We start from the raw sequence: 110,245 nt of genomic DNA, 5'->3' as shown, positions 1-110,245 counted from the left end.
GGAGGAGGCGAAGGTCCACGTGGACCCGTTCAAGCCTGTCGAGATGCAGGTCAAGGACGTGCTGGACAAGCTCCGGCCCCTCATACCCATCCGCTTCGACAAGATGCGCATCGCCGTGAAACTGTCTGGAGAGGAATACGGACGATGCTACGAGGACATCGTCCACTTTGGGAAGGTACAGAAGGAAGAGTGGCAGCCCAACGGCAGTTGGATCGGCGTGGTAGAGATCCCCGCGGGAACCAGGGATGATTTCTACGCCAAGCTGAACGAGAAGACCAAAGGGAACGCGGAGACCAAGCAGCTGAAGTGAGCGCTCTCCGAGACAGAATGATACCGAGATGCATTTCCTTGTGTGATACAGGAATAAGAGAGAGTGAGAAACATGAGTAGAGAGAACGAACATCCGTCGAGGGAGATAGTCATCCCCGGCGACCTGCTCGACTCCGGCAAACTGAAGGCCGGCAGCGGCACCTACGTCCAGGATGGAAAGGTGTACGCCGCCTTGCTGGGGATCAAGAGCGTCAAATCGAACTTCGTGAATGTCATTCCGCTGGGCGGGAGGTACATACCGAGCCCGGGCGACACGGTGATCGGCAAGGTCATCGACATCGGCCCCTCCAACTGGCTCATCGACATCAACTCCCCCTACCCAGCCCCCTTGCACGTCAACGAGGTCCCCTGGCGAGTGGACTTCGGGGACACCGCCCGCTTCATGAACGTGGGCGACACGCTGCTGGCCAAGATCCTGATGGTGGACGAGACCATGCGGGTGCAGGTGACGATGAAGGAGCAGGGGCTGCGCAAGCTCCAGGGTGGGCAGGTCATGGAGATATCCTACAGCAAAGTGCCACGGGTGATAGGCAAGGGCGGCTCCATGGTCCAGCTGATCAAGGGAATGACCAACACGAGGATTTTCGTGGGACAGAACGGACGCATATGGCTTGATGGCGAAATAGAGAGCATCTTGTTCGCCATCCGGGCCATGAAGATGATAGAAGAGAACGCGCAAATGCTGCACCTGACCGAGCGGGTGAAGGAATACCTGGAGTCGGTCACCAAGCAGGAAGGCGCCAGTTCAGGATGATAGGGTGATCACATGGGTGGAAACAGCAACGTCAAACTGATCGATGACAACGGCATAAGGATTGATGGAAGGAAGGTGGACGAGCTCCGTCAGATAAAGATCGAGGCGGGCGTGCTCAAACGCGCCGACGGCTCGGCCTACGTGGAGTTCGGTAAGAACAAGGTACTGGCGGCGGTCTACGGGCCGAGGGAGTGCCATCCGAGGCATATGCAAGACCCTTCGAAGGCCATCGTGCAGTGCAAGTACAATATGATCTCGTTCTCGGTGGAGGATCGTAAGCGGCCCGGTCCGGACCGCCGGTCGGTGGAGATCTCCAAGATCATCTCAGAGGCGCTCGAGTACGTAGTGTTCACAGAGAACTTCCCCCGGACCTCGATCGATGTCTACATCGAGGTGCTGCAGGCGAACGCAGGCACGCGGTGCGCTGGGCTCACAGCAGCCTCGGTGGCATTGGCCGATGCGGGCATACCGATGAAGGACCTCGTGCCCTCGGTGGCCGTGGGCAAGGTCAACGACCAGGTCGTCCTGGACCTGCAGAAGGAAGAGGACAACTTCGGTCAGGCGGACCTGCCAATGGCCATGATCCCCCGCACCGGCGAAGTGCTCCTCTTGCAGATGGATGGCCATCTGACCAGAGCGGAGTTCGACCGGGCCGTCGAGCTAGGTACGGGTGCTATGCACAAGATCTACGCTTTGCAAAGAGATGCATTAGCGAGAAGGTATGCGATGGAGGGCGGCGGCGAGGAACCGGAAGATGCGCCTCAGACGGCGCAGGGAACGGAGGGATGAAGATGAGCCGCTCAGTCATGTCAGAGATAAAGAGAGACCATATCTACAAGCTGCTGGCAACCGGAAAGCGCGTGGACGGAAGGGCCTGGGACGAGTTCAGGCCCATAAGCATACAGATCAACTACGCCGAGAACGCCGAGGGCTCTGCCCGGGTGAAGCTGGGCAACACGGACGTGCTCGTGGGTGTGAAGATGACCGTGGGTCAGCCGTTCGCCGACACTCCGGACAAGGGAGTGCTCACCACCAACGCCGAGCTCATCCCCCTGGCATCGCCGACCTTCGAGTCCGGCCCGCCGGACGCGGACTCCGTCGAACTCGCCAGGGTGTGCGACCGCGGCATCCGCGAGAGCCAAATGATCGACCTGGAAAAGCTGTGCATCGAACCGGGCAAGGAGGTCTGGATACTATTCACGGACATCTATGTGCTCGACTATGACGGCAATCTCTTCGACGCCGCGTTCCTGGGTGCGGTGGCGGCGCTCAGCTCCACCATCGTCCCGGCCAAGAAGGCTGGGAAGGGTGAGGACTATCCGCTCCCCATCCGTCACTTGCCTATCAGCGTGACGGCCGCACAGATAGAAAACTCTATATTGGTCGACCCGACTCTCGACGAAGAAAAGGTCGCGGCAGCTCGCCTGACGGTGACCACCGATGAGAACGGTGACCTGAGGGCGATGCAGAAGGGTCTGACCGGAGCGTTGACCTTGGACCAGATCTACAAGATGATCGAGACCTCGCAGAGGCTCGGCAATGATCTCCGGAAAATGTTAGGGTGATGATCGATGGCAAAGGGAACAGTCAAGGCCGGGAGCGCCGGTAGGTTCGGAGCGCGCTACGGCGTGGTGGTGAGGAAGCTCACTCGGGACATCGAAAAAGTGGAGCGCGCCAAGCACGAGTGCCCGACCTGCCACCATAAGAGCGTGAAACGTATAGCTTCCGGCATTTGGGAGTGCCGCCACTGCGATGCCAAGTTCGCGGCAGGCTGCTACTCGCCCCTGAGCAAGCGCGTGGCCGCGAAGGAAGAATCGGAGACGGAAGAGAAGGTCGCGGAGGAGCAGTAGATGTACAAGTGCGGTAGCTGCAACAAGCCGATCCGTTCGAACGTGAACCAGGTCGGCATGCAGTGCGAGAGCTGCGGTTCCAAAATCTTCTACAAGGAACGTCCGAACGTCAAGAAGGTCATCAAGGGCAAGTGAGCCAATGCCCGCCGCCACCCTCAGACTGGCGACGCCCGACGCCGCCGTGGTCTTCGGTGCGCTTGCGCCCGAGGCGGGGCGAGACATACCACGCACCCGGGTTCGCGCTTCATTGGAGAACGGTGACCTGGTCTTGCGGGTGGAGGCGAGCGACCTATCCGCTCTGAGGGCGGCATTGAACTCATATCTCAGATGGATCATGGTAGCAGAACAGGTCAACAAACTGGCAGGTGCGTGAGATGAACGAGATTCCCCCCAAATTGCAGAACCAGATAGCCCAATTCCAGCAGCTTCAGCAGCAGCTGCAATCCGTGCTCTCGCAGAAGTTCAGGCTGGAAGCGCAGCTGCGCGAGGCGCAGATGACCGCAGATGAGCTAGGAAAGTCGCCGGACAAGGTCATCATCTACAAGTCCATCGGCTCTCTGCTGATAAAAGCGAGCGACAAGTCCTCCGTCCTGAAAGAAGTGGAGGAGGACAAGGAGACGCTCGAGATACGCATCAAGACCCTGGACCGGCAGGAGAAATCCCTGCGGGAGAAGTACCAGGTGATGCAGGACCAGCTCTCCAAAGCCTTGGGCAGCGGGGCGGCCCCGGCTCCCATCGACGAGAACTGAAACCCCTTTTCGTTCACAATTCTCCGGCTTCTTGGCGGGAGCGACGAAACTAGCTTATATCGATCTCAACCTTGCCAGCTTTCATGCTGCGGGCCATCGCCGAGGAGCTCAGGAACGGATCGAAACTGGTCCTGGTGCATGGCAACGCCGATCCGGATGCGCTCGGTTGCGCCTACGCAATCTTCGGAAGCTTTCCTGAAGTGACCGTGGTGACGCCGGGCGGCATGGACCGCATCTCCAAGGTCATTGCGGACAAGCTTGATTTCAAGGTCATGGAGCGCGCGGACCCCGAGCAGTTCGACAAGGTGTTGGTCTTAGACACTTCCTCTCCAGATCAGCTACTGCCATTGACCCCACCACAGAAATGCATCGTCATCGATCACCACGCTCGCTCCGACCGGTGGGAGGGGAGCACCTACTACTGTGATGACAGCAAGCGAAGCTGCGCCGAAGTGGTGTACGAGTTGCTCAATGCAGGCAAGGTGAAGCTGAGCCGGAACGTCGCCCTGGCGCTGTTGGCCGGCATGCTGACGGACAGCGGACATTTCAAGTACGCCACCCCTGCGCTCCTCAAGACCTTCGGCGAGATACTGGAAGCGCAAGGCATCGAAATGGATGAGGTGTCCTCGCTCACGGACATGGAGCAGGACATCTCAGAGAGGATATCGCAGCTGAAAGGAGCGCAGAGGCTTCGGTTCGAGAGGCTCGGCGAACATCTGGTGGTGACATCGCACGGTTCGGCCTTCGAGAGCTCGGTGTGCAAGTCCATGCTCTCCCTGGGCGCGGACATCGCCTTCGTCGGATCTCAGAGAGGAGAGGAGTTCCGAGTCTCGGCCCGGGCCAGGCAGGATGTGGTGCGCATGGGCCTGCACTTGGGCAAGCTGCTGGAGGACGTGGGCGCGGAGACATCTAACAACGGAGGCGGCCATGGTGGCGCTGCTGGATTGAAGGGCGTCGGCGACGTGGAAGCCATACTGAACATCTGCATGTCGCGCTCATTGGACTTCTTGCGACGCGCTGGGAAATAGCCGTTCTTGATGGGCGAATAGGGCCCCGCTAGCTTTCACCCAGGTCGAAATCCTCCCCTACTTCTGCATGATCTCCCGCAGGGCCTCTAGGTTCTGGGGATGCTGCTGGAAATAGGCTCGGACCGGCTCCAGTACACTCGTCATCGCTTGACCGACGCCGTTCTTCAGGTCCATGGGATGCAGTTTCCCCGCCCTGAAGGTCTCTTCCAGATCGGCGTAGCTCTTGAACTCTAGCGGACCACCGAACTTCGCCGGTCTCTCGATCATCAGCGTTGGAATGCGGGGGAACACTACCATCTTGGCCATGTCCAAGACCGGATTCCCCTCCGCCTCAGGCGGACAGAAGGCTTTGGAGATCTTGCGCTTGATGTCCTCTGGGCTGTCGTGGATGAGCACTCCTGAATCGGGGTCGCTCTTGGACATCTTGGAGGCCGCCGGGTCCATACGGTTGCCGCCCTTAAGCCCGGGCAAAAGGGGAGTGTGCAACGCGATGGGCTTCTTCCATTTCAGTCTGTCAGCGGCGTCCCGAGCCAGCATGTGCGCGCGCCTTTGGTCCATGCCCGAATAGGCCAGGTCCAGGTCCATGGCGAATATATCCGCCGCTTGCATCAGTGGATAGAGCACCTTTGAGGAATCGACCTCCGCCTCATCCTCCGTTCGCCCCATGATGGTCATTGCCCTCTTGACCCGCATCAGACTGGATGCCTTGCCGATGTTGATGACCTTCTCCCAGTAGTCAATGGAGTCCATGAGCCCGGAGGCGTATTCGAACTTGACCTTGTCTCGGGGTACTCCCAGGGCCTCGAAGCAATCCTCCATGTATCGTGCGCACGCCCTTATCTTCTCTATGTCGCCGCCGAACTTGTCGTTGATGTAGGCATGCCAGTCGGCGAAGAAGATGGTCATGTGGAATCCTGCTTCCACGAAGTCGTTGATCTTGCGCGCGCAGATCATCCAGCCGGCATGTACCAGGCCGGAAGGCTCGAAGCCGATATAGCCGCGGGGTGAGGGATTGGCCAGAAGGAGCGCTTGCAGCTCCTCGGGGGTCACGATCTCTTCCGCATTCCTCGCCACCAGCTCGTACCGCGCCTCAGGGTCCATGGTAATCGGGGAGGGATGCGACGGAGCATATTTCAAGTTTCTTTTTCGCCCAAGGAGGTCACCGCCGTATGATCGAAGTGCGGACGAGATGTTCGCCCGTCCTGAACTTGGTTACCGACTGGGAAGCATCTTCGTCTCAAGTGCCGCCGACGGTTCCTCGCTCGTCATCCGATCAGGCTTCGCTCGAATCGACGGGATTCCGATTGTATCCCTTGCTAGGTGATTCCCTTAGGAATATTCAGAACCAGATTCCTCAGGCCGTCTGCTCCAGACCTTCTGGCCATTTCAGAGGAACTATGTCGTTCGCACTATTTCGATTCCTGTTATACATATGTCTAATATATTATGCAATTACGAGCTGATTGATGCGTCTACAAAGCTTTAATTATTCATTTGTCTATAGACCGCATTCGTAGGGGGAATGCCCCCAAATCCGGGGCAATGTCCGGATGAGGATCCTCAGAAACCTAGTAGCAGGGAGATGAGACCAATGGCGACCACGAACGGTGAAATGTTGAAGACTACCGGCCTCTCGAGGAAGCGGTCGAAGAAGGAAAGCGATCCGATCGCTGCGGCGATCGATATGTGCGCCAGCGGAAAGGTCAAGATGGTGGATTTCAAATTCATGGACCTTCCCGGTACAATGCAGCACGTATCCATACCAGCATGCAAGCTGGATGTGGAGAAGTTCACTGATGGCCACGGGTTCGATGGATCGAGCATCCGCGGTTTTGCCCAGATCAACGAAAGCGACATGCTGCTGATGCCGGATGTAAGCACAGCTATCATTGACCCGATCTACAGAGTCCCTACATTGTCTATGGTCTGCGACGTCGCGGACCCGGTTACCAGGGAGAGATTCGAGCGCGACCCGAGACTCATCGCCCAGAAGGCGGAGGCATACCTCATGTCCACTGGCATAGCGGATATCGCCAATTTCGGGCCTGAGTTGGAGTTCTTCGTCTTCGACTCCGTCCGATTCGATCAGAACCAGCACTATGGCTACTATTACATAGATTCGGAGGAGGGCATTTGGAACTCAGGGCGCCCATCGGACAACGGCTCTGGTGCCAATCTTGGTCACCGCCCACGCAACAAGGAAGGGTACTTCCCTGCACCTCCTGTGGACACTCTGCAGGATTTCCGTTCCGAGTGCGTCATGAGGCTCATGGATGCGGGCATCGATTGCGAAGTGCACCACCATGAGGTTGCTACGGCTGGACAGGGCGAGATTGGCATGCGCTTCCAGACCCTGACCAGAATGGCAGACCAGGTGATGCTCTACAAATACATACTCAAGAACGTGGCCAAGGAGAACGGCAAGACCATCACCTTCATGCCCAAACCCTTGTACGGCGACAACGGCACGGGCATGCACGTGCACCAGAGCCTGGGGAAGAGTGGCAAGAATGTCTTCTTCGATGAGGATGGGTACGCTCTGCTCAGCGAGACCGCCATGTACTATATTGGAGGGTTGCTGGAGCACTCGCCCGCCTTACTGGCGTTGACCTCGCCCTCCACCAATTCCTACCGCCGGCTCGTGCCCGGCTATGAGGCGCCTGTGAACCTCGTCTACTCGAAGCGCAACCGCTCCGCGGCCATCCGCATCCCGGTCTACAGCACCAGTTCCAAATCCAAGAGGATCGAGTACCGACCGCCAGACGCCACCTGCAACCCTTACTTGGCTTTCGCAGCCATGCTCATGGCCGGCCTGGATGGAATCAAGAAGAAGATCCACCCGGGAGCGCCGCACGACATGGACCTGTTCGAGCTCTCCAAGGAGGAGGCGGCGAAGATCAAGCAGGTGCCGGACAGCCTCGACAAGTCCCTGGGAGCCCTGGAATCGGACCACGACTTCCTTCTCCAGGGCGGCGTGTTCACCGAGAACCTCATCCAGACCTGGATCGACTACAAGAGGCACAAGGAGAACGATGCCATCCGACTGAGGCCTCATCCATACGAGTTCTTCCTTTACTTCGACGCCTGAGGTGTCTTGGGGAAGAACAGGCGATGCGCCCGGTTCTGCAACCTGCGCACCGCCGGGGAGGGGCAGCTCCCTGCCCCCTCCCCAAACCCCCATTTGGGAGATCCACCTTTTCTGACCGTTCAATCGACGAGAATGCAGTTCGCCAGAAGGAATCGAGGCCGGACGCCCTGAGAATAGTGCTGGACCTGGATGGATCTTGAAATGGCGGCTTGGGCCACTCAACCGTTCAAAGCCCTTTGCAATGCCTCGGCCGCAAGGTTCACCACGTCCTTGACCATGGACGTCGGTGGGCAATAGGCACTCTCGAAGCTGGCCACGAACTCGTCCGCGCTCACGTCCTTGAGCACTGCGGCCGTCAGCCAATCGATACGGCCCGTTACCTCCTCTCCACCGACGATCTGTGCGCCCACTATGTTGCGAGTCTCCTGGTCAGCGAGCATTTTGACCGTGATGCTCTTGCCACCCGGGTAGTACCGGGCCCTGGTGAGCCCTGTCGCCCTTCCCTCGACGAGCTTGAGGCCATAGTACTCCGCCAAGCTCAGGGACAGCCCCGTCCCAGCCACCTGCATTTCGCCCAGATGGCTCACCCAGGGAGAAGCTACCGGGGGATAGCTCGCGCAGCCGCTCGCGGCGTTGATGCCGGCCACGCGCCCCTGCCGGACAGCTGCGGTCCCCAGCTGGTTCATGGTCGGTCCAGGCGTCACGGCGCTTTCGCACATGATCACATCCCCGGCCAGATACACATCCTTCACCAGACGGTTCTTGCGGTAGGGTTGAAGGGTGGCGCTCACTCGCACCGCTCCCAAAGCGCCGATCTCCAGCCCCATCATGCTCGGAAGCTCTAGGTTCGCCCGCACGCCGGTCGCCATGATCACCATCTGGCACTCTATCTCTTTGCCGGCGGCGACGACCCCCTCCACCTTGTCCTTGCCTCTGATGGCGGCTATTGGTGCGGACAATGCGATCTCGATTCCCTTCTTCTCACAGTGGTGCTGCACGAGAACGGCCATGTCCGGGTCCAGCAATCGGGGCACGACCTGGGGGAACATCTCCACCACCGTGACCTTCTTGCCCAGTCTGTTGATCGCCACGGCCATCTCCAGGCCGATCACTCCCGCTCCTGCCACCACCACGCTCTGAACCCGCTTCAGGGCGTTCTGTATCGCCTCTCCGTCGGCCAAGTTGTGAACGGTGAACACACCAGGCAGCTTCGCCCCCTCCACGGGAGGAACGAAGACGGTGCCCCCAGGGCAGAGGACCAGTGAATCATATGGGAGCTCTTCTCCGACCGAGGTGCGGAGCTTCTTCGAGTCCATATCGACTGCGATGACCTTGGTCGTGGTCTTGATCTTGATGCCACGCTCCTGCTCATAGAACTCCGGGGTATGCATGACGATCGACCGGAAGTCAGGGATCGATCCCTCGATGACGTACGGTATGGCACAGGGCGAGTAGGCCACGTACCTGTCCTCGGTGATTACTGTGATGCTCGCTTCGTGATCCTGTTCCCGTGCGGTCGATGCTGCGGTCATACCCGCCGCCCCCGACCCCACCACGACTATCCTCCTACCCATGGTGCCGACCCGGCGAGCGATTCCTGAGAGAGAACTTAAAGATTTGCTGGAAGGGCTGCCGGACAATGCTCGACCGAGCGAAGACAGGACGGTTCAAATAGGTCATGGGCTTCTACGAAAGGTCGTGAAGCAGGACCGCTCGCTTGAAGAGACCGACAGGACAGCGATGCCAGAGGCGCTCTGGAAAGAAGATGATGTCATCGACGGTCAGAGAGCGAGGGCCATGGTGCTCATCTTGCGCACCAGTGGCTGCTGGTGGTCGAAGAAGCTTGGATGCCTCATGTGCGGCTACAATCTGGCCAGCCGAGAAGGGATCGGAACCGAGCATATCCTTGCCCAGCTCCAGAACGCCGTGGGAAAGTATCAGGGAGAGGAGATGGTCAAGATCTACACCTCCGGCAGCTTCCTCGACCCCAAGGAGATACCGCTGGACGCGAGAGACCAAATAATCTCGGCCTTCGCGCCTGCAAAGCGCATCCTCTTCGAGAGCCGACCGGAGTTCGTCGTCCCAGAGGTTCTTGACTCTCTTCCGAAGGAGAAGGTGGAAATCGCTCTGGGCTTAGAAAGTTCGAACGACGATGTGCTTCGCAAATGCGTGCGCAAAGGGTTCCGCGTTTCCGACTACGTCCAAGCGGCTCAAGCCATTCGCGACCAGGGAATGCGGCTGCGCACCTACCTGCTCCTCAAACCGCCGTTCATGAGCGAGCGACAGGGGATGCTCGACGCCATCGCCTCCGCCAAGTTCTCTTCGCAGCATTCGCAGACCATCTCCGTGAACCCGGTCAACGTGCAAGCGGGGACGGAAGTGGAACGCCTGTGGAAAAGGGGCAACTATCGTCCACCTTGGCTCTGGTCTTTGGTGGAGGTCCTCAAAGAAGCCAAGCGATCGACAGAGGTGAGGGTGTTCTCTTCGCCTAGTGGAGCTGGAACCTCCAGAGGGGTGCACAATTGCGAGCATTGTGACCAAGAGGTGCTGCAGGCGGTCAAGCGCTTCGCCTTCAGCCAGGACCTGAAGGAGTTCGATGGATTGGATTGCGCCTGTCGCAGGGAGTGGGAGGCGCAGCTGAGGACGCAGGATGCCATGATGACCTCCGTCGACATCGAGCGCTACTTGGAGAACGAGCTGCCGCTCGTCTGATTTATCTAGCAATATGAAGATTCCATCGAGGGAGAACCATGGAATACGATCTGCGCAAGGGCCAGTCCGCTAAGCTGGAAGGCGAGGGACTCAGGACGATCATGTCCCAATGCTTCGGCAGGGTAGAGGAGAAGGACGGAAGAATGGTCAGCTCCTTTGGGGCGATCACCAAGGTGGAAGTGAAGCTGCTGGACAAGACGCGGATCGACGTTTCGGCAGAGATGAACAAGAGCGCTCCTGCGGACATCCAGCTCGAGACCATCAAGCGTTGGAACGCCTTCCTGGTGCAGGCGACCGGATTCACCTCCAAGGAAAGGGGCAAGCGAGCACATAAGAAGGCGAAGGAAGGAAAGCTCTAGGTCGCCGCGGACCTCACCGCCCGCCTATGCCAGGGGTGACGAGTTGGCACTCCCCCCCTCACCGATTAACTTATATATGGCTACCCTTATGCGACTTTGCTCAACGCGCTGAGGACGTTCGACCAGACACCATGGGCAATGCGACAGCAACCCTGTACCGTCCGCCAACCATTCTGGCAGGCGGGAACGGCGTCACGGTCGAAGGTTCACAAAGGACACTCTTTGAGGCGAGCGTTAGCAAACGAGAGTGTACTCTCTCGCAGAAGTGAGAGGGGGAACCATGTCAAACAAAAGACGTCCAAAGAAGGGATCGATGGCGTATTCGCCTAGGAAGCGAGCGAAGCGGCAGACCCCGAGACTCGATGCCTGGCCCGAGATCAACGAGGGACCGAAGGTACAGGGGTTCGCCGGATACAAGGCGGGCATGACGCACGCCTTCATCACGGACTTCCGCCCCCACAGCAACACCGCGGGGCAAGAGGTCCGTGTGCCTGTGACCGTTCTAGAAGTGCCGCCCATGAGAATCGCGGCCGTCCGCATCTATGAGAACACCCGCTACGGCCTGAGGACCGCGGGCGAGGTCTGGGCGAACCAATTCGATGCCACCCTGGCCAGGCTGCTGCCCCTCCCCAAGAAGGTGGAGGCGGAAAAGGCCTGGGAGAAGCTGAAGGGCGTGGATGTCGAGGACGTTCGCGTCCTGGCCTATACGCAACCCAAGCTGGTCAAGGGCGTGCCCAAGAAGAAGCCGGAGCTGATGGAACTGAGGATCGGCGGGGGCACCATGGACCAACGCATGGACTATGCCAAGGGCATCCTGGGCAAGGAAATCCAGGTCACAGATTTCACTAAGGACGGGGCGATGATCGACGTCGCCGCCGTCACCAAGGGCAAGGGCTTCCAGGGAGCGATCAAGCGCTGGGGCCTGAAGCTCTTGTCGCACAAGAACAGCAAACACCGCCGCATGGTTGGCAACCTGGGGCCCAAGCGCCCAGGCTACGTGAGGCCGACCGTGCCCCAGGCGGGACAGATGGGCTACCACCAGAGAACGGAGATGAACAAGCGCGTCATCAAGGTGGGAGAGAAGGGAGAGGAAGTGACCCCGAAGGGAGGATTCCTGCACTACGGGCAGGTCGTCAATGGTTATCTTCTCCTACACGGCTCGGTGCCGGGCCCGACCAAGCGCCTGGTCAGATTGAGAGATCCGGTGCGCAGGGGCGGCATCGTTCTGAAGGAGGCTCCAGTGGTGGCCTATCTCTCCATTGAGTCCAAGCAGGGGGCCTGAGAATGGCTGCGAAGAAAGGACAGGTCAATGTCTATTCGGTGAAGGGCGAGGTCGTGCGCACGACCCACCTGCCGACCGTTTTCGCCACGGCCTACAGACCGGACATGATCAAGAAGGCGGTCGTGGCCGAGGAGTCCAACCACCGCCAGCCCTATGGATCGATGCCTAGGGCCGGCGCGAGGCATGCGGTATCCACCTGGGGCAAGGGCCGAGGTGTGGCCAGAGTGCAGCGCTTGTCGCAGGGAGCGAAGGCCGCCGAGTCACCGAACAATGTCGGCGGCAGGCGCGCGTTCCCCCCGAAGGTGGATCGCTCCTGGGAGATGAAAGTGAACCGCAAGGAGCGGATCATGGCCCGATTCTCCGCCCTCGCCACCATGGCGAACGTGGAGATGGTCAAGGGACGCGGGCACCAGTTCAATGCGGAGGTGACCCTTCCGGTCATCTTCGAGGATTCCGTGGAGAAGCTGGGGAGCACGGCTGATGTTCTAGAGGCTTTGCAGAGCGTCGGACTTGATTCCGACGTAGAAAGGGCCAAGGACTCCAAGAAGGTCCGCCCCGGGAAGGGCAAGATGCGAGGCCGCCGCTTCAAGAAGGCTCGCGGTCTGCTCATCGTGGTCGCGGACCGGAAAGCGCCGATCTTCAAGAGCGCCTCCAACCTGGCCGGCGTGGAGATCGTTTCCCCAGAACAGCTGAACGCGGGGTTGCTGGCCCCGGGAGGAGCGGCCGGTCGACTGGCCGTGTTCTCCGAGGCCGCCCTGAAGAAGATAGGGGAGTGGTGAGAATGGTGAAACTAGAAGATGTCCTGTTGCACCCGTACGTGACGGAGAAGACCATGAACCATATGACCGGCACGCCCACCCAGGACTTCAAGGACGGCAACAAATTGGAGTTCATTGTCAAGAAGAACGCCACGAAGGCGGACGTGAAGGCTGCCTTCGAGAAGCAGTTCGAGGTCAAGGTGGCCAAGGTGTGGGTCAAGATCGGCAAGGAAGGAAAGCACGCGATCATCAAGCTCGCGGAAGGTTACTCGGCCGAGGACATCGGCATGAGGGTCGGGGTGTTCTGAGGTGAGATGAATGGGAAAACATCTCAGACAGCAGAGAAGGGGATGCGGTGGATCGGTCTACCGGTCGCCCAGCCACAGGCATTTGGGAAAGGCCAGGCACCCGGAGGGCGCGAGCCTGACCGGTCGCGTGACGGATATCGTGCACGCTCCAGGAAGGCTCGGACCCATGGCCGAGGTGGAATTCAACGGCAAGACCCAATTGATGTTGGCCGCCGAAGGAATGATGGTGGGGCAAGAGGTCCTCACGGGACCGAACGTACCCTTCACCGCTGGCAATGTGCTGCCCTTGGCGGCGCTGCCGGAAGGCACGTTGGTGCACAACATAGAGGCCAGGCCGGGGGACGGCGGGCGCTACGTGCGCACCTCTGGGTCCTCGGCCACGGTCGTCTCCCGGGGTGACAAGGTCGTGATGCTCATGCCCTCGGGAATGTTCAAGACCTTCGACCCCCGCTGTCGCGCCTCCATCGGCACCGTAGCCGGTGGCGGCCACACGGAGAAACCGTTCGGTAAGGCGGGCAACAAGTTCCACGCATACAGTTCGAGAAGCAAAGCGTACTTCAAGGTGAAGGGAGTGGCCATGAACCCGGTCAACCACCCGCACGGTGGCGGCTCTCATCCACATGTTGGCAAACCGAGCACGGTCAGCCGCAACGCTCCCCCTGGAAGGAAGGTGGGCAGGCTTTCCCCCCAGAAGAAGAAGAAGGAGAAGTGATCACGATGGCAGAGGAGAAACCGTTGGCGGGCACGAAGTCCTCCCGCAGGAAGCAAAGAAAGAAGAAGGGGGCGTTCCAGGGGCGCCGCAGGAAGGAATTCACCTACCGCGGCTTTACCATGGAAGAGCTCTTGGAGATGCCATTCGACGATGTCTTGGGCCTCATGCCCTCGCGCGTCCGCCGCACTTTCACCCGCGGATTGAACGAGGAGCAGAAGGTCACTTTCGACAAGATAGTGTCCGGTGAGATAGACGTTGTTCGAACGCATCGCCGCGACATCCCTATCATGCCCAATTTCGTGGGCAAGAAGGTGGCTGTGCACAACGGAAAGGAGTTCAAGGAGATCGAGATCAAACCGGAGATGATCGGGCACTACCTGGGCGAGTTCGCCATGACCCGCAAGTCCGTGAGGCACAGCGGACCGGGTGTCGGTGCGACCAGATCGTCCAAGTTCCTGCCGCTGAAGTGAGGTGAGAAAATGGTCGGATACACCCAACAAACGGACCCGGACACCACCGCACGAGCCATCGGCAAGGAGCTTCCCATCTCTCCCAAGTTCTCGAGGGAGATCTGCCGCATGCTGCGGGGAAAGAACGTGGCCGTGGCCATCACCATGCTGGAGGAGGTCGAGGCCCTGAAGAGGCCGGTCCCCATCCTTCGGTTCAAGGTGGGCGTGGCGCACAAGCGCGGGGTCGGCCCGGGCAGGTTCCCGCAGAAGGCCGCCAAGGCCATCCGGCAGGTCCTGGAGAGCGCCCGCGCCAACGCCGAGTACAAAGGCTTGGACGCGGACAACATGCGCCTGAGGGTGGTCGCTGCGCATCTGGGCCGGACCATCCCCGGACAGATGCCAAGGGCTTACGGCCGCAGCACCCAGTGGAACCAGCAGACCGTGAACATCGAGGTTATACTAGAAGAGGTGAAGTGAAATGGCCAATGAAAGGAAATTCATCACCGAGAACATCCGCCGGGTGTTGCTGAAGGAATACCTGATGAAGGCGGTGGACCGCGCCGGTTTCGGCGGGGTCGAGGTACAGCGCACGCCCATGGGTACAAGGGTCACGCTCATAGTCGAGCGACCGGGCATAGTCATCGGGCGGAAGGGCGCCGCGATCAAATCGCTCACCAACGCCATCGAGAAGGACTTCAAGTTCGACAACCCCCAGGTGGAGGTGCAGGAGGTCGACAACCCCAATCTCAATGCCCAGATCATGGCGGAGAAACTGGCTTTCGCGCTCGAGCGAGGCTGGCATTTCCGACGGGCGGGGCACAGCACTGTGCGCCGGGTCATGGACTCCGGGGCCAGGGGTTGCCACGTGGTCGTCGCCGGCAAGCTGACCGGCGAACGCCACCGCACGGAGAAGTTCAAAGAAGGCTACATCAAGTTCTGCGGCGAGCCGAAGCTGAAGTTCATCCGCAAGGGATTCGCCGTGGCCAAGCTGAAGCCCGGCGTCATTGGGGTCAAAGTGGAGATCATGGCACCTGATGCCCACCTGCCGGACGAGGTGGATATCATTTCGCTGGAGGACGCGGCCAAGCTCATGCCCGAGATGGCCGATCGCATCTTCGCCAAGGAGGAGGCCATCGTGGTCACAGAATCCCCCAAGGCGGAGGATGCGCCTGCGGAAGGAGACCAACCGGCCCAGCCGAGCTCCGAGCAGAAGGAAACGCCCCAGGATCAAGAGCAAAAGGAAGGTGCGAACTGATGGCGCTTCTCAGGACCAAGGAGATCAGGACGATGAACGCGGAAAGTCGCCAAGCGAAACTGAGCGAGCTCCGCGCTGAACTGATGCACGAGAGAGGAACGGCGGCGATGGGCGGTGCGCCCGCCAACCCGGGTAGGATTCGCGCTTTGAGAACGAACATTGCCCGAATCTTGACCGTCCAGAGGGAGGAAGAGAAGTAATGGCTGAGATTTGCTCCGTATGTGGACTGCCCAAAGAGCTGTGCATGTGCGAGGAGATCGCCCGCGAGCAGCAGACCGTGAAGATCAGCACCGACAGCCGGCGCTATGGGAAGGTGGTGACGATCGTCAGTGGTATCGACTCCAACGACATCGACATCGACGACCTGGCGCGCAAGCTGAAGACCAGGTGCGCTGCCGGCGGCACCGCGAAAGATGGCAAGATCGAACTCCAGGGCGAACACAAGAAGAAAGTGCAGCAGGCCCTGGAAGAGATGGGCTTCAAAACCGAAGTCAGATGATGAGGAAATGAAGAAGAGTGAGTTCATGAGGAAAGAGTTCGTCGGCCTGGAGGTTGAGGTATCCTCATCCCGCCACCCTGCGTATCTGGAGATACGAGGGATAGTGGTAGGCGAGACCAAGAACACGTTCCAGATCGACACGGCCGGCCGAGAGGTCACCGTCCCCAAACCGGGGAACGAATTCCGTTTCACATACGAGGGCGAGAAGATCGCGGTCCAAGGCTCTGAGATTCAGCACCGACCAGAGGACCGAATCAAGAAGATAAGGTGATCCAATGAAGAGCGAGGTCAAGGACATCGGGATCGACGTCAAGGCTCCCCAGACCGTCTGCACCGACATGCACTGCCCATTCCATGGCAAGCTGTCCGTGCGCGGTCAGATGATCGACGGCGTCGTCGTCTCGGACAAGATGAAGAACACCGCCGTGGTGGAGCGCAATTACCTGAACTACGACTCCAAGTACGAGCGTTACGTGAAGAAGACCAGCCGATACTCGGCGCACTGCCCCCCCTGCCTGGGAGTGAAGGTAGGCGACGCAGTGAGATTGGCGGAATGCCGCCCGCTGAGCAAGACGGTCTCCTTCGTCATAATCGAGAAGAGGTGAACACCATGAAGGGCATCGCAGGCAATCAGACCCGCGGCATCATGACCGGCACCATGCTGGATGTCATAGACAACAGCGGGGCCAAGACCATCAGCGTCATCGCCGTGCCGGGATACCATGGTGTCACCCGGAGACAGCCTTCGGCCGCGGTGGGCGACATCATCGTCGCCTCCGTGAAGAAGGGTACTCCGGAGATGCGCAGGCAAGTGGTTCGCGCCATCATCGTCAGGCAGAGAAGGCCTTTCCGACGCCCGGATGGCACGATGGTCGCGTTCGAGGACAATGCCGCGGTCATCACCACCGAGGAAGGAGAGACCAAGGGAACGGACATCAAAGGGCCGGTGGCCCGTGAGGCGGCAGAGCGCTGGCCTCGCATCGCCGCCACCGCGTCCATGATCGTGTGAGGTGACCAAATATGAAGAGCAAGCAAGCAAGGAAGCAGCGCAAGGCGCAGTACAATGCCCCGGTGCACATCCGCCGGAAGATGGTCGCCTCCCACCTGAGCGAGGCGCTGATGAAACAGTACGGGCGCCGCTCGACACTGGTCATCCATGGCGACATGGTTCGCGTCATGCGGGGGGATGAGGGCGTGTTGGGCATAGAGGGCAAGGTCACCAAGGTCAACACCAAGACCGGACGGCTGATCATCGAAGGCATCACCATGCCCAAGGCGGACAACACGCAGAAAGCCCGCCCCGTGCACGCCTCGAACGTTATAATCACCAAGCTGGAACTCAAAGACCCGCGAAGGAAGGCAAAGCTCCAGCATACTCAGGAGGTCTCGCAATGAGCAACGACATGAAGCGGATGACCGCTCCCCGGAGCTGGCCAGTGGCGAAGAAGACGAGCACCTGGATAGCGAAGCCCCGTGCCGGCCCTCATGGGCTGCAAGACGGCATGCCCATCGCCTTGGTGTTGCGCGAGGTCCTGGGCGTGGCGGACACGGCCCGGGAAGCGAAACGCATCCTTGGCGACAGACAGGTGAAGGTGGACGGGCGCGTGGTCACGGACTACAACTTCCCCGTGGGCCTGATGGACGTGGTGTCACTGCCCAAGGTGGACCAGCACTACCGCATGGTCATGGACCGAAATGGCAAGTTCCGACTGATGAAGCTGACAGAGGGCAAGCAAACCTGGAAGCTGTGCCGCATCGAGGGGAAGACCACCGTTTCCGGTGGCAAGACGCAGCTGAACCTGCACGACGGCCGCAACCTGCTGGTGGGCAAGGACAGCTACAAGGTCGGGGACGTGCTCAAGATCGAGGTCCCCAGCCAGAAGATCCTGGACACCTACAAGTTGGCCAAGGGCAGCACGGTCATGATCACCGGCGGCTCGAACGTCGGCGACCTGGCGGTCATCGAGGAGTACGTGGTGAAGCGCACCACCGCGCCTAACGTGATCAGGTTCAAGGACGGACGATCGACGGTGAAGCACAACGTCTTCGTGGTAGGCAACAAAGGACCTGAAGTGGAGCTTCCGGAGGCGAGCGCGCTATGAGCGAGATCATGAGACAGCCACGGATCCACAAGGTGGTCGTGAACATCGGAGTGGGCGATGCGGGCGAGCGCCTGGAGAAGGCGCAGAAGGTCCTGCAGATGCTCACCAAGCACAAACCCCTGGTCACCCACGCCAAGATCACCAATCGGGACCTGGGCGTAAGGGAAGGCATGCCCATCGGCTGCAAGGTCACCTTGCGCGGAAAGGAGGCGGAGGATTTCCTCCGTCGGGCGCTGTTCACCAGGGAGAACAAGATCGCAAGCTACTCGTTCGACCCCGAGGGCAACCTGTCCTTCGGAGTCCCGGACTACACCGAGTTCGACGGCATGAGGTACGACCCGGAGATTGGCATCTTCGGCATGGACGTCAACGTGGTCATCGCCCGCCCTGGCTACAGGGTGACGAGGCGCAGGGTGCTCAAGCGCAGTCTGCCCAAGGAGCACAGGATGACCCGTACGGAGGCCGTCAAGTTCATGCGCGACCGTTTCAACGCAGAGGTGATGGAGTGAAGCCAAAGAAGCAGTTCGGCCGCTCAAAGGGCTGCACGCGCTGCGGTAGGAAGAGGGGCATCGTGAGGAGGTACGGCATGCATCTATGCCGCCAGTGCTTCCGGGAGATCGCTCCGCAGATTGGATTCAAGAAGTATTCGTGAGGTGAGAAGAATGCAAAGCGATCCCCTAAACGACGCGATGTCAACCATCAAGAACGCATCGACGGTCGGCAAGTCGGAGTGCGTCATCCGGCCCTCCTCCAAGCTCATCGGGCGTGTGCTCAAGGTGATGCAGGAGTCGGGCTATATCACGCAGTTCGAGTTCGTGGAGGACGGCAAGGCGGGCGTGTTCAAGGTCATGCTGCAGGGACAGATCAACAACTGCGGCGTCATCAAGCCCCGCTACTCCGTGAAGAAGACGGACCTGGAGAAGTTCGAGGCGCGCTATCTGCCCGCCCAAGACTTCGGCGTCATCATCCTCACGACCACCGCAGGTGTCATTAGCCACGCTAAGGCGAAGGAGCTGGGAGTGGGAGGCAAACTCCTGGCATACGTGTACTGAGGCGATGCACATGACCATAAGCGGAATCATCGAAGAGAAGGTGGAGATCCCCAAGGGCGTGACCGTCCAGATCGACGGCGCCGCCGTCACTGTCAAAGGCAAGGTCGGCGAGCTCAAGCGGAGCTTCGTCCACCCCAAGGTGAAGATCGGCGTGAAGGAAGGCAATGTAGTGGTCAGCGCCCAGTACCCCCGGGTGAAGGACAAAGCCACGGTGGGCACGTTCGCGTCCCACATCCAGAACATGATCGACGGCGTGCAGGGAGGTTTCGAGTACCACATGAAGATCGTGTACTCCCACTTCCCCATGAAGGCCACTGTGAAAGGTGATAAGTTCGTCATCGAGAACTTCCTGGGCGAGAAGGCCCCCAGGCACGCGGACATCTTGCGCCAGACCAAGGTCACGGTGAAGGGCAACGAGGTCGTCCTCCATTCCATAGAGCTGGAGGCCGTGTCCCAGAGCGCCGCCAACATCGAGCGCGCCTGCAAGATCAGAGGCTTCGACCCGCGGGTGTTCCAGGACGGCATCTACATCGTGGAGAAAGCAAGGAAGGTGAAGGCATGAGCCCGGCCAAGAAGGATATCAAGGACATCGCTGACCTGCCCTACTACAAGGACGAGCACGGAGAGGTGCTCAAGGGCATGGGCATCGAGACCCTGGAACAGCTGTACGAAGCGCTGAGCGACGAGGAACGCTTCCAGGAGATCGTTGAGCAGAAGAAGCTCAAGGGCATCGGCCAGAAGCATGCCAACCATTGGATAGAGGTCATCGAAGAATCCCTGGGTACCGAGGCAGAGGCCGAGGGGCCCAGCGAGGAAACGAAGAAGACCGAGGCCCCCGCCCCCAAGGCCAGAAAGAAGAAGAAGGAAGTGGAAGAGGAGCCGAAGACGGAGATCGAGGAGCCGACGGCTGAGGTCGTGCCAGAAGGAGGCTACGTCACCAAGCTGAAGCCGGAGCTCGATGACCGGACCAAGGACCTCCTAACCAAGCGTCAAGAGATCGATTCTCGCCGCCCAGCGTTCCGGAGGCAGGAATGGTTCCGATTCCAGCGCCTGGGCGAGAAATGGAGGAAGCCAAGGGGCATCCACTCCAAGATGCGCCGCCACTACGGCTATCGCCCGCCCGTCGTCAGCATCGGCTACCGCGGCCCGAAGGAGGTACGCGACTACCACCCCTCTGGTTTCCGCGAGGTGATGGTGCACAACGCGGCCCAGTTGGAGAAGGTGGACCCGAAGAAGGAGGCGGTGCGCGTGGGCGGCACCGTAGGCTATAAGAAGAGGCTCGTCATCGAGAAGCGCGCTGACGAGCTGGGCATCAGGATACTCAACCGGACGGGATAGACATGGACCTGAAGAACCAGAAGCGAATGGCATCCGAGATCCTCGGTTGCGGAAAGAGCCGGGTCTGGATAGACCCGAACCGCGCGGAGGACGTGGAGGATGCCATCACTCGAGCGGATATACGCACCGCCATCGAGTCCGGGACCATACGCGCACTCCCCAAGCAGGGCGTATCCCGTGGAAGGACCAGATACAAGCTGGACCAGAGAAGCAAGGGGAGAAGGCGCGGACCGGGCAGCAGGAAGGGCACTTCCGGCGCGCGCAAACCGACCAAGAGGAATTGGATACAGACCATCCGCCCCATCAGGCAGGAGCTTCGGCAGCTGCGGGACGACGGCAGGATAACTCGCTCCGTCTACCGCAGCTTCTACATGAAGGCCAAGGGCGGGCAGTTCAAGAACAGGAAGAACCTGCTCTCGCATCTTCAGACCGAAGGTCTGCTGAAGGAGGTCAAGTAAATGGCAAGCGGACCACGTTACAAAGTGGCCTTCCGCCGCCGGCGGGAAGGCAGAACCGACTACAGACAGAGAGCCAGATTGCTCCGGGCCAGGATTGCCCGGGCAGTGGTGCGCACCTCTTCTAGGCACACTAGCGTGCAGCTTGTGCAGTACGACGCCCAAGGAGACCGGGTGCTGGCATCGGCCCACTCCCGCGAACTCATCGGGCTTGGCTGGAACAAGTCCACCGGCAATCTACCGGCCGCGTACCTCACCGGGTACCTGGCAGGCATGAAGGCCAAGGCGAAGGGAGTGGATGAGGCGGTGCTGGACATAGGGCTCAAGGAGCCAGTGAAAGGCGCGGCTTGCTTCGCGGTACTCAAAGGCCTGCTGGACGCGGGCGTGAAGGTCCCACATGGAGAGGAGGTCATCCCCTCTGAGGACCGGATCAAGGGCAAGCACATCGGCCCGGAGATGGAGAAGCTCATAGAGGAAGTCAAGAACAAGATGGAGGTCGAGTGAAATGGATTGGACCCCTAAGACCAGGCTGGGCAAGATGGTGCTCAACGGAGAGATAACCACCATGCGTCAGGCCCTGGCGACCAAGCTGCCCCTCAGGGAGGCGGAGATCGTGGACATCCTGCTGCCGGACCTGAAGGACGAAGTGATCGATGTCAACATCGTTCAGCGCATGACCGATTCCGGCCGGAGGGTCAAGTTCCGCATCACCTGCGCCGTCGGCAACGGGGACGGGTTCGTGGGCATCGGTCGGGCCAAGGGAAAGGAAGTTGGCCCATCGATACGGAAGGGTATAGACAACGCCAAGCTGCACATCATCGAGATCAAGCGTGGATGCGGCTCGTGGGAATGCGGATGCGGCACCCCGCACTCGTTGCCAATGGAAGTGATGGGCAAGGCCGGGAGCGTGGAGGTCTACCTGAAGCCAGCGCCCCGCGGCATATCTCTTGCCGTCGGCGACGTGGCCAAGAGCATCCTGGTGCTCGCTGGAGTGAAGGATTCCTGGGGATTCGCCAAGGGTCACACCAAGACCACGGTGAACTACGCCATCGCTACCTTCGAGGCACTGAAGGCCACCTCAGCGATTCGGGTCACAGAGGCTCAGGCCCAGCGCCTGAAGATCGTCTCCGGACCGGTGAGCGTGCACGTGGCTCAGCAGAGGGTAGAGGTCGTTAAGGCCGATGAAGCTCCCGCTAAGGAGGGATGATCACATGGCATATGCTATCATCCGGGTCCGCGGCCACGGGGACGTGCGCGCGGACATAGAGGACACCATGCAACTGCTCAACCTCACCCGCCCGAACCACTGCGTCATCGTGCCGGAGAACGACTCCACCCGGGGCATGCTCTACAAGACCAAGGACTACGTGACCTGGGGCGAAGTGGACGAGAACATGCTGGCAAAGATGATCAAGTTCCGCGGTCGACTGGAGGGCGACAAGCCCATCGACGACGTCTCGGTCAAGGAGCACTCCAAATACACCTCGATAATCGCCCTGGCACGGGCGCTTAAGAAGGGCGAGACCGCCCTTTCCAAGCTGGACGGCTTCAAACCAGTGCTCAGGTTGAGCCCTCCGCGCAAGGGATACGGCAAGGTCAAGCGCTCCTTCCAGGTGGGCGGAGCGGTGGGCTATCGTGGCAAGGAGATAAACGAGCTCATTGAGCGAATGTTATAATAGCAACTATACCTTTGAGGGGACGAAATGCCAAGCAGGACAAAAAAGTTCAGGGGGTCCAGGACCCACGGCCGGGGAAAGAAGGCCGGAAGGGGCGCCGGCCTCCGAGGCGGTCGTGGCAACGCCGGACTGCACAAGCACAAGTACATGTTCGTGCTCAAGTTCGATCCTGACCACTTCGGCCGACATGGGTTCAAGCGGCCGCAAGAGGTCGTTTCGGCCAAGATCACCATGAACGTGGGTGACATGGACGAGAACATCAGCAAGCTTCTTTCCGACGGTTACGCCCAAAAGAAGGGCGACAGGACGGTCGTGGACCTGACCAAGATGGGGGTGGACAAGCTCCTTGGCTTCGGGCAGGTCAGCGGCAAGTACGAGATCGTCGTGGCCGAGAGCTCGGAGAAGGCGAAGCAGAAGGTCGAGGGAGCGGGCGGGGCAATCGTGCAACCGCAGTAGTGACCGTGTGATACCATGGCCGAAGAGAAGAAGAGCCTCCTGTACAAGTTCAAACCCTTGACGGACAGGATCCCCGCGGTGGCCAAGCCGGAAGGGCACGTGCACTTCCGGACCAAGATGCTGTGGGTCATCATCATTCTGGTCTTCTACTTCGTCATGACAAACGTTTTCATCTACGGCCTGGACCAGGCGAACACTCTGGACCTTTTCGCCCAATACCGGGCCATTCTTGCCGGTGCTCAGGGTTCGCTGATGCACCTGGGCATCGGTCCGATAGTCACGGCGAGCATCATCATGCAGCTGTTCGTCGGCGCCAAGATCATCAAGCTGGACCTCACGAACTCGGACGACAAGGCGGTCTACCAGAGCTCACAGAAGTTCCTGGTCCTCATCATGATCCTCGTGGAGGCCGTGCCCCAGGTGTTCGGTTACCTGGTGCCCTCTACGGGCTTCGTCAGCGGGCTGGACCATGCCCTAGGAGCGGGTTCGATGATCGGCGGCGCGGAAATGGCCAAGATCATCATCGTGCTGCAGCTGTTCATTGGCTCATACCTGGTGTTCCTCATGGACGAGGTGGTGTCCAAATGGGGCATCGGTAGCGGCATATCGCTCTTCATCGCCGCCGGAGTAGCGGAGGCTATATTCACCGGAACGCTCAACTGGAACCCGTCTCAGGCAGGTGTGCCGTTGAGCCTGAGCAATCCTCCGGCTGGCACGATACCCAAAACGTTCTACATATTGCACGAAACGCCTGCTTCCGGGCTGACCGGAGGTGGTTATGAGCGCATCATACTGGCCAATCCCAATCCAGTGGTCGCGCTCATCGGCACGATAGCTATCTTCCTCTTCGTAGCTTACGTCGAATCGATGCGCATCGAGCTGCCCTTGGCCCACGGCACCGCTCGAGGGGCAAGAGGTCGCTACCCGATCAAGCTGCTCTACGCCTCGAACATCCCGGTCATCCTCATGTCCGCGCTGTTGGCGAACATCAGCATGTTCGCCCTGCTGTTATGGACATCCAGTTCCCTGCAGGGACTGCCGCTCATCGGCCATCAGTGGTGGCTGGGCTTCTATGATCCGGGAACGACCTCTCCGGCCGGAGGTCTCGCCTGGTATCTCTCGGCCCCGAGAGGACTGGCCGACTGGCTCATGCCCGCCCTCAGCCCAGATAGATATGGCTATCTGGCTCTCGGGCACAACGGCTTCCAGATAGCAGCGCGTGTCGTTACCTATATGACGGTCATGGTGCTCGGCTCCATCCTCTTCGCCAAGTTCTGGATATCCACCACGAACATGGGACCGGAAGCGGTAGCTAAGCAGATCGAATCGTCGGGACTGCAGATCCCTGGCTTCAGGCGCGATCCCAGAGTGCTCAAGCGGGTGCTGGAACGATATATTCCTGTGGTAACGGTGATATCCGGAGCCACGGTAGGCATACTGGCGGCCGTAGCGGACCTAGTGGGAACGGTGGGTAACGCCTCCGGCACGGGAGTGCTGCTGACCGTCGGTATCCTCATTCAATTCTATGAGGCCATCAGCCGGGAGCAGATGATGGAGATGCATCCAGTGCTTCGCCAGTTCTTCGGGGGTGAATAGGCATGACGGAAACACCCGCTCCTTCGAAATCGATCGGAGGTCCGAGCATGTCCCGTTTCGCCACCATATTCGCTCTGGTGCTGGCGATGTTCGTGCTCTTCGACCCGACGCTGCGCTCTGCGTTGGGAGCGTTGGTAGGGTATGGGTTGGAGCCGCTCATCGGTTTCGGCGGCAAGTATCCGGTGTTCACGCTCTTCCTGGCAGGCATCGTCATGACCGGATTGACGGTGGTGGTGCGCCACTTCTTCACCGACTATGTGGAGCAGGCGGAAAGCCAGAAGATAATGAGCGCCTTCAACCAGGAGCTGCGCAAGGCGCGCCTGGAGAACAACACCTTCAAGACCAAGAAGCTCATGGAACAGCAGCCCCAGATCATGCAGCGCTCGCTCAAGAACTCCACCGCGCAGCTGAAGTTGCTGCCGGTGACCATGATCGTGGTCGTGCCCATCTTCGCCTGGATAGCGGTCTTCATGACCCATGTCTGCAGCCCCATTATCGCTGTACCATGGTCCTTTAGCGTGGATCTCAACGCCACAACCGTCTTCTTCCCCAACTGGGTTTTGCTCTACTCTCTGGCGAGCATTCCCTTCGGACAAGTGCTGGCACGTTCCTTGCGCTACTATGATTTCAGAAAGCGCCTCAACGAACTTGCGGCAGGTAAGGTATGAGAATCACCATCAGCGGCCCCCCCGGTTCTGGAAAGACCACGGTGTGCATGCTTCTGGCCCGGAGATTGGGCGCGGAGTGCCTCATCTCAGGCACCTTCTTCCGGGAGATGGCAAAAGAATCGAACCTCAGTCTGGCGGAGTTCGGAAAGCTGGCGGAGAACGATCCTAAGTATGATCGCATTGTGGACGAATCGATGCTCTCCCGCGCCCTCGCTCTCCAGAACGTCGTTGTGGAAGGTCGGCTGACCGGACATCTCTTGAGCAAGAAAGACCCGTCCGCATTCAAGGTCTATCTGGACGCGGCGCCGAACGCACGGGCGGAACGTATCAAGGAACGAGAGAACGAAGATATCCAGAGGATCAAGGATGAGATGTTGGAGCGGGAGAATTGCGAGGCGCGTCGCTACAAGCAATACTACGGCATCGATATCAACGACAAGAGCGTGTACGATCTTGTGGTCGATTCCTCGCATCGGACACCGGAGCAGGTGGTTGACCTCATCATGAAGAAGCTGGAGGTATGGCCACGGCGCGCATGATCGTGAAGGACCGCGATCCCCTCATCACCCCGTTTGGCAAGAAGCCCTCGGAGCGGAGCGTGGAAGAACTACTTCAAGCGGGCATCATCAATCTCGACAAAACATCCGGACCGACCTCGCACCAGGTTACCGCTTGGGTGCGGGACATCCTGCAGGTGAGCAAGATCGGTCATGGGGGCACTTTGGACCCGAAGGTCAGCGGCGTCCTGCCGATCGCTCTGGGAAGAGCGACCCGTGGCACCGACCTCGTCCTCCGCTCGGACAAGGAATATGTCTGCGTCATGCGCCTGCATCGCGACGTCCAGCCGGAGAAATTGAAAAGGATCATGCTCACTTTCGAGGGCGATATCTTCCAGGTGCCGCCGGTCCGGTCCGCGGTCAAGCGCCAGATGCGCATCCGCCGGGTACATTCCCTACGCATCCTGGAGATGAGCGGACGGGATGTCCTCTTCCGGATGCAATGCGACGCCGGTACCTACGTGAGGACGTTGTGCGTGGACGTGGGCGATGCCCTGGGCGTGGGCGCGCACATGGAGGACCTCCGCCGCGTGCGCTCTGGTGGCATGAAGGAAGAGGACGCCGTGCAACTGCAGGACCTCAAGGATGCCTTTGTCTTCTGGAAGCAGGGCGAGGGTAAGTGGCTGCGGAAGATGATCTGGCCCATGGAGATCCTCCTCGATCCCTTTCGCAAGATCGTGGTCAAGGACAGCGCGGTGGACGCCCTCTGCCACGGCGCCGACCTGGCGGCGGTGGGCATCGTCCGCCTGGAAGAGGGCATCACCAAGGGCGAAACGGTCGCTTTCGTTTCTCTCAAAGGAGAAGGGGTGGGCATGGGCATTGCCCTCATGTCCTCGGAGGAGATGTCTCGGGCCAGGGAAGGCATTGCCGCCAGTACCGAGCGGGTGTTCATGGACCCCAGCACCTATCCTAAGATGTGGGAGACCTCGGCGCCTCGGATAAAGGCTGCTCCAGAAGACACGGAGAAGATGGACTGATCTTACCACCGACGGTCGTGCTTCAGAACTCACTCAGGGAGCGCTGGTTCCTCGTCATCGATTGCGCATCGATGCCCAACCGTCGGCGTATCTCCATGGCCAGTTGCTTATCGAAGCCGTGCTGCACGAAGACCTTGGACGGTGAACACGCTTTCGTGAACTGCAGCAGCTCCTCGAAGTCCGCATGGTCGGAGATGGCGAAGGCCTCGTCCGTCTTCATCGCATACCGGTAGGAGCGGTCCAATGCCCAGCCCGAAACCGCGGCGGTGCGAAGCTTCCTATTGCGCCAGTATGCAATCAGGCTGGAGTCCTTGACGTTGGTGGGGCAGATCATCAGGAAGGGTTCCTTCGCCGCTTCCTTCGAGTACGGCCGGTACCTGAGAGCGTGCTCCGCACCTTCCTCCTCCACCAATCGGGTCATGTTGAGCACCGTTCCATACAGGTAAGGCTCGAAATCCTCCAGCATGCGCAGCAACGTCTGCGACTTCCCCAGAGGATAGGCGAAGAGCGCCACCGAATATCCTTGGTTAAGAGAGTCGCGGACCCAGTCGCGCAAGACGTCGGCCATCTCCTCCGTGGGCGGGAAGACGTAGGAAGGCGAGCCGTAGGTCGATTCGATGACCAGGATGTCCGTGCTGATCGGTCGAGCTCCCTCCAGGCCGTAGCGGTCCCGGGGGCACATATCACCTGTATAGAGCAGGCGTTTGCTCCCATCCACCAGGAACATCGTGGAACCGGGAATGTGCCCAGAACTGTGCATCTGCACCTGCTCGCAGCTCGCGGCCTCGATGTTCCGACCCACGCGCTCCGAAGCGCAGCGCAGGGTCGTCGGAGATGCTATGGCCTTGCTCTCCTCGAAGCTCCTGGGAAGATGGTCCGAATGCGCATGCGAGATGCAGTTCACCGCCCCCGCCTCGATGCGCCGGGGATCGAACCTCACCTCCCGTGGGCCGCTGAACTCGATACCGTTACCCAGGCGCACCTGGAGCGCATCCCCTTCCATCTAAGCGACCAATGGAGGCTCCCCTATTTACTTGCACCGCATACCCGGCTGGAAGTGGGCGAGCTTCATCCGGATAGGGCCTTCAGCGTCCTCAAGGCATTGAGGGTGACCCATTTGCTCTCCCTCCCGTTGCGCTCGATGGAGGTGATGAAGCGCCCCTCGAAGCGGTTCTCCTGCCTCCATCGCCCGTCCTCGCCCTGTTTGGATAGAACCGCCTCGACCGTCTCGCGCATCCTCTCGTCCCTGATGCCTAGTCTCGCCAGGATCCATAGTATCTCGAGGACATCGGTGTTCCATATCAGGGGGAAGCCGAGGTTCAGCCACTCTTTCCTGGAAACCTCGACCAGGTCAGGCGGCTTCCTGAATATATGCTGGGCCAGGATGTACTCAGCCCCCTCCTCGATCCTCGCCCTCATCTCCTTGGTCCTCGCCCCTTCGGGCACCTCCGCCAAGGCCTTGAGGGATTTGACCGCCCCGGAGCGGCAGGTGTGATCGCGCCAGCAACGCTCGTAAAGGTATGGCCAGACCCTTGGGGCCCGGGAGACCAGCTCGTATCTCTGATAGGTCGTGATCCAATCCAACGCCTTCTTGACGCGCCGGTCCTCGCCATACCCTAGCTGGATCAGACTGAAGGCCATATTCCCTGTGAGACAGGACAGGACTTGGCCCTTTCTCCCCCCGGCCTCTACGCTGCCCATGACCGAGAACCCGCCCGAGGCCCGCTCCTGGCTCCAGCGCAGGACGAACTCGCAGGCTGCTTTGACCCTTGCATCTTCGGGGTCAGCGGAAAGCTCCGCCAGGAGGATGAGATTCCAGACCGTCCCCTTGTACTTGGACCTCATGTAAAAATCCTCGGGCCTCCCCCAGTGGCCCTCTGGGCGCTGCTTGGCCAGGACCCTGGGGACCATGCCCATCTCCATTATCCGCCGCCTCGCCTCGGACAGCTCCTCGTCGCTCTCCCTCCTCCCCAGCAGGTCCTTTAGCGCCAGATAGCGGACGGAAGGGTTGTCCTCATTCAAGAGCCAGTCAGTCGAGTCACCCTTGACCCGCGCCATCCAATCCGTCATTCTCCTCGCCCCCAAGATTCTTGGCCGGGGATGATAATGCATTCGCTCGGCGAGCTACGACCTTGAGAAGGTTGAAGTACGCCCTGGCCCGTTCGATTGTCCGTGACCGCCCCAGAGGAGAGAAAGGCCAACGCCAGCGGCTACCTCCTGCTTCTCTTGGGAATCCCGCTCATCATCCTCGGCTGGACGGTGGTCCTGGAGGGTTACGCATCCTCCAACGACATGTTCCTCTACATGATGCTGTTGCAGGTGGCGGGGATAGTATTGGCTTTCTTGGGGCTACGCATCATCTTCGACCCCAAGCGCAGGAACGCGCCCGCTCCATCCGACTACAACGAGTTCTCCGTGGTCTGCGAACGCTGCGAGAAACCGATACCATCGGACGCGAAGAAGTGCCCGAACTGCGACAACCCCATCGAATGGGACTGAACGGTGGCTTATCGAGAGAAAGAATATTATCCATTGAGAACCATTGAATTGATGTTCTGAGAGCGGAGGTGTACCATGACCCGCGAGGACGATGAGGAATACGAGAGCGAAGATGACTTCAAGAACGACGATTGGTTCAAGGAGAACTACCTCGACCTGATCGAGGAGCACCCCCGTGAATGGATCGCCGTCTCGGAGCAGAGACTGATATGCACCGGGAGCACGCGCATCGAAGTGGACGACAAGGCGCGCGAGCTGCTGGGCGAGAAGGAGTACTCCATCTACTTCGTCCTGCCCGTGGACATGGCCACGGACGTGGGCTATGCCAGGCGTTGATCAGACATATGTTCCGCAACATCGGCGAAGGAAAACTGCACTACGAGGTCCGAGGTGAGGGCCATCCCATCCTCATGCTGCACGGCTTCTCCCTCGACAGCGCGGTCATGCTGGGCTGCCTGGAACCCCTCTTCTCCTTCAAGAAGGGATGGAAGCGCATCTACGTGGACCTGCCAGGCATGGGCGAATCACCACGCATCCCGGGCGTCAATGACTCCGACGAGATGCTGGACGTGATGGTGCGCTTCGTGGACAACCTGCTGCCAGAGCAGAGCTTCGCCATCGCCGGGGAATCGTACGGCGGCTACCTGGCCCGCGGCCTGCTGCGGGAGCGCATGGAATCGGTTAAGGGCATGCTGCTCATCTGTCCGCTGGTCTTCGCCTCCCCGTCCAAGCGCGAACTCCCGCATAAGAAGGTGCTGGTACAAGAGGAAGGCATCCTAGATAGGGCGGGCAAGGCGGCGCAGGGGTTCTCGGACATCGGCGTCGTGCTCAGCCAGGACACTTTGGACCGTTACTGGAAGGACGTCATGCCTGGCAAGACATCGGGAGATCAGCGGTTCCAGCAACAGCTGTTCGAGAACGGATATGCGTTCAGCTTCGATGTGGACGAGATCTCGCATCCCTTCCATCACCCTGCGCTCGTTCTCGCGGGAAGGCAGGACCATGTCGTGGGATACCGGGACGCCTGGAAGCTGCTGGAGAAGTACCCCCGCGGCACGTTCGCGGTGCTCGATCGCTCCGGGCACAACCTGCAGTTCGAGCAGGTGGGACTCTTCGACGCATTGGTGAGCGAGTGGCTCGATCGCGTGGATGAGGCGTGGAACGCCCCCGAATCCAGACGAAACTGAGGGGCCTCGTGGCATCTGGCTCACTTTCGGATATCTCCCCCCTCCACCCCTTTATAACCTGAGGGACAAAGAGGGAAGCGGGGAGGCAGATGAACCAATATGCTGAAGCGATCGCCCCGGAACTAGTACCCTCGGTCCTGGAGGAAACGGAGCCTCCGATGGCGGAGCTTAGGCCGAGGACCGTGGGCACGTCCATCGCTGCCCTGGACGATTTTCTGGGCGGGTTCTCGTCCTCGCAGGTGACGCTGGTGGACAGTTCCGACCGCCTCCTCTTCGACCTGGTGCACCTGCTCAGCGTGAACCACGTGATGCGCGAGGGGCAGGAGGTGGTGTGGGTGGACGGGGGCAATTCCATCAACCCCTACGCCCTGGCGGGCATCTGCAAACGCTTCCGCGTCGATGCCCAGGAGGTCCTGGACAGCATCAATGTCTCCCGAGCGTTCACCGCCTATCAGCTCGTCACCTTGATAGAGGAGATGATGGAAGCGGAGGTGCGCCGCTCCCGCGCCGGCATGCTGGTCGTCTCCTGCTTCCCGGACCTGTTCCAAGATAAGGACATGTGGTGGTCCGAGTCCTTCCAGCTCATGAAGCGCTGCATCTCCTCGATACAGGACATCACTCGAAGATACGGATTGATCACCTTGGTCACGAACTTCGGCCTGTCGAAGCTGCTCTACAAGAAGAGCCTGCGCAGCCTGATGTACTCTTCCGCGGACCGGGTGCTGCGCATCGAGGACGCGCGCTCCGCCTTGCGCCTGACACTGGTCAACGAAGGCAGGCAGATGCTCTATCATCCAGTGCCTTACTACCAGCGCACCTTGGACGAGTTCGGGTGAACCGCGCAATCCTGTTGCTAGCGCGTCGAATCATTGCTAAATACCAGGGTCGATGTAGCAAAGTGCGAGAGTGACCGCCATGGTCGTACGCTTGCAGGATGAGGTCGCGAAGCTGATCGCCCTAGCCAAGGAGAATGGGGCTGAGGCCAGGCAGATCGATGCCGAGGAGGTCGTGGTCGCGGACTGGGTCGGGTTCAAGTGCGGCTGGGGCTGCAAGGGTTATGGGAAGCATCTCTCCTGTCCTCCCTACGCACCCTCACCAGAGGAGACGAGACGCATGCTGAAGGACTACCGCACCGCCCTGCTGCTTCGCTTCGAGGGCGTGCCGGACATGAGAAGCGTGGACCCAGAGCAGATACCTGAGGACTTCCACCCCCTGTATAAGAAACTCATTCTCTGGGTGCATGACACGCTGTACAAGCTGGAGAAGACGGCCTTCTACGACGGCTATTACAAGGCGTTCGGGTTCGGCGCCTACCCCTGCATCTACTGCGAGCACTGCGTGGCGGAGGAGAGCTCGGGCCCGGTGGATCGGAGCATGAAGAGGCTATGTAGGCACATGGACAAGGTGCGCCCGAGCATGGAGTCCGCGGGCATGGACGTCTTCGCGACGGCCAGGAAGGCTGGCTGGGACATCTCTACCATACCCTGCAAGGACATGGAGTATGGCAAGATCGTGCATGCCAACATCGTCTCCTTCGCTCTAGTGCTCATCGATTAGGCGCTTCCTCCGCGTAAAACCCTAGGATCGAGGAGCTGCGGGCGAGATACGGCCTGACCCAGGAGGATCTCGCCAAGATGGTGGGGGTGCGCAGGGAGACCGTCCTCTTCATCGAGAAGGGCGAGCACAAACCCCCCTTGAACCTAGCTTATGCCATAGCCAAAGCGCTCAAGACGTCCATCGACGAGCTCTTCCTTTTCGATGATCGACCGGGTAAGGGCGGGCACGCTCACTTTCGGGCATCTCTCCCGTTCAGCTCTTTATAACGTGCGCACCGAACCACTGCACGTGATGTAGAGATGGGCCGCACCGTTCCCACGTATCGCATGACCCTTGAGTCCATAATCCAGAGCTGGGCCGATTATCGCAGAGCGTTGCCAAAGGACGACCGCGAGGTGTTCGATGAGATGGTGAACCGAGCGAGGATGCACGCCTCCGCCTCCACCTACGCCGCCTTCTCCGATCCGGTGGAGGGGGCGTTGCTCTCCATCCTCCTGGAGCAGGAGAAAGAGCTTCGCAGGCTGAGGAAGAGCGAAGTCCGATGAAAGGCTGGATCATCGACTGCTACCCGGACTACGAGCACGGATGCATGGTCATCTGGCTCAAGACGGAGCAGGGCATCGAGCGCCTGGTGGACCGGCATTTCGTTCCTTCGTTCTACGTACGAGCTCCCACGGAAAAGCTGAGGGGGCTGGAGGAGCAGCTGCGCATGATCGACGTCTCCGACACCTCGCTGGAGATGCGCACCACGTTGATGGACGAGGTCCAGCGACCGTTCCTCAAGATCGCTCTGGACGATTACGGCTCCCTGTCGCAGGTGGCGAAGATGGTGGACGCCTGGGGCCACTATCGCGACTACGAGCTTTACAACGTCGACCTGCGCTTCAATCAGCGCTACTTCCTTGAGCGAATGGTGTTCCCGAACGGCCTGGTGCAGGTCGACACCAAGTTCCGCATGCTCGATGCGCAGGAGAGGATCGATTACCCGTTGCCGCCGCTGAGCGCCCTCAAGCTGGAGGTGCAGGTGGATGCCGCTCGAGGCATTCCCACGATGGACGATGCGATCCATCGGGTCAAAGTGGACGATATCGTCTTGGATGGAACAGAGGAGAACGTACTGCGCGACCTCCGGGCGCTTGTCGAAGAGAGGGACCCGGATATCATCTACACTGAGGGCGGGGATGAGTTCTACATGGAGTATCTGGGAAAGCGCGCCGAGCTCCATGGTATGACGTTCGACCTCGGTCGGGAGGCGGGCTTCCGCAAGGCCAAGGGCAAGAGCTACTTCACCTACGGCCGCATCGTGTACAAGCCGCCGGCGCATAAGTTGCGAGGGCGCATCCATATCGACGCCGCCGCCTCCTACACCTACGCGAAGAGCGGCATCTATGGCCTGGTCGATCTCTCCCGGCTGTGCCTCATTCCGGTGCAGGACCTATCTCGTCTCTCACCGGGCAGCGCCATCAGCGCCATGCAGGTCAACCAGGCCATACGCGATGGCCACCTGGTATTGTGGAAGAAGAACCTGCCCGAGGGGTTCAAGACCGCCGGGGAGCTGCTCGTCTCCGACCGGGGGGGATTCATCTACGAGCCGGTGGTCGGTATCCATGAAAGAGTGGCGGAGGTCGATTTCACCTCCCTCTACCCGAGCATAATGGTGCGGCACAACATCTCCCCGGAGACGGTGGACTGCCCCTGCTGCCCTGCCTCGGAGAAGCTCGTTCCCGAGCTAGGTTACCGCATCTGCCAGAGGCAGCTGGGATTGGTGCCCAGGGTCCTCCGTCCCATCATCCAAAGGAGGATGGAGTTCAAGCGTTTGGTCAAAGCGAACGCGCCGCACAGGGATGTGTTCGACCAGAGGCAGGCGCTGCTGAAGTGGGTGCTGGTGACCTGTTTCGGCTACACTGGCTACCGCAACGCCCGCTTCGGACGCATCGAGTGTCATGAGAGCATCAACGCCTACGGACGCAACATCTTGCTGCGAACCTCGGAGATGGCTGAGGAAAGGGGCTTCCACATCCTGCACGGGATCGTGGACTCGCTCTGGCTGCAGGGGGAAGGAGATCCGGTCGAGTTCTGCTCCTCGGTCAGCGAGGAGATCGGCATACCGCTGCAGCTGGAAGGCGTGTACAGATGGATCGTCTTCCTGCCGGCCAGCACCACGGGCGTCGGAGCCCTCAACCGCTACTACGGCCTCTTCGAGAACGGCGAGCTGAAGCTGCGCGGCATCGCTCTGCGCAAGAGCGACACCATAACGTTGGCAAGGGAGCTGCAGAACGATATGCTGGCGGTGCTCTCACGCGCTTCGGGCATAGAGGAGTTCCAAGGGCTGATATCGAACGCCCTGGAAGTGATGGATTCATATCTGGCGAAGCTACGCGAACGTGGCGTTCCGTTGGACAAGCTGGTGCTGCGCAAACGCGTTTCCAAGGCTTTCGAGGAGTACACCCAGTTCACGCATTCCTACGCCGCGCTCAAGCAGATGGAGGAGATGGGCTTTCCCGTGCCGCCGGGACGTTCGGTGGAGTACGTCATCTGCGATGGCGAGAGCCGCAACCCCTGGGAGCGGGTGAAGGCCGCCTCCTTCATCGATGGTGGCGAGGAGTACGATGTCCGCGAGTACGAAGACCTGCTGCTTCGCTCCGCCGCGGACCTCCTGGTCCCGTTCGGCTGGAGCTTCGAGGCGCTCAGAAGAAGGGCAGATGAGGAAGACCGCTGAGCAGGCCAGCCAAAGATTCGTCGAGACCGAAGAGCGCCAGAGTGATAGGCAGCAGCAGACAACCGGTAAGCTGCACCCGGCCTAGGCCGAGCTTGGGCGGCAGCAGGCCCAGAAGCGTCGCCGCTCCCAGGACCAGCAGACCCGGAACCCCGGTGAACGCCATCACCAGGATGACCAGAACGAAGAGCAGGAAGCGATTGAGCAGCCCGAGGCGCATCCCGCTCAGACGGGGAGCGAGCTTCGATGCCAGAAGAATGGTGAGGCGATAGCCGAGGGCAGAGGACACGAGAACGGAGAGGAGGAAGAGGGGCAGGAAGAGCGCCAGCAAGTCGGTGCCATTTCCGATCAGCTGTTGGACGGCTATCATGGCGCCGCTACGCACCTTGCCCAGGAGGGCGAAGGCCAGTATGCTGAAGACCGCCGAGGCCGTGCCTACCGCAGATACGCTCACGATGAAGCGCTTGGCGCTGGCTGCGGCATCCCTTCTTCCACCGGGGGCGAGCGGGGCGAAGACCACCGTGGCGGCCGTGGAGGTGATGCCTGGTAGCCAACCGGCCAAGAACCCGCCCAGAGTGCCCAGGACCGCCGGTCCCACGGGAACCGGTCCCTGCTCTCCATCGACCTGTTCGGGGATGGAGCCGGAGCGCGCGGAAAGGAGCAAGGTTGGGAAACCGAAGAGGCCGGTCAGGAGGGGCAGGAGCATGCTTTGTCCTAGGCCTGGAAAGATGTCGCCGCCGGGGACCCGGCCATTCATGACCGCGAAGCCCAGCGCCCCGGAAAGGAGGAAGAGCGTCCCAGCGATGGCGATGGTAGGTGCGTAGCGCTTGCGCACGAGCCATCTGCCTTCCAGCCTCACACGGCCTTCTGGCAAGGAGGCTCTGATCCGCAAAGGGAACTCGCCGTGAGCTGTGCGCAGGTATCGTTTGCCGATTGCGCCCCGACGAACGATCATCCCTACGAGGGCGACGTCTTCACCGTCGATGGGGACCGGGGCAACGATGGAGATGAGCCCTGGCACCGCTGTGCATCGCCCTTTCCGACTGTCCAAGCAAGCCACCGAACCCCCTCTTCCACCCTCCAAGAGCACCAATGCCACCGATACCGCCAGCAAGAGGAACGGCACTCCGGGTTTGATGAGCGAATCGACCTGGAATGGCGGCAGCATGAGCGTCTGCAACGGAAGCACCAGGATGACCGCTATCAGCGCCCCGACGAGACTGCCCGTCGCCGCGCAGCGGACCGCTTCCAGGCCCCTTCCCGCCAGCACGAGCCTATGCCCGGGGAGAATGGACAGGACCGTTCCTTCCTCCGGCACGCCCAGGAACACGGAGGGAACGAAATCGACGAAGGAATGCGTGACGGCGGCAGATACGATGAAGCAGGCGACCAAAAGCGGGGCGAGGACGGGATCGACCAAGCAGCTGGAGCACAGGCTAGCGACCGATGGCTCAAGCAACGGATAAGAAGAGACGAGGAGAAGCGAGAGGGTGTTCACGTGCAGTCCTGGCGTCATGCCGCTGCAGGCGCCGAGGACGCTGCCGCTGACCGAGAACGAGAGAGCGAGCACCATCAATCCGAGTTCCACGAATAACTTAGAAGGGCGATGGTCGAATTCGCCCACGTCTACTCTAAGCTTACCAGAAGAGGTTTATTACCGATGCTCGGTGTTCAGGGGCGAGATGAACGACGTCATCGTGGCCCAGAAGCTCACGAAGCGCTTCGAGGACCTGGTGGCCGTCAATGCCATCAGCTTCGCCATCAAGGAGGGCGAGTGCTTCGGCTTCCTCGGACCGAACGGGGCGGGCAAGACCACCGCCATCCGTATGATCCAGTGCGTGTCGCCATTGACGTCAGGCACCCTGCAAGTGCAAGGCATGGACGTGAGCAAGGAGCAACGCAGGATCAAGTCGCTGATCGGCGTCGCCCCGCAAGAGGATAACCTGGACCCGGACTTCTCGGTCCTCAAGAACCTCATCGTCTATGCGCGCTACTTCGGTATCGACAAGGACGTCGCCAAGAAGCGAGCTGATGAACTGCTGGCCTTCATGCAGCTGACTGAAAAAGAAGACACTCCGATCGACAAGATATCTGGCGGTATGAAGCGACGGCTGGTGATCGCCCGCGCCCTCATAAACGATCCCAAGATCCTCATCCTAGATGAGCCGACCACCGGACTGGACCCTCAAGCTAGGCATGTCATCTGGGATAAGTTGCGCGAACTGAAGAAACGCAACGTGACCGTGGTCGTTACCACGCACTACATGGAGGAAGCGCAGCAGCTCTGCGACCGCCTGGTGATCATGGAAAGGGGCAAGATCCTAGTAGAGGGCACGCCCAGGCAGCTCATCTTGGACAAGGTGGGAAACGGGGTGGTGGAGGTGCTGAATCCCGATCCACAGGTGGAGATCTTCGTCCGCTCCATCGGTTGGACGCAGGAGCGCGCCGGGGACCGCCTCTATATCTATACCAATGAGAACCAGGAAGCCCGTCGCCAGCTATTGGACCGGTTCCCGCAGGCCAACATCATTATCCGCGACGCCACCCTGGAGGATGTCTTCCTCAAGCTCACTGGCAGGGGGCTGAAGGAATGAGCCTGCTGGAGAACGTCAGCCTGCGCGCCTGGACCGTCTGGCAGCGCAACCGGGATGTCTTCTTCGTCACCTGGAAGACGAACTTCCTTCCCTCGTTCCTGGAACCGATCCTCTATCTCTTGGCCATGGGCTTCGGGTTCGGAATATTGGTGACGTTGCCTGATCCATACAAGAACGTCTCCTACGCTCAGTTCCTTGCCCCTGGCCTGGTGGCCATTTCCGCCATGTACGGGGCGTTCTTCGAATGCACCTACGGCTCGTTCGTGCGCATGCACTACCAGAAGACGTACGATGCGATGGTCGCCACCCCTCTGACCATCGAGGACGTGATCACGGGCGAGATACTCTGGGGCGCCACGAAAAGCTTCATCAACGGCACTATCGTCATGCTGGTCATCGCGATGTTCGGGCTGGCCAGCTTCCCTGGTCTCCTTCTCATACCTTTCATCGCTCTTCTGGCGGGCTTGGCGTTCGGCTCGATAGCCATGATCTTCACCGCCCTGGTGCCGAACATCGACTCGTTCAATTATCCGTTCTTCCTGTTCATCACCCCGATGTTCCTGTTCAGCGGGACGTTCTTCCCTCTGGATGTGCTGCCAGGATGGGTGCGGGACGTCGCTTTGGGATTCCCGCTGACGCACGTGGCCTCGATGATGCGCGATCTCAGCCTGGGAATGCTCAGTTGGTCGGCGCTGTACAGCCTGGTCTATCTGCTGGTCATCACTTTGGTGGCGTTCTACGGAGCGGTGTGGCTGATGAGGAGACGTCTGGTCAGCTAAGGACCACCAGACGTCCTTCGCGCACTTCCACCTTGACCAGGGTCTTGATCCTCAAGCCCAGCTCGCTCTCTAGCTTCGACTTGTTCCTGCCCTTCTCCACCACCACGATCACGTCAACCAGCTCCACGCCCATATTCTGAAGCGCTTGTACCACCGCTCGCAACGTGCCGCCGGTGCTCAGAACATCGTCCACCAGGACCACCCGGTCCCCCGCCTTGATCCCGTTGATGAAGAGCTCTTTCTCCGAATAGCCAGTGATCTGATGAACCTGCACTTCGCCGGGGAGCGAGTACCGACGCTTGCGGATAATGTTGTAGGGGATGCCAAGGCGCAAGGACAATGGCACAGCCAAAGGAATGCCCATGGCCTCTGGTGCGGTGATGAGATCACAGTTGAAGTCGCCTACCTCCACCAGGGCGTCCAATACCTCCTTTAGAAGCTCAGGCGGCATGCTGGGGATACCATCAGTGATGGGGTGCACAAAGTAATCGTAGCTCCCCAACCGCACGATGGGGGCCGCTTCCAGACTATTCTTGAGTAGGTCCAGCTTCATCGTTCCGCTGTTCCGTTTGCGAATAGGTTAGCTATCCACGATCAAGATCGTGGGCTTGTAACTATGCTCGGCCTTATCCAAGGTGTCACGGCACGCTACATTCGGTCGGCTGACTCCTGCTTGCAAAGCAGGGTGGCATCTGCCACGGCGGCCTACTCCATCGGGAGCGTTCAAATACCTTTCCCGCAGACCGTTGCCAGTCTCGTGCCCGATAGAGCGATGTGTTCGAAGTTTTAGCCCAGAGCTTCAGCGGTCTTACTCTCCCGGGCGGAGAGTGCCTTACCTCTTGCGAGGTGTCTGGAAACTTCTGTATGCACCAGGTATGTTTGTCTGATGTTTAAGATTGTCGCCATTCACCCCACGACTAAAGTCCGTGGGTTTTCTGGCGACCCATCTCATAAAGATTGCCGACGAACCTGGTTGGCGGTGTCACATCAACCCGCTCTCATCCATATCCTGCCGACACGACGCACTTTGCCCTCCCCTTCCAGATCCTTGAGGGTGGAGCGGACCAGGCCCTCATCAACATCAATCTGGAACTGCTCCTTGAAAGCTCTGGAGACATCTCCCTCGGTCTTGCCCTCGTCCAGCGTCTTCGGTAGCAGAGTCCGCAGGTCCTCGTGTAGGTTCCATGGGAACACGAACCAGGTCCACTCCTCCTCCGGGACCCGAACGGAGTAGAAGTCGGGCTCGAACTTGGAATGGGTGATGTGCAGTAATGTGACGGTGCGGATCGTCTTCGGATGCATCTCCTGCAGATGGGCGATGGCCAGCTTCAGGCTCTCCCCGGTGTCTGTGATATCGTCCACCACCAGCACGTCCTCGTTCTCTATGGGAGCGTTCAGCTCCTGGGTCAACAGCGCCTTTCCATCTTGGTTCGCCGTCACGCCCCAATGCTCGGTCTTGACCGCGTAGAGCTTCTTGACATGCAGATGATCGCACAGCAGTCTGGCCGGAACCCAACCCCCTCTGGTCAGGCCGATGATCACCGTCGGCTTGCAACGGCAATCCTGGATCTGCCGCGCCACGTCCAAAGTCCAACGCGAGATCTCGTCGTACGTGACCAACTTGCACTTGAAGCTCTCCACCTTAGCCATCGAATCGCCCCCTGAATCCTCGACCTCGACCGGCTTGGAGGGAAAAAGACTTTTCTGCCCCCGGAACAAAGTTCGGTCAGACTACCGCGTCCACGAACTGGAAGCGGACCGAATCGAACAGCCCTTTGTCGCTCAGTTTCAACTCTGGCTCCACCAACAGACTCTGGAAAGACAAGGTCATGAAGGGAGCCGGCAGCGTGCAACTGAGGGCGCGCACGAAGCTCATCATGCGCTCCTCGCCTGCCGCCACCGTAGCGCAAGGCTCGGAGCTCATCAACCCTGCCACTGTAAGAGGTAGAGCTACGCTTTCCTGCCCATCGGTGGCGAAGTATCCGCCGCTTTCGGCCACGCCCATCACCGCCAAGGCCAGACTCGCGACGTCGACGCCCACGGTGATGATGTTGTGAGAATCATGCGCCACCGTGGACGCGATAGCTCCCTTCTTCAGCCCGAGCCCCCGCGCGAACGCCAAAGCAGGGGGTGCGATGGCATAGCGATTGACGACGGCCATGAGCAGCACGTCTTGTCCGGGGTCGCTCTTGATCTGACCATCTACGATCGGCAGTACCGCCTCTTCCGCCTTGCTGATGTCCTGATCGCCCAGCATGCCGATGACCCTTACCTTTGCACGGCCAGTTTGATTCTGAGTGTGAATCACGAATGCCTCCGGCTCTTTGCCGGGGGGGCGGATGCCGGTGCGTAACACCTGGGGATGTGCTTGGAACTTGGGCAGACCGTCCTCCGCCACCAGATCGCCGCCGATGTACACTTGCAGCACCTGGAAGTCCTTCAGGTCCCGCAGCACCACTAGGTCCGCGACCTCCCCCTCTGAGAGATGCCCCCCGGGAAGGTGGTAATGGGCGGCAGGCCACATTGTCACAGCTCGAAGCGCGTGCACCGGTTCCATGCCCAGGGCCACCGCCTTGCGCAGGAGCAGGTCCAGGTGCCCCTTCTGCAGGTCCCTCGCCCGCAAGTCGTCGGAAACCAGGCAGCACGAATGTGCCTTGGCGAAGGGCATGAGCGCCGCCAGGTTCTTGGAGGACGAACCCTCCCGCACAAGTATGAGCATGCCCTTGCGGTGCTTCTCCTCCGCCTCTTTCGCGGAGATGCATTCGTGGTCCGTGCTAATGCCAGCGGATATGTAGCGGTCCAGTCTATCGCCGATCACCTCGGGGCAATGACCGTCCACCGGTTTGCCCATCTGCTGGGCGACCTCGATTTTGGCCATGACCTCTGGATCGTCCGCCAATACCCCGGGAACGTTCATGACCTCGCCTAGGGCCACGAACTCCTTCATCCTCAGCAGCTCTCGCACTTCCCTCCAGCCGAGCTTCGCTCCCGATGTCTCCCAGGATGTCGCTGGAACGCAGGAGGGGGCGGTGTAGCGGATGCGCAGGGGCACGCCCTCTGCATCTTTGACCATGTAGCGGACTCCCTCCGTACCTAGGACGTTGGCGATCTCGTGAGGGTCCGAGACCGTGGCAGTAGTCCCATGAGGCACCGCCGCCTCCGCGAATCTGGAAGGAGTGAGCAAGGAGGATTCGATATGGATGTGCGCATCGATGAAACCGGGTACTAGGTAGCGATCATAGCTGACGTTCGATCGTTCCACAGACCATATCTTGCCGTCGATCATGGTAACCTGGGCCGGGAAGACCATCCCTCCCACGACGTCCACCAGGTTCCCCTTGACGACAGTCTTCTTCATGACTATGACAGCCACGGAAGGCAAAAAGAATTTGTCGGTCGTAATGCGCTATGATGCCATATGACCTATCCGCGGGAGATCCTGAATCGACTGAAGTGGACGGAAGGAGAGGATCTGGCCGAAGCGATCATCATCTACCTCCACCGAGGCGCTCCCGGCGATGTCATGAACGTGCTGGGCAAGGACATAGTGGAGCTGGAGCGTTCCTTCTTCGTCACGAAGGAGGCGAAGATACCGTTTCACCGCATCAGGCGAATCGAGTATCGAGGGCGATCGCTCTTTCAGGTAGAGGAAGGGAAGGGGAGAAGGGAAGAATAGAAGGAAGGCGTTTCAGCGCGGTTCGTTGCAGTTCGGACAGGTGCGCATGAACGCCGGATACTGCACCCCGCACTTCTTGCACTTCACCATCTCAGCGTGCTTCTGCTGTGACGCTGGCTGCTGAGGTTGAGGTGGAGGTACCGGGGCTGGCTGCGGTGCTTGCGGTGCTGGTTGTGACGCAGGTTGCGGAGGCTGCGGTTGACCCTGGGGCGCTGCCTGGTATTGTCCCGCCGGGTAGGGTTGATAGTTCGGCTGGAAAACCTCGTTCATCTTGAGGTATGCCAGGAGAAGGAATATGCCCCCGAGCAATCCGAAGATGATGGTCAGTATGGCCCAGATGAGCATCTTGTCATTGGCCTCGCGGAACCTACCCTGATCGATGGCATCGAAGACGGTCTTCTTCAACATGAACACGGTCACGATGTTCACTGCGGCGCCAACGATGCCGTACCATCCAAGTCCAAGCCCGAACCTAGACCATAGAATCAAATCAATTATACCATAGACCAGCCAAATGATGCCGAAGAGAAGGCAGATCCATTGTGCCCAATAGGCGAGCTTTCTCGCTTCCGCGGCGCTCGCAGGCAACCATGGTGGGCCCGGCTCTTTGGCCATGAACGACAAACCGACAGAATCCAACTGTTCCATATCCCATCTTCCTATCTGCTAGTCAGCGGACCGAACCGCCAACGTGAATTGAACGCCCTTACCAGTATTTAACCATGTTGCAGACTTGGGCATCCTGGCCAAGCAATAAGGGGGAGCGAAAAGGGAATGAAGGTAAGAACGCGAAAAGGAGCGAGATCGAAGCATGACGGGAGGCGTTTCTGACATCGCTCCTCGGAGACTGGACCGATCACAAGTTGCGATAGGTTCAAATAACCCTCCAATTCTACGAAGCGCAGAAAGTGTAACGATGAAAGGTAACGATTTCAAACAGATTTACGATCGATTGCGAAACCCCTCGGACGTAAAGGCCCTGGCTCGCGAACTCAATCTGGACGAGGAATTATTGACGGTGATCTTCACCCAGAAGACGGTGAGAGAGACGACCAAGAAGTTCTACCGCGTGCAGAGGATAGCGCCCCATCTCCTCAAGGACTGGAGGGCGGGGAAGAGCATGCTTTGGCTCTCCAGCAAGCACGAGTTTCCGCCCATCCTCACCGGCATGATGATCTTCCAGGCCAACGGCTGCTCCAAGAAGGTCTTCTGGAAACATGTGCGAGAGCCGGAGAGCATCACCGACCCGCGCCTGAAGAAAGATATCTTGGAGATCACGAAAGAAGATTGCATCTACTCCCCTTGGGCTAATGAGGCGCAGTACAAGCGCGGGACGTGGGGCGAGGAGCAGCTGCAGGGATGGCTGAACTCCAAGAACTTGACCTATCGGACCGAGAAGGACCTGCGCGGCGAGTTCCCCAAGACCCCCGACTGCCTCCTGGACGAGCCGATACGCGTCAACGGTTGGGACATCAACTGGATCGAATCAAAGGCCTCGTTCGGGGACCGGGTGGAGATAAACAAGAACGTGAAGAAGCAGCTCGAGCCGTACACGGAGCTCTTCGGCGACGGACTGGTGGTCTACTGGTTCGGCTTCGTGGACGAGATCGAGAATCCGAGAGGCATCTTCATCACCGACATGTCGCTCCTGCATATGGACTGCAAGGTACTGAGCACGGAATGCAAAAAGCCGTTATTGTAGGACGCCATTAACATCGCGCGATGCACCAAGAGACCATCTCCGCGAGCGAGCTCGAACGCTACTGCTACTGTCCGTTGAGCTGGTGGTTGAGCCTTGAGGTCCAAGTGACCTCAGAAGCGCTGAAGAAAGGAGACCAGGAACACGAGACGTTCTCCCGAGACCTCAATCTCATTGTGAAGAGAGAAACGGAGGCCCGCAATTGGGAGATGGTGGTGCTGGTGTTCTCCGTCATCGCCACTATCCTGGGCCTCGTCGGGCTCTCGCTCATGGGGCTGGCAAGCTCGGGGGAGATAAGCGCTGTCCTAAGCATCATTTCCATCGTTTGGATCGGGGCGGCCCTTTTCTTGCTCTACCGTTCCGCCTCGCACAAGGATGAGCGCCGGAGCGCCAAGTATGAGCGAGGCGTTGCGGTCGCGGCCATCATTGCCATGGTGGTGGCCCTGAACTCCGTCACCCTCTTGCACCAGGACTTCACGCTTGCGATCGTACTGGAGGTGGCCGCTCTCGTGTGGCTGATCGGCGCGTCGCTGGCACTGCAGAATTCGTTCAATTCGAGCCGAGAGGCAAGTAAGAAACGTCAAGCCCAGACAATCGAAGGCGACATCAAGTATGTGGGCGTCAATGGTTCTCGACTGCTGCGATCGGCGAAGTATGGACTGAACGGGCGACCGGACTACATCCTGGAGCTGAACGGAGAATTGGTGCCTGTAGAGATCAAGACCGGTCGCCGACCCAAGGGACCGCTGTTCTCCCACATCATCCAGGTGGCCGCCTACTGCCTCCTGGTCAGCGACGTCATGGCCCGGAACGTTTCCCACGGTCTCTTGCGATACGGAGACGAAGAGCATGAGGTGGAGTTCAACGAGGACCTCCGAGACCTCGTCATATCCAAGCTTGATGAGATACGGGAGAGGAAGCGAAGCGGGAACGTGCATCGCAATCACAACCGCCCGGGCAAATGCCGCTCTTGCTCTCGCCGCGAGATGTGCCCGGAGCGTCTCGACTGATCATTCGACGGTGACGCTCTTGGCCAAATTGCGCGGTTTGTCGATGGGACACCCTTTCTTCCTGGCCGCAGCGTAGGCCAGGAGCTGCAAGGTCACCGTCATGGGGAACGGAGAGAACAAGGGAGGAACGTCGGGGAAAAAGATGACCTGATCGACCAGGCTCTGCACGTCCTCATCCCCTTCTTGGGCGAGGGCGATGACCGGCGCATCCCGCGCCTTGACCTCCGCTATATTGGAGAGCATCTTCTCGTAGGTATGGTCCTTGACACAGGCGGCGACCACTGGCGTAGAGGAATCTATGAGGGACAAAGGACCGTGTTTCAGCTCACCGGCGGCAAAACCTTCTGCGTGGACGTAGGATATCTCCTTCAGCTTCAGCGCGCCCTCAAGCATGACCGGGTAGCTGATGTTCCGACCCAGGTAGAACGCGTGCCTGGCCTCTGCCAGCATATTGGACGCTTCCCCCACCCGGTCCGCCTGGTCAAGGACCTGGCGGATGTGATTCGGTACGGCCATGAGCTGCGATCGCATTTCCCTCAGGGCATCTGGCCCGATGGTCTTTCTTGCCGATCCGAGGCGCATGGCTAGCAGGTAGATTGCCACCATTTGCGCCATGAAGGTCTTGGTGGCCGCTACACTAATCTCCGGCCCGGCGTGCGTATAGAAAACGTCGCCGACCTCCCTAGCTATGCTGCTCCCTACGACATTGGTGATGGCCAGCGTTGAGAGGCCCCGCCTCCTGGCCTGCCTTGCGGCTGCGAGCGTGTCGGCCGTCTCTCCGCTCTGGGTGATCAGGACCACGAGCGGGTCCTCTCTAACGTCCGAGGCGTAGCGGAACTCCGAGGCCAGCTCCACGCTGGCCGGTACCTTGGCCACCTTCTCCAGGACGTACTTGCCGATCATGGCTGCGTGGTAGGAAGTGCCGCAGGCCACCAGCCGCACTGAGGATAGGTCCTTTCCATACCAGTCTTCACCCGCTGCGTTGCTGTCGAGATTGCCCGTGAGCGTGTTCTGTACCGCCTCAGGCTCTTCGAATATCTCCTTGAGCATGAAATGCTCGAAGCCGCCTTTCTGCGCATCCTCGGCGCTCCAGGTGATGATGTCCGGTCGCCTTTCCACAACATTTCCATCCGGGTCGCGAATGACGACACCCCTGGGCGAAACCTCGGCCACGTCCCCGTCCAGGAGGTAGATGACCTTGTTGGTGTAGTCCAGTAGTGCTGTGACGTCCGATGCCACGAAGTTCTCGTTCACGCCCAGACCGATCACCAGGGGATTGCCATTCCTGGCGGCGAACAACGTGTCCGTGCCATCGACCAGCATGACCACGGCGTACGAACCTTTCACTTCCCTCAGCGCCGACATGAAGGCGGTGATGAGAGACCCGACATCGTACTCCTCCACCAGGTGGACCAGCACCTCCGTGTCGGTTTCCGAGGTGAACTCATGCCCTCGTTCCATCAGCCTGCGTTTCAAGGCGAGGTGATTCTCGATGATGCCATTGTGGACCAGGGCCAACTTGCCGGTGCAGTCATGGAACGGATGGGCGTTCTCCTTCGAGGGTTTGCCGCAAGTGGCCCATCTGGTGTGGGCTATTCCGACCCCCCCGCGCATGGCGGGCAGAGACCTCTCCATAATGGCGATTTCTCCCTTGTCCTTGTGAATGCGCACGCCCCCGTCGATGACTGCGATCCCGGCCGAGTCGTAACCTCGGTACTCCAATCGCTTGAGCGAGCTGATGAGGACCTCGGTGGCATTACGGGAGCCAGTATATCCCACGATGCCGCACATCAGATCACGATGCTCCTGTTCTCCAGATTGCCTCTCACCCGGCCATGGTTGCCGATCCTGCATTCCGAGCCGACGATCGTACCGGCCTCCACGGTAACGCCCGACCCGAAGGATGTGTTCTGCCCTACCAGCATGCCGATTCGTTTCAATGCGAAGATCTCCCGCTCGACGCTGAGGTTCGCCTCGGACGCGGCGGACATCAGACCAGGGCCTGCCTGCACACCGTCATCGATGACACAGTGGGAGAGATGGGCCTGCGATCCTAGGTTGACATGGTTCATAATGACCGATTCCGTTATGTGCGAGTATGGGCCGACGACCACCGCGTCGCCTATGCTGGTGGCCGCCTGTATCGTCACATTTGGGCCGATGTCGCAGCCCTTACCGATGACCACTGGACCTTCGATGTAGCACCCTGAGCGGATGCGACTGCCAGGACCGACCGAGACCGGGCCTTTGAGCACGACATTGTCCTCCACCGTTCCTTGGACGGAGAGCCCCTCCCATTCCATGGCCGCGCTGTTGACCTTGATTATATCCCAGGGATAGACCACGTCCATCCATTTTCCTGTGGTGTGCACCGCCCGCAGGTGCATGCGTTTGAGATTCGCTCCTAGGGCGTGCGTGATGGCCATAATGCCTTTGGAGGCTGCTTCCTCAAGTATCACGAACGTCTCCGGGGTCAGACGGTACATGCCAGTAGAGACCACCTTCTCAGAGGTCGTAGTGGGCTTTTCCACGATGCTCACCACTCGACCGGCCTCCTGGCCGACCACTCCATACTTCGAAGGCATCTCACTGGCGGCGACCGCCATTGCCGGTCCCTCCTTCGCCTGGAGAAGCTCTGAGACTATGCGGGCGTCAATGATGTTGTCCCCGGCCAGCACCAGGAACTCCTCTTGCACCTTGTCCTTGGCGGCTAGAAGCGCGTGTGCCGTGCCCAGCTGCTTCTCCTGAACCACATACTCGATTTTGGCCCTGAACACCTGGCCGTCGCCGAAGTAGGACATGATTCTCTCGCGTTTGTAACCGACGACGAACACGATCTCACGAATACCATTGTCCACCAGTGCCTGAACAACATAACTCAGGATGGGCCGATTCGCTACTGGTATCATGACCTTTGGACGGGAGTTGGTGAACGGACGCAACCTAGTCCCTTCACCCGCAGCCAGGACCACCGCTTTCAAAACCCTCACCCTTCAGTTCGCCAATCCCGTTTGGCGGTATTAAATGTTGGCCGGAGACAAGGGCAGGCCAAAGCTATCAGCGATGATAACCAACCAAAAGATATTAAAGGCACGGCTCTACGTAATTATCTGGCAGTGGAAAGGAGGTAGGGGTATTGTCCCAATCCAGCGCCGCAGGAATCCCTCAAGAGGTCCATTCGTTCTTCACCAACCCGGGAGGGCATTCTCTGATCTTGAGGGGGATGGCAGGCGCTGGCAAGACCACCTTCGCCCTTCAGATCATTGAGGACCTGGTGGCGGTGGAGAGCAGCTTCTATTTCTCCACCCGGGTCTCTGACGAATCGCTTCTACTTCAATTCCCTTGGCTCAGGGATAAGCTGGCCTCCGAGGTCACTTCCCGGATCGATGGACAGAAGGCAGAGGATGCCCGCCAGGGACTGAGCGCTCTCAAGGGCATCAACACCGCACTCAGGCCCTCGGGCAAGGGCCTGGTCTCAGTGTCGATCGGTAAGGACCTGGGCGAGATAGAGGATATGTACACTGCGGTGGAGAAACGCGCACCCGAGAGGACGCTGGTGGTCGTCGATAGCATCGATGCGCTGGCGGAAAGATACGGACTCGCTTGCATCAAGCTCATCAACACTCTGCAGAAGGACGTGGTGGAAGGGTTCGGCGCCAATATGGTCTATGTCCTGGAGAGCCCAGAACAGATGCTCGATTACCTCGGCGATGGAGTGATCCGCCTGACCTCGGACGAGCACCAAGGAAGGAGGACCAGGGTGATCGAGATCCTCAAACTGAGAGGCTGCGAGATCCGTCAGCCCAAGTACCTCTATACCTTGAAAGGAGGAAGGATACAGAGCTTCGAGTATCGTTGGGAACGAGCCGCTGGATCGAACGGACAATGGAGGCATATACCGGATTCAGAAGAGATGCTGTCCACTGGCATCAAGGACCTGGACCAGCTTCTTGGCGGAGGATTGGGTAGGGGTTCGATCGTGCTCATCGAGATGGGCAGGGGCGTGCCTACACCGGTCGCCAACATCTTCGAGGACGCCCTGGTGGCGAACTTCGTGAGCTTAAGCCGAGGCGTGATTTGGATGCCCCTGCGCAAGGCGAGTGCGGAGGGTGTGCGCTCCCGTCTGGCGGATGCGCTGCCGAAGGATCGGTTCGATAGGCAGGTGCGGGTACCGGAGCTGGCGTCGGCCATGGACATCACCGGCGGTCAGTTCGTTCTGCCAGTAGAGGGGTCCAGCGCGGCGGCGGACCTGAAGTGGCAGAACATATCCTATCACCTACAAGGGGCGGAACAGCCCTATCTCACGCTCATCGGCTTCGATAGCGCGGAATCGGTCTATGGGGCGCAGGTCATGGACCAACTGACCGACCTTCTGGCGGCGGTGAAGCGCAATCGTTCCCTATTCATCGGCATCACCTCGCAATCCAACGCATCCATCGAACGGTTGAAAGACCTGGCCACCACGCACTTGAAGCTGGACCGGGTGGGAGGGACGGTGCTGCTCTACGGCGAAGAGCCGTACACGGAATGCTATGCCATCACCTTCCGGGAAAACGACCAGGGAGGGCAGATCGCCCTGACCCCCATCGTCTGAGGTGAAATGATGCTCCATGCCACCTTGCCCGATCAATGCTCGATGCTCATGATAGGCAGCCCAGGCATCGGACTGTTGGAGTTCAACGTCTATCTGGCGAAGGACTATCTTGAGCGTGGAGAGGCAGTGGTCTTCGTGGCCGTGGACTGCGGCGCGCGCGATGTTCTCGACCTCATGGAATCCTTCGGCCTCGCGACCTCAGAGGTGCTGGGCAAGCGTCTTTTCCTGCTCGACTATCATTCCACTCTGCTCGGCTACACCGACGAACGACCTGGCAAGGGGAGCGGCATCATACCCATCTCCGACCTAGAAGGCATAATGTTCAACATCGCCGCCATCGCCAACGATACCGGCAAGAGGATCCGCATCTTCCTCTACACCCTCTCCACCTTGTTCCTCTACAACCAGCCGAACGTGGTGCTCAAGTTCTTCCAGATATCCAGTTCACGCGTCCGCTCCGAGTTCGGTTCGATCATCGTCTCCCTGCATGACGGCGTCCACGACGAGAGGACGGTGAACCACCTGATGGCCATCGCGGACGGCGTGGTGGAGCTGAAATTCGATGATGAGCTCAACAAGATGATGCGCATCCGGCACATGCGCGGTTATCCAAGCACGCCGCAATGGATACCGTTCGATATCGTCAACGCAGGGAAGTCCAGCAAGACCAAGCTGCTGGAATGGAGATAGGGCTCAACCATCCTCTTCTTCCGAATAGGAACCATACATCGAACTCTTCAGGTTCTCTCTTGATAGGTCCGTGGATTTGACGTAGAGTTCGCAGGAGGATTTCGGACCGACCACCCGCTCCTTCTTGATGCAGTAGATCAAGCCGTCTCCCATCCCGGTCTCTGGTCTAGAATCCCGGTAGAGACAGGAGAAACAGAGCGCCTTTTCCTTCGTGTTCACGCGCAGTCATCGAAGAACCCGTATTTGTGTCTTCTTCATTTCCTGTCCGACACATGCGAGGCCAGAAATTCCACCAGGTCCTGCACCGGGAGGCCGCCCACCCGGCCCAGATTGGTCACGCAGAACGGACAGGGAGCCACGATGATGTCCGCCTTGGCGTCTAGGGCGGAGCGCACCTTGGCCTGGGCCAGGGAAAGCGCGATGTCCGGATGCCCGGCCACCACTCCTCCCCCGCCGCCGCAACATCGTGATGGCTCGTCGATCTCCACCAGCTTCAGCCCGGGAACGCGCTGCAGCAGCTGATACGAGTAGTCGATGGCATGCGGCCCGATCGTCCGGGCCAGATGGCATGGCTGCTGCAATGCAACGCGCAGCCTGGTCTTCGATGAGCGGAACTGCAGCTTGACCGGGCTGACGGATTCCTTGAGGAACTCCAGTGTATGCAACGCGTCGATCTTGTAGCTACGCACGAACTGGGTCAGACACCCAGGGCAGGAGGTGACTAGGGTCTCGTATCCGTCGAATGCCTTCAAGTTCTCCTCCTTGACCTTCTGCAGCCTCCTCTGATCGCCGATCTTCTCCAACGGTGCGCCGCAGCAGGACCACCCCTCGGCGAAGCGGAACTCGTGTCCTGAAAAACTGAGCATGGCGGTGGTGGATGATCTGATCGCAGGAAGGCACTCCTCTGCGATGCAGCCAGGGAAATAGAGGAGCTTTGCGGCGGATGCCTTGACGATCGGTCCCCTCTCTTTGGCAGGAGTCACCGCCCTCCGATACGCGTCGATGTTCTCCAGTATCCGCCTGTGCCCTGAAGGCAATCCTTCCAGGGAGTACAGCTCCCTCCTGGCATCCAAAATGAGGTCGACCAGGGGAATACGCGATGGGCATACGTCCTCGCATCTCCAGCAGGTGGTGCATTTCTCCAAGTCGGACCGGAGGGAAGAGAGTTCCTTGCCGAAGCGCGGGGCATCCACCGCCAGGGTCCGGGGGCCGGGGAAATCCTCGAAGCCGCGAAGCGTGGTCACCGGGCAAGCTCTGGCGCATCTCCCGCATTCTATGCAGCCAGGGCTCGTGGTGAGCACCTAGGCCACCTCCTTTGCCGTGCGTGCCGCCACCCATGCAGTGATCAGGCTACCTCCCAGACCGACGCCCGTAGGATAGGAGAAACCCGCCAGTACAGACCCGGCCCCGAAGGCGTTCTGCATATGGACGCCTTCTTTGGAGATCAGTCGGGTGTCGTTGCCGGCCAGGAGCCCCGTCTCCACGGTCTCCAATGCCTTCAGCTCGATGCCCCTGACACCGACGCGGCTTTTCTTCACCTTACCTACTTTGAAGGCGGAAAGCGGATCGCGGACCTCGAGGCCTTCCAAGGACAATCCTCCGCCGATCACGTCCCCGGAGGCGACGATTAGAGCGTTGAAGCGCATTCTCTGTTCACGTGTGCGGCTCACCACCGTTGCCTCCACGACCCGGTTGCCTTCGAACCTCAATCCAGTGAGCTCTCGGTCTTGGAGCAGGATGCAGCCTTCCGAGGCAGCGTGCTTCTCCAGACCCTCTTGGAGTCGTTGCCCCGGTAGGGACAGGGGGGTGACGAGCTCGAAGACGTTGCGGCCTGTGGCCTTTCGCAGCCAGCGCATGCCTTTCTCGAAATGCGCCAAACGGAAAAGCGGGGGAACGGCCACATTCTCCTCCGACAGATCAGAGATGACCTTGGCCACCTCCTCCTTCGCTGCCTCCGAACGCAGGATCTCCGCCGCCTCGGTGACCGTCAGCTCGGTCCGGCCTTTGAACGTCTTCAGTTTGGCCCAATGTGAGGACGGCGACTTCAGCCGCCGATCCGAAGACACGATGTGCGCTGCCAGGTCGGGGTCCAGATCTGGATGCCCTCGGAAGCCAAGGAAGACCAGACCGCTGCGCTCCAATTCGTCCAGCTCACCTGCGGCCGTGTGCAGGGGAGCCAGGGAGCAGTTGTAGCTCGTTCCCAGGTTGGTGAGCAGACGGTGGTAGGTGAAAACGTCGGCGGACATCTCCAGGCCCTCGTCTACGAGCGCCCTCACCAAGAAGGCGCTCATGTCGAGGATGATCTCTTCCAAGGTGGAACTTGCTCCGTCGAAAAGGTCTGAGAATGGATGAACGGAATGGGCGAGGGTCTCCAGGTCCACCTTCGCACCCCTTTCTCGGAACACGTCCGAGCGAACGAAGGAGATGCAGCCGGTGGACAGCGCGGTGGCGGTGGCGGAGCGGCTGACCACGGCCACGCTCTTGCCCTCGTCGGCAAGCACAGAGGCGGCCATGAGCCCAGCTGCCCCTCCGCCCAGAACCAGGACGTCGATCTCGAGCGGGTCCAGTTCCCTCATCCCTCACCTCCTTGCTTTCTAAGGCCATAGGTCCCTGCAAGCAGGTACATCTTCAGCACCTCCTGGCGGAGCTGGGGGCCTTCCAGTACCGTCTCGATGCCCTTTGCCCTCTCCTCCAAGAATGTGCCAATCACCTCTCTGGCGTCACATTTCTTCCTCTCATGCAGGACCGAGGCGAGCTTCATGACGCAGAGCCCGCCTTGACAGTATCCCATTCCCGCCCTCGTCCTACGCATCAAATCGTCAAGGCCCCTCACGTCCTCGTCCTTCGCAAAGAAATCCAGCTCACCACGAAGCACGTATTCGCAGCTGCAAGCCACCTCCAGGCCGCGCTCGCTGCGGAGGCAATGTTTGGCCACCTCGGTCGCCAAGGGCCCGTACCTACTGGACATACGCAAGCGGCTCCAGCTCGAAAGCCTGGGGAATTGTCTAAGGTCGGGGGACGGCCCCAGCGGCTCTCTCGCGGTGATGCCCCTGGACCGCACTCCAAGCTTCTGGCATACCAGGTCGGCGCATCTCTCCGCCATCAGGCGATAGGTGGTGAGCTTACCCCCTGTTAGGCTCACCATGTTGTCGATCCCCTGATCGCGGTGGTCGATGACCTGGTGGGAGCGGCTTGCCCCCCTTCCCAGCCCTGAATCGGACCGCAGGTGACGCAATCCGGCGAAGGCACGCACCATTCTGGCCTCCTTCACCGCTGGCACGAGCAGGGCGGCCTCATGCAACAACCGTTTCGATTCCTCTTTGGTCGCCGTCGCCTTTCCCGGTCTCATATGCTGCGCGGAGGTGGTGCCCGCGATGGTGGCAGAGTGACTGGGCACGAGGACGTCCCCGTCCGCGGCCGGCCTCAAGTGATTCACCAGCCCGTTCACCAAGCGACCGTCGAACACCAGCATCGAGCCCTTGTCCACCAGCAAAGGCAGCGACAGACCAGCCATGGATGATATGTGTCCCGCGGAGGCTCCAGAAGCGTTCACCACCAATTCCGGCTTGATGCGGATGGTCTCACCCTTTGTCGCATCTCTCGCCAGCACCTCCTCCACTCCCCCTCGGCCCAGCTTGAACGACCTCACCTCGGCGTAGTTCCTGATCTCAGCACCCGCTTGTCGAGCGGAGCGCACGTTCGCCAGCACAAGCGCGAAAGGGTCGATGGAGGCATCTCGGACCGCGATCCCTTCATCTATCTCGGGGGCGAGTCTCGGCTCCCGAGCTCTAAGTTCACTACCAGAAAGGGGCTGATTGGCAATCCCCAGGTCTTTCAGAGCCTTGAGGAAGGATTCCTTGTGACCTTCAGGCGTCAGGGCGGTACGCACGAAGACGCCTCCGCAATCCTGAATGCAGAACCCTGCCACCTTCCTCAGGATCTCGTTCTCGGAAGCACAATCCCTGGCAGATTGTGCGTCGCTTAGAGCGTAGCGGGCTCCGGAGTGAAGCATGCCGTGATTGGCCCCCGAGGAGCCAGAACAGAAATCGCTCCGCTCCAGGAGCATGGTGCGCACGCCGCGCAATGCCAAATCTCTGGCCACGCCCACTCCCGTGGCGCCTCCGCCGATGACTAGGACCTCTATCCTGGGCAATTCCGATTCTCCGTCTCTTTGTGAGTAGCCTGACAATCCCAGATGCTTATGATGCTATCGAAGAACACCGCCGTGGAGGCCGCAAAACGTCCAAGAAAAGGGAACGAGTAGCGGGGGGTCGATTTGAACGACCGATCTCCGGGTTATGAGCCCGACGGGATATCCTGGCTACCCCACCCCGCTGTGTGGAGGACTCCTAACAGACACCTCTTTAATAAGCTTTGCTCTTTTGCGGAGTGGCCTAGAGGAACTTGCGAAAACGCATCAGGTCCTCGATCGAGCCTTTCAGGCGCACCTTCTTCAGCGCCCAGGCCTTCATCATCTTCATCTCCCCGCTGACGATCTTGGTGATCGTCTCTGGGTCAGAAAACAACGTAATATCGGGGGTCTCGGTCATGACCCCGTCGCATACACAGGGTACGCAGCATTCCTTGAGGACAAAGTAGTACTTCTCTTGCCCAAGGTCAAGCTGCACCTTCTTGGTCAAGCCGGCGAGCTCTTTCCTTAGCTTGGGATCCTTGGATACACGTTCGTTGAAGCGCACCACCACGCTCTCGATGACCGGTCTGACGCTCATGTCTCGCACCTTCACTTCAATCCCAATCAGTCAACCGCGAGTTCCTGGCCAAGCTCTCGGCCCTCTTTGTCGTGGCCCAGGACCTGCGGGTCTGTGGCGGAGGAATCCCGTTCTTGTTTATCCACTTTTCCAGGAATGCTCTCGTGGTCGGGTCATGGGCATAGCCCGTGCCGATCGGTTCCCCTACCAATGCCTCCAGCTCTCTCACCTGCGCATCTCGGACCGTCTTGGCGATGATGGAAGCGGCCGAGACGACCGGATACCGAACATCGGCCTTGTGCTCGCAGACGAGCCTGGGCCGGCAAACGAGGCGACCGCTGACCATGGAAGAGAAGCGCCGCTCGTTGGGGTCGCACGCGTCGATGTAGGCGCATTCAGGGCCAAGCTTGTCGATCAGTCTGGCGAACACCTCCGCCTCGAGCTCGTTCAAGAGATGGTCGTTCGTCTTCTCGTCGATGACCTCGACCGGGACCACCTCGATTTCTACCCTTGCCAGTTCCTTGATCCGCGGGGCGAGCTCCTCCCGCCTTCTAGCAGTGAGCTTCTTCGAATCCCTGACCCCCAGCTCCCGAAGTGGGGCGTCGTTCTCGAGCATGACGGCGGCCACCACCAGAGGTCCCAGTACCGGGCCCCGACCTGCTTCGTCCACCCCACACATCATCGGACAGGGAATGGACGCAGAGCGATATGTCATCATCGCCCGGTCACGATCTCGGACCTGGCGGGCACAAGCGAATGATACCACTCGGCGCACAAGGTTGATATGTGTCAAGCAACCTAGTCCAGTGCAAGATGTCCGAAGTCTATTTCACCGACCTGAGAGCTGACAGGAAGTCCAAGAGCGTTCCCAGCAAGATCGCTCGTCTTTTTCGCGCTTCCGGTATGGACCAGGTTTTCGAAAAAGGAGACCTCGTAGCTATCAAGTCCCATTTTGGGGAGGCTGGAAGTTCGTCATTCCTCCGGCCACAGTTCGTGGCCAAGGTGGTGGACCTGGTGGCGGCCAAGGGCGGAAAACCGTTCCTCACCGACTGCAACACCCTCTACTTGGGAGGGAGGACGAACGCGGTCGATCACCTCATGACCGCTGCCAGGCATGGCTTCTTTCCTCCGGTGGTGAACGCTCCACTGGTCATCGCCGATGGCCTTACCGGCCAGGACCAGTTTGAGATACCGGTCGGATTGAAGCACTGCAAGACCGTGAAAGTTGGCATGGCCGCGCATCGGGCGGATGCCATATTGTGCGTGTCGCACGTCAAGGGGCACATGCTCAGTGGGTTCGGGGGAGCGATCAAGAACCTGGGCATGGGATTCGGCTCCAGAGCAGGCAAGCTAGAGATGCACAACGACATTCGACCGGCGATCAAGACGCCCTTATGCAAGGGATGCGGGGAATGCGCCAAGCATTGTCCGGCCGGGGCCATCACCCTGCGTTCGAGGAAGGCGAAGATCGACCAGAAGAAGTGCTTCGGCTGTGGTGAATGCTACGCCGCCTGCTTCAACAAGGCCATCTCGCCGGGGGAGTGGACCTCGAACGATGCCCTGCAAGAAAGGATGGTGGAGTACTGCTACGGCATCACCAAGGACAAGGGCGAAAAGCTGGGTTACATCAGCTTCCTCGTCGATTTCACACCCCATTGCGACTGCTTCTCCTGGAGCGACCTGCCGATTGTGCCGGACATCGGCATCCTGGCCTCGAGGGACATCGTGGCCATAGATCAGGCGGCCATCGACATGGTCAACGCTCAGGTGGGGCTGGAGGGCTCAGCCTTGAAGAAGGGACTAGAGGCCGGCTCGGACAAACTGAGGGCCTTGTACGACGTCGACTGGACGGTGCAGCTCAAGTATGCGGAGGAGCTCGGACTGGGCAGGAGAAGGTACGAACTAATCAAGGTCTGATGCCCGTCTAACTTACCAACAGCACGGTAATCTACCAAGAACATGGTCAATTGGCTAGTGTTTATAATAGCCCTCCCAATCCACCCTGTCGGTGATTTCATCTCTTTAGCGGACGTGCAGGGAAGGCGCCTGCTGAATGGCTTCAAGCTCACGAGGGTCGGCGTCACTGGCGTGAAGAAACAGGTCACGGTCCAAAGAAAAGGCACCCAAGGATGCCTGAACTGTGTCATCGATGTATTCGTCGACCTGCCCCCGACGCAACGCGGATCGCACCTCTCCCGCAACTTGGAGGTCATCTCCGAAGCGGTGGAGTCGAGCGTAGGACAGCCGGTCTCTGGGCTGGAAAGCCTGTGCCAGGACATTTGTCGCGATCTTCTGGAGAAGCACGACTACGCGTCCTACGCCGAGGTCAATGTGCTCGCCGACTACTTCCTGGACCGGGCGGGACCGAGCGGACGCATCTCGCGCGAGGCGTTCAAGCTCACGGCCCAGGCCTACGGAAAAAGAGGGGATGGAATGCGCAAGATGATCGGCGCCCAGGCCATCGGGATGACCGCCTGCCCCTGCGCCATGGAGACCGTCCGCGATCTGGTCAAGGGAAATGTGGTCATCGAAGGCTCGCTCCCGGTCATCTCGCACAACCAGCGCAACATTTCCACCCTCCTGGTGGAGGTACCAGAACAGTACGAAGTGGAGGCGAACGACCTCATCGAGATCCTGGAGCTTTCCTTCTCCTCGCCCACTTTCGAACTCCTCAAGCGTTCGGACGAGGCGCAGGTGGTCATCAACGCCCACAGCAACCCCAAGTTCGTGGAGGATGTGGTGCGTGATATCCTTTCTCGTGTGCTGGACAAATACCCACAGCTGCCGGACGAGGTGCTGGTGACCGCTCGCAGCGAGAGCGAGGAATCGATCCACAAGCACAACGCTTTCGCGGAGCGGGTGACCACCCTGGGGGAGCTGAGGGACAAGAGCTCCTCCGAAGGCGTGTCCTTGGGTGAGAGGAGTGGGTGCTCCTGATCCGGGCCGTGGTCTGCGACATCGATGGCCGCTGCTCTCACATGGGCATTCCCCTGGAACGGGGCATCGTCTTCGAAGGCACCATAAGATGCCCCGCTCACGGAGCGGTCTTCGACCTGGCCAGTGGTAAAGTGCTCCGCAATCTCCAGGCCCGTGACATACGCTCCTATCCTATCATCCAGGAAGGGGATGAGCTCTTCATTGATCTCTGATGGAGGGCGGACCAGGAGATCGTTGATTATCGGTTGGCTCAAGGGTCGCGGTCCCCAAGGGCGGTTCTGGGAGATCGACCTAGCCCGGGGATTGGCGGTGCTCATGATGATCGCCTTCCATCTCCTATACGACCTGGATTTCTTCGGAGTGCTTGACCTACCGCTCTACAGCGGCCTACTCGGTGCTTTCGCCTACTCCATCGGCACCATTTTCCTTCTTCTGGTAGGGATCTCCTTGCACCTGAGCTCCACCGTCGCCAGAAGAACGATGGACGAGCGAGCGCTATTGCGCAAGCTTGCTCTCCGGGGCACGGGCATCTTCCTCATGGGAATGGGCGTCACCTTGGCCACCTACCTGATCCTGGGAAATGGCTACGTGATCTTCGGAGTGCTGCACTGCATCGGCCTCAGCGTCATCCTCTCCTATCCATTCTTGAGAAGGTCCTGGCTCGCGGCAGCCGCCGGGGCGCTGATGGTCGGCGCAGGAGCTGTCCTGGCAGGACAGGTATTCCATTCCCCTTGGTTCATCTGGCTCGGCTTGGAGCCCATTGATTTCGTCTCCGTGGATTATTTCCCCTTGCTCCCCTGGTTGGGCGTGGTTCTCCTGGGCATCGCGATTGGCCGCTGGGCGTATCCTGATGGCACGCGACGCTTTCAACTGCGAGAGGATGTTCGTTCACCACCGCTGCGGGCAATGACCTGGCTGGGTCGGCACGCCTTGATCATCTACTTCCTACACCAGATCCTGCTGGTATGCGCGATCTCTCTGCTGCTATCACTCTAGAAGCAAGAGAGACGTGCAGGGCAGAAACCTTGATACCCTCGCCCGGCGTAGGATTTCAGGCATGGAGACGGTTGGGCTTTGTATGATTTGTGGCAAGCCTGCCCAGAACACCTGTTCCTTGTGCGGGAGGCTGGTCTGCCAGGATCACTACTATCCACAGGCCAAGGTGTGCTCGTATTGCATCCCGGCACAGGAACGTCGGAACGGCGAGCATAGAAAGGGCTCTCCCGAGCTCCTTCATTGACGGAAGTTGACCTCTGGCCGAAGCCGTCAGAGCAGCGCTTTCGCCTTCTCTTCATCAAGGCCGATGGACTTGAGCAGGTACTTGAGGGACTTCTTGGCGATCATGGCCCGGGTGGAATCGTCCAGGAACTGTTCCATGACCTCCGGTGCCCGGCGATGATACTCGACCCCGAACTCGCTGTAGTAGTGATGAGCGTTGTCCGGGTCGACCTCCGCTGCCTTGTTGTAGGCGGCCTCGGCCTCGTTGAACTGCCCGGCGTCGATGCAGAAGGCGCCCAGCGATGAGTAGTAGAAAGGATTCCCTGGGTCCAGCGATATGGCCTTCTTGTAGAGGACGATGACCTCCTCCACGCTGACCTTGGAAAGAAGAGCCCCAGCTTCCGCTTTGCCGTAGTAGGCCTCGGGGTTGTTCGGGTTGGTCTTGATCGCCTTCTCGAACTTGGAGAAAGATTGCTGATACTCCCCGTTGTTCATAAGCTGGTGAGCTTGCTCGATGAGCTTCATAGACTCTTCCATCTTGGCACCAGACCAATGAACGGATTTTTTCCTCATAAACGTATTCATCCGAACCGACCTGTTTGATGCTGACCTGTTCGGGGATCGAATCGCACTAGTTCAAATCTATCTTCTGTTGTCAACTGACGAAGGACGATCGAGAGAAGGGGGTTGGCCATCTGTGCCACGCTCTGACAAGGGTTTAATAGGGAGTCGCAATAATCATCTCAACCTCCTCGGCCATGACCGCATGGCAAGGGAAGAGGATTGAGTCGTATGGACGTCGACACGGTGAGGAACGTCGCCAGGATCGCCCGGCTGAGGCTGTCTCCTGAGGAAGAGAGGCAGTTCGCCCAGGACCTGGAGGAGGTGCTGGCATACATGGCAGTGCTGGATGAGGCACCGAGCGGGGGCGAGCACGACTTCAATCCCGTGCCCGTGCACGATGTGCTGCGCGAGGACGTCGTAGCAAGGGACGTGGACGCCGATGGCCTCCGTGACTCCATGGACATCTATCAGGACCTGGTGAGGGGGCCGCGCCTTTCATGAGCTGCCTGCCTACATTGGACGAACTGCGAGACCTCAACGAACGATACCTAGCGTTCTCAGAGATATCTCCCAGCTTGGAGGAGGCTCAGGGCTATCCGCCGCCCTTTCATTTCTCAGCCAAGGACAATCTGTGCGCGAAAGGCTTCCAGGCCCGGGCGGGTTCGCGCATCCTAGAAGGATACCGCCCTCCCTTCGACGCCACGCCAGTTGCGAAGCTGAGAGCCGCGGGAGGCGTGCTCCTGGGAAAGACGAACATGGACGAGTTCGGGTTCGGCACGTTCTGCACCAACTCCGGCTACGGCATTCCTCGGAACCCTTTCGACCTCGAGCGGGCGTGCGGCGGCTCCAGCGGCGGAGCGGCAGCGGCCGCTTGTATGCTTGACGGGCACATCGCTCTCGGCGTCTCCACCGGCGGTTCCATTTCCTGTCCCGCATCCTTCTGCGGGGTCTTCGGCCTTACTCCCACCTATGGACGGGTCTCGCGTTACGGCCTGATCGACTACGGCAACTCACTGGACAAAGTTGGATTGCTGGTGCGTCGGTCGGAGGACCTCAGGCGCTTCCTTCCCATGATCTCAGGTGCCGATCCCAAGGACCCCACGTCCTGTGCGCAACCTCCTCTTCGACTGGAGCGAAAGAGCATCCGCACGGTGGCGGTGCCGAAGCAGGCCCTGCAGAACCTCAGCCCGGAAGTGGAAGAGGGATTCAAGTACGCCCTTGGGCACCTGGAAGAACAGGGCATCGATATCATGCAGGTGGACATGCCGTCGCTGCGGTTCGCCCTCTCCGCCTATTATGTGCTCGCGACCTCGGAGGCCTCCACCAACCTCGCCCGCTATTGTGGCATGCGTTTCGGCGTGCGGGGCGGTTCCATCTCGCAGCATTACAACGACTTCTTCACCGAGGTCCGCTCAGAGCATTTCGGCCGAGAGGCCAAGCGGAGGATCCTGCTGGGCACCTATGCACGAATGGTCGGATATCGTGATCGCTACTACATGAAAGCGCTTTCCGTAAGGCAGCTGGTCATCTCTGAGTACCAGAACGTCTTCGGACGTTCGGATCTGGTGCTCACCCCCACCATGCCTTTCGTGGCACCTCGTTTCAACGAGATAGAGAAGATGCGACCCCTCGAAGCGTATCAGGCGGACTTCCTCACCGTGCCGCCGAACCTGGCGGGGTTGCCTCATCTTTCGCTGCCCTGTGGGTATGCTGACGCTTTGCCGATGGGCATGCAGTTCGTCGCCCCTCATTGGGAAGAAGGCAGACTCCTCGATATGGCGGAGTCCTGGTCGAAGGGCTTCCAGTTCAGGTTCCCGGAGGTGTGTCGGTGAAGATAGGGCTGGAGATCCATGTGCAACTGCCCACCCGGTCCAAGCTCTTCTGCTCCTGCGCCACCTCCGCCGAGGAACCCAACTCATCCATCTGTCCCACCTGCCTAGGCTTCCCAGGCTCGAGGCCGGCGTTGAACCGGAGGGCGCTCGAGATGGGGGTGCAGATCGCCCAGTACCTCAACTGCCAGATCACTCCGACCATCTGGTTCTCCCGTAAGACCTACTTCTATCCCGACCTGCCCAAGAACTTCCAGATCACTCAGTACGATTCTCCACTGGGCACTGACGGGCACTTCCATTCCAGGGGCAAGCGGATCGGCATCTGGCGTGTGCATCTGGAGGAGGACCCGGGCCGCATCAAGCGGGTGGGCAAGTCCGGAGAGGAGGTCTCGCTCATCGACTACAACCGGAGCGGCATCCCGTTGGTGGAGATCGTGACCGCCCCGGACATGTCCTCACCAGACGAAGCAAGAACGTTCATCACCGAGATTCTGGTGGAGCTGAGGCACATCATCGGAACGACGGCCAGCGACGAGCAGACGGTGCGGGTGGACGCGAACATCTCTGTAGGCGAGGAGAGGGTGGAGGTCAAGAACATCCAAGGGATGCGCCATCTGGAACGAGCCTTGAAGTTCGAAGCCAGTCGCCAGGCGAAGATGCTCGAGGCGGGCGTGAAGGTAGTGCGCGAGACCCGTCGCTACGACGAGGAGCGCAAGGTGACCCTCTCCGCCCGGGAGAAGGAGACGGAGGAGGACTACGGCTACATCGGCGAGCCGGACCTGGGCACCTTCGACCTGCTGAAGGTGGCCTCCGTCCTCACCACCTCCGAGACCCCTTTGAGAATGGCGCAGCGCCTCGCCGGCCACTACGTGGTGGATTTCGACAAGGCCAAGCAGATCGTCATCACCTCCATGGCCATGGCGGAGCTGTTCGAGCGCCTGGCGGAGAAGGTGGACCCGGAACTGGCGATGACCTGGACCCTCGGACCCATCTCATCCCATTGGAGCTCCATCGAGCCACGCTTGACCGAGAAGGTGATCGGGGATGTGGTGCGGGTGGTGTCTCAGGTCGCCGACCGGGAGATTACCGATTCCGAGGGCCGGAGGAGGATATCCGCCATCGCAGCGGGCGAGTGCCCGGAGGACATCTCCTGCGCGGTAGAGGACACGCTCCTGGATTCGCTCATCTCCCAGTATCTGGACGAACGCCCGAACGTGGTCAAGGACTACGCCTCGAACCCCAAGGCCTCCAACGCCGTGATCGGACACGTGATGAAGGCCTCCAAGGGCAAGTACAACTCCCAGGAGATCGTGGAAGCGGTGAGGAAGGAGATAGAGAGACGGCTCTGACCTTCCGCCCTAATCGTCCTCGATCCTTTCCTTCTTCTCCTCTTCCTCGGCCAGGGAGAGCAGCATGAGCTCGGAGAGCTTCGCCTGGTCCACTTTGGCCGGGGCGCCATCGACCAGCGACTGGAAGCGCTTGTTCTTGGGGAAGGCGATGACGTCGCGTATCGATTCGCAGCCTAGCAAGATCGATACCAGTCGGTCCAAGCCCAGGGCGATGCCGCCGTGCGGGGGCGCTCCGTACTCCAGCGCCTCCAGGAAGAAGCCGAACTCCCGTTGCATGCCCTCCTCGCTCATGCCCAGCAGGCGGAACACCTGGCGCTGTACCTCGGCGTCATGGTTGCGGATGGAGCCGCTGCCGATCTCGCTCCCGTCCAGGACAAGGTCATAGGACATGCCTATGACATTGGCCATGTCCCCGGAGGGCGGGATGTCGCCCTGCACCGGTCGAACGAAAGGATGGTGGAAAGATGACAGTCTTCCGGTGACCGGGTCGACCTGGAACATGGGGCAATCCACGATCCAAACGAACTGATGGTCCTTCCCTTCCAGCAGTCCGTTGTCTCGGGCCAGCTTCATGCGCAGCGCTCCGCCGGCCTTCAGGGTCTGCATGCGGGGACCGGCCAGGAACAGCAGCAGGTCCCCCGGCTCCGCGTCCATCTTCTGGGCCAGAGCCTCACGGACCTCTTCCGCGAAATACTTCACGATGTTCGATTCCAGGCCGTCTGGGGTCGCCCTCATCCACGTGAGGCCGCCCATGCCTTGCTGCTTGGCCCAGTCGATGAGACGGTCCACTTCCTTCCGTCCAACGCCGCCCCAGTCCGCGTCCTTCTCGCGAACCAGGGACCGCTTGAGGTTCAGGCAGACCACGACCCCTCCCTTCTTCAAGATGTTGCGGAAGACCTCGTATTTCGCCTGCTTGACGATGTCGGTGACGTCGTTCAACTCCAGCCCGAAGCGCACGTCCGGCGCATCGGTGCCGAAGCGGGCCATGGCGTCATGGTAGCCAAGCCTAGGGAAGGGGGTGATGAGTTCCTTCTCGAACAGCCGGCGCCAAACGTGCACCAGGATGTTCTCTATGACCGCATGGACGTCCTTTTCCTCGACGAAGGAGAGCTCCACGTCCAACTGGGTGAACTCCGGCTGCCTATCAGCGCGAGAATCCTCGTCCCGGAAGCAGCGGGCCACCTGGTAGTAGCGTTCCACCCCTCCGACCATCAGCATCTGTTTGAACAGTTGCGGCGATTGCGGCAGAGCGTAGAAATGCCCGGGCTGGATGCGCGAAGGCACGAGGAAATCCCGGGCACCCTCGGCGGTGCTCCGGGTGAGCATCGGTGTCTCCACCTCGATGAAACCGCTCTTGTCCAAGTACTCACGGGCACCGGAGATGAGCTGGTGGCGGAAGCGCAGATTAGAGATCATCTGCGGCCGCCTCAGGTCCAGGTAACGATATCTGATCCTCAGGTCCTCGTTCGGCAGTTGGGAGTTCTTCTGCTCTGCCACCTCGAACGGGATAGGTCTGGCCTTGTTTAGGAGCTTCGCCTGCTCGATGAGCACTTCCACCGTGCCAGTGGGATTCCTGGGGTCCTCCGTCCCCGGGACCCTCTTCCTCACGACGCCCGTGACCTGGATCACGCACTCGCGACCGAAGGTATTGAGTTCCGCCGAGAGGCTTCGCTTGTCGATCTTCTCGCTCAGCGCCTCGGGGTCGAAGACCAGCTGGGTGGTCCCATGACTATCGGCCAGGTCGAAGAAGAGCACTCCGCCATGATCACGGCGGAAGCGCACCCAACCCGCCAAAGTGACTCGCTTCCCGAGGTCCTCCGGTTTCAGCATCCCACAATCGTGTGTGCGCATCATGTCCACAGGCCTCTGGAACTCATGCTTGCTAAGCCATCGCCCTTAAGGGCAGGACTCTATTAAACACTTCGCTACTTCGTGCCACGCTAGGGATGTGCACGGTCAACATCTGGAAAAAGGCATCATCGCCGCAGATCGTCCTCGAACGGCTCGAACTCCGGATGGAACTGGAACGGATCCTTGATGATGTTCAGCACCACATAGGTGTTGGTCTTCTTGACCCCTTTTATCTGCAGCATGGACTTGACCACGGCGCTGAACTCCTCCCGGCTCTTGCACGCCACCCAGGCTATTGAGTCACATTCCCCTGTGACATCGAAGACCGCCACCACGTTCTTGAGCGCCTTCACCTTTTGCTCCACCTCCATGAGGTCGCCCTCCACGTAGATGTGGACGATGGCCATGAACTCGTAGCCTAGCTTCAGATAGTCCACATGCGCCCGGTAGCAGTGGATGATGCCCAGCTCTTCAAGATTCTTCACCCTCTGGATCAGGGTGGTGGGATGGACCCCCAGCCGCTTGGCGATCTGCCTGTAAGAGCCTTGACTGGACACGCATAGCTCCTGGATGATACGCTGATCCAACTCATCGAGGGAAGATGATGGGCACATGGCACCCCCACCTCGGGGCCGGTTGTGAGATGAGCACCTCGATATATGTCAGTTTCCCAGCAAGGCTTCCGCTTGGATCATCCAACTAAAACCCTTTTCTGTGGAAACGACCTTCAGGCTAGCATGAGCACCCGTCTCCTCTACGAATCCGACCCGTATCTCACGCGCTTCGATGCCACCGTACTAAGGGTGGAAGGTGACTGGATCGTTCTGGACCGCACCGCCTTCTTCCCAGGAGGGGGAGGACAGGACACGGACCGGGGATGGATCGAGGACCTGGATGTGGAAGAGGTCAAGGGTGGCGAAGAGGTCAGGCACAAGGTGCCGGACCATGCCTTCACCATTGGACAGAGAGTAGAGTGCGAGATCGATTGGGAGCGACGTCACGATCTGATGCGCGGCCATACCGGGGAGCATCTGCTCTTCAGTGCCCTGAGCAAGATCAACCCGGAGATCGAGCTGGTGAAGATCGCCATCACGCCCAAGAAGAAGTGCTTCGTGGTCAATGGGGATGTGAACTGGAGTCTTCTTTCCCGAGTTCAGGAGGAGGCAAACGCAGCCATCGCCGCCCAGCTCCCGGTGACCGAGACATGGGTGGCCAAGGACAGCGAGGTGCTCAGAGAGATCCGCATCAAAGTCGACCGCATCCACGGGGAGAAGGTGCGCATCGTTTCCATCGGGGAGATCGACAAAGCCGCTTGCGCCGGTGTGCACCTCCAGAACACGCGGGAGCTGCGCATGCTCTTGGTCACGAGGCTCACGTCCGCAAAGCCATCAGGGGACGTTGAGATAGAGTTCGAGACCGGAAAGCAGGCGATGGAGAGCGCACTTCGCTTCTCCACCTTGGCTTTGCAGGGAGCGGATATCCTGGGGGCGGTTCCCGAGGACCTGATCCACGCCCTCGACAACCTGGCGACGGAGGCAGAGAAGATGCGCATCGCGCTCAAAGGCTATACCAAACAGGTACTGGCCGAGCTCAAGCCCGAGATCCATGGCCAGGTCCGCATCCTCCACGGCGCTTTCCAGGATATCGACAAACGCACGCTGATGGATGCTGCCAACGAGCACGCCAAGCAACCTCTGACCGCGGTGGTCCTGGCCTCGATGGATGAGCGGGTGCTGCTGGTGGTAGCCGCCTCACCTGACCTCCAGGTCGACTGTCGGGAAGTGCTGCACGCCGCTCTGCGTTCCGTGGGTGGAAAGGGCGGCGGAAGCAAGAGCTTCGCCTCAGGAGGCGGGGCGCCTCCAGAGAAGGGGGAGGAAGCCGTGACCAAGGCGTTGGAGGCACTCAAGGCTAGGTTACCGTTGACGTGACCTCAGCACGATCGCATGCATGCGAGCCTGGGAGCGAATGGAAATGTTCTTCTACTCTCTCCAAGATAGGCGTTTTCCATGACTTCGCCGAAAACGTTGAATGAGGCCAAGGAGCACATCCTCAAGGTGGTCAAGGACGAGGAAGTACGCTTCATCGAGATGCAGTTCTCCGACATACTCGGAAACGTGAAGAGCGTGTCCATTCCAATCACCAAGCTGGACCGGGCGATGGACGAGGGCGTTTTCATCGATGGCTCTTCCATCTTGGGATACGCCACCATCGAGGAATCGGACATGCGGGCGAACCCCATCCTCGAATCGTTCCAGATCTACCCGTGGACTTGCGACGGCCCGATGAAGACGGCGCGCTTCATGTGCACCATCTCCGACCACTCGGGCAACCGGTTCAAAGGCGATCCGCGCTGGGTTCTGGAGAAGATGATAGCCAAGGCGAAGGAGAGGGGGTTCACCTTCAACGTCGGCCCAGAGTTCGAGTTCTTCCTTTTCAAGATGGACGATGACGGTTGTCCCGTCCTGCAGCCCGCCGATTCGGGCGGTTATTTCGACCTCATGCCCTTGGACGCGGGCGAGATGGTGCGCAAGGACATCATGCTCAATTTTGACGCCATGCACTTCGACATGGAAGCCTCGCACCACGAGGTGGCGCCAGGACAGCTGGAGGTCGATCTGCGCTATCAGAACGCCCTCACCATGGCGGACCGGATGATGACCCTCAAACTGGGCGTCAAGATTATCGCCGCTCAGTACGGGTTGTACGCCACCTTCATGCCCAAGCCGCTGTTCGGGATCAATGGTTCGGGCATGCATGTGCACCAGAGCATGGCGACCGTGGACGGCCGCAACGCCTTCGACGACCCGAGCGGCAAGTACGGATTGAGCGATATGGCCCTGAAGTACATGGGCGGCCTGCTGGTCCATGCCCGAGACAACTGCGTCATTCTGGCCTCGCACGTCAACTCCTACAAGCGGTTGGTGCCTGGCTACGAGGCGCCGTGCTACATATCTTGGGCCAACATGAACCGGAGCGCCTTGATTCGGGTCCCGGCCGGAAGGGGAGGAAGGGCGAGAGTGGAGCTTCGCAACCCGGACCCCGCCGGCAATCCGTATCTGCAGTTCGCGGTCATGCTCGCCTCCGGTTTGGACGGCATGGAGCGGGACCTCTTTCCGCCGGAGCCTGTGGAGCGCGACATCTACCACATGAGCCGAGAGGAACGCAAGAAGCTCAAGATCGACAGCCTGCCTGAGAGCCTGGGCGATGCCTTGGAGGTCTTCTCCCAGAGCAAGCTGATGAGAGAGACTCTGGGCGACCACATCTTCAACCACTACATGCATATCAAGACTGAGGAGTGGGACCAGTACCGTGCCTGGGTCACCGACTGGGAGCACCAGAAGTACCTTAGGACCTTGTAGACGAGAACGGATCCCCGAGCCTCTCGGGGACCACCTTCCATCTCTTCATTCCATTTCCTGAGAGAGGGCGCGCAACGAATCTTAGAAGGCTTTAATAGCCGTCCCTCAATCACTTAGCCGATAGCATGATGCCAGGTATGGGGCGAATGAACCCCCGTCAGGTCAAGCAAGCGATGCGCAAGCTTGGGATAAAGACGGAGGAGCTCGAGGACGTCTCCGAGGTGGTGGTCCGCACCAAGACCACGCAGTACATCATCAAGGACGCGTCCGTCACGATCGTGGAGATGCAGGGCCAGAAGACCTTCCAGATCGTTGGAGAGGTGGAGGTCGTGCCCCTGACGGCAACGCCATCGAAAACCGCTGCCGTCCCTGCTCCTTCCGGCCCGACGGTCCCTGAGGAGGACATTAAACTGGTCATGGACCAGACCGGGGTGAGCCGGGAGAAGGCCATGGAAGCTCTCCTGGCCTGCGACGGCCAGCTTGCGGAAGCCATATTGAAGATCATGTCCTCGTGAGGTCGATCGATGTGTCTTGCTATCCCGGGTAAGATCGTCTCCATCAAAGGCGATATAGCGGTCGTTGACTTCGGTGGCGTGCAGCGCGAAACGAACGTCTCGCTGGTGGAGGCGAGGATGGGAGACTATGTAGTCTTGCATGCGGGCTTCGCCATCCAGACAGTGGATGAAGAGGACGCCCGAGAGACCATCAAGCTCTGGGAGGAGCTCCTAGCATCGCAGCAAGAAGGCTAGGGACGCAGTACTTCTTCTCAACTGACCAAGAATCGGATCGTCTCCCTTTTAAGCGGGCCAGGGCGAGAAATGCCCGAAAGGCTCACCACTTCTCGCGGTGGAGCATCTCCTCCATCGGTTTTCGTTTCTTGCTCCCTGCCAACGTCTTCCGGAGGCCGCCCCCGATGCTCTCCTTCTCTGCCGGATAACCAAGTGGGGTCATGGCTACCACCCTCATCTTCTCCGGGATGCCCAGTATCGACCGGACCTTGCCTTCATCGTAGCCGGCGAGCCAGCATGTGCCCAGACCCAGTTCCGTGGCTGCAAGGACGAGATGTTCCATGGAGATGGCCAGGTCGACCAGATAGTAGTCCATGCCATTGACCGTATGGTCCACGTTCGGGTCAGCGCAGGCGATTATGACGCAAGGCGCCTTCTTGAGCCAGGAGTTGATCATTGAGGCATCGGCGATCTTCTCGATGGTCGCCTTCTCCTTGACGACGATGTATTGCCAAGGTTGGCAGTTAACAGCAGAGGGCGCCAATCTTGCCGCCTCCAAGATCGTGGCGATCTTCTCCTCCTCCACCGACTGGTCAGTGTATGTTCGAACGCTCTTCCGAGTGTTGACTAGGTCCATGAAATCCATTGGTTCTCACCGAATGTCGACAAGACGGAGCACCGAGTATTCATTGATTGCTCAGAGAATGGATAAAGAGCGGAACGTCCTCTGGCGGAGTAGGAAACCACCCGCCAAAGGATGCGTTCACTGCTTGCAGAGCTTGAGGAGTTCTTCCCATTTCTTGTCCACGTTGGCCTGTATCTCTTCGGCCACATAGGACCACTTCTCCTTGGTCAAATGGCTGAACCTTCCTTGGGACTTGAGCCAATCGCTCACCGGCAGCTTCTTCCTGTCCCCACCGGCGATGCGCTTGCTCTCGCCCGTCAGCCTCCAGGTCCCGTTCTCGAACTCGTACAGCGGCCAGATGCACGTCTCCACCGCCAGCTTAGAGATCTCGATGGTCTTGGCGGAGTCGAAGCGCCAGCCGCGCGGACAGGGTGCGACCACATTTATGAATGCCGGTCCGTTGGCCTCGAAGCCCTTGGCCGCCTTCTCGATCATGTCCTTGTAATTGTGCGGCGAGGCTTGGGCAGCATAGGGAAGATCGTGGGCGATGATGATCTTGGTCAGGTCCTTGGGGAACTCCTTCTTCCCTGGAACGCACTTACCGGCTGGACTGGTGGTGGTCTGCGCTCCCCTCATGGTGGCGCCGGACCTCTGTATGCCGGTGTTCATGTAGGCCTCGTTGTTCAGGCATACGTACAGGAAGTGGCTACCCCTCTCTATCGCTCCGGAGATCGCCTGGAAGCCTATGTCGTAGGTCGCCCCATCGCCGCCGAAGGATAGGAAGCGGATGTCCTCGGTGATCTTTCCCTTCCGCTTGAGGGCGTTGTATGCCGCTTCCACCCCTCCGATGGTCGGGGCGGCGTTCTCAAAGGCGCTGTGTATCCAGGGCACGTTCCACGAGGTGTAGGGATAGATGCTGGAAGAGACCTCGAAGCAACCGGTGGCGTTCGACACCACCACGGGCTTGTCCGTGGCCATGAGTATCTGCCGAGCGATGATCGGCTCTGCGCAGCCAGCGCATAGGCGGTGGCCTTCCACATAGCGGTCCTCACGCTCGGAGAGCAACTTGAGGCTGGTGACGGTCACGCCCTCACCCCCAGGTAGTTGACCGTCTCACCCTGGTTATGCATCAGCTGATTATAGACCGTGCGCAGTTCCTCCGGCTTGATGTCCCTCCCTCCCAATCCATAGATGTAATTGGTGATGCGTGGCCTCTTGGGCGCCTCGAACAACGCTGAACGGAGCTCGGGGAATATCGGACCGGCCGCGCCGATGCTCAGCGCTCGGTCCAGCACCGCCACTCCCTTCAGGCCTTCTAGGGTCTTGGCCAACTCCTCCGCGGGAAATGGCCGGAACAGCCGCAGTTTCAAGCTGCCTACCTTCTTGCCCTCCGCCCGCAGCCCATCCACCACTTCCTTGAGGGTGCCGGCGGTCGAGCCCATGGCCACCAAAGCGTAGTCGGCATCGTCCAGCTTGTACGGTTCGATGAGGTCGTACTTCCTGCCGCTCAGCTGGGCGAACTCCTCGCTCACGCTCTTGACCACCGCGGGAACGCGCTTCATCGCCTCCGCCTGCTGGTACTTGTGCTCGAAATAGTAGTCGGTCCAGTCGAACGGACCCATGGTGGTGGGGTTCTTGATGTCCAGCAGGGAGCGTTTCCATTTGAACTCGCCCACGAACTTCTTGACCACGTCATCGGGAAGCGCCTCGAGCCGCTCCAGCGAGTGGGTGACGATGAACCCGTCCAGGCAGGTCATGATCGGTAGTCGGATGTCCATATGCTCGGCGATGCGGAACGCCATCAGTGAGTCGTCGTAGGCCTCCTGCACGTTCTCCCCGAAGAGCTGGATCCAGCCCGAATCCCGAGCACCCATGGCATCGCTATGATCGCAATGGATGTTGATCGGTCCGCTGAGCGCACGGTTCGCCACCGCCATTACGATGGGGAGTCTCATGCCCGAGGCGATGTAGAGCGTCTCCCACATGAACGCCAGACCAGCGGATGCGGTTGCAGTGGCTACCCTCGCTCCGGCAGCGGATGCACCGATGCACAGGCTCATGGCGCTGTGCTCTGACTCCGCGCACACGTATTCGGTGTTCACTAGACCGTCGGCAACGAACTCCGAGAACGCCTCTACTATGATGGTCTGGGGGGTGATGGGGTACGCCGCCACCACGTCCGGGTCGATCTGCTTCCATGCCAGTGCGATCGCCTGATCGCCGTTCATGGCCACGTTCTGCATCTATGCCACCTCCTCCTTCATGGTGATCGCCTTGGCCGGACACTGGTTCGCGCAGATGCCGCAGCCTTTGCAATGAGTGAGCTTGAAACCGACCCTCTTTCCCTTCTCTACGATTATGCTGTTATCAGGACAGTATATCCAGCAGATGAGGCAATTGGTGCACTTGTCCTCGTCGCACTCTGGCCTCTTGGAGCGCCAGTCGCCCGTCTTGTACTTGCGCGAGCTGCCGGGCTCGGTGATCATCGCTCCCTCGGTCAGCTCGCTGGCCTTCTCGTTCACCATTCACTGCACCTCCTCATACGCCCGCTCGACCGCCCGCACGTTCTTGTTGATGACCTCTTGGTTGAGCTTGCCAGCGAACTTGGCCGCCAGCTCCGAGGTCACCGTCTTGATGTCTACCAACTTGGAGATGCGGACGAAAGCGCCCAGCATGGCCGTGTTGGCCATGGGCTTGCCGATCTCCTCCATAGATATCTTGGTGGCGTTCACCGAGTGGACGGAGAAGCCGTTGTCCAGAAGGGCGTGCAACTTGGCATTTCCTTCGCCATAGTTGGCAATCAATGCCCCCTTATCCTTCAGCCCCTCTCTGATCATGGGGCTGCTCAGGAGGGTCGGGTCCAAGACCACCACATAGTCGGGATAGTACACCTGGCTGTGCACGTTGATGGGGCTGTCGGAGATGCGCGCGAACGCCCGGATGGGCGCTCCCATCCTTTCTGGCCCGAACTCCGGGAAGGCCTTGATGTATTTTCCTTCGCGCAAGGCCGCTCCCGCCAGGATCTCATTCGCAGTCACCACACCTTGGCCACCCCTGCCGTGCCATCGGATCTCGACCGTGCTCAAGTCAAACCCCCGCGCGCTGTCATTCCTGAAATCGATGATGATATTTGAATGTATCACAGGTTACTCTACGAATGCACACATTAAATCGCTTGAAAACGTAGATAAAACAATGATTAACGATTCGTTTTTGCCTCGATAGTGATGAAAAGAATAGCCAAGATGAAGGAAACGGATTCCTTTGCCCGACCTTCCCTCGCCAAACGAACCCAAGCCGGTTCAGGGTCTTTGCGGACGATAGCGGATATTAGCTGGTAAATTATTCAGCATGTTTGTATATAAATATATCTGACCTACCCTGCTACTGCAATAAGGTTACTACCAATGAGTTTATTCGACCTAACCGCTATCGCAAGCTTGGGATGCGGCTTCCCGCAGTCCCTGCGAGTCAAACCCCTTCTTGATCCGAGGTGAGACAATGAAGAGGATAATGAGCATCGCAGAACTGGGAGTCAATGATATTCCCATTGCCGGTGGAAAGGCCGCGAACCTGGGGGAGCTTACTTCTGCGGGATTCGACGTCCCGAGCGGATTCGTGCTCACCACCGTAGCCTATGACTACTTCCTGGAGAAGAACGGGCTGACCAGCGAGATCGAGGCTTTGATGCAGAAAGTGGACGTCACCTCGGAGAGCTCGTTGCAGGAGACCTCGATCAAGATCCGCAAGGCCTTCGAGGATGCCAAGGTCCCGGACGACCTCCGCTTCGAGGTCCTGAAGGAATTCCACTCCATGTTCGAAAGCAAGAAGAAGCTTGGCCTGGTGGCAGTGAGGTCGAGCGCCACCGCCGAGGACCTGCCGACGGCGAGCTTCGCGGGCCAACAGGACACTTTCCTCAACATCGGGGACCCAGACGACCTCATCGACAAGGTAAGGAAGTGCTGGTCCTCGCTCTATACGCCCCGGGCCATCGCCTACCGCCACTCCAAGGGCTTCGAGCACTCGGTGGTGAAGCTGGCAGTGGTGGTGCAGAAGATGATCAATTCAGAGGTCGCCGGCATCATGTTCACCGTAGATCCAAACTCCGAGCTTCCGCACATCATCGTGGAGGCTGGCTATGGATTGGGCGAGTCCATCGTGGGCGGCAAGGTCACCCCTGACACCTATGTGGTGGACAAGTTCCACACCAAGATCATCAGCAAGAGGATCTCGAAGCAGACCTGGAAACTGGTCCGCGGGAAGACCGGAGAAACGATCAAGCAGAACGTCCCCGCCAATATCGCGGAGGCGCAGAAGCTCAGCGACGAGCAAATTCTGGAGATCGCGGACGTGGGGAACCAGATCGAACTACATTACAACAAGCCGATGGACATCGAATGGTGCCTGGAGGATGGAAATTTCTACGTCGTGCAGGCAAGGCCTGTGACGACCCTCAGCGCGAACGGAAAGGCAGGGAAGGCGAACGGCATGAAGGGCAAGGAAGCGAAGCCAGAGGAGAAGCAGGCGATCAAAGTCCTACTGAAGGGATTGGCGGCCAGCCCGGGAGTGGTCTCCGGACCGGTCCGCGTACTGAAGGAGGATGAGAGCCTGGATGTGGTCAAGAAGGGCGATGTGCTGGTGACGGTCATGACCTCGCCGGACATGGTGCCCGCCATGACCAGAGCCGCGGCCATCGTCACCGACGAGGGAGGCATGACCTGCCACGCGGCTATCGTGGCGCGCGAGCTAGGCACTCCCTGCATTGTCGGGACCAGGGAGGCGACCGAGAAATTGAGCGACGGCATGCTCATCACCGTCGACGGAACTCGCGGCCTGGTGTTCGAGGGAGCGGAGGAGAAGACGGCTGAGAACGCCCCTATGATGATGGCGGCAGCGAGCGTCCCAGTCACCGGCACCAAGATCATGCTCAACGTGGGCATCCCCCACAAGGCGGAGGAATACTCCAAGCTTCCTGTCTCCGGGGTAGGGCTGATGCGCATCGAGTTCCTCTTCACCTCCTTCGTGCAGGAGCACCCCCAGGCCATGATGGAGAAAGGCCGATCACAAGAACTGGTGGACAAGTTGGCGGAGGGCATCGGAATCGTGGGAAAGGCGTTCTTCCCCCGCCCGATCATATTGCGCCTATCGGACTTCAAGACCAACGAGTACCGCTCCATGCCTGGCGGTGAGAAATTCGAGCCGCAGGAGGCCAACCCCATGATCGGATGGCGGGGCTGCTCCCGCTACGTCTCGCCTCAATACCGGGAAGCGTTCAAGCTGGAGCTGCAGGCGGTGAAGAAGGCGCGCGAGGAGATGAACCTGAAGAACATCTGGGTCATGCTGCCCTTCGTGCGCACCATCCAGGAGGTCAAGGACATCAACTGCATGATGGACGAGATCGGCCTCCGCCGGGGACCGGACTTCAAGCTCTACCTCATGGCCGAGGTGCCGGTCATCATCTTCATGGCCGAGGAGTTCTGCGACGTCTGCGACGGCTTCTCGATCGGCTCCAATGACCTAACGCAGCTGATTATGGGCGCGGACCGGGACTCCGAGATCCTGGGCAAGATGGGGTACTTCGACGAGCGCTACGACGCCATCAAACGCGCCATCAAGATGCTCATCGACGCGGCACACAAGAAAGGCGTACCGGTCGGCATCTGCGGCCAAGCTCCGTCCGTGTACCCGGAGTTCACCGAGTTCCTGGTTCGGGCGGGCATTGACAGCATCAGCCTCAACCCGGACACGGTCATCAACACCATCCCCATGGTGGCGTCCACGGAGCAGAGGATCATCCTCGAGTCGATAAGAAAGCAATGAGGACCGAGGCCATCCTCCTTCTTTCCGTTTATTCAATAGAAAGCGTCAGCGCCCTTCGTCCTTCAGCAGCCGCGTGGTGATCTCCACCAAAGGATGGTGCGAGCCGTCGATGATCTTGACGTCATCCATGGTGTGCAGCCCGCGGATGTCCGCGGACTTCTCCATGCCCAGGTCCACGTCCCGTTCCGGCTCTAAGACGACGGCGGAGAACTGCCGCACTCCCATCTGCCTCGCCGCCATGACGCGATGATGACCGTCTACCAACAGGTAGTGATCTCTCCTCTGGATGACAATGAGCGGTTCCACAAGTCCGCGCTTAATCTCTTCCTTGCGACCGAGCAGCTCATCGGCGAAGACCTCGTGCTGCGTCGGGCGGAGCTCCTCGATCGGTATGACCCTCCGCTTCACGTCGATGTGGATGCCGTGCTTCTTCTCCAGGAAGGTCTTGATCATGAGCACTTTGTTCGGGGTCGCCCGCTCGATGTGGGAGCGGACGATGTCCAGATTGGAGATGATGCCGATGAGCTCATCTTTGTCGTTCACGACCGGCACGTTGCGCAGACCGTAGCGGAACAGTACCCTGGCTGCGTCGTCCAGGTCCATTTCGGTATTGACGGAATAGGTGCCCCGGCGGATAATATCCCGCACCTTCGCCTGCGGCCGGTCGATGTTGCGCAGCAGCTCCTTGGCGGTCACGAACCCGACCAACCGGCCGTTCTCCGTGACGGGCATGCCGTGGAACTCGGTGTGGATGAGATTGTCGACCGCCTGCTCCACGGTGAAATCGGCGGGGATAGAGACCACCTCGCGGATCATGTAGTCCGCGACCCTCAGCTTGCGCTCCTCCATGCTCTCACCATCCGCATCCCCCACGCGCATAAAGACTTTGCACCATCATTATCTTGAGCCTCCCCGCGAGTGCTGGTAAACCTCAATCCATAAATAGGACTTACCTATTCTGGAGAAAGGCACAAGCCCCGGTAGTGTAGCGGCCTATCATCCAAGCCTGTCGAGTTTGGGACTCGGGTCCGAATCCCGACCGGGGCGCCACCCCTCCCTTCTTCTTTCTCGTTCTTCGCAACTCCTTTCCCTCGAACCTTTTATCCTGAGAAATGATATCAATAATATTAAGACAGTATTAGACAATCACCATCTCAAAGCACCCGATTGTCTGCGTGGTGACGAAATGGTAGCTGTCCTCGGTACCCTCGGTTTCCGCCCGGAATCGCTCATGCCCACGCTGAAGTCCTGCGATGACCTGAGCGAGGTGGTGGTGTTCGTTAGCGAGCATCCCGATTCCGCCAAGGCGGCGGCCAGGATCAAGGAGTATTGCCAGACCCTGGACATCCGCTTCCGCCTCATCACCCTTCAGGACGCTTTCGACCTGTTGCACATCGCCGAGATCATCAAGGCGGAGGTGCGCAAGGTCAAGAACGAGGGCGAGAGGATCGCTGTCTTCAACATCGCAGGCGGAACGAGGCTGATGAGCGCCGCCGCTCTGCTGGTGTGCATCGTGCAAGGGCTGAACTCGGCCTATGTGCACGATGACACTCTGAAGGAGATACCCCTGCCGCTGCTGCAGATGGAGTACTCGTCCGTGCTCACGCCCGCCCAACGCAACCTGCTCCAGATGCTCTTGCAGAGCGAGAACGGGAGGATGTCGCAGGGCGAGCTGGCGGAGAAGATGGGGTTACACAAGGCCACTATCAACCACCACATCAAGGAGCTACTGGACAAGGGGGCTATCCATCTGGAACCGAAACCTGGCGACCGACGCACCAAGATCATCAAGGTGGAGGAGTCGATGCGCCTTCTGCTGGGGTGAGGGTATGAGAGTGCTCTACTCGACCTTCGGCTTCGACAAGGCGAAGGTGACAAGGGCGATGAGGGCCCTCGGCCACGATCGTCTTGTGCTCATAACCAGCGAGGACAACACCTTTCGCGACGATTTCTCGGAGATCGAGCGGGTGTGCGATATCGCTTCCACGCCGATGGAGGTGATCATCGTGGACAAGTTCGACCTGTTGCAGGCTTTCCAGAAGATCGCCGACAGCATCGAAAGCAGGAAGAAGGCTAGGGAGGAAGTGATTGTCAATGTCAGCGGAGGCACCGGATTGCTCTCCTCCGCGGCCATGCTCGCCGCATTCCAGACGGGTGTGGAAGCCTATCATGTGGATGACCGGGTGGTCCGCCTCCCGGTGCTGAGGATGCCCGGAATGGGCGAGCGCCTCGATCCCAGACAGGTCGATGTGCTCCTGAGGCTTAGGGAAGGCATGCGCTTGGGACCGGACGGAAGGTCCATGGATCGAAAGGACAGGTTCGATGTCGGAGTTCTGCTTGAACTAAAGAACTTGGGACTGCTGCGAACCTCCGTCCGGGACGGCATCGAGATCTCCTTGACCGACCTGGGTAGGTACTATCGTGACTGGCTGATCAAGGCCAGGAACGCTTGATGAACATCATCGACCGCGAATGAGCGGCAGCGCGTCGTAGACGATCCGGTCCACTCTCTCGCGTACCATCTGCGCCACGTCGTCCGGCTCCGCTGGAGCATGCGCATCATGCAGCGCCTCGAACTTGTTCATGTCAGCGGGATAGCAGCCAGAGATGGTGCAGAACATGACGCTCCAGCAGCGAGGAACGGCATCCAGATTGTAGCCTCCCCCGCCCACCACCAGGTAGCGGCCGTCGCAGTGCTTATGCGCCAAGCCGTGAGTGATCGAGGCCAACTCTTGATAGGCATGAGTCGTCAGCCCCAGCCCGACCAGAGGGTCGGTGTAGTGCCCGTCCACCCCGAACTGATGGATGATGAACTCCGGCTCGTAGCTCTCCAATGCAGGCGCCACCACTCGGCGATACGCCTCCAGGTAGGTGCGGTCTCCCGTGGCGCAGGGAAGAGGCACGTTGATAGAATATCCTCTTCCGTCCCGCTCTCCCACCTCCTCCAATCTCCCTGTGCCAGGGTATATGGCTCGACCGTGGCGGTGCAGGGAGATGGTAAGCACCTTCTCGGCGTAGAACGTGGCCTGGGTTCCGTCCCCATGATGGCCGTCGATGTCGATGATGGCGACCCGCTCCACCCCATGCTCTTTCTGCAGTCGGCGTACGGCCACCGCCATGTCGTTGAAAACGCAGAAGCCTGCGGACCTTCTCGGAGCGGCGTGATGCAGCCCCCCCGCCAAGTTGAAGGCGTGCTCGAACTCCCCTTTAACGATGCCTTCCATGCCCCTGAGGGTGGCCCCGACCGCCGCCAAGCTGCCTTTGAACAGCTCCTTGGTCGCCGGAGTATCGCCCCTGTCCAGGACGCCTTCGCCGCGCTCGCTCATCTCCTTGACGAAATCGACGTGCTCCCGCGTATGCACCAGGCACAGATCCTCTTCGGTGGCCGAATCCGCTATCACCTTGACAGCGGTGTCGTCGAAGATCCCCAGACCCTGGAGCAGGTCCATGGTCATCTTGTACCGCACCGGTTGGAATGGATGCTCCTCTCCGAAGGAGTACTTGAGGAATTCGTCGTTCCACAGGAACGCGGTCCGCCCTCCGGTCATCACCGGTGTTAATGGCACTTTGTATAAGTAGATTGGACCTGCGAAGAATGGAATCTAGTCCACAAAATGCATGCACAACGGGCTCTTGTCCTTGGCCAGGCTCCTGGAGATCATGCCCAGCTCGACCCAGCAACAGTTGAAGACCGCCGTGGGGATGAGGCAGGTGGTGGTCAAGCCGGATTTCGACGCGAGCTCCAGCACCTTCGAGCCTTCCCACTCGGTCAGGTCTTGAATGCTGGCGAACTTCAGTTTTGAAGCGTAATGCCTCACCGAATCGCACTCGCTCTCGATGTCGATGTCCACGATACCGTCGCCCCGGTCCTTCGCTCGGATGACGGTCTGATGCGAGCAGATGGTCATGTCCACCCTGACGGAAGAAGGCAATACCTCACCACTTGGTGGAAGGGGCTGGTCGCTTTTAATCACTGTCCCCGCCGATCTCATTTTGGCGGGGCAGCGCCCCGAGGATGCTCACGGTCCAGGTATTGACGTTCCCGTCGTACTGCACCGACCCGCGGATCTTGAAGACGCGCTCCATGTTCTCGCTGGTGAGCACCTCCTCCACCTTCCCCGCCGCCAGGACCTTTCCCTCTAGGAGAAGGATGAGCTTGTCGCAATAGCGCGCCGCCAGGTTCAGGTCATGGGAGACCATCACCACGGTGAGGCGCTGTTCCCTGGCCAGGTGCCGGACGATGTCCATGATCTCCAGTTGATGGTTCACATCCAGATGCAGTGTCGGCTCATCCAACAGCAATATTTTCGGGCATTGCGCGAGCGCTCGGGCGATGATCACCCGCTGCTTCTCGCCCCCACTGAGCTCGGTCATGGGCCGGGCGGCGAGCTCCAGCACGTCCGTCGCCTTCATGGACCTCTTAACGATTCTCAGGTCCTCATCGCCCTCGGTCTGGAAGCGCCCAAGGCTCGGACCCCTTCCCATGAGCACGATCTCCAGGGCGGTGAAGGGGAAGTTCACGCCGCTGTTCTGCGGCACTACGCCCATCTCCCTCGCGATCTCCTTCCTCGTTAGGTCAGATACTTCCCGATCGTCCACCAGTACCGAGCCCAGTTTCGGCTTGAGCGCCTTGTTCATGCACTTTAGAAGCGTGGTCTTGCCCGAACCGTTCGGACCGAGGACGCCGATCACTTCGCCCGCCTCGGCCTCGAAACCCACTCCGTCCAGAACGCGAACGCTCTTGTACCCGAACTCCACCCCTTGGACCTTGAGGCGCGTGGCTACCACCCCATCATGTGCCGCCTTCTCCTCAGGAGGTAGAGGAAGAAGGGAGCGCCGATTAGTGCTGTGAGTATGCCCACCGGCATTTCTGAAGGTGCCATGAGGATCCTCGCGAGGGCATCCGTGACGATCATGAACGAGGCTCCTGCCAGTATCGAGGCAGGCATGAGTATGCGGTGGTCCGGGCCGACCATCAGGCGGATCATGTGCGGAATGATCAACCCGACGAAGCCGATGACCCCCGAGACGGAAACGGCGGCAGCAACTACCAGGGAGGTAGCGACCATCAGCCTAAGGATCACCTTCTGGGTCTCCACGCCAAGGCTGGAGGCGTGGTCCTCGCCGATGGTCATGAGATTGAGATCTCTGGCATGCCAGAATATTATCAGGGAACCGAGAGCGATGAGGGGAGTGACGACCATGAGCTGACCCCACGTCGCCTGGTTGAGACCGCCCATGAGCCAGAAGACGACTGAGCTGAGCTTCTCCTCAGCGATGAATTGCATGAAGGAGACCAGGGCGGCGAATAGCGAGCCCACCGCGATCCCGGCGAGCAGGAGCGTTTCCACCGGTACTATTCCCCCGGTGCGGGAGATGCCATAGACCAGGAACATGGTGGCCATGCAGAAAACGAAGGCCATCACGGGTATGGCGAACTGGCCGCTGACGAAGCTGAACCCCAAAACGATGGCCAGGGACGCCCCGAACGCCGCCCCCGATGAAATGCCCAACACTGATGGCGAGGCCATCGGATTGCGGAACACGCCCTGCATGGCCACCCCTGCGATCGACAGGGCTGCGCCCACGACCGCACCGAGCAATACCCTTGGCAATCGGACCATTCTGATTATTGTAACGTCTGGGTCCGAAGGATCCGTTATCTGTCCGGTTAGGATCGCGAAGACCTTTCCCGGCGAGATGCTTATCGCCCCCACGCAGATGCCGATGATGGAAGCGACCACTAGGCCGCCGATCAGCACTACCAGGACCAGGGTCCACAAGGCGAGCTTCTTCTGGTGCAACTCCTCGATGCTCGGCACCAAGTCAGTGCACCCCGTCGCGGTGCTGCATCGTGTCCTTTGCGCTTGGAGCGAAATACTCGCGAGCGCTGAGACTGGACCCGGAGACGTTCTTCAGGTGCGCTCTCGCAGCCTGCATGGCCATCGCCATCTCTCCATCCGTAGGTCCGCGCCAGGTTATTCCTGGAACGGGAAGGAATGCAGTGATGTGCAGAGGTATCTCCTCGTCCACCTCGGCAAGGAATTCCGCGATCTTGCCTATCTCGTCGGCGTCCACAACCTCGGGGATGAGGATAGTGCTCACTTCCAGCTCCACGCCCCGGTCCCTAATGGCGTACAAATTGCCCAGGACCTTGGTGTTCGGTGCCCCGGTGAGCTGCTGATGCTTCCTCTTGCTGATCGCCCTCAAGCTGATGCCCATCTCGTCGACTCCCTCCGGCGGCATGAAGGAGGCGTTGGAGTGCGCGATCTTGACCCAGGCTCCGCGGGCCTTCGCCTCCGAGACCATGACATCAAGGTCAGCGCAGGTGAGCGGCTCCCCGCCGAGGATGAGGAGCCTCTCCAGTCTGAAGGAGGAAAGGCACTCGAGCACTTCATCGGTGGAAAGGAAACGCGAGGGAGCGAATCCCTCTCTAAGCTTGTAGGAGCATATGCTGCAGGTCCAGTTGCACCCATGGTTGTAGAGGATGGCCTGGCACAGCTCCTCCTGGTACCCGACCCGGTAGACGGCCATTGGGTATCTTCCTTCCCTACCCCCACTGCTCAGCTGGGATAAAACCATTGCAGCATCTGCTCAATGGCGTTCACCAGCCGGGGAGTCGCAGTCATCCATTCGCCGTTGATGCGGTATATCTGGTGCAGTTGGACCGCAGGGATGATGCTCCACCCGGACCGCGCTTCGATGTCTGCATTGGTCACTATGCTCTGATCTTCTATCACAATAAAGGCGGGCAGGCGGCTGATGGTCACCTCGCTGCTCGGAATGGGGTTGGTCTTGGTGGCGTTGCCGTAGATGTTGAGCCCTCCCGCCAGGCGGATGATCTCCCCGCTCATAGTGGTGTTGTTGACGGTGTTGCCGTTCCGCAGCTCGAAGTAGACCTTGGGCCTCTGGCTGTCCGGAATGACCGGCACCTTCTCGATCACTCTGTTGATGCGCTCGGTCATGTTTTGCACGATCTTCTGCGCTTCCACCTTGTGCCCGGCTATTATTCCGATGTCCTGAATCTCCAATTTTACCGTATCGATGCTGGAAGGAGACAATGCCACGACCTTGTAGCCATCCGCCTCCAGCGTAGTGATGGCAGAGGCGGTGGTCGCGTACTTCCAGGCGATTATCAGATCGGGGATGGTGGCAATGATCGCTTCTTTGTTTATCGAAGTCCCGTAGGTCCCGCCCACATCCGTCACCGCGAGCGCTTCGGACGGATAGACGCTCTTGCTATCCCGGCCCACGAGCTGCCCTCCCGCACCGACGGCGAACACCACCTCAGTGAAAGAGTTGCCCAGGGTCACGATCCTCTGCGGTATCCGGGGGAATGAGACATCGATCCCTCTTGCGTCCCTATATGTGAAAGGGTTGTCGGCGATCAAGATTATCGTGGCGTGGCAAGACATGTTGAGGATGTCGACCGCCTTGACTTGTATGGCGTGCTCCCCATTGTAGGCGGTGCTCGTGTTCCACTGAAGCGCGTACGGGGCGGCGGATAGATTGGCGACCTCATCTCCGTCGAGCTCGAAGCTTACGTACTTCACGGTGCGAGGGCTGACCACCTGTGCCATCACCAAGACATCGCCGCTCACGTGCGACATGTTGTTGGGGGAGGTGATTCCAACTGTGGTCCCGCCGTTGTTGATCGTGACCGTGACCTGCGACTGGCCCCTCCCTCCGGCACTGTTGACGGCGGTAAGGTTGAGGTTGTGCTGTCCTTCGGCGTGTTGCGTTGTGTTCAGTTCCCAGCTGAAGGGGGCTATGGTCTTGTTGCCGATGGTCTGGTCATCGAGCCTGAGGACGACGTAGGATATGGCCTTCTTGCTGGTCACGTTAGCGTTGATCCCTATCACACCGCTCACCGTGGACCCGTCCAAAGGGCTATCGAACTTCGCACTCACCTTTGTGTCTTCTGGTTCGGGGTTTATCAGCACCAGGGCACCGAGCACCCCGGCTGAGACCAAGACCAGCACCGTCAACGCTATGACGACCTTGCTTGCCATGTCCGTTCCTCCGATGAAAGACGCGGGATAACGGCGTTAACGCCCCTCCCTTGCCTCTTCGCACGCGGCCTATCGTCAAAGGTGTTTATCAACCCTTCGAAGACTAGCCAGACTTCCAGTGGAAGTGCTACGGATGGATAAACCATCCAATTATGGATGGATGTACCATCCAATAATTCCGTCCTCATGCTCTTCGACGATTCCCGATACTCTTGCGCTAGAACCAGGGAAAGATTCTTGAACTCTTCACCAATGAGTGAGATTCATGCGTTGCCTGCTCCGGACCAAGATCCACAGGGCGGTTGTCACTGACGCCAACCCCGAATACGTAGGGAGCATCACTGTGGACGAGGACCTCCTTCACAGGGCTGACATCTGGCCAGGGGAGAAGGTTCTGGTGGCCGACGTCGACAACGGCGCTCGATTCGAGACCTATGCGGTCAGCGGGAAGGCGGGCAGCGGCACGGTCTGCGTCAATGGCAGCGCCGCAAGATTGGTGAAGAAAGGCGACAAGGTCATCATCATGGCCTTCGAATACACCGACTCCCCGATCACGCCGAAGGTCGTGCTCGTCGATGAGCAAAATCGCTACGTTCGATCGATGTGATATGTTTAGTTCATCTGGCCCTCGTCTGTTTTATTATTGAGCTCGTCGTTCGCTTACCGGGAATAGGATTGAAGCTTACGGTCTACACGGACGGCGGTTCCCGAGGGAACCCAGGCCCCTCTGCGTACGGCGTGGTAGTGGTCTCGGATGAAGGCAAGGTGCTGAAGCAGCGCTCTCAATATCTTGGCGAAAGAACGAACAATGAGGCTGAGTACTACGGTCTCATCGCCGGACTGAAGATGGCGAAGGAGCTGGGTGCGGACGAAGTAGAGGTGGTGATGGACAGTGAGCTGGTGGCATTCCAGATCGACGGCCGCTACCGGGTGAAGGCGGCTCATCTGCTACCATTGCATGAGGAAGCGAAGTCCCTTCTCAGCCGGTTCAGATCGGCGAAGGTGCTCCAGAAAGGAAGGGACAACCCTATGACCACCCGGGCGGACGAACTGGTCAATGAGGAACTGGACATCATGGCATTCGCCCGCAAGCTTCGGAAGTGACCTTGGAGAGCATGTTATTCTCTCCGGCGAAGCTTCTTTCGTCAATATTTAAATAGTACCTGCTCAAGATGTAATACTCGGTGTCCGGGGTCGGTGACTCAACTCTCCTCCTGAGCCAGTTGATTCCTAGTTTTCCCCACCACATCGACCACGGACACCAGACTCACCTTTTTTTCGGAGCTTGTCCACCAATTCATCCTTCTTGACCAAGCTCTGCTCGCCGCTGGCAAGGTCCCTTAGGGCGACAGAACCTTCGGCCATCTCCTTCTCGCCCACGATGATGGCGAAGCGTGCGCCGATGGCGTCAGCGTACTTGAAGTTCTTGGCCAGGTTCCTCCTCATAAGATCGACGTCGGCCGCTATTCCATTATTACGAAGGTCGGCGGTGATGGCATGCGCCTCCAGGCGCATCTTGTCCGAGACCGGTATGACATACGCCTCGACCTTGTGCTCCTGGACGATCGTGCCCTCGCGCTCCAATGCCATGAGGATGCGGTCGAACCCGATGGCGAAACCGGTGGAGAAGACCTTCTCGCCTCCGAAGAGCTCTGTGAGCGAGTACGAACCTCCACCGCACACCTGCTTCTCCGCTCCGAGCTTCGGAGCGTCGACCTCGAAGACCACACCGGTATAGTAGTCGAGGCCACGAACCACCCCGAGGTCCACTTTGACATCGGTGAACCCATAGGCCTCGAGGATGCGGAACACCTCGACGAGATATGAACTGGCCTCACCTGGGAAGTCCTTCAGCACGTCCACCGGGCCAGTGGTCTCGGTGACCTTGATCACTTTCTCGGATATCTCCTCGGTCATTCCGGCATCGCGCATCAGCGGCCTCGCCTCGTCATACATCTTCTTGTCCAGCTTCTGCAGTATGCCAGACACCTTTTCTTGCGGGACTCCAGCATCGCGAAGCATTGAACGCAGGACGCCGATGTGGCCGACGCGGATCTGGTACTCGCCCAGACCGCTCTTGGCGATCAAGGCCGCGGCCAGACCGATGACCTCCGCGTCCGATTCCGGAGCCGACGCACCGATGAGCTCCGCCCCGAACTGGAAGAACTCTCTGAAGCGTCCGCTCTGCGGCCTCTCGTAACGGAAGCACTGCCCAAAATAGAAGAGCTTCAGCGGCCGAGGGTAGTTGGTGAGGTCGTTCACGAAGAAACGCATGGCCGGGGCCGTGAGCTCTGGCCTGAGAGCTATCGGTCTTCCTCCCTTGTCCTCGAAGGCGTACATCTCCTCGATGATGCTCGGGCCGGACTTGAGGGTGAAAAGCTCAGCGTGCTCGAATATGGGGGTGCAGATCTCACGAAAGCCATGCGTCTCCGCGACCGTTCTGAAAGCGCCCTCCAGGTGCCGGCGCATCTCCATCTCCTTCGGGGTGAAGTCTCTGGTCCCTCGAGGCCGCTGAATCATCTGGTTCGCAATCGCTTGCGCATTATTAATTCTTGTTGAAGCCTACCGACTCGCTGCCAGCGCCTGATCCAGGTCCGCCTTCAGGTCCCCCACGTCCTCGATGCCGACGGAGAGCCTTATCAATGAGTCCCTGATCCCGAACCTGGCTCTCTCCTCAGCAGAGAGCGAGGAATGCGACGAGTTCAAAGGCATCGAGGCCAGGGAATCCACCCCGCCCAGGCTGGTGGCCTTCTTGATCAGCTTGAAGGCGGATAGCACCGCCTCCGCTTCCCTTCTCGCCCCTTTGACTTCGAACGATACCATGCCCGAGAACCCGCGCATCTGTCCCTTGGCCAGCGAGTGCTGCGGATGCGATCGCAATCCGGGATAGTGCACCCTATCTACCAACGGATGTGATTCTAGGAACTCGGCCAACTTCAGGCCGTTCTGGTTGTGCCGCTGCATTCGTACCTCGAGCGTCTTCATGCCTCGGGAGAGGAGGAAGGCGCCTATGGGATCGAGGGAGCCGCCGTACTGGACCCTCTTCTTGTAGATCTCGTCCAGCATTTGCCTTCTCCCGACCACCGCCCCAGCGATGAGGTCCGAGTGCCCGTTCAGGTACTTCGTTCCGGAGTGCACCACCAGGTCTAGGCCCATGTCCAGCGGGTTCTGGTTGATGGGCGTGGCGAAGGTGGAATCGATGATGGAAACAACATCGTGCTTTCGGGCGATCCTCGCCACCGCTCTGATATCTACCAGCTTCAGCAGGGGATTGGTCGGCGATTCGATGTAGATCAGCTTGGTTTTGGAGTTGATGGTATTCTCCATCTGCGTCAAGTCCGAAGAGCTGACCATGCTTACCTCCACTCCCAGCCGGGGAAGCTCTTGCCTCATGAAGGCGAACGTCCCGCCGTAGAGGTCTTCGATGGCGACCACGTGATCGCCCTTGCCGACGAGGGAAAGGATGGTGGAGGTGATGGCGGCCATGCCTGACGAGAAGACCAAGGCCCTCTCGCCGCCCTCCAAAGCAGCTAGCTTCTCCTCGGCCGCCGCAATGGTGGGGTTGCCATGGCGGGTGTAGATGTACCTGCCCTCGGGCACCTTGCCCTCCCAGCTCTCCCTCTCCTCGGTAGGGAAGAAGAAGGTGGAGGTCTGATAGATGGGAGTGTTCACCGATCCATGCTCGTTATCCAGCATCTCGCCCGCGTGCACTGCTCTGGTGCTCAGACCGCGGCGCTCGCTTCTCTTCTCGCTCATCTCAGCACTGCTCCTCGACTAGAGCATCCCGTTCCCAATTGATAATCCTCTTCCTCAGCCACCGCGCCTCTTGATGATGGACAGAACATCCCCATCTTTCAGCACGTGGTCCATCCCCACCGTCTGGCCGGGGAACTTGGCGCTCCTGCCCCAGACCACGGCATAGCGGAAGTTCTGGCGGATGGTCCGGTGCAAGGTATCGGCCACATTTCCGACGGTGGCATCCTTGCGCACCACCAACGGCTCTTTCAGGTCCGCCTCCCGGCCTTGGGGCTTGAGGTAGATGCGGATGAGGTCCAGATTATGGTAGATCGTCTCCTTGAGCCCACCGATCCCCTGGCCCTTCTCCGCCGAGATGAAAACGACGTCGTAGCCGCGGAACTTGCGCTTCAGGCCCGGCATATAGCTCTTGTCCGCGACGAGATCGATCTTGTTCACCGCCACCATGGCCTTCGCGTACACGCGATTGCCGACCAGCACATCGATGAGCTCGTCCTCGTCGATGTCCTCCCGGATGATGACGTCCGCGTTGATGAAGCCGTATTCGCTGACAATACTCCGGGCGAGTTCCTCGTCCATCTTGGTGAGTGACAAGGTCGTGCGCACCTGTACGCCCCCGCTCTCGGTCTTGCTGATGACCACGTCGGCGGGATGGGTGTTGATGCGGATGCCCACCGCCTCCAGCTCTCGTATCAGCACCTGGATGTTGGTGCCGCAGGCATCGATGACGAATATGATGAGGTCCGCCGCCCGGACCACGGAGAGGACCTCTCGTCCTCGTCCCTTGCCCTTGGAGGCGTCCTTGATCAGACCGGGAAGGTCCAATATCTGGATCTTGGCGAACTTGTAGGTCATCACCCCCGGCACAACATCCAACGTCGTGAAGTCGTAGGCAGCGACCTCGCTGTTGGCGTCGGTGAGCTGGTTGAGGATGGTGGACTTGCCAACGCTTGGTAGGCCGACCAGGGCCACGGTGGCATTGCCGGACTTCTTGACGCCGTACGTGAGGCCAGCTTTTCCGCCACTTGAGCGCCTCTTCTCCTGCTCCTCCCGGAGGCGGGCAATCTTGGCCTTCAGCTTGCCGAGGTGATACTCCGTATTCTTGTTCTTCTGCGTCTTGAAGATCTCATCTTCTATCGCCTTGATCTGTTCCTCGATGGTGGAAGACACCTTGCACCTACCTCGTTATCGACGTTCCCGCCTTGCCTTCCAGGGCCGCATCAAGCTTCTCCGGCGAGGTGATGATGACGCGTTCCCCTCCTCCGGCCAAGAACTGCAGCGTAGCTTCAACCTTCGGTCCCATGCTCCCCTCGGGGAACTGCCCCTGAGCTTGGTATTCCTCCAGTTCTTTGACCGTTACCCTTTCCAGGGCTCTCTGGTTGTTTCCTTTGTAGTCCAAGAATATGTTGTCCACGTCCGTGAGCATGATGAATAGTTTCTCTTGAATGCTCAGAGCCAGCACCGCGGCCGCTAGGTCCTTGTCCACCACCGCCTCCACGCCCAAGTAGTGGCCGTCCTTCCTCACCACGGGGATGCCCCCCCCTCCCGAAGCAACCACGACCTCTGCCTGGTCCTCGCCACCGAAGACCAGACGGCGGATGCCATCTTTCTCGATGATGTCGATGGGACGGGGGGAAGGGACCACGCGCCTGTAGCCTCCTCTCTTCGGATCCTCATGGAAGTCCCACCTTTGGGTGCGTTTGAGGTAGTCCGCTTCTTCCTTCGTGTAGTACGGCCCGACGGGTTTGGTGGGGTTCTCGAAAGCGGGATCCTCTGGGTCCACCACCACCCGGGTGAGGACGCAGGTCACCACCTTCCTCACACCGCATCTATCGCAAGCTTCGGTCAAAGCCTGCTGGATCATGTAGCCGATCTGACCCTGCGACTCCGCCACGCACACGTCCAGAGGCATGGAGGGAATGTTCTCGCGGGCCACCTCGTTCTGGATGAGGATGTTGCCCACCTGAGGTCCGTTCCCGTGGGTCAGCACCATGTCATAGCCGGATCTGATCATTCGGGCCAGGTGCGTCATCGTCTCTCGGAGATTGCGCATCTGGTTCTCCAGGGTGGCCTCCTCGCCTGCCCTGAGTATGGCGTTTCCGCCGATGGCTACGACCGCGGTCTTCATTCTTCGCTCACCAGAACAGGTTTTTTCGAACAAAATACATATATATAATCTTGTTGCCACGACGACCGGTCGTCCGGAGGACCGGGAAGGAGGCCAGCGTGCAGGCTCTCCAAATAGGAGGAAGCAATGCTCCATAAAAAGGTTTAAAGTGGGGGGCTTCATTCCCCACCGATGGCTTCCACTGGCGCGCCCAAGGGCTTGTTTCCGGGGCTACGCAACACTCGCAATGGCATCATCATGGCGATCGCCCTGAGCTTGATCGCCTCCTACTTCATCCTGGTCTTCCAATCCTTATTCCTTTGTCTAGCACCGGCCCTCGTGGCCATAATCATGTATTTCGTGCCCAACTGGTTCGGGCTCAAGAACAAGAAGAAACTGGCCATCATGGGCGTGGTATTGCTGCTGGTCTTGGGCGTCGCGCTGGGCGTCACCAACTACTACGCAGAGAAGGACATGCAGCCTTCGAATATCGCGGACGGTCACTTCACCAGCGGCCAAGTATTGCCGTTCCGCGGCGGGGCGGGCAGCTACAACTTCTCCGTGGTCCTGACCACGGGCAACAACACGTCTTACATCAAGCTCCGGCTGGTGGATTTCTGGGCTGCCACTGATAATCTCTACAACATGACGTTCTCCAGCAATTTCGACGGAGGTAAACTGTTCGTTTCGAACCGGAACCTGGTCGGCAGCGTGTACTTCTACAGCTTCGTCTACACGGACCCGGTGGGAGCCACGTATCAGAGCACCTGGGGCAACGGCCCCGTGACCGTCCAGGACGGCGACATCCTCAGCCACAACCTCCAGATCTGGGTCGTGGCGGTGTTCTACACCGTGGGATTACTGTTCTTCATGCTCGTGCTCCTCACCTGGTGGATGGACTCCTCCAAGAAGCGCTACGAGACGTTGCAACAGAAGAAGACGGAGAAGCAGGGCGGGAAACCGGAGAAGTTCGTCTGCTCGGAATGCGGCACCGAGGTCCCTGACGAAGCGAAGCAATGCCCGCAGTGCGGAGAGAAGTTCGATGATGAGGAGAAGAAGGGCAAAGGTCCAGTGCCCAAGGCGGACGACGAGCTCATCTGCTCCGAGTGCGGCAAGACCGTCAAGGATTCGGACAAGAAGTGCTGGAACTGCGGCAAGGAGTTCGAGAACTGAGTAAGCTGGCTGCAGCGCAACACATTTATTACCGCATCCCTCATACCCTGTCCCGGGATGCACATTTCACATTCCGTCCAGCTGAGGTTCTGAAATGACCTCCATCGCCGATCAATTGGCTAAGAAGCAGAAGGAGATCTCCGTCTCCGAGTTCTTCGAACGCAACCGCCAGATATTGGGCTTCGACTCGGCCACCAAGGCCATCATCATTGCGGTTAAGGAGGCGGTGGACAACAGCCTGGATGCGTGCGAGGAAGCGGGTTTTCTGCCGGACATCGTGGTCAAGCTGGAAAGGATCGACGAGAAAGAGTTCCGCATGACCGTGGAGGACAACGGCCCGGGCATCGTGCCGGACATGATCCCCAATGTCTTCGGTCGCCTTCTCTTCGGTTCCAGATTCCACGCCATCCGGCAGTCCCGGGGGCAACAGGGCATAGGCATCTCGGCCACGGTCATGTATGGCCAGATCACCACTGGCAAGCCGACCAAGGTCACTTCCAAGACGGAGAAGGAGAAGCCCGCGGCGGTCAAGCAGATCATGCTCAACACCAAGACCAACTCGCCTTTGGTGGTCTCCTCTGATTTCATCATGTGGGATGAGAAAGAACATGGAACGAAGGTGGAGATCAACGTCAACGGCCGCTATGTTGGCGGCAAGCAGTCCGTGCTCGAGTATCTGAAGCAAACGGCCATCGTCAATCCTCACGCCTCATTCTCCTTCACCGATCCGGAAGGGAAGACCTACATCTATCCCCGGGCGGCGGACAAGCTGCCCCCCGCCACGATAGAGATCAAGCCTCATCCCGAGGGGGTGGAGCTTGGCACGCTCATGAACATGGGCCGCGCTTCCCGCACGAGGAACCTGCGCGACTTCCTGAAGAACGATTTCTGCCGGGTGTCCGACCGCCTGGCAAAGGAGATCGCGGAGCGAGCGGGACTGCCCGAGACGACCAAGACCACCCAGCTGGACCTGGACAAGTACAAGGCTTTGCTAGGAGCGATGCAGTCGGTGAAGTACCTTCCTCCGCAGATGGACTGCCTTTCGCCCATCGGAGAAGCGCTCATCCGCAAGGGCCTGAAGAACGTCCTGGACGAGGCGAAGCCGGAGTTCTACACTCCCCCGGTCTCCAGGAGCCCCCGGGTCTACTCTGGCAATCCCTTCCAGGTGGAGGTGGGCATCGTCTACGGCGGAAATCTGACCGCGGACCAGCAGGTCACCATCCTGAGATTCGCGAACCGCGTGCCTTTGCTCTATCAGCAGGGAGGATGCGTGCTCACCAAGTCGGTGGAGGCGGTCGACTGGCGCCGCTACGGCCTGGAGCAGAGGGGTGGGAGCGGGATTCCATTTGGTCCAGCGATCATCCTGGTGCACATCGCGTGTACCAAGGTGCCTTTCACCTCGGAAGCGAAGGAGGCCGTGGCCAGCATCCCCGAGATCCAGACGGAGATCGAGCTGGCGCTGAGGGAATGCGGACGAAGGCTCAAGGTCCACCTGAACAAGAAGGAGACGAAGACCAAGACCAAGGCCAAGTTTGAGATCGTGCAGGAGATCCTCCCTCTCATCGCAGAGAAGTCGGCCAAGATCGTTCACCGGCCCGTGCCTTCCCTGAGCGGCACCATCACCAAGATCATGAACGTGGTCTGGATCGACGACTCGGTGGTCTACGAGAAGAAGCGGCACGTGGCCAAGATCGACATCTACAACTACACTCCCAGGCAGGTGCGCTTCAACCTTCATGCCGTGGTACCAGCGGGCTCATTGGACATGGAGGCCACCGACCCCAAACCAATGGAGGTCAAGGAGGACGGCAAGGTCACCTGGGAGTTGAGGCATATCCGTTCGACCGAGAAGCAGACCGTACGTTTGGTGCTGACCGGGCTCGATCCTGATCTCTACGACGAGAACGAGATCTATTCCAGCGGGATCGACCCGACCATGATCATCGGCGCTGACCCATTGCCAGGCGATTGGGATGTCGCCGGGCTCAAGGTGACCGAGGTACCTGCTGAGATTCCCGCCCTCAAAGAAGAAGAGGCCGAAGAGGAAGAAGTGGACTACGACGAGCAGACGGAGGCCTTGAGCGATGACTGAGGAAGGCAAGATCGCGGTCCAGAAGCTGTACGAGCTGGCGGAATCGATCTACGAGCAGATAGACGGCGGCAAGATACCCAAGATGGTCATCCCTCTGCGTACCAAGTCCAACATCCGCTTCGATCCGAAGCACAGCGTTTGGAAGTACGGCAACGCCAAAGGCGCCCGCACGGCCAAGAAGACCAAGGGCGCGCTCATGCTCCTGCGGACGATGTGCGTCATGGACCTGATCGAGGATATGATCAAAGGGAGCAAATCCTCCACTCTGAGGGAGATGTACTACATCTCCGAGGGCTGGGGCAAGGGCAAGTTCCATTCCCAGGACGAATCCAATCTTCTGGCCGAGGATTTGGAGATCGTCACCGGCCTGATGAGAGAGGATTTCAAGCTCCGGCCGGAGGAGAACGGCGCCAGCGTCATCGGAAACATCACCATCGAGGAGATGGACCGCAAAGGGAAGAAGAAGAGGATCAACTGCTTGGACGATGTCGGGGACTCCGGTTACGGCATCCCCTATAACGTGGAGAAGGACAAGGTGCAGATCCTCGAGGCCGGAGCGGATTTCATCATCGCCATCGAGACCGGCGGTATGTTCGACCGGTTGGTGGAGAACGGCTTCGCCGAGGATTATAATTCGGTGCTGGTGCACTTGAAAGGTCAGCCGGCTAGATCAACCAGAAGGTTCATCAAGCGCCTGCACGAGGAGATGCATTTGCCGGTCGTGGTATTCACCGATGGAGATCCCTGGTCCTTCCGCATCTTCGCCTCCGTGGCGTACGGAGCGATCAAGACCGCCCATATCTCAGAGTATCTGGCAACGCCGACGGCCGAGTTCATCGGCATCACCGCCTCGGACATAGAGAACTACAAGCTGCCGACGGACAAGCTGACGGAGCGGGACACCAAGGCGCTGGAAGCGGAGCTCAAGGACCCGCGCTTCGCGGACGAATTCTGGCGCAACGAGATCGACCTCATGCTCAAGCTGAACAAGAAGGCGGAGCAGCAGGCCCTGGCGAAGTACGGCCTGGACTACGTCACCGACAAGTATCTCCCGGAGAAGCTGGGCGAGCTTGGAATCGCCAAGTAGGATCGCTGGATCCACTAACCAAAGTTGCATATCCCCGGGCACGAATCCTATCGTCCGCCAGTGAGAGAAATGCAGGGAGAACGGGAGAGAATAGGCCGTATCCGGGGAGATAAGAGCATGCTCCGGGACTTCGTCTATCTTTTCCTGGACGATCTGAGGGCGGAGGAAGGCTGATGGACGACGGAGTGATCGAGACCAAAGGCCTTAGGAAGCAGTTCGACGAACTGGTGGCGGTCGAGTCCCTGGACCTGAGGATCCCCAAGGGAACGCTCTACGGGCTGATCGGTCCGAACGGGTCGGGCAAGACCACGGCCATCAAGATGCTGGTCGGTCTCTTGAAACCGACGGCGGGCCATGCCAAGATATTGGGCGAACCAGTCCCGGTGAAAACGAACCGCAGTAAGGTCGGCTACATGCCGCAAGAGATGGCCATATATCAGGACCTCACCGTGCACGAGAACCTGGAGTTCTTCGCCGGCCTCTACTCTGTTATTGGCGAGGCATCGCGCCGCAGGGAGGAAGAGGTGCTGCGGGTGGTGGACCTGGAACAGAGCAGGGATCGTCTGGTGTCGCATCTCAGCGGGGGGATGCGGCACCGGGTGTCCCTGGCTTGCGCCCTGATGCACGATCCCTTCGTCATTTTCCTGGACGAGCCAACAGTGGGTGTCGACCCGGAACTGAGGGTCGGCTTCTGGAAGTATTTCGCAGAGCTCAAGGCGCAGGGGAAGACGATAGTGCTCACGACGCACTACATGGACGAGGCGGTGCGCTGCGATGTTGTTGGCATGATGCGCCAGGGCGAGCTGATCGCCGAAGGGACGCCCCACGACCTCATGGAAAAGACATCGGTGTCAAATCTTGAGGATGCCTTCCTCACGATCGCCAGGAGGTCGAGGAAATGAACCTGCAGCGCATCTTGACCGTTTCCAGGAAGACGCTGCGCTCGCTGCGCCATGACCGCCGCACCGTCGCCTTCCTGGTACTCGTCCCCCTCCTGATGATCGCACTGTTCGGGTACACCTTCGGAGGCGACCTGAAGGATGTCAAGGTGGACATCGTGAACCTGGACCAGGGGGTACTCGGCCACGCGCTGGGAAACGACATCTCGCTCGAGCTTAGGAACACCAGCGTACTGAAGGTGGTCGATTACTGTGGCCCGGGAGTCCAGAACGCATCCGCGGTGTCATCGTCGTTGGAGAAGGTGAAGAGGGCCGAGATATGGGCCTGCGTCGTCATCGACCAAAACTTCACCGTCGAGGTGCTCAAGGGCGTCTTCAACATGAGCCATGGGCTGCCTGTGGTCCCGGCCAAAGTCCGAATCGATGTTGATTCGACCAATCCCAACATCGCCACCGCGATCGTGGCGGAGGTGCAGAAGGCGGTCCAGAGGGTCCTGACCGAGAGGTACGGCTTCGTGCCTCCGATAGGAATCGAGATGAGCAAGGTCTATGGCCAGGACGCCCGGTTCATCGATTTCTTCGCCCCCGGCGTTATGGGTCTGGCGGCGATGATGGTGACCTTCATGCTGTCCATCATCTCCTTCGTGCACGAGCGCTCCGCCTTCACATTGGAGCGCGTCCAGACCTCTCCGATCACGGAGGGTGAGTTCGTTGCCGGCTATGCCTTGGCCTTCGGCCTGGTGGGCCTTGTGCAATCGAGCGTGATATTGGGGGCGGCGATGCTGCTTTTCAACATCGAGATCGTCGGCTCGCCGTTGGCGGTCCTGTTCATCATCTTCCTTCTGGCCGTTGGGGTACAGGGATTAGGGTTCCTCCTCTCCACCCTGGCCCGGACCGAGTTCCAGGCGATCCAGTTCCTGCCTCTGATCCTCTTCCCCTCCATCCTCCTGGCCGGGGTCTTCTGGCCGCTGGAGGCGGTCCCGGAGGTGCTGCGACCGGTCTCGGGCTTCATCCCCCTGACCTATGCCGTGGACGCGAGCCGTTCGGTCATGATCCGCGGATGGGGGCCGGAACAGGTCTGGGTGCAATTGCTGATACTGGCCGCCTTCGCGGTGGCGATGCTGCTGCTCAGCGCCTTGAGCCTTAAAAGGAGAGGCTGAGGCTCAGCTCGCGGAATCGATGGCCTGGCGAATGCGCTCCAGCACGAACTCCTTGTCCAAGGTGGAAAGGAAATAGCCCAGGCGCGGCCCTTGCTTGCGGTCGATGAAGATGCGATACAGCACCTGGAAGCCGCCCTTCGCTCCGATGGCGCAGGACTTGGCGCTCTCATAGACCGAGTCGTGGATCTTGTCCCCGCTCCAATCGAGGCTCTGGAGCGACGTTAGGGCGCAGCGCAGGAAGTTGAGGTCGGCGTCCGTCAGCTCGACCTTAGGCATCTCCTGGCAGATGGTGCACTTGACCTCGTCCGGGGCGAAATTGGCGAGCCAGAAGCGCACGCATTCCACCCTCTGCCTCAGGAGCTCCACATCCTTCTGCTCCACCTCCGCCAGATGCTCGGTGCGCTTCAGCAGCGCGAGCACTCCGTCGAAGGAATCCGCGATCTGCACTATGGACACCAGATGCCGGTAAGGGATCTGCAATGGAATATGCTCTCTTGGACCGTCTGGCTGGCCAATCTCGTACGCCCGGAGGAGGTCTTTCTCCTTCTCGTCCACCCCGCCCTCGTAGTACATCTTCTCCACCCGGTCGTACTCATCCACCACGTCCAGGATGCCCAGCCCGGAGTCGTAGTCGATGTGCCTGTCGGGGTTGTAGCGCAGGAAGTTATAGTTCAGCACTGGAGCGGGGGTCATGCGCAATGCATCCACTCCCGTCACAGCCACGCCGGTGGATTTGTGCATCTGGCCCTTGCCCTTGAGCTGCACGAACTCGTATGGGATAGGGTAGGGAGGTTCATTGATGAGCACCTCCTTGGCGAATCTGACTCCGGTGTCGTACGAGCCTCCGGCCGCGGCATGGTCCTTGCCGAACGGTTCGCATGTGACGCCCAGTATCTTCCACTTGGCCGCCCACTCCAGCCTCCATGGCAGCTTGCCTTCCGCCTTTCGGATGTCGGCCTTGCCCTCTTCTCCGCAGTGGCAGGTGTACCTCACATACGGATACTCGTAGCCGAGGATCTTGCCGTTCGAGAGCCTTCCACACTTCGGACAGAGCGGCGAGTAGGGGAAGAAGTCCGGAGGCACGTCTCGCCCCGTCACCTCTCGCAGGATGCTCGCCACGATCTCCTTCTTCTGGATTATCGTGTCCGTGGCGGAAGCGAAATCGCCTATCTCATAGTGCTGGTGCGTCCAATGGATCTCCGGCTTGATGCCCAGCTCCTCGATGGACTGTAGGAATGGCATGATGAAGTGCTCGGCGTAACTCTTGTGCTGGCCGCACGGGCATGGAATGAGAGCTATCGGTTTTCCGACCTCGGACTCGTAGCTCTCCGGCAGGAAAGGATAGCGTTTGCGCAGCGGGTCGAAGGAGTCGACCAGGTAGATGAGCTTGGCGTCAGCGTTCTGTTGCTTCAGGGCCTTGAAGACCGCCTGGGCGGTGATGGCCTCGCGCAAGCTGCCCACGTGTATGAAGCCCGAGGGAGTTATGCCCGTCGAGATCAGCTGCTTCTGACCTCGGTCCATCAGCTCCTTTGCGACGACGTCCGCCCAATGCATAGTAACCTTCCGCGCAAAGCAGACGCGCGGATATTAATGTTGCTGCCCAGACGTGGGAGCGATGGCCAGGGATACGGTGCAAGGAGATCTGTCCGTAGACGGTCTTTAGAAAGATTACCCAGCCTACCGGAGACATGTTCTTGCCGGCGAGATATCCATCAGCACCTTCGGTCTCCGGTAACCATTATTTAAATAGTGGTTCGCGACAATGAGCGGAATGTGGAAGCCGGAAAGGCGGATTTCGCGCGGAGACTGGAAGCCGCGAGGGACTTACCAGAGATATTCGAGTTAGTGAAGAAGGCGGTAAGCCGGACCACGGGCATGGAACGTTCGGGTCTGATGCTCGGACTTACCAACCTGGGCGGTGGATTGGCGGGGTTCGTGGGCGCATACTATCCAGTGGCCACGAACATCATCGTCATGAACACCCTGCCGCTGAGACGGGTGAAGGAGACGGCCCCGCACCTCTACAAGCCATACGTGTTCCACATCCTGTTGCACGAGTACCTGCACACGCTCGGAATATTGGATGAGACGCAAGTGCGCGTCAAGGCGCAGGAGATTAGCGAGCAGACCTTCGGGACGGAGCACCCGGCGACGGAGATAGCCAAGGACCTATCCAAGTTCATGCCCAACCTGGTGTACCCGGTCTATGGCTGGCAGCCTCCTTCCGATCCGGGCCTAGAGCTGGTGAAGGACTTCGACCGCTCGAGCACCGACTCATACATATCCTGAAGCGTACGCTGTTCAAAAAGCATAAATACCGAAACTGACGATGCGAAGCTGGAATCAAGATGCCTAAGGAGAATAAGAAGAACACCGGTTTCCAGTCGGCGGCTGGTCTGATACGCTACTTCGACTCAGAGGACGAGAAGGCCTTCAAGATCAACCCCTATCTCATTCTTGTCGGAGCCGCGACATTAGTGGTCATCGTTGAGCTATGCAGGGTCATCTGGCCCACTTGAGCTCTATTCGATGTCCGCGCTACCTTATTTCCTACTACGGCCGCGATATGCCACTCTGCTCATAGCTGACGCAGGTCGACGCCCTTCATCTTCTTCGGCCGGTTCTTGCGATTGAAAGCGTAGGTGACGAGCCAGGGCGCTAGCAGCGTGGTAACCAAGGACATGGCCACCACCACGGTGAACAGGTCGTTCCCGATGACCCCGCTGCTCAGTCCGATGGACGCCACGATGATGCCCACCTCGCCCCTGGGGATCATGCCCACCCCAACCACCGCCGCTGACCGGGCGCCGAGCTTCCTTGCTCCCAGACCACAACCCACGAACTTGGTGATGATGGCGACCAGGATGACAGCCAGCATGAGGACGATGATGGCCGTGTTGGCGAACTCTCCCAGTTTGACCTGGATGCCGATGAATAGGAAGAAGAAGGGCACGAACAACTCATTGATCGGCCCGAACTTCTCTTCGGACTGCCAGACGTCCCGGAACTCGGCGAAGAGCATGCCCGCCAGGAATGCCCCGACGATGGCCGCCAGGTTGAGGTAGGATGCTAATGCGGAAAGGCCGAAGCAGACCAACAGCGCTAAAGGCAAGGGACTCCAGGCCTTGCGCGGCTTGCGCTTTTTGAGCACGTTCATCACCGGCGAAGAAGTGCGCACTTTGGGCAGAAGGGCGGAGATGTAGATGACGACCAACACGAAGGCCACGGCCAACGCAGCCACCACCGCTATGTCCGCCAGGTTCAGCGTGCCACCTTGAGCGATGCCGCTGATCATAGCCAAGACGATCAACCCCAGCACATCGTCGATGACCGCCGCCCCGATGATCACCCGTCCCTCTATGGACTCCATAACACCCAGGTCCTTGAGCACCCGGGCGGTGATGCCTACGCTCGTGGCAACCATCGCCGCGCCTATGAACAGCGCCTCGAGCGTGGTCCTGCCGAACAGGAACATGAGCGCCAAGCCGCTGAAGAAGGGGATGATGACGCCCAGCACGGCCACCAGGCTGGCCGTCCTCCCCACCTGTCTCAGCTCATGGAATGGTGTCACCAAGCCCACGGTGAAGAGAAGGAAGATCACTCCTAGCTCCGAGAACACGTTGAAAACCGGGATGCTGTTTGTATTGCTGAGGTCCAGAATGGTGAAGAGGCTGTAGCCGCTGATGAACAGATTGGCGATGATGATGCCCATGAGGATCTCGCCCACCACCGGCGGCACTTTGATCTTCTTGCAGACGTAGGCGGCGACCTGGGCTAGCAGGATCAGGAAGAACAGCTGTACTAGTATCAGCTCGACCAAGAGCGCATCCCGGACGATAATCCATCCTGGGGTATTTATATTCTTACCAGTAGAAACAATCCAATGGCTCGTTTTCCGGGGATTGCACCTCAAAGATTGTCGGCGCAAAAGTAATTAATACCCGGCCGGGATGGCAAGTGCGAGTGAGATAGATGTCGCTGTGGAAGAAAGTTCCATCCGGGCGGAGCCCGCCGGAGATCATAAACGTCATAGTCGAGACCCCCAAGGGCAGCAAGAACAAGTACGAGGTCTCCAAGGAGTACGACTGCATATTGCTGGACAGGGTGCTGCATTCCAGCGTGGTCTTTCCCCACGCTTATGGCCTGATCCCTCGCACCTACTTTGACGATGACGATCCCATGGACGCCATGGTCATGCTCAGCGAGCCAACGTTCCCGGGCTGCGTGGTCGAAGCCAGACCGATAGGCGTTCTGCGCATCAACGACGAGAAGGGGAAGGACGATAAGATCCTGGCAGTCGCGACCACCGACCCCCGCCTGAGCGAGTATTTGGAGCTGGAGGATGTCCCCCAGCACTACCTGGATGAGATAGTGGAGTTCTTCAAGACCTACAAGAAGCTGGAAGAGGGCAAGCACACTGACGTTCAAGGCTGGGCGGGCAAGCAGGAGGCGCTCAAGGAGATCGACTACGCCCTCAGCCTGTTCCGGAACAAGTTCGGCTACAAGTGATCGATGTTCGCGCGTCCTGACCTCAGAATTTGTCCGATGTGCCTCGGGAACGAGAGAGCCTCTCGAACCCCAGGAACATGAGGTAGCCGATGACGATCAACGCAAAGCCGACGAGCAGCTCCAGCAGCAGCAGACCTCCTATGTCCAGGGTGTTCGAGCCGGAGATGGCCATGCGCGCGGCGTCCGTCCCGTAGGTCATCGGTATGATGTATGACATCGGCTGTATCCAGCCAGGTAGGTACGAGATTGGAAAGTTCACTCCACAGAGAAGCAGTCCGATGAAGAGGAAGATGTTGGCGATGATCATCGACGTCCGCAGGTAGAGGCCAACCGAGCTGAGAAGCAGCCCTAGGCCGGTCATGGCGAATGTGGTGACGAGACAAACCAACGCCAGAGCGAGGAGGTCCGCGTGGGAGAAGTCCACGTTGAATAGGAACGCGGCATAGAAGAAGGCGATGACCACCGTGGCCAGGCCGTTCACGATCTGGAACATCGCCCGGCCTACGAAGATGGAAAAGCGGTTGCCCGGAGAGACCAGGATGCCTTGCAGGGTGCCCTGGTTCTTCTCCTCGCCTGTGATGTTGCAGACCGCGAAGACGCTCACGGCGGCGATGCTCTGCAGGGCGTTGCCCACTACCACATAGCTCACCCCCACCTCCGGATTCTTGACGTAGGTGGCGACGTAGGCGAAGAAGGCTATTTGGAAGAGGGACATGAAGAAGAGCTGCATGATCCACAAAGGAGGACTGAGCCAAGAGAACAACGCCTTCTTTGCCAGCACGGCCGAGCTCCAGAACACCCGCAGTGGATCGCTCGTGTATTCGACCATCTCAGAACCTCCCCAGGTTGGCGTCCCTTCTGGCCACAAGGTCGACCTGCCGGAAGAGCACGACGGCTATGGCTAGGTAGAACAGAGAGAGCATGGCCATGAACGCCAGGTCTCCCCAGTATCCTTGGGTGAAGCTGTAGGGCGTGGAGCCGAGGGCGGAGTATCTGATGGCATCTATGCCCCAGGTGGGGCCGAGGGAAAGGCTGAGCGGGCCGGTCCAATAGGGCAAGAGAGCGATGGGGAACATGCTTCCCGTTCCCACGTAGATAGGATATTCCAGGCCGTTCGTCAGAACGCTGGCGCTCCGGGTGAGCACGAAGGCGGAGCTGAACACCAGCCCCAGGCAGGCCAAGGAGAGCAGGGTAAGGGTGAACGCGAGCACGAACAGACCGGCATCTTGCAGCTGCACCGGCGCCTGGAACATGAACTCTGCGAAAACGAACACCAGCAGTCCGTTCACCACCCCGATGAGAGAGTTCCAGAGCGCTCGCCCGGCGATGATCCATACCAGGTTGGAGGGCGCGGCGAACACGCTCTCCAGGGTGCCCCACCACCGTTCCGACTGAATGGAAAACCCTGAGGAGTAGAGGGTGTTGCCCCACATGCCCATCATCCCCCCTCCCAGGACGGCATAGAGCACCACCGGCCCATCCGCATCCTTGAACATGAGCAGCGCCACCAACGTGAGCACGAAAGGCGCGATGATGTTGGGGATGAGCCACTGGGGTTCAGCGAAGAAGATGAGCGCCTGATGCTTGAAAGACGCATAAGTAGCTCGCAGCCTAGGCATGACCTTCCACCAGCCAGAGATAGGCATCCTCGAGCGTCGGCTCCTTGACCTTGACCCCGATGATGTTCAGACCCGGCAATGAACCGGCCACTTTGGCCAGCATCTCACCGGGGTCGGAGACCTGCAGGCGCATGATCTGCTTCCCCTCGCTCATGACCGCGCTCACGGCTTTCACTCCGGGGAGCGCCCGCATGGCCTCCAGCTCGACCTCGGTGATGCCGAACGCCTCCACCTCGATGACCGAGGTGTCCTTGATGAGCGACTTCAATCCCCGAGGGGTGTCGAGGGCGACGATGCGGCCTTTGGCGATCACTCCCACCCGGTCGCAGAGCTCGTCCGCCTCGAACATGTAGTGGGTGGTGAGCAGTATCGTCTTCCCTTTGGCCTTGAGGTCCCGTATCATGTTGCGGGTGTCTCGAGCCGCCTGCGGGTCCAAGCCTATGGTCGGCTCGTCCATGAAAATGAGCTCCGGGTCATGGACCAGGCCTTTGGCGATGTGCAGGCGCTGCTTCATGCCTCGCGAATAATCTTCCACCCTCTCATCGGCGCGGTCCTCCAGCCCCACCTGTTCCAGGACCTCCTTGATGTGCTTGTCCCGAATGCTCATCGGCACCCCATACAAGTCCGCGAAGTACCTTAGGTTCTGGCGGCCGGTGATGCGGTAGTAGAGCCCACGTTCTCCTCCGAGAATGAGGCCGATGCGCTTGCGCACTTCCAAGGATTGCTTGGAGACGTCGTAGCCGAGCACCTTGGCCTCGCCGGAGGTTGGCAACAGCAGGGTGGTGAGCACTTTGATGGTGGTGGTCTTTCCCGCCCCGTTTGGACCGAGAAGGCCGAAGAGCTCTCCCCGTCCGACCGAGAACGAGATGTGATCGATGGCCAGCGTCTCTTTCTTCTTCTTGCCCAGGAGGCCAGCGCTGCTCTTGTACACCCGGACGAGATCCTTGACCTCGATGACGTTTTCGTCCGCCACGCTATCCTCCCAAATCCGCCGAAAGCTTGGCAACTTAAGAAGCTTTCTCACGGGGGAATGAAAGAAAGCCGAACTAGGATTGCACGAACTTGACGTAGTCGATCTTGTCATCCCTCTGGAAGCTGAGGAGCATCTTCTGCACCACCTGTGAAGGTCCGCGGACGATGAAGACCTCCAGGCACTTCTGGTCCTTGAGGTGGGAATGGATCTGCGTGGCGACCACGTCCTGGTAGTTGTGTTTCAGATCATCCAGGCCGGGCTCGTTGTGGCTGCCGTGCACGACGACCAGAACGCCTTCCACATCGTCCTTCAAGCCCTCCCGATCGCGGACCTCTGCCTCCGCGGAACGCAGGCAGACGCGCACCGCCTCGCTCCTTCCCGAGAGACCGTTCGCCTTCTGCACCCGGTCCAGCAGTCTGAGGCTCTCCTCGTCCAGGGATATGGAAACGACGGGCATCAAAAAGGAATGAGCTTTCCAGCGTAAGTCATTTGCTAGGACGTGGCAACACCGGTCCCGCCCCTGGCATAGATTATAACTAACGCGAGGATGATTTGGCGAGGAAGGCATGATAATCGCTCGTATCCGAGGAAGATTGGGCAATCAGCTCTTCCAGTACGCCATGGCGAGAAGCTTGGCCTGGGAACGGGAGACGGAGCTCAGGCTCGACCTCACCCACTTCCTGTTCGAGGGATATGAGTGCCGATTACCGGCCTTCAAGACCAATCTCAGATTGGCCTCGCTGAGCGATATCAGCTGCCCGGTCCTGACCAGCCATCTGGTCCGGGCCGCGGGAAGGATGTCTGCAGACGGAGCGATGGAACGCCTTGATGCGAAAGCCACCCGTTCCGTTCCACGGTTCTCCAAGAGGGCTTACATCAGAGAGAGAACGAGATTCATCGGCTACGATGAGCAGGCCGCCAATTCCATCCTCACCTCTGGGGGCGATATCTACCTGGACGGTTTTTGGCAGAGCGAGAAGTGGTTCGAGAAGAGCCGTGATCGCATTCTTGATGAGCTCAGACTTGCCGCCGAACCTCCGAAGGAGATGATGAACTGGATCGAGAAGATGCATATGGAGGGTTCGGTGGCGTTGCACGTCCGGCGGGGAGACTATGCTCAACCTGGCACCGGCGAGATATACGGGGTCTGCGACGAGCGCTACTATCGCGCAGCGGAGAAGGCTATCTTGGAGCGTGTCAAATCACCTCACTTCTTCGTCTTCTCCGATGATCTGGCCTGGGCGAAGGACAATCTGAAGCTGCACTCTCCGTTCACGCTAGTTGAGACGCAGGAGCTGCAAGATCATCATGAGCTGCTCCTAATGAGCTCATGCCAGCACAACATCATATCCAACAGCACCTTCGGCTGGTGGGGGGCGTACCTGAACCGAGATCCCTCCAAAGTGGTCATCGCCCCGGAGAGATGGACGACGCCAGGCAGTGGAATGGAAGAGAACGGCGTCTTGCCGGCAAACTGGGTGAAGATCCCTTGATCCAGAAAAATCAGCACGTCTCTGCGCCGCGTAGCAGTATCCCTCGATCTCCCGGACTCCCTTGCTACCCTCAAAGTAGCCGCTCGATTCGTTGTATCTCTGAGGGTTGAAGAAGAACGCCTCCGAGCCGCCAATCGCTTTGCATCTGGGACCAGGCGTTCACATCATTCTGGTCATTTTCCATTGCCAACCTTCCTTCAACGGATCATGGACCGCGGCCTGGACGATGTCATTTCCCTTTCTTCTTCAGCGCCTTGTCCGCTTCTTCTTCGAGCTCTTCCAGCCTGGTGTAGTAATCTGGGAACTCGTTCAGATGTGCCAGGGCGATCTTGCCCGTCATGATCGGATCATCATCGGTGACGTTGGTCGCTGGACTGATCTTGCCGTGTTCAAGCTCCACGTCCAACCCCATCCTGAACTGCTCGACGTCGTAATCGATCCACGTGACACCTAGTTTCTTTCCGATCCGACTGGCTTCTTCCGTCGAGAAACGCTTCTTCTCTGTCATATCCGATCCCCTTTCTCCCAGCTTCAAACCCAATTCGGATATTTGGTCTTTCCCGAGCGGCTTAGAGGTGGGAATAGCAGAATATCCTGCCCGTTCAAGAAAAATGGCATCTGATAGTGGCAATAGGCGTCATTCCGTTCGGACCACCCTCCAGTTGTCAATGGATCCACCCGCCCTTCGAAATGGAATAGAACGGAAAGGGCTTGCCTTACCTCTTCCTCCGCATGATTTGGAGAGGATCGGACGAAGCCCGCCTAGATCATTGAAGCGGCAGTCAATGAAAGAGATTGAGATGCAAAGAGGTTCGTCCGCTGCCTACTTCATGCCCTTGCGCTTGCGCAGGACAAACAGCACCGCCACCAACAGTACCGCCACCAACACCAAGGCGATCGCGATCACTGCCACCAATATCAACATCGTGCTATCGCTGGCCGGACTGACGGGCTGAGGCACGAGGACGGAGACAGCAGGGCTCTGGGCGCCCTCGCCTACTACATTCACTGCGCCGACCTTGTACCAATAGGTCTGGCCGTTGGTCAGGCCTGTATCGGTGTAGGTCAGGCCAACGGGCGAGGCGATCAGGGAGTAGGTTCCGGTCTCGGTAGTGGAACGGTAGACATTGTAGTTTGTGATGGCGCTGCCGCCATTGTCGGCGGGGGCGGTCCATGCCAGGACTACCTGGGCGTTGCCCGGTATGGCGATAAATCCATTGGGAATACCAGGGACTACGGCTATGACCGCCCCCATCGTCAATCCATGGAAAACGCCCCCTGGGGCGGGAAAGTTCGAGGCGGCGTACGCATGGCCTGTTATTCCCACGGGCGTACTTAGGATCCAATTCGCACCAACCGTGGTCGGCGCAACGAGTCCTAAGAATGCTATTGATGTCAGGGAGGTGCAGACGGAGAACGCATTGTTCCCGATGGAGGTGACGCTGCTTCCTAAAGTCACGGAGGTCAGGGAGGTGCAGGAGGCGAACGCCCCGTTCCCAATGGATGTGACGCCGTTGGGGATGGTCACAGAGGTCAGGGAGGTGCAGTAGGAGAACGCATAGTTCCCGATGGAGGTGACGCCGCTCCCTATGGTCACGCAGGTCAGGGAGGTGCAGGAGGCGAACGCAGAGTTCCCGATGGACGTGACGCTGTCGGGGATGGTCACGGAGGTCAGGGAGGTGCAGTGGGAGAACGCAGAGTCCCCGATGGACGTGACGCTGTCGGGGATGGTCACGGAGGTCAGGGAGATGCAGTAGTAGAACGCAGAGCCCCCGATGGACGTGACGCTGCTGGGGATGGTGATGGAGGTAAGGGAGGTGCAGTCGGCGAACGTATAGTTCCCGATGGACGTGACGCTGTCGGGGATGGTCACGGAGGTCAGGGAGGTGCAGGAGGAGAACGCATAGTCCCCGATGGCCACCACGGGATGCCCACCCAATGTGGAGGGGATCGTGATCGCTCCGCCAGCGCCAGTGTATCCCGTGATAGTGGCAACGCCGCCGCTCACTGTATAGGTATAGTCGCCCTCTGAGTCTGCGGCCACCGTATCTGTGGCAACGACGAAGAACGCGCCTAACAGCACCAACGATACGAGAATCGCGCTATTCGCATGTATGCAGAATTCCTTTCTCATGGACCTACACACCCCGACATCATATGCCCATTTCTTCTCATGACGATTGATTCCAAATATACTTAGCATGGTTGTGGTCTTAATGGTTCGTCGACAAACACTGCGTAAGAAGGCATACTAAGGGTGTTGGAGGACGATCAGGTTTCATTCGTCGCCATCCAGTTCCAAGATCCCGGGTTTCATTGGATCATCCAGAATGAGGTTCGAATTGGAGTGCGAGCGTTTCAATCAAAATCCGGATAGATCGACTCATATTCCTGTCGAGACTACTTTTTAGCCCTCGCTCTTGCCAAAATGATAATGGCTGAGAATACTGTCAGAATAGCAATCACTCCAAATGCTCATTATTGACCATTAGACCGCTTGACCTGGCAGTCCGCGGGTATAGGAATGGCCGTTTTTGAGTTCTTTCGAGAACCACAATCGACGCCAACTGCCCAAGGTCCCGGGCCTTCAGGTCCCACAAGCGAAGCGGGCAGAGAAGAACGCTTTTCCGGGACTACCATAATCGGTGAGTTCGGGACATTCGGATTCGCCACGGAAACGAACGCATTGCATCCGACCTCCCAGAGCTGATCAGTGCATGAGACGCGTGACGGCTACGACTGCGAGTCAAGGTGCCAGCGGAACACTCCGCGTCTCCTAATTCACCCTCGTAGGTCCGGGCATGCTACCCACTTAAATACGAAATAAATTCATCATACCCGGGGCTCAAGATGGGGTATGGGATAGCGCTCGACCTCGGCACTTCCGGATATCGAACACATCTGGTTGACCTCAAGCAGAATGGCAGAATCATCTCAACCGCAATCACTATGCGACATCCTTTGCCGGGAGCCAATATCATGGACCATCTTCATTTCTGGCTCGAGAACGGATCGGAAGTTGGCCATGGTATCATCGCCGGGACCGTGGATAGACTGATATCGCTGCATAATGTCAGCCCAAACGAGATTGAACGGATGGGCATATGCGGAAACCCGGCACAGCTCTCGATGTTCGAGAACGTGGAAGTGCGTGACCTGGCCTATGCTGGACAGTCTCTGCTCAAGCGTCTGAACGTCGATGTGCCCTCACGGCGGGCACACACCGTGTCAGCTGAGGAATTGGACATTAAGTCCGTGCGCCCCGATGCGGAGGTACGCATACCACCATCAATCAGGCACGAAATTGGCGCAGACGCCCTGGCCATGATCATGAAATCTCATTTGTTGGACAATAAAGAAACCTGTATGGTGACCGACTATGGGACGAACGCCGAGATGGGGCTTTTTCACGATGGTGAACTCTACACGGGCTCGGCCGCTGCTGGACCAGCGATGGAAGGTCAGTCTATCGATTTCGGGATGCTTGCGGCCCCCCAAGCGATATCCGATGTTGTTGTCGAACCAGACGGTTCATGGACCAACAAGGTCTTGGATCAAGGCCTGGACGCCAGGATGGGAGATGTTGTAGACCCAATAGGCGGGGAGGTGAAGTTCCGCAGCGGAGTCAAGGCAAGAGGAATCACCGGAACTGGGGTGGTGGCGGTGGTCGCGAGCGGCCTAGAGACTGGAATCATCAAGTTGCCACATATCATCAGTCCAGACAAGAAGATACACCTTCAGGACCGAGTGATGATATCCGAGCACGACATAATGGAAGCTGGCAAAGCCATGGGAGCTATCCGCGCAGGGCATAAGACGCTGATTGAAGAGGTGGGTATTAGCGATCAGGATGTACAGACAATGTACTTGGCAGGTGCGTCAGGCACCTATGTCGATCCGATCAAGGCGCAGACGGTTGGGCTAGTGCCACGAATCATCGGGAAGACGGTTCAGATCGGCAACACTTCACTGATGATGGCCTACGATTTGCTCACGCAGGACGATGGAATGGATAGAATGCAGGCGACGGCTGACTCAATCGCATCGAAGCACATCATGTTCGCGACATCCAGAATCTTTGAAGACCTGTATGTGAACGAGATCGGCTATTGGCTCGAAGGGATGCCCATGGACAGATTCAACTCGCTACTCAAGAAGAACGGTTATCAGCCGATGCCAGAAATCAGACGGCCGAAGGCGACATTGAGAGTCGTGAATCGAGACATACCTGTAATCGGTCATCTAGGCCTCAAGACGTTGGAAGACATAGGAGTGTACCTGCTGAAGGAGTTCCAAGGCTGCCACGGCTGCAAGAAGTGCATGGGAGCGTGCCTAGAACGTGCCCTCCGGGTTGAGAAGACCGGGGAGGGCCATTTCAGAGTACGTATCGCCACCGAGTTCTGCCTCGGCACAGCTTGCAAGAAATGCGAGTCCATCTGCCCCGAAAACGTTTTCAAATTCAGCGATCTCGAAATAGTGAAGAGAACAGATAGCCAATGAGTCCTCCCAGAAATGCGTTGTGGTAGCTATTGGGCCAATTTCGACCGCATCGCGCGACATGATGTGGATCTTGGGCGTGCCAAAGTGGCATCCAGGAGTTCAATTGGCACTGACTGCAAGGAGAAACAACGATTTCAAAGCCTATGTCAAGAATCCTTGTCACTTCCCCTCTGCGCTGACCGGGTGGTGGATCCGGTGGATCGTTGAAGATTGCAGAGAACGGATGATTCTTGCTGCACAAACGCAATCTTCTGTGGCCAGACGATCTGGCAAGAATGTAGGGAAAAGCATTATTGCTGAGAGATGTATTCGGTTTCGATGGTAGCTTCCCTTTTCGCATACTTCATGGACAATCCGTCGCAGAGGTACACGATCTACCATATCTGGAAGATGTACTCTATCATTGTTGAAAGAGGATCCGTTGGCAGGAAAGAGCTGGCCGAGATCCTTGACCTGGGCGAGGGCACAGTGAGGACTATAATGGAGAAGATGAAGGAAGATGGGTCCATAGAGTTGTCAAGGCGGGGAGCCTCTATTACTGACCAGGGCCAAAGGAGACTGAGCAGCCTCGGCATCGAAATACGGCCAATTGAGATCGAGAACATAACACTCGGTGAAATTGACTGCGCCGTCCTCGCAAGATGCGTGGCACCTCTGGTGAAAGATGGCTGCGAACAGAGAGATGACGCAGTGAAAGCAGGTGCGATCGGCGCAACCACGCTCATAGCACTAGGCGGAAGAATGGTATTCCCGGGCGATGAGAAGTACCCCGACCAGTCGACTTCTGACAAGCTTAATCAGCTATTTCGAATCCGCGACGGGGACGCCTTGATAATTGGCACCGCCAATTCGTACGATGTGGCCGAGAAGGGCGCCGTGACAGCAGCGCTCAGACTCCACGCCCCTTCATTCAGATGCGGGAAGGAGAACGGCCTACTGTCGGAGTTTATGGACCCAGAAGACGTAAAATGCCTTGCCATTGCCATTCATGAGCTCGTAGGGTATATGCCCGTTGCGATAAGGACGAAGAACCAGCTTGGGGTCCTCTGCGAAGAAGGATTGATAGTCAGCGATAGGTACACAGGACCCTACCTGGAAGAGGCCTTAAGGACAGGCAAGACACTTAGGACTGTTCCCAAAATCGGACTGTACACGGGCGTGCCAGTTATCTGCGTCCCAATACAGAGGAAGGGGAAAGCGGTCTTAGTGATAGGACTGGTTGATTTGACGAAACTCTCCATCCATGACCTGATGGGGAGAATTAAGAGAGATGGACTTCAAATCCAATATAAAACCCCTGATTCGGTTTCAATCCAATAGCTGCTGCAGCTCTCACCGCTTGCAGGTCGTTTCTTTGAACTTTGCAGCGCGGAATGTCCGTAGATTGACTGGAAATTGTCTCCTCGACGGAGACTCATCAGCCACCTTGAGACGGGGTCTGGTATTGATCGTCTCACTTCCAAAACGGCATAGAGGGGAAGCCAACCACTTGCTGTATGACTAAGTTCTTCTCTCGGATAGGACGACTGATTCTGTTCCTTATTATCCCGAGAAGACTTGGAGTTGCAGGGTAATCGACCTCCCCTAATCTTCCGCATCATGAACATTCGTCCCCAAGTCAAGTATGCATTTATGGAGGTGAAACCCACCAGGAAGGTTTGGTGACCTGACGGTCTGCCTGTCAATGATGACCATCAATCTCAGGGGCAAGAGTGATGGGGTGGTTCTCGGCGTCGATAGGATGGACTGACCATCCAATTGGAAGTATTGTCCAGCCATGGAGTACCTTAAGTGTTAATGATGTCATGAAAGCGTAAGTCGAACGGGGAGAATAGCGTGAAGGAAGTCTCCTCATGCCTGTG

Annotated in this window: 126 protein-coding genes and 2 tRNA genes (1 of these 128 cut by a window edge); 83 read left to right on the top strand and 45 right to left on the bottom strand. The window is 59.1% G+C overall.

Going from position 1 to position 110,245, the window contains the following annotated elements; genetic code table 11:
* From NT137_05565 to NT137_05525, 9 genes are all read left to right on the top strand, one after another.
* Window positions 1-310, top strand: the final stretch of a protein-coding gene (locus tag NT137_05565) for a ribosome assembly factor SBDS (protein ID MCX6652805.1). 386 nt of this gene lie to the left of the window's left edge; only the last 310 of its 696 coding nucleotides appear in the window; its start codon lies off the left edge, out of view; it ends in the stop codon at window positions 308-310.
* Between the two features lie 72 nt (window positions 311-382).
* Complete coding sequence (gene rrp4, locus NT137_05560) at window positions 383-1,084, top strand: exosome complex RNA-binding protein Rrp4 (protein ID MCX6652804.1); 702 nt, start codon at window positions 383-385, stop codon at window positions 1,082-1,084.
* Between the two features lie 12 nt (window positions 1,085-1,096).
* Window positions 1,097-1,873: an exosome complex exonuclease Rrp41 gene (gene rrp41, locus NT137_05555; protein MCX6652803.1), complete on the top strand. Its 777-nt coding sequence runs from the start codon at window positions 1,097-1,099 to the stop codon at window positions 1,871-1,873.
* 2 nt (window positions 1,874-1,875) lie between these two features.
* A complete protein-coding gene (gene rrp42 / locus NT137_05550) occupies window positions 1,876-2,649 on the top strand; it encodes an exosome complex protein Rrp42 (GenBank protein ID MCX6652802.1) in 774 nt (257 codons plus the stop codon).
* A gap of 6 nt (window positions 2,650-2,655) precedes the next feature.
* Window positions 2,656-2,934: a 50S ribosomal protein L37ae gene (locus tag NT137_05545; GenBank protein MCX6652801.1), complete on the top strand. Its 279-nt coding sequence runs from the start codon at window positions 2,656-2,658 to the stop codon at window positions 2,932-2,934.
* On the top strand, window positions 2,935-3,069 hold the full coding sequence (locus tag NT137_05540) for a DNA-directed RNA polymerase subunit P (GenBank protein ID MCX6652800.1): 135 nt from the start codon (window positions 2,935-2,937) through the stop codon (window positions 3,067-3,069).
* Window positions 3,070-3,073: 4 nt separating this feature from the next.
* The gene (locus NT137_05535) at window positions 3,074-3,307 is read left to right on the top strand and encodes a KEOPS complex subunit Pcc1 (GenBank protein MCX6652799.1); all 234 of its coding nucleotides are present in this window, start codon (window positions 3,074-3,076) and stop codon (window positions 3,305-3,307) included.
* 1 nt (window position 3,308) lies between these two features.
* Window positions 3,309-3,683, top strand: a complete 375-nt coding sequence (locus tag NT137_05530; protein MCX6652798.1) for a prefoldin subunit beta — start codon at window positions 3,309-3,311, stop codon at window positions 3,681-3,683.
* Window positions 3,684-3,766: 83 nt separating this feature from the next.
* A complete protein-coding gene (locus NT137_05525; GenBank protein MCX6652797.1) occupies window positions 3,767-4,711 on the top strand; it encodes a DHH family phosphoesterase in 945 nt (314 codons plus the stop codon).
* A gap of 57 nt (window positions 4,712-4,768) precedes the next feature.
* On the opposite strand, the gene NT137_05520 is transcribed toward NT137_05525, so the two are convergent.
* Window positions 4,769-5,812, bottom strand: coding sequence for a tyrosine--tRNA ligase (locus NT137_05520; GenBank protein ID MCX6652796.1), 1,044 nt, complete (start codon window positions 5,810-5,812; stop codon window positions 4,769-4,771).
* Window positions 5,813-6,395: 583 nt separating this feature from the next.
* On the opposite strand from NT137_05520, the gene glnA (NT137_05515) reads away from it, so the two are divergent.
* Window positions 6,396-7,799: a type I glutamate--ammonia ligase gene (gene glnA / locus NT137_05515; protein MCX6652795.1), complete on the top strand. Its 1,404-nt coding sequence runs from the start codon at window positions 6,396-6,398 to the stop codon at window positions 7,797-7,799.
* A gap of 218 nt (window positions 7,800-8,017) precedes the next feature.
* Here glnA (NT137_05515) and NT137_05510 read toward each other — a convergent pair whose 3' ends face one another.
* A complete protein-coding gene (locus NT137_05510; protein MCX6652794.1) occupies window positions 8,018-9,373 on the bottom strand; it encodes an FAD-dependent oxidoreductase in 1,356 nt (451 codons plus the stop codon).
* Between the two features lie 124 nt (window positions 9,374-9,497).
* Here NT137_05510 and NT137_05505 point away from each other — a divergent pair, with 124 nt between their 5' ends.
* The 30 genes from NT137_05505 (at window position 9,498) to NT137_05360 (ending at window position 27,010) form a co-directional block, all read left to right on the top strand.
* The gene (locus tag NT137_05505) at window positions 9,498-10,511 is read left to right on the top strand and encodes an archaeosine biosynthesis radical SAM protein RaSEA (protein MCX6652793.1); all 1,014 of its coding nucleotides are present in this window, start codon (window positions 9,498-9,500) and stop codon (window positions 10,509-10,511) included.
* A gap of 38 nt (window positions 10,512-10,549) precedes the next feature.
* Window positions 10,550-10,870: a DUF5611 family protein gene (locus NT137_05500; GenBank protein ID MCX6652792.1), complete on the top strand. Its 321-nt coding sequence runs from the start codon at window positions 10,550-10,552 to the stop codon at window positions 10,868-10,870.
* A gap of 280 nt (window positions 10,871-11,150) precedes the next feature.
* A complete protein-coding gene (locus NT137_05495) occupies window positions 11,151-12,152 on the top strand; it encodes a 50S ribosomal protein L3 (GenBank protein MCX6652791.1) in 1,002 nt (333 codons plus the stop codon).
* Window positions 12,153-12,154: 2 nt separating this feature from the next.
* Window positions 12,155-12,931 (top strand): 50S ribosomal protein L4, encoded by a 777-nt coding sequence (gene rpl4p / locus NT137_05490; GenBank protein ID MCX6652790.1) that lies wholly within the window; start codon window positions 12,155-12,157, stop codon window positions 12,929-12,931.
* A 2-nt stretch (window positions 12,932-12,933) separates the two neighbouring features.
* Window positions 12,934-13,218 carry a 50S ribosomal protein L23 gene (gene rplW / locus NT137_05485; GenBank protein ID MCX6652789.1) on the top strand — a complete coding sequence of 95 codons (285 nt, stop codon included), beginning with the start codon at window positions 12,934-12,936 and terminating at the stop codon, window positions 13,216-13,218.
* A gap of 10 nt (window positions 13,219-13,228) precedes the next feature.
* Window positions 13,229-13,930: a 50S ribosomal protein L2 gene (locus NT137_05480; GenBank protein MCX6652788.1), complete on the top strand. Its 702-nt coding sequence runs from the start codon at window positions 13,229-13,231 to the stop codon at window positions 13,928-13,930.
* Window positions 13,931-13,935: 5 nt separating this feature from the next.
* A complete protein-coding gene (locus NT137_05475) occupies window positions 13,936-14,400 on the top strand; it encodes a 30S ribosomal protein S19 (GenBank protein MCX6652787.1) in 465 nt (154 codons plus the stop codon).
* A 9-nt stretch (window positions 14,401-14,409) separates the two neighbouring features.
* Window positions 14,410-14,856 carry a 50S ribosomal protein L22 gene (locus NT137_05470; protein ID MCX6652786.1) on the top strand — a complete coding sequence of 149 codons (447 nt, stop codon included), beginning with the start codon at window positions 14,410-14,412 and terminating at the stop codon, window positions 14,854-14,856.
* Between the two features lies 1 nt (window position 14,857).
* Window positions 14,858-15,634 (top strand): 30S ribosomal protein S3, encoded by a 777-nt coding sequence (locus NT137_05465; protein MCX6652785.1) that lies wholly within the window; start codon window positions 14,858-14,860, stop codon window positions 15,632-15,634.
* Entirely contained in the window at window positions 15,634-15,834 is a 201-nt protein-coding gene (gene rpmC / locus NT137_05460; GenBank protein ID MCX6652784.1) for a 50S ribosomal protein L29, read from the top strand. The genes NT137_05465 and rpmC overlap by 1 nt, the downstream gene beginning before the upstream one ends.
* Window positions 15,834-16,133 (top strand): stress response translation initiation inhibitor YciH, encoded by a 300-nt coding sequence (gene yciH, locus NT137_05455; protein MCX6652783.1) that lies wholly within the window; start codon window positions 15,834-15,836, stop codon window positions 16,131-16,133. The genes rpmC and yciH overlap by 1 nt, the downstream gene beginning before the upstream one ends.
* 7 nt (window positions 16,134-16,140) lie before the next feature.
* The gene (locus NT137_05450; protein MCX6652782.1) at window positions 16,141-16,404 is read left to right on the top strand and encodes a ribonuclease P protein subunit; all 264 of its coding nucleotides are present in this window, start codon (window positions 16,141-16,143) and stop codon (window positions 16,402-16,404) included.
* A gap of 4 nt (window positions 16,405-16,408) precedes the next feature.
* Complete coding sequence (locus tag NT137_05445; protein ID MCX6652781.1) at window positions 16,409-16,738, top strand: 30S ribosomal protein S17; 330 nt, start codon at window positions 16,409-16,411, stop codon at window positions 16,736-16,738.
* Window positions 16,739-16,743: 5 nt separating this feature from the next.
* Entirely contained in the window at window positions 16,744-17,142 is a 399-nt protein-coding gene (locus tag NT137_05440; GenBank protein ID MCX6652780.1) for a 50S ribosomal protein L14, read from the top strand.
* A gap of 11 nt (window positions 17,143-17,153) precedes the next feature.
* Entirely contained in the window at window positions 17,154-17,528 is a 375-nt protein-coding gene (rplX, locus tag NT137_05435; GenBank protein ID MCX6652779.1) for a 50S ribosomal protein L24, read from the top strand.
* Window positions 17,525-18,235, top strand: a complete 711-nt coding sequence (locus NT137_05430; protein ID MCX6652778.1) for a 30S ribosomal protein S4e — start codon at window positions 17,525-17,527, stop codon at window positions 18,233-18,235. The genes rplX and NT137_05430 overlap by 4 nt, the downstream gene beginning before the upstream one ends.
* Window positions 18,232-18,744: a 50S ribosomal protein L5 gene (locus NT137_05425; GenBank protein MCX6652777.1), complete on the top strand. Its 513-nt coding sequence runs from the start codon at window positions 18,232-18,234 to the stop codon at window positions 18,742-18,744. The genes NT137_05430 and NT137_05425 overlap by 4 nt, the downstream gene beginning before the upstream one ends.
* Window positions 18,741-18,887, top strand: coding sequence for a 30S ribosomal protein S14 (locus tag NT137_05420; GenBank protein MCX6652776.1), 147 nt, complete (start codon window positions 18,741-18,743; stop codon window positions 18,885-18,887). Before NT137_05425 ends, NT137_05420 begins: the two co-directional genes overlap by 4 nt.
* Window positions 18,888-18,897: 10 nt before the next feature.
* Complete coding sequence (locus NT137_05415; protein ID MCX6652775.1) at window positions 18,898-19,287, top strand: 30S ribosomal protein S8; 390 nt, start codon at window positions 18,898-18,900, stop codon at window positions 19,285-19,287.
* A 10-nt stretch (window positions 19,288-19,297) separates the two neighbouring features.
* Window positions 19,298-19,849, top strand: a complete 552-nt coding sequence (locus NT137_05410; protein MCX6652774.1) for a 50S ribosomal protein L6 — start codon at window positions 19,298-19,300, stop codon at window positions 19,847-19,849.
* Window positions 19,846-20,625, top strand: coding sequence for a 50S ribosomal protein L32e (locus NT137_05405; GenBank protein ID MCX6652773.1), 780 nt, complete (start codon window positions 19,846-19,848; stop codon window positions 20,623-20,625). Before NT137_05410 ends, NT137_05405 begins: the two co-directional genes overlap by 4 nt.
* A 2-nt stretch (window positions 20,626-20,627) precedes the next feature.
* Complete coding sequence (locus NT137_05400; GenBank protein MCX6652772.1) at window positions 20,628-21,083, top strand: 50S ribosomal protein L19e; 456 nt, start codon at window positions 20,628-20,630, stop codon at window positions 21,081-21,083.
* A complete protein-coding gene (locus NT137_05395; GenBank protein MCX6652771.1) occupies window positions 21,084-21,584 on the top strand; it encodes a 50S ribosomal protein L18 in 501 nt (166 codons plus the stop codon). It begins immediately after the preceding gene.
* Window position 21,585: 1 nt separating this feature from the next.
* Window positions 21,586-22,287: a 30S ribosomal protein S5 gene (locus tag NT137_05390; protein MCX6652770.1), complete on the top strand. Its 702-nt coding sequence runs from the start codon at window positions 21,586-21,588 to the stop codon at window positions 22,285-22,287.
* A gap of 4 nt (window positions 22,288-22,291) precedes the next feature.
* The gene (locus tag NT137_05385; protein ID MCX6652769.1) at window positions 22,292-22,756 is read left to right on the top strand and encodes a 50S ribosomal protein L30; all 465 of its coding nucleotides are present in this window, start codon (window positions 22,292-22,294) and stop codon (window positions 22,754-22,756) included.
* 27 nt (window positions 22,757-22,783) lie between these two features.
* Window positions 22,784-23,212 (top strand): uL15 family ribosomal protein, encoded by a 429-nt coding sequence (locus NT137_05380; GenBank protein ID MCX6652768.1) that lies wholly within the window; start codon window positions 22,784-22,786, stop codon window positions 23,210-23,212.
* Between the two features lie 15 nt (window positions 23,213-23,227).
* Complete coding sequence (gene secY / locus NT137_05375) at window positions 23,228-24,808, top strand: preprotein translocase subunit SecY (protein ID MCX6652767.1); 1,581 nt, start codon at window positions 23,228-23,230, stop codon at window positions 24,806-24,808.
* A gap of 2 nt (window positions 24,809-24,810) precedes the next feature.
* Window positions 24,811-25,476 carry an EMC3/TMCO1 family protein gene (locus tag NT137_05370; protein MCX6652766.1) on the top strand — a complete coding sequence of 222 codons (666 nt, stop codon included), beginning with the start codon at window positions 24,811-24,813 and terminating at the stop codon, window positions 25,474-25,476.
* Window positions 25,473-26,015, top strand: a complete 543-nt coding sequence (locus tag NT137_05365) for an AAA family ATPase (GenBank protein MCX6652765.1) — start codon at window positions 25,473-25,475, stop codon at window positions 26,013-26,015. Before NT137_05370 ends, NT137_05365 begins: the two co-directional genes overlap by 4 nt.
* A complete protein-coding gene (locus NT137_05360) occupies window positions 25,997-27,010 on the top strand; it encodes an RNA-guided pseudouridylation complex pseudouridine synthase subunit Cbf5 (GenBank protein MCX6652764.1) in 1,014 nt (337 codons plus the stop codon). Before NT137_05365 ends, NT137_05360 begins: the two co-directional genes overlap by 19 nt.
* A gap of 22 nt (window positions 27,011-27,032) precedes the next feature.
* Here the strand turns inward: NT137_05360 and NT137_05355 are convergent, their stop codons facing one another.
* Complete coding sequence (locus NT137_05355) at window positions 27,033-28,013, bottom strand: MBL fold metallo-hydrolase (GenBank protein MCX6652763.1); 981 nt, start codon at window positions 28,011-28,013, stop codon at window positions 27,033-27,035.
* Between the two features lie 65 nt (window positions 28,014-28,078).
* The gene (locus NT137_05350) at window positions 28,079-29,080 is read right to left on the bottom strand and encodes a hypothetical protein (protein MCX6652762.1); all 1,002 of its coding nucleotides are present in this window, start codon (window positions 29,078-29,080) and stop codon (window positions 28,079-28,081) included.
* 102 nt (window positions 29,081-29,182) lie between these two features.
* Here NT137_05350 and NT137_05345 point away from each other — a divergent pair, with 102 nt between their 5' ends.
* From NT137_05345 to NT137_05310, 8 genes are all read left to right on the top strand, one after another.
* Entirely contained in the window at window positions 29,183-29,509 is a 327-nt protein-coding gene (locus NT137_05345) for a hypothetical protein (protein ID MCX6652761.1), read from the top strand.
* A 75-nt stretch (window positions 29,510-29,584) separates the two neighbouring features.
* Window positions 29,585-29,845, top strand: coding sequence for a DUF5678 domain-containing protein (locus tag NT137_05340; protein MCX6652760.1), 261 nt, complete (start codon window positions 29,585-29,587; stop codon window positions 29,843-29,845).
* The gene (locus tag NT137_05335) at window positions 29,842-30,696 is read left to right on the top strand and encodes an alpha/beta hydrolase (protein MCX6652759.1); all 855 of its coding nucleotides are present in this window, start codon (window positions 29,842-29,844) and stop codon (window positions 30,694-30,696) included. The genes NT137_05340 and NT137_05335 overlap by 4 nt, the downstream gene beginning before the upstream one ends.
* Before the next feature lie 89 nt (window positions 30,697-30,785).
* Window positions 30,786-31,532, top strand: a complete 747-nt coding sequence (locus NT137_05330; GenBank protein ID MCX6652758.1) for a hypothetical protein — start codon at window positions 30,786-30,788, stop codon at window positions 31,530-31,532.
* A gap of 79 nt (window positions 31,533-31,611) precedes the next feature.
* Window positions 31,612-32,253, top strand: a complete 642-nt coding sequence (locus NT137_05325; GenBank protein MCX6652757.1) for a DUF2284 domain-containing protein — start codon at window positions 31,612-31,614, stop codon at window positions 32,251-32,253.
* A 35-nt stretch (window positions 32,254-32,288) separates the two neighbouring features.
* Entirely contained in the window at window positions 32,289-32,519 is a 231-nt protein-coding gene (locus NT137_05320; GenBank protein ID MCX6652756.1) for a helix-turn-helix transcriptional regulator, read from the top strand.
* Between the two features lie 33 nt (window positions 32,520-32,552).
* Complete coding sequence (locus NT137_05315; protein MCX6652755.1) at window positions 32,553-32,798, top strand: hypothetical protein; 246 nt, start codon at window positions 32,553-32,555, stop codon at window positions 32,796-32,798.
* Complete coding sequence (locus tag NT137_05310; protein MCX6652754.1) at window positions 32,795-34,972, top strand: hypothetical protein; 2,178 nt, start codon at window positions 32,795-32,797, stop codon at window positions 34,970-34,972. Before NT137_05315 ends, NT137_05310 begins: the two co-directional genes overlap by 4 nt.
* Here NT137_05310 and NT137_05305 read toward each other — a convergent pair.
* Window positions 34,941-36,557 (bottom strand): tripartite tricarboxylate transporter permease, encoded by a 1,617-nt coding sequence (locus NT137_05305; GenBank protein MCX6652753.1) that lies wholly within the window; start codon window positions 36,555-36,557, stop codon window positions 34,941-34,943. The two genes, NT137_05310 and NT137_05305, sit on opposite strands and share 32 nt — an antisense overlap.
* A gap of 94 nt (window positions 36,558-36,651) precedes the next feature.
* On the opposite strand from NT137_05305, the gene NT137_05300 reads away from it, so the two are divergent.
* Both NT137_05300 and NT137_05295 read left to right on the top strand, forming a co-directional pair.
* Window positions 36,652-37,563, top strand: coding sequence for an ATP-binding cassette domain-containing protein (locus tag NT137_05300; protein ID MCX6652752.1), 912 nt, complete (start codon window positions 36,652-36,654; stop codon window positions 37,561-37,563).
* Window positions 37,560-38,342 (top strand): ABC transporter permease, encoded by a 783-nt coding sequence (locus NT137_05295; GenBank protein MCX6652751.1) that lies wholly within the window; start codon window positions 37,560-37,562, stop codon window positions 38,340-38,342. The genes NT137_05300 and NT137_05295 overlap by 4 nt, the downstream gene beginning before the upstream one ends.
* Here the strand turns inward: NT137_05295 and hpt are convergent.
* From hpt to ade, 3 genes are all read right to left on the bottom strand, one after another.
* Window positions 38,335-38,895, bottom strand: a complete 561-nt coding sequence (gene hpt / locus NT137_05290) for a hypoxanthine/guanine phosphoribosyltransferase (GenBank protein MCX6652750.1) — start codon at window positions 38,893-38,895, stop codon at window positions 38,335-38,337. The genes NT137_05295 and hpt overlap by 8 nt on opposite strands.
* Before the next feature lie 434 nt (window positions 38,896-39,329).
* Window positions 39,330-39,992, bottom strand: a complete 663-nt coding sequence (locus NT137_05285) for a phosphoribosyltransferase (protein MCX6652749.1) — start codon at window positions 39,990-39,992, stop codon at window positions 39,330-39,332.
* Window positions 39,993-40,068: 76 nt separating this feature from the next.
* The gene (gene ade, locus NT137_05280; protein MCX6652748.1) at window positions 40,069-41,700 is read right to left on the bottom strand and encodes an adenine deaminase; all 1,632 of its coding nucleotides are present in this window, start codon (window positions 41,698-41,700) and stop codon (window positions 40,069-40,071) included.
* Between the two features lie 60 nt (window positions 41,701-41,760).
* Here ade and NT137_05275 point away from each other — a divergent pair, with 60 nt between their 5' ends.
* Window positions 41,761-42,018 carry an RNA repair domain-containing protein gene (locus tag NT137_05275; protein MCX6652747.1) on the top strand — a complete coding sequence of 86 codons (258 nt, stop codon included), beginning with the start codon at window positions 41,761-41,763 and terminating at the stop codon, window positions 42,016-42,018.
* Window positions 42,019-42,030: 12 nt separating this feature from the next.
* Here the strand turns inward: NT137_05275 and NT137_05270 are convergent, their stop codons facing one another.
* A complete protein-coding gene (locus NT137_05270) occupies window positions 42,031-42,606 on the bottom strand; it encodes a hypothetical protein (protein ID MCX6652746.1) in 576 nt (191 codons plus the stop codon).
* A 328-nt stretch (window positions 42,607-42,934) separates the two neighbouring features.
* Between NT137_05270 and NT137_05265 the strand changes: the two genes are divergently transcribed.
* Window positions 42,935-43,720, top strand: a complete 786-nt coding sequence (locus NT137_05265; GenBank protein MCX6652745.1) for a C15orf41 family protein — start codon at window positions 42,935-42,937, stop codon at window positions 43,718-43,720.
* Between the two features lie 20 nt (window positions 43,721-43,740).
* Window positions 43,741-44,727 (top strand): CRISPR-associated protein Cas4, encoded by a 987-nt coding sequence (gene cas4 / locus NT137_05260; GenBank protein ID MCX6652744.1) that lies wholly within the window; start codon window positions 43,741-43,743, stop codon window positions 44,725-44,727.
* Here cas4 and glmS read toward each other — a convergent pair whose 3' ends face one another.
* Together glmS and NT137_05250 are read right to left on the bottom strand one after the other, a co-directional pair.
* Window positions 44,728-46,518 (bottom strand): glutamine--fructose-6-phosphate transaminase (isomerizing), encoded by a 1,791-nt coding sequence (gene glmS / locus NT137_05255; GenBank protein ID MCX6652743.1) that lies wholly within the window; start codon window positions 46,516-46,518, stop codon window positions 44,728-44,730.
* A complete protein-coding gene (locus NT137_05250) occupies window positions 46,518-47,717 on the bottom strand; it encodes a sugar phosphate nucleotidyltransferase (GenBank protein MCX6652742.1) in 1,200 nt (399 codons plus the stop codon). The genes glmS and NT137_05250 overlap by 1 nt, the downstream gene beginning before the upstream one ends.
* 146 nt (window positions 47,718-47,863) lie before the next feature.
* Here NT137_05250 and NT137_05245 point away from each other — a divergent pair, with 146 nt between their 5' ends.
* Window positions 47,864-49,321, top strand: a complete 1,458-nt coding sequence (locus NT137_05245; GenBank protein MCX6652741.1) for a hypothetical protein — start codon at window positions 47,864-47,866, stop codon at window positions 49,319-49,321.
* A gap of 9 nt (window positions 49,322-49,330) precedes the next feature.
* A complete protein-coding gene (locus NT137_05240) occupies window positions 49,331-50,011 on the top strand; it encodes a hypothetical protein (protein MCX6652740.1) in 681 nt (226 codons plus the stop codon).
* A gap of 3 nt (window positions 50,012-50,014) precedes the next feature.
* On the opposite strand, the gene NT137_05235 is transcribed toward NT137_05240, so the two are convergent.
* From NT137_05235 to rnhB, 7 genes are all read right to left on the bottom strand, one after another.
* Complete coding sequence (locus NT137_05235; protein MCX6652739.1) at window positions 50,015-50,230, bottom strand: hypothetical protein; 216 nt, start codon at window positions 50,228-50,230, stop codon at window positions 50,015-50,017.
* 35 nt (window positions 50,231-50,265) lie between these two features.
* Window positions 50,266-51,312, bottom strand: a complete 1,047-nt coding sequence (locus NT137_05230; protein ID MCX6652738.1) for a (Fe-S)-binding protein — start codon at window positions 51,310-51,312, stop codon at window positions 50,266-50,268.
* The gene (locus NT137_05225; protein MCX6652737.1) at window positions 51,313-52,587 is read right to left on the bottom strand and encodes an FAD-binding protein; all 1,275 of its coding nucleotides are present in this window, start codon (window positions 52,585-52,587) and stop codon (window positions 51,313-51,315) included.
* Complete coding sequence (locus NT137_05220) at window positions 52,584-54,164, bottom strand: FAD-dependent oxidoreductase (protein MCX6652736.1); 1,581 nt, start codon at window positions 54,162-54,164, stop codon at window positions 52,584-52,586. The genes NT137_05225 and NT137_05220 overlap by 4 nt, the downstream gene beginning before the upstream one ends.
* A gap of 108 nt (window positions 54,165-54,272) precedes the next feature.
* A tRNA-Met gene (locus NT137_05215) sits at window positions 54,273-54,347 on the bottom strand.
* Between the two features lie 58 nt (window positions 54,348-54,405).
* Window positions 54,406-54,741, bottom strand: a complete 336-nt coding sequence (locus NT137_05210) for an SCP2 sterol-binding domain-containing protein (protein ID MCX6652735.1) — start codon at window positions 54,739-54,741, stop codon at window positions 54,406-54,408.
* Window positions 54,742-54,757: 16 nt separating this feature from the next.
* Window positions 54,758-55,402, bottom strand: coding sequence for a ribonuclease HII (gene rnhB, locus NT137_05205; GenBank protein ID MCX6652734.1), 645 nt, complete (start codon window positions 55,400-55,402; stop codon window positions 54,758-54,760).
* Between the two features lie 131 nt (window positions 55,403-55,533).
* On the opposite strand from rnhB, the gene NT137_05200 reads away from it, so the two are divergent.
* The 4 genes from NT137_05200 to NT137_05185 are packed head-to-tail and all read left to right on the top strand — an operon-like array spanning window position 55,534 to window position 58,653.
* Window positions 55,534-56,637, top strand: coding sequence for a DUF362 domain-containing protein (locus NT137_05200; protein ID MCX6652733.1), 1,104 nt, complete (start codon window positions 55,534-55,536; stop codon window positions 56,635-56,637).
* 42 nt (window positions 56,638-56,679) lie between these two features.
* Complete coding sequence (gene mptA, locus NT137_05195; GenBank protein MCX6652732.1) at window positions 56,680-57,657, top strand: GTP cyclohydrolase MptA; 978 nt, start codon at window positions 56,680-56,682, stop codon at window positions 57,655-57,657.
* Window positions 57,648-57,869 carry a Rieske (2Fe-2S) protein gene (locus NT137_05190; protein ID MCX6652731.1) on the top strand — a complete coding sequence of 74 codons (222 nt, stop codon included), beginning with the start codon at window positions 57,648-57,650 and terminating at the stop codon, window positions 57,867-57,869. Before mptA ends, NT137_05190 begins: the two co-directional genes overlap by 10 nt.
* Window positions 57,847-58,653, top strand: a complete 807-nt coding sequence (locus NT137_05185; GenBank protein MCX6652730.1) for a heparan-alpha-glucosaminide N-acetyltransferase — start codon at window positions 57,847-57,849, stop codon at window positions 58,651-58,653. Before NT137_05190 ends, NT137_05185 begins: the two co-directional genes overlap by 23 nt.
* Before the next feature lie 270 nt (window positions 58,654-58,923).
* On the opposite strand, the gene NT137_05180 is transcribed toward NT137_05185, so the two are convergent.
* A complete protein-coding gene (locus NT137_05180; protein MCX6652729.1) occupies window positions 58,924-59,412 on the bottom strand; it encodes a tetratricopeptide repeat protein in 489 nt (162 codons plus the stop codon).
* A gap of 255 nt (window positions 59,413-59,667) precedes the next feature.
* Here NT137_05180 and NT137_05175 point away from each other — a divergent pair, with 255 nt between their 5' ends.
* From NT137_05175 to gatB, 3 genes are read left to right on the top strand one after another with little or no spacing between them, the layout of a single operon-like run.
* The gene (locus NT137_05175; protein ID MCX6652728.1) at window positions 59,668-59,940 is read left to right on the top strand and encodes an aspartyl/glutamyl-tRNA amidotransferase subunit C; all 273 of its coding nucleotides are present in this window, start codon (window positions 59,668-59,670) and stop codon (window positions 59,938-59,940) included.
* Window positions 59,937-61,271, top strand: coding sequence for an amidase family protein (locus NT137_05170; protein ID MCX6652727.1), 1,335 nt, complete (start codon window positions 59,937-59,939; stop codon window positions 61,269-61,271). Before NT137_05175 ends, NT137_05170 begins: the two co-directional genes overlap by 4 nt.
* The gene (gene gatB, locus NT137_05165; GenBank protein MCX6652726.1) at window positions 61,268-62,620 is read left to right on the top strand and encodes an Asp-tRNA(Asn)/Glu-tRNA(Gln) amidotransferase subunit GatB; all 1,353 of its coding nucleotides are present in this window, start codon (window positions 61,268-61,270) and stop codon (window positions 62,618-62,620) included. The genes NT137_05170 and gatB overlap by 4 nt, the downstream gene beginning before the upstream one ends.
* A gap of 9 nt (window positions 62,621-62,629) precedes the next feature.
* Here the strand turns inward: gatB and aspS are convergent, their stop codons facing one another.
* Together aspS and NT137_05155 are read right to left on the bottom strand one after the other, a co-directional pair.
* Window positions 62,630-64,474 carry an aspartate--tRNA ligase gene (gene aspS / locus NT137_05160; GenBank protein MCX6652725.1) on the bottom strand — a complete coding sequence of 615 codons (1,845 nt, stop codon included), beginning with the start codon at window positions 64,472-64,474 and terminating at the stop codon, window positions 62,630-62,632.
* A gap of 122 nt (window positions 64,475-64,596) precedes the next feature.
* A complete protein-coding gene (locus NT137_05155; protein MCX6652724.1) occupies window positions 64,597-65,085 on the bottom strand; it encodes an Lrp/AsnC family transcriptional regulator in 489 nt (162 codons plus the stop codon).
* A 123-nt stretch (window positions 65,086-65,208) separates the two neighbouring features.
* Between NT137_05155 and NT137_05150 the strand changes: the two genes are divergently transcribed.
* From NT137_05150 to NT137_05135, 4 genes are all read left to right on the top strand, one after another.
* Window positions 65,209-66,399 (top strand): alanyl-tRNA editing protein, encoded by a 1,191-nt coding sequence (locus tag NT137_05150; GenBank protein MCX6652723.1) that lies wholly within the window; start codon window positions 65,209-65,211, stop codon window positions 66,397-66,399.
* 78 nt (window positions 66,400-66,477) lie between these two features.
* Entirely contained in the window at window positions 66,478-67,830 is a 1,353-nt protein-coding gene (glnA, locus tag NT137_05145; GenBank protein MCX6652722.1) for a type I glutamate--ammonia ligase, read from the top strand.
* A gap of 125 nt (window positions 67,831-67,955) precedes the next feature.
* The gene (locus NT137_05140; protein ID MCX6652721.1) at window positions 67,956-68,345 is read left to right on the top strand and encodes a nascent polypeptide-associated complex protein; all 390 of its coding nucleotides are present in this window, start codon (window positions 67,956-67,958) and stop codon (window positions 68,343-68,345) included.
* A gap of 9 nt (window positions 68,346-68,354) precedes the next feature.
* A complete protein-coding gene (locus NT137_05135; GenBank protein MCX6652720.1) occupies window positions 68,355-68,579 on the top strand; it encodes a HypC/HybG/HupF family hydrogenase formation chaperone in 225 nt (74 codons plus the stop codon).
* 82 nt (window positions 68,580-68,661) lie between these two features.
* Here the strand turns inward: NT137_05135 and NT137_05130 are convergent, their stop codons facing one another.
* The 5 genes from NT137_05130 to NT137_05110 all read right to left on the bottom strand — a co-directional run bounded on the left by NT137_05130 (window position 68,662) and on the right by NT137_05110 (window position 72,269).
* Window positions 68,662-69,204 (bottom strand): nitroreductase family protein, encoded by a 543-nt coding sequence (locus NT137_05130; GenBank protein ID MCX6652719.1) that lies wholly within the window; start codon window positions 69,202-69,204, stop codon window positions 68,662-68,664.
* Between the two features lie 117 nt (window positions 69,205-69,321).
* A complete protein-coding gene (locus NT137_05125) occupies window positions 69,322-70,269 on the bottom strand; it encodes a thiamine pyrophosphate-dependent enzyme (protein MCX6652718.1) in 948 nt (315 codons plus the stop codon).
* The gene (gene porA / locus NT137_05120; protein MCX6652717.1) at window positions 70,266-71,426 is read right to left on the bottom strand and encodes a pyruvate ferredoxin oxidoreductase; all 1,161 of its coding nucleotides are present in this window, start codon (window positions 71,424-71,426) and stop codon (window positions 70,266-70,268) included. Before porA ends, NT137_05125 begins: the two co-directional genes overlap by 4 nt.
* Window positions 71,427-71,708: a 4Fe-4S binding protein gene (locus tag NT137_05115; protein ID MCX6652716.1), complete on the bottom strand. Its 282-nt coding sequence runs from the start codon at window positions 71,706-71,708 to the stop codon at window positions 71,427-71,429.
* Window positions 71,709-72,269: a 2-oxoacid:acceptor oxidoreductase family protein gene (locus NT137_05110; protein ID MCX6652715.1), complete on the bottom strand. Its 561-nt coding sequence runs from the start codon at window positions 72,267-72,269 to the stop codon at window positions 71,709-71,711.
* Window positions 72,270-72,684: 415 nt separating this feature from the next.
* Between NT137_05110 and ppsA the strand changes: the two genes are divergently transcribed.
* Window positions 72,685-75,003: a phosphoenolpyruvate synthase gene (ppsA, locus tag NT137_05105; GenBank protein ID MCX6652714.1), complete on the top strand. Its 2,319-nt coding sequence runs from the start codon at window positions 72,685-72,687 to the stop codon at window positions 75,001-75,003.
* A 45-nt stretch (window positions 75,004-75,048) separates the two neighbouring features.
* On the opposite strand, the gene NT137_05100 is transcribed toward ppsA, so the two are convergent.
* Window positions 75,049-75,852, bottom strand: coding sequence for a CBS domain-containing protein (locus NT137_05100; GenBank protein MCX6652713.1), 804 nt, complete (start codon window positions 75,850-75,852; stop codon window positions 75,049-75,051).
* 125 nt (window positions 75,853-75,977) lie between these two features.
* Here NT137_05100 and NT137_05095 point away from each other — a divergent pair.
* The 3 genes from NT137_05095 (at window position 75,978) to NT137_05085 (ending at window position 77,456) form a co-directional block, all read left to right on the top strand.
* Window positions 75,978-76,053 (top strand) — tRNA-Asp (locus NT137_05095).
* A gap of 136 nt (window positions 76,054-76,189) precedes the next feature.
* Complete coding sequence (locus NT137_05090) at window positions 76,190-76,828, top strand: MarR family transcriptional regulator (protein MCX6652712.1); 639 nt, start codon at window positions 76,190-76,192, stop codon at window positions 76,826-76,828.
* A gap of 4 nt (window positions 76,829-76,832) precedes the next feature.
* Window positions 76,833-77,456: a DUF6293 family protein gene (locus tag NT137_05085; protein MCX6652711.1), complete on the top strand. Its 624-nt coding sequence runs from the start codon at window positions 76,833-76,835 to the stop codon at window positions 77,454-77,456.
* A gap of 6 nt (window positions 77,457-77,462) precedes the next feature.
* On the opposite strand, the gene NT137_05080 is transcribed toward NT137_05085, so the two are convergent.
* From NT137_05080 to NT137_05055, 6 genes are read right to left on the bottom strand one after another with little or no spacing between them, the layout of a single operon-like run.
* On the bottom strand, window positions 77,463-78,551 hold the full coding sequence (locus NT137_05080) for an acetoin utilization protein AcuC (protein ID MCX6652710.1): 1,089 nt from the start codon (window positions 78,549-78,551) through the stop codon (window positions 77,463-77,465).
* A 54-nt stretch (window positions 78,552-78,605) separates the two neighbouring features.
* Complete coding sequence (locus tag NT137_05075) at window positions 78,606-78,935, bottom strand: hypothetical protein (protein ID MCX6652709.1); 330 nt, start codon at window positions 78,933-78,935, stop codon at window positions 78,606-78,608.
* 34 nt (window positions 78,936-78,969) lie between these two features.
* Window positions 78,970-79,791, bottom strand: coding sequence for an ABC transporter ATP-binding protein (locus NT137_05070; GenBank protein ID MCX6652708.1), 822 nt, complete (start codon window positions 79,789-79,791; stop codon window positions 78,970-78,972).
* Window positions 79,785-80,825 (bottom strand): iron chelate uptake ABC transporter family permease subunit, encoded by a 1,041-nt coding sequence (locus tag NT137_05065; protein MCX6652707.1) that lies wholly within the window; start codon window positions 80,823-80,825, stop codon window positions 79,785-79,787. Before NT137_05065 ends, NT137_05070 begins: the two co-directional genes overlap by 7 nt.
* 4 nt (window positions 80,826-80,829) lie before the next feature.
* Window positions 80,830-81,537 (bottom strand): radical SAM protein, encoded by a 708-nt coding sequence (locus tag NT137_05060; protein ID MCX6652706.1) that lies wholly within the window; start codon window positions 81,535-81,537, stop codon window positions 80,830-80,832.
* Between the two features lie 29 nt (window positions 81,538-81,566).
* Entirely contained in the window at window positions 81,567-83,015 is a 1,449-nt protein-coding gene (locus NT137_05055; GenBank protein MCX6652705.1) for an ABC transporter substrate-binding protein, read from the bottom strand.
* A gap of 265 nt (window positions 83,016-83,280) precedes the next feature.
* On the opposite strand from NT137_05055, the gene NT137_05050 reads away from it, so the two are divergent.
* A complete protein-coding gene (locus tag NT137_05050; GenBank protein MCX6652704.1) occupies window positions 83,281-83,622 on the top strand; it encodes an aspartate 1-decarboxylase in 342 nt (113 codons plus the stop codon).
* 68 nt (window positions 83,623-83,690) lie between these two features.
* Entirely contained in the window at window positions 83,691-84,119 is a 429-nt protein-coding gene (locus tag NT137_05045; GenBank protein MCX6652703.1) for a ribonuclease HI family protein, read from the top strand.
* A gap of 126 nt (window positions 84,120-84,245) precedes the next feature.
* On the opposite strand, the gene hisS is transcribed toward NT137_05045, so the two are convergent.
* The 4 genes from hisS to arcC are packed head-to-tail and all read right to left on the bottom strand — an operon-like array spanning window position 84,246 to window position 88,899.
* The gene (hisS, locus tag NT137_05040; GenBank protein ID MCX6652702.1) at window positions 84,246-85,535 is read right to left on the bottom strand and encodes a histidine--tRNA ligase; all 1,290 of its coding nucleotides are present in this window, start codon (window positions 85,533-85,535) and stop codon (window positions 84,246-84,248) included.
* Window positions 85,536-85,577: 42 nt separating this feature from the next.
* Complete coding sequence (locus tag NT137_05035; protein ID MCX6652701.1) at window positions 85,578-86,771, bottom strand: PLP-dependent aspartate aminotransferase family protein; 1,194 nt, start codon at window positions 86,769-86,771, stop codon at window positions 85,578-85,580.
* Window positions 86,772-86,825: 54 nt separating this feature from the next.
* Window positions 86,826-87,941 (bottom strand): GTP-binding protein, encoded by a 1,116-nt coding sequence (locus tag NT137_05030; GenBank protein ID MCX6652700.1) that lies wholly within the window; start codon window positions 87,939-87,941, stop codon window positions 86,826-86,828.
* 7 nt (window positions 87,942-87,948) lie between these two features.
* The gene (arcC, locus tag NT137_05025) at window positions 87,949-88,899 is read right to left on the bottom strand and encodes a carbamate kinase (GenBank protein MCX6652699.1); all 951 of its coding nucleotides are present in this window, start codon (window positions 88,897-88,899) and stop codon (window positions 87,949-87,951) included.
* Window positions 88,900-89,070: 171 nt separating this feature from the next.
* Between arcC and NT137_05020 the strand changes: the two genes are divergently transcribed.
* The 5 genes from NT137_05020 (at window position 89,071) to NT137_05000 (ending at window position 95,289) form a co-directional block, all read left to right on the top strand.
* Window positions 89,071-90,051 (top strand): zinc ribbon domain-containing protein, encoded by a 981-nt coding sequence (locus tag NT137_05020; GenBank protein ID MCX6652698.1) that lies wholly within the window; start codon window positions 89,071-89,073, stop codon window positions 90,049-90,051.
* 94 nt (window positions 90,052-90,145) lie between these two features.
* Window positions 90,146-92,143, top strand: a complete 1,998-nt coding sequence (locus NT137_05015) for a DNA topoisomerase VI subunit B (GenBank protein MCX6652697.1) — start codon at window positions 90,146-90,148, stop codon at window positions 92,141-92,143.
* Entirely contained in the window at window positions 92,136-93,230 is a 1,095-nt protein-coding gene (locus NT137_05010; GenBank protein ID MCX6652696.1) for a DNA topoisomerase IV subunit A, read from the top strand. Before NT137_05015 ends, NT137_05010 begins: the two co-directional genes overlap by 8 nt.
* A gap of 173 nt (window positions 93,231-93,403) precedes the next feature.
* Window positions 93,404-94,132, top strand: a complete 729-nt coding sequence (locus tag NT137_05005) for an ABC transporter ATP-binding protein (GenBank protein MCX6652695.1) — start codon at window positions 93,404-93,406, stop codon at window positions 94,130-94,132.
* Entirely contained in the window at window positions 94,129-95,289 is a 1,161-nt protein-coding gene (locus NT137_05000) for an ABC-2 transporter permease (GenBank protein ID MCX6652694.1), read from the top strand. The genes NT137_05005 and NT137_05000 overlap by 4 nt, the downstream gene beginning before the upstream one ends.
* 3 nt (window positions 95,290-95,292) lie before the next feature.
* Here the strand turns inward: NT137_05000 and lysS are convergent, their stop codons facing one another.
* Window positions 95,293-96,843: a lysine--tRNA ligase gene (gene lysS / locus NT137_04995; GenBank protein ID MCX6652693.1), complete on the bottom strand. Its 1,551-nt coding sequence runs from the start codon at window positions 96,841-96,843 to the stop codon at window positions 95,293-95,295.
* A gap of 219 nt (window positions 96,844-97,062) precedes the next feature.
* Between lysS and NT137_04990 the strand changes: the two genes are divergently transcribed.
* Entirely contained in the window at window positions 97,063-97,578 is a 516-nt protein-coding gene (locus tag NT137_04990) for a hypothetical protein (GenBank protein ID MCX6652692.1), read from the top strand.
* Window positions 97,579-97,637: 59 nt separating this feature from the next.
* On the top strand, window positions 97,638-97,808 hold the full coding sequence (locus tag NT137_04985) for a preprotein translocase subunit Sec61beta (protein ID MCX6652691.1): 171 nt from the start codon (window positions 97,638-97,640) through the stop codon (window positions 97,806-97,808).
* A gap of 59 nt (window positions 97,809-97,867) precedes the next feature.
* Here NT137_04985 and NT137_04980 read toward each other — a convergent pair whose 3' ends face one another.
* Window positions 97,868-99,109 (bottom strand): cation:proton antiporter, encoded by a 1,242-nt coding sequence (locus tag NT137_04980; GenBank protein MCX6652690.1) that lies wholly within the window; start codon window positions 99,107-99,109, stop codon window positions 97,868-97,870.
* Window positions 99,110-99,261: 152 nt separating this feature from the next.
* On the opposite strand from NT137_04980, the gene NT137_04975 reads away from it, so the two are divergent.
* Window positions 99,262-99,798 carry an inorganic diphosphatase gene (locus NT137_04975; protein ID MCX6652689.1) on the top strand — a complete coding sequence of 179 codons (537 nt, stop codon included), beginning with the start codon at window positions 99,262-99,264 and terminating at the stop codon, window positions 99,796-99,798.
* A 22-nt stretch (window positions 99,799-99,820) separates the two neighbouring features.
* Here NT137_04975 and NT137_04970 read toward each other — a convergent pair whose 3' ends face one another.
* From NT137_04970 to NT137_04955, 4 genes are all read right to left on the bottom strand, one after another.
* The gene (locus NT137_04970) at window positions 99,821-100,627 is read right to left on the bottom strand and encodes an ABC transporter permease (protein ID MCX6652688.1); all 807 of its coding nucleotides are present in this window, start codon (window positions 100,625-100,627) and stop codon (window positions 99,821-99,823) included.
* Between the two features lies 1 nt (window position 100,628).
* Entirely contained in the window at window positions 100,629-101,417 is a 789-nt protein-coding gene (locus NT137_04965) for an ABC transporter permease (protein MCX6652687.1), read from the bottom strand.
* Window positions 101,410-102,390 (bottom strand): ABC transporter ATP-binding protein, encoded by a 981-nt coding sequence (locus NT137_04960; GenBank protein ID MCX6652686.1) that lies wholly within the window; start codon window positions 102,388-102,390, stop codon window positions 101,410-101,412. The genes NT137_04965 and NT137_04960 overlap by 8 nt, the downstream gene beginning before the upstream one ends.
* 73 nt (window positions 102,391-102,463) lie before the next feature.
* Window positions 102,464-102,847 carry a CopG family ribbon-helix-helix protein gene (locus tag NT137_04955; GenBank protein MCX6652685.1) on the bottom strand — a complete coding sequence of 128 codons (384 nt, stop codon included), beginning with the start codon at window positions 102,845-102,847 and terminating at the stop codon, window positions 102,464-102,466.
* A 109-nt stretch (window positions 102,848-102,956) separates the two neighbouring features.
* Between NT137_04955 and NT137_04950 the strand changes: the two genes are divergently transcribed.
* Complete coding sequence (locus NT137_04950; GenBank protein MCX6652684.1) at window positions 102,957-103,883, top strand: alpha-1,2-fucosyltransferase; 927 nt, start codon at window positions 102,957-102,959, stop codon at window positions 103,881-103,883.
* Window positions 103,884-104,112: 229 nt separating this feature from the next.
* Here the strand turns inward: NT137_04950 and NT137_04945 are convergent, their stop codons facing one another.
* Window positions 104,113-104,391: a hypothetical protein gene (locus tag NT137_04945; protein ID MCX6652683.1), complete on the bottom strand. Its 279-nt coding sequence runs from the start codon at window positions 104,389-104,391 to the stop codon at window positions 104,113-104,115.
* A gap of 315 nt (window positions 104,392-104,706) precedes the next feature.
* Window positions 104,707-106,017: a fibronectin type III domain-containing protein gene (locus tag NT137_04940; GenBank protein ID MCX6652682.1), complete on the bottom strand. Its 1,311-nt coding sequence runs from the start codon at window positions 106,015-106,017 to the stop codon at window positions 104,707-104,709.
* A gap of 716 nt (window positions 106,018-106,733) precedes the next feature.
* Between NT137_04940 and NT137_04935 the strand changes: the two genes are divergently transcribed.
* Together NT137_04935 and NT137_04930 are read left to right on the top strand one after the other, a co-directional pair.
* A complete protein-coding gene (locus NT137_04935) occupies window positions 106,734-108,383 on the top strand; it encodes a methylamine methyltransferase corrinoid protein reductive activase (GenBank protein MCX6652681.1) in 1,650 nt (549 codons plus the stop codon).
* Window positions 108,384-108,701: 318 nt separating this feature from the next.
* Complete coding sequence (locus NT137_04930) at window positions 108,702-109,703, top strand: DUF2111 domain-containing protein (GenBank protein ID MCX6652680.1); 1,002 nt, start codon at window positions 108,702-108,704, stop codon at window positions 109,701-109,703.
* Window positions 109,704-110,245: the final 542 nt, after the last annotated feature.

Source organism: Methanomassiliicoccales archaeon (genome assembly GCA_026394375.1).
Classification (GTDB): Archaea; Thermoplasmatota; Thermoplasmata; order Methanomassiliicoccales; family UBA472; genus JAJRAL01.
This window is presented reverse-complemented; position numbering and strand designations above follow the sequence as displayed.

What these genes read in the sequence shown, in the direction of transcription:
- NT137_05010 (MCX6652696.1), top strand. Translation starts at nt 92,136, where the DNA reads ATGACTGAGGAAGGCAAGATCGCGGTCCAGAAGCTGTACGAGCTGGCG.
- NT137_05535 (MCX6652799.1), top strand. Translation starts at nt 3,074, where the DNA reads ATGCCCGCCGCCACCCTCAGACTGGCGACGCCCGACGCCGCCGTGGTC.
- NT137_05020 (MCX6652698.1), top strand. Translation starts at nt 89,071, where the DNA reads ATGGCTTCCACTGGCGCGCCCAAGGGCTTGTTTCCGGGGCTACGCAAC.
- NT137_05085 (MCX6652711.1), top strand. Translation starts at nt 76,833, where the DNA reads ATGAGAGTGCTCTACTCGACCTTCGGCTTCGACAAGGCGAAGGTGACA.
- NT137_05180 (MCX6652729.1), bottom strand. Translation starts at nt 59,412, where the DNA reads ATGGAAGAGTCTATGAAGCTCATCGAGCAAGCTCACCAGCTTATGAAC.
- NT137_05415 (MCX6652775.1), top strand. Translation starts at nt 18,898, where the DNA reads ATGCAAAGCGATCCCCTAAACGACGCGATGTCAACCATCAAGAACGCA.
- NT137_05395 (MCX6652771.1), top strand. Translation starts at nt 21,084, where the DNA reads ATGGCAAGCGGACCACGTTACAAAGTGGCCTTCCGCCGCCGGCGGGAA.
- NT137_05150 (MCX6652723.1), top strand. Translation starts at nt 65,209, where the DNA reads ATGAGCACCCGTCTCCTCTACGAATCCGACCCGTATCTCACGCGCTTC.
- secY (MCX6652767.1), top strand. Translation starts at nt 23,228, where the DNA reads ATGGCCGAAGAGAAGAAGAGCCTCCTGTACAAGTTCAAACCCTTGACG.
- NT137_05450 (MCX6652782.1), top strand. Translation starts at nt 16,141, where the DNA reads ATGAAGAAGAGTGAGTTCATGAGGAAAGAGTTCGTCGGCCTGGAGGTT.
- yciH (MCX6652783.1), top strand. Translation starts at nt 15,834, where the DNA reads ATGGCTGAGATTTGCTCCGTATGTGGACTGCCCAAAGAGCTGTGCATG.
- glnA (MCX6652722.1), top strand. Translation starts at nt 66,478, where the DNA reads ATGACTTCGCCGAAAACGTTGAATGAGGCCAAGGAGCACATCCTCAAG.
- NT137_05425 (MCX6652777.1), top strand. Translation starts at nt 18,232, where the DNA reads ATGAGCGAGATCATGAGACAGCCACGGATCCACAAGGTGGTCGTGAAC.
- NT137_05325 (MCX6652757.1), top strand. Translation starts at nt 31,612, where the DNA reads ATGGTCGTACGCTTGCAGGATGAGGTCGCGAAGCTGATCGCCCTAGCC.
- NT137_05495 (MCX6652791.1), top strand. Translation starts at nt 11,151, where the DNA reads ATGTCAAACAAAAGACGTCCAAAGAAGGGATCGATGGCGTATTCGCCT.
- ppsA (MCX6652714.1), top strand. Translation starts at nt 72,685, where the DNA reads ATGAAGAGGATAATGAGCATCGCAGAACTGGGAGTCAATGATATTCCC.
- NT137_05530 (MCX6652798.1), top strand. Translation starts at nt 3,309, where the DNA reads ATGAACGAGATTCCCCCCAAATTGCAGAACCAGATAGCCCAATTCCAG.
- cas4 (MCX6652744.1), top strand. Translation starts at nt 43,741, where the DNA reads ATGCACCAAGAGACCATCTCCGCGAGCGAGCTCGAACGCTACTGCTAC.
- NT137_05035 (MCX6652701.1), bottom strand. Translation starts at nt 86,771, where the DNA reads ATGAGCGAGAAGAGAAGCGAGCGCCGCGGTCTGAGCACCAGAGCAGTG.
- NT137_05410 (MCX6652774.1), top strand. Translation starts at nt 19,298, where the DNA reads ATGACCATAAGCGGAATCATCGAAGAGAAGGTGGAGATCCCCAAGGGC.
- NT137_05480 (MCX6652788.1), top strand. Translation starts at nt 13,229, where the DNA reads ATGGGAAAACATCTCAGACAGCAGAGAAGGGGATGCGGTGGATCGGTC.
- NT137_05155 (MCX6652724.1), bottom strand. Translation starts at nt 65,085, where the DNA reads ATGTGCCCATCATCTTCCCTCGATGAGTTGGATCAGCGTATCATCCAG.
- NT137_05330 (MCX6652758.1), top strand. Translation starts at nt 30,786, where the DNA reads ATGAACCAATATGCTGAAGCGATCGCCCCGGAACTAGTACCCTCGGTC.
- rrp41 (MCX6652803.1), top strand. Translation starts at nt 1,097, where the DNA reads ATGGGTGGAAACAGCAACGTCAAACTGATCGATGACAACGGCATAAGG.
- NT137_05265 (MCX6652745.1), top strand. Translation starts at nt 42,935, where the DNA reads ATGAAAGGTAACGATTTCAAACAGATTTACGATCGATTGCGAAACCCC.
- NT137_05500 (MCX6652792.1), top strand. Translation starts at nt 10,550, where the DNA reads ATGGAATACGATCTGCGCAAGGGCCAGTCCGCTAAGCTGGAAGGCGAG.
- NT137_04975 (MCX6652689.1), top strand. Translation starts at nt 99,262, where the DNA reads ATGTCGCTGTGGAAGAAAGTTCCATCCGGGCGGAGCCCGCCGGAGATC.
- NT137_05445 (MCX6652781.1), top strand. Translation starts at nt 16,409, where the DNA reads ATGAAGAGCGAGGTCAAGGACATCGGGATCGACGTCAAGGCTCCCCAG.
- NT137_04930 (MCX6652680.1), top strand. Translation starts at nt 108,702, where the DNA reads ATGGTAGCTTCCCTTTTCGCATACTTCATGGACAATCCGTCGCAGAGG.
- NT137_05175 (MCX6652728.1), top strand. Translation starts at nt 59,668, where the DNA reads ATGGACGTCGACACGGTGAGGAACGTCGCCAGGATCGCCCGGCTGAGG.
- rpl4p (MCX6652790.1), top strand. Translation starts at nt 12,155, where the DNA reads ATGGCTGCGAAGAAAGGACAGGTCAATGTCTATTCGGTGAAGGGCGAG.
- NT137_05170 (MCX6652727.1), top strand. Translation starts at nt 59,937, where the DNA reads ATGAGCTGCCTGCCTACATTGGACGAACTGCGAGACCTCAACGAACGA.
- rrp4 (MCX6652804.1), top strand. Translation starts at nt 383, where the DNA reads ATGAGTAGAGAGAACGAACATCCGTCGAGGGAGATAGTCATCCCCGGC.
- rplW (MCX6652789.1), top strand. Translation starts at nt 12,934, where the DNA reads ATGGTGAAACTAGAAGATGTCCTGTTGCACCCGTACGTGACGGAGAAG.
- NT137_04965 (MCX6652687.1), bottom strand. Translation starts at nt 101,417, where the DNA reads ATGCCTAGGCTGCGAGCTACTTATGCGTCTTTCAAGCATCAGGCGCTC.
- rplX (MCX6652779.1), top strand. Translation starts at nt 17,154, where the DNA reads ATGAAGAGCAAGCAAGCAAGGAAGCAGCGCAAGGCGCAGTACAATGCC.
- NT137_05405 (MCX6652773.1), top strand. Translation starts at nt 19,846, where the DNA reads ATGAGCCCGGCCAAGAAGGATATCAAGGACATCGCTGACCTGCCCTAC.
- NT137_05370 (MCX6652766.1), top strand. Translation starts at nt 24,811, where the DNA reads ATGACGGAAACACCCGCTCCTTCGAAATCGATCGGAGGTCCGAGCATG.
- NT137_04935 (MCX6652681.1), top strand. Translation starts at nt 106,734, where the DNA reads ATGGGGTATGGGATAGCGCTCGACCTCGGCACTTCCGGATATCGAACA.
- NT137_05315 (MCX6652755.1), top strand. Translation starts at nt 32,553, where the DNA reads ATGGGCCGCACCGTTCCCACGTATCGCATGACCCTTGAGTCCATAATC.
- NT137_05465 (MCX6652785.1), top strand. Translation starts at nt 14,858, where the DNA reads ATGGCCAATGAAAGGAAATTCATCACCGAGAACATCCGCCGGGTGTTG.
- NT137_05015 (MCX6652697.1), top strand. Translation starts at nt 90,146, where the DNA reads ATGACCTCCATCGCCGATCAATTGGCTAAGAAGCAGAAGGAGATCTCC.
- NT137_04955 (MCX6652685.1), bottom strand. Translation starts at nt 102,847, where the DNA reads ATGCCCGTCGTTTCCATATCCCTGGACGAGGAGAGCCTCAGACTGCTG.
- NT137_04950 (MCX6652684.1), top strand. Translation starts at nt 102,957, where the DNA reads ATGATAATCGCTCGTATCCGAGGAAGATTGGGCAATCAGCTCTTCCAG.
- NT137_05115 (MCX6652716.1), bottom strand. Translation starts at nt 71,708, where the DNA reads ATGGTGAACGAGAAGGCCAGCGAGCTGACCGAGGGAGCGATGATCACC.
- NT137_05475 (MCX6652787.1), top strand. Translation starts at nt 13,936, where the DNA reads ATGGCAGAGGAGAAACCGTTGGCGGGCACGAAGTCCTCCCGCAGGAAG.
- NT137_04940 (MCX6652682.1), bottom strand. Translation starts at nt 106,017, where the DNA reads ATGAGAAAGGAATTCTGCATACATGCGAATAGCGCGATTCTCGTATCG.
- NT137_05300 (MCX6652752.1), top strand. Translation starts at nt 36,652, where the DNA reads ATGAACGACGTCATCGTGGCCCAGAAGCTCACGAAGCGCTTCGAGGAC.
- NT137_04970 (MCX6652688.1), bottom strand. Translation starts at nt 100,627, where the DNA reads ATGGTCGAATACACGAGCGATCCACTGCGGGTGTTCTGGAGCTCGGCC.
- NT137_05200 (MCX6652733.1), top strand. Translation starts at nt 55,534, where the DNA reads ATGTCCGAAGTCTATTTCACCGACCTGAGAGCTGACAGGAAGTCCAAG.
- NT137_05005 (MCX6652695.1), top strand. Translation starts at nt 93,404, where the DNA reads ATGGACGACGGAGTGATCGAGACCAAAGGCCTTAGGAAGCAGTTCGAC.
- NT137_05285 (MCX6652749.1), bottom strand. Translation starts at nt 39,992, where the DNA reads ATGGCTAAGGTGGAGAGCTTCAAGTGCAAGTTGGTCACGTACGACGAG.
- hpt (MCX6652750.1), bottom strand. Translation starts at nt 38,895, where the DNA reads ATGAAGCTGGACCTACTCAAGAATAGTCTGGAAGCGGCCCCCATCGTG.
- NT137_05080 (MCX6652710.1), bottom strand. Translation starts at nt 78,551, where the DNA reads ATGACCGGAGGGCGGACCGCGTTCCTGTGGAACGACGAATTCCTCAAG.
- NT137_05310 (MCX6652754.1), top strand. Translation starts at nt 32,795, where the DNA reads ATGAAAGGCTGGATCATCGACTGCTACCCGGACTACGAGCACGGATGC.
- NT137_05055 (MCX6652705.1), bottom strand. Translation starts at nt 83,015, where the DNA reads ATGGCAAGCAAGGTCGTCATAGCGTTGACGGTGCTGGTCTTGGTCTCA.
- rrp42 (MCX6652802.1), top strand. Translation starts at nt 1,876, where the DNA reads ATGAGCCGCTCAGTCATGTCAGAGATAAAGAGAGACCATATCTACAAG.
- rpmC (MCX6652784.1), top strand. Translation starts at nt 15,634, where the DNA reads ATGGCGCTTCTCAGGACCAAGGAGATCAGGACGATGAACGCGGAAAGT.
- NT137_05185 (MCX6652730.1), top strand. Translation starts at nt 57,847, where the DNA reads ATGAGCTCTTCATTGATCTCTGATGGAGGGCGGACCAGGAGATCGTTG.
- NT137_04985 (MCX6652691.1), top strand. Translation starts at nt 97,638, where the DNA reads ATGCCTAAGGAGAATAAGAAGAACACCGGTTTCCAGTCGGCGGCTGGT.
- NT137_05365 (MCX6652765.1), top strand. Translation starts at nt 25,473, where the DNA reads ATGAGAATCACCATCAGCGGCCCCCCCGGTTCTGGAAAGACCACGGTG.
- porA (MCX6652717.1), bottom strand. Translation starts at nt 71,426, where the DNA reads ATGCAGAACGTGGCCATGAACGGCGATCAGGCGATCGCACTGGCATGG.
- NT137_05430 (MCX6652778.1), top strand. Translation starts at nt 17,525, where the DNA reads ATGAGCAACGACATGAAGCGGATGACCGCTCCCCGGAGCTGGCCAGTG.
- arcC (MCX6652699.1), bottom strand. Translation starts at nt 88,899, where the DNA reads ATGAAGACCGCGGTCGTAGCCATCGGCGGAAACGCCATACTCAGGGCA.
- NT137_05340 (MCX6652760.1), top strand. Translation starts at nt 29,585, where the DNA reads ATGACCCGCGAGGACGATGAGGAATACGAGAGCGAAGATGACTTCAAG.
- NT137_05000 (MCX6652694.1), top strand. Translation starts at nt 94,129, where the DNA reads ATGAACCTGCAGCGCATCTTGACCGTTTCCAGGAAGACGCTGCGCTCG.
- NT137_05225 (MCX6652737.1), bottom strand. Translation starts at nt 52,587, where the DNA reads ATGAGGGAACTGGACCCGCTCGAGATCGACGTCCTGGTTCTGGGCGGA.
- NT137_05135 (MCX6652720.1), top strand. Translation starts at nt 68,355, where the DNA reads ATGTGTCTTGCTATCCCGGGTAAGATCGTCTCCATCAAAGGCGATATA.
- aspS (MCX6652725.1), bottom strand. Translation starts at nt 64,474, where the DNA reads ATGATGCGCACACACGATTGTGGGATGCTGAAACCGGAGGACCTCGGG.
- NT137_05240 (MCX6652740.1), top strand. Translation starts at nt 49,331, where the DNA reads ATGCTCCATGCCACCTTGCCCGATCAATGCTCGATGCTCATGATAGGC.
- NT137_05210 (MCX6652735.1), bottom strand. Translation starts at nt 54,741, where the DNA reads ATGAGCGTCAGACCGGTCATCGAGAGCGTGGTGGTGCGCTTCAACGAA.
- NT137_05090 (MCX6652712.1), top strand. Translation starts at nt 76,190, where the DNA reads ATGGTAGCTGTCCTCGGTACCCTCGGTTTCCGCCCGGAATCGCTCATG.
- NT137_05400 (MCX6652772.1), top strand. Translation starts at nt 20,628, where the DNA reads ATGGACCTGAAGAACCAGAAGCGAATGGCATCCGAGATCCTCGGTTGC.
- NT137_05545 (MCX6652801.1), top strand. Translation starts at nt 2,656, where the DNA reads ATGGCAAAGGGAACAGTCAAGGCCGGGAGCGCCGGTAGGTTCGGAGCG.
- NT137_05390 (MCX6652770.1), top strand. Translation starts at nt 21,586, where the DNA reads ATGGATTGGACCCCTAAGACCAGGCTGGGCAAGATGGTGCTCAACGGA.
- NT137_05100 (MCX6652713.1), bottom strand. Translation starts at nt 75,852, where the DNA reads ATGGAGGAGCGCAAGCTGAGGGTCGCGGACTACATGATCCGCGAGGTG.
- mptA (MCX6652732.1), top strand. Translation starts at nt 56,680, where the DNA reads ATGGTCAATTGGCTAGTGTTTATAATAGCCCTCCCAATCCACCCTGTC.
- NT137_05525 (MCX6652797.1), top strand. Translation starts at nt 3,767, where the DNA reads ATGCTGCGGGCCATCGCCGAGGAGCTCAGGAACGGATCGAAACTGGTC.
- NT137_05355 (MCX6652763.1), bottom strand. Translation starts at nt 28,013, where the DNA reads ATGGAAGGGGATGCGCTCCAGGTGCGCCTGGGTAACGGTATCGAGTTC.
- NT137_05275 (MCX6652747.1), top strand. Translation starts at nt 41,761, where the DNA reads ATGACCTATCCGCGGGAGATCCTGAATCGACTGAAGTGGACGGAAGGA.
- NT137_05385 (MCX6652769.1), top strand. Translation starts at nt 22,292, where the DNA reads ATGGCATATGCTATCATCCGGGTCCGCGGCCACGGGGACGTGCGCGCG.
- glmS (MCX6652743.1), bottom strand. Translation starts at nt 46,518, where the DNA reads ATGTGCGGCATCGTGGGATATACTGGCTCCCGTAATGCCACCGAGGTC.
- NT137_05540 (MCX6652800.1), top strand. Translation starts at nt 2,935, where the DNA reads ATGTACAAGTGCGGTAGCTGCAACAAGCCGATCCGTTCGAACGTGAAC.
- rnhB (MCX6652734.1), bottom strand. Translation starts at nt 55,402, where the DNA reads ATGATGTGTGGGGTGGACGAAGCAGGTCGGGGCCCGGTACTGGGACCT.
- NT137_05520 (MCX6652796.1), bottom strand. Translation starts at nt 5,812, where the DNA reads ATGGACCCTGAGGCGCGGTACGAGCTGGTGGCGAGGAATGCGGAAGAG.
- hisS (MCX6652702.1), bottom strand. Translation starts at nt 85,535, where the DNA reads ATGATTCAGCGGCCTCGAGGGACCAGAGACTTCACCCCGAAGGAGATG.
- NT137_05380 (MCX6652768.1), top strand. Translation starts at nt 22,784, where the DNA reads ATGCCAAGCAGGACAAAAAAGTTCAGGGGGTCCAGGACCCACGGCCGG.
- NT137_05130 (MCX6652719.1), bottom strand. Translation starts at nt 69,204, where the DNA reads ATGGATTTCATGGACCTAGTCAACACTCGGAAGAGCGTTCGAACATAC.
- NT137_05050 (MCX6652704.1), top strand. Translation starts at nt 83,281, where the DNA reads ATGCGTTGCCTGCTCCGGACCAAGATCCACAGGGCGGTTGTCACTGAC.
- NT137_05060 (MCX6652706.1), bottom strand. Translation starts at nt 81,537, where the DNA reads ATGGCCGTCTACCGGGTCGGGTACCAGGAGGAGCTGTGCCAGGCCATC.
- NT137_05295 (MCX6652751.1), top strand. Translation starts at nt 37,560, where the DNA reads ATGAGCCTGCTGGAGAACGTCAGCCTGCGCGCCTGGACCGTCTGGCAG.
- ade (MCX6652748.1), bottom strand. Translation starts at nt 41,700, where the DNA reads ATGAAGAAGACTGTCGTCAAGGGGAACCTGGTGGACGTCGTGGGAGGG.
- NT137_05440 (MCX6652780.1), top strand. Translation starts at nt 16,744, where the DNA reads ATGAAGGGCATCGCAGGCAATCAGACCCGCGGCATCATGACCGGCACC.
- NT137_05140 (MCX6652721.1), top strand. Translation starts at nt 67,956, where the DNA reads ATGATGCCAGGTATGGGGCGAATGAACCCCCGTCAGGTCAAGCAAGCG.
- NT137_05470 (MCX6652786.1), top strand. Translation starts at nt 14,410, where the DNA reads ATGGTCGGATACACCCAACAAACGGACCCGGACACCACCGCACGAGCC.
- lysS (MCX6652693.1), bottom strand. Translation starts at nt 96,843, where the DNA reads ATGCATTGGGCGGACGTCGTCGCAAAGGAGCTGATGGACCGAGGTCAG.
- NT137_05350 (MCX6652762.1), bottom strand. Translation starts at nt 29,080, where the DNA reads ATGACGGATTGGATGGCGCGGGTCAAGGGTGACTCGACTGACTGGCTC.
- glnA (MCX6652795.1), top strand. Translation starts at nt 6,396, where the DNA reads ATGTGCGCCAGCGGAAAGGTCAAGATGGTGGATTTCAAATTCATGGAC.
- NT137_05510 (MCX6652794.1), bottom strand. Translation starts at nt 9,373, where the DNA reads ATGGGTAGGAGGATAGTCGTGGTGGGGTCGGGGGCGGCGGGTATGACC.
- NT137_05360 (MCX6652764.1), top strand. Translation starts at nt 25,997, where the DNA reads ATGGCCACGGCGCGCATGATCGTGAAGGACCGCGATCCCCTCATCACC.
- NT137_04945 (MCX6652683.1), bottom strand. Translation starts at nt 104,391, where the DNA reads ATGACAGAGAAGAAGCGTTTCTCGACGGAAGAAGCCAGTCGGATCGGA.